Origin of the sequence: Pseudomonas sp. SG20052, from assembly GCF_031766055.1 — a bacterium.
Taxonomy (GTDB): domain Bacteria; phylum Pseudomonadota; class Gammaproteobacteria; order Pseudomonadales; family Pseudomonadaceae; genus Aquipseudomonas; species Aquipseudomonas mandelii.
In genome coordinates, this window is sequence record NZ_CP134498.1 from 3,422,448 (window position 1) to 3,537,790 (window position 115,343).

101 protein-coding genes and 2 pseudogenes (2 of these 103 cut by a window edge) are annotated in these 115,343 nt (G+C 58.4%); 59 read left to right on the forward strand and 44 right to left on the reverse strand.

The window, feature by feature from the left end; translation table 11 throughout:
* The 3 genes in view from RHP74_RS15665 to RHP74_RS15675 are tightly spaced (each overlapping or abutting the next) and all read right to left on the reverse strand, a layout consistent with a single transcriptional unit that may run on beyond the window.
* Positions 1-371, reverse strand: the 5' portion of a protein-coding gene (locus tag RHP74_RS15665; RefSeq protein ID WP_311095774.1) for a chemotaxis protein CheB. The gene continues 223 nt to the left of window position 1, outside the view; 371 of the gene's 594 nt are visible here — the first part of the coding sequence; the start codon lies at positions 369-371; the stop codon falls past the left edge of the window.
* Entirely contained in the window at positions 368-1,201 is an 834-nt protein-coding gene (locus tag RHP74_RS15670) for a protein-glutamate O-methyltransferase CheR (RefSeq protein ID WP_010460449.1), read from the reverse strand. Before RHP74_RS15670 ends, RHP74_RS15665 begins: the two co-directional genes overlap by 4 nt.
* Positions 1,201-4,692, reverse strand: a complete 3,492-nt coding sequence (locus RHP74_RS15675; protein WP_311095775.1) for a response regulator — start codon at positions 4,690-4,692, stop codon at positions 1,201-1,203. The genes RHP74_RS15670 and RHP74_RS15675 overlap by 1 nt, the downstream gene beginning before the upstream one ends.
* A 258-nt stretch (positions 4,693-4,950) precedes the next feature.
* On the opposite strand from RHP74_RS15675, the gene RHP74_RS15680 reads away from it, so the two are divergent.
* The 17 genes from RHP74_RS15680 to RHP74_RS15760 all read left to right on the forward strand — a co-directional run bounded on the left by RHP74_RS15680 (position 4,951) and on the right by RHP74_RS15760 (position 27,489).
* Positions 4,951-5,310, forward strand: coding sequence for a response regulator (locus tag RHP74_RS15680; RefSeq protein ID WP_311095776.1), 360 nt, complete (start codon positions 4,951-4,953; stop codon positions 5,308-5,310).
* Positions 5,311-5,651: 341 nt separating this feature from the next.
* Complete coding sequence (locus RHP74_RS15685; RefSeq protein WP_311095777.1) at positions 5,652-6,944, forward strand: glycosyltransferase; 1,293 nt, start codon at positions 5,652-5,654, stop codon at positions 6,942-6,944.
* 148 nt (positions 6,945-7,092) lie between these two features.
* Positions 7,093-7,959 carry a phospholipase gene (locus RHP74_RS15690; protein ID WP_311095778.1) on the forward strand — a complete coding sequence of 289 codons (867 nt, stop codon included), beginning with the start codon at positions 7,093-7,095 and terminating at the stop codon, positions 7,957-7,959.
* Between the two features lie 189 nt (positions 7,960-8,148).
* Positions 8,149-9,036 (forward strand): phospholipase, encoded by an 888-nt coding sequence (locus tag RHP74_RS15695; protein ID WP_311095779.1) that lies wholly within the window; start codon positions 8,149-8,151, stop codon positions 9,034-9,036.
* Between the two features lie 81 nt (positions 9,037-9,117).
* A complete protein-coding gene (locus RHP74_RS15700; protein ID WP_077747836.1) occupies positions 9,118-10,023 on the forward strand; it encodes an AraC family transcriptional regulator in 906 nt (301 codons plus the stop codon).
* 294 nt (positions 10,024-10,317) lie between these two features.
* Positions 10,318-11,628 (forward strand): sugar ABC transporter substrate-binding protein, encoded by a 1,311-nt coding sequence (locus RHP74_RS15705; RefSeq protein ID WP_102593498.1) that lies wholly within the window; start codon positions 10,318-10,320, stop codon positions 11,626-11,628.
* A 182-nt stretch (positions 11,629-11,810) separates the two neighbouring features.
* The gene (locus RHP74_RS15710; RefSeq protein WP_109631004.1) at positions 11,811-12,737 is read left to right on the forward strand and encodes a carbohydrate ABC transporter permease; all 927 of its coding nucleotides are present in this window, start codon (positions 11,811-11,813) and stop codon (positions 12,735-12,737) included.
* 10 nt (positions 12,738-12,747) lie between these two features.
* Entirely contained in the window at positions 12,748-13,578 is an 831-nt protein-coding gene (locus tag RHP74_RS15715; protein ID WP_007936731.1) for a carbohydrate ABC transporter permease, read from the forward strand.
* Positions 13,579-13,737: 159 nt separating this feature from the next.
* On the forward strand, positions 13,738-14,841 hold the full coding sequence (locus RHP74_RS15720; protein ID WP_010460469.1) for an ABC transporter ATP-binding protein: 1,104 nt from the start codon (positions 13,738-13,740) through the stop codon (positions 14,839-14,841).
* A gap of 15 nt (positions 14,842-14,856) precedes the next feature.
* Positions 14,857-16,329: a mannitol dehydrogenase family protein gene (locus RHP74_RS15725; protein ID WP_145307642.1), complete on the forward strand. Its 1,473-nt coding sequence runs from the start codon at positions 14,857-14,859 to the stop codon at positions 16,327-16,329.
* Positions 16,330-16,487: 158 nt separating this feature from the next.
* Positions 16,488-17,984 (forward strand): xylulokinase, encoded by a 1,497-nt coding sequence (gene xylB, locus RHP74_RS15730; protein WP_311095780.1) that lies wholly within the window; start codon positions 16,488-16,490, stop codon positions 17,982-17,984.
* A gap of 13 nt (positions 17,985-17,997) precedes the next feature.
* Positions 17,998-18,936: a carbohydrate kinase gene (locus tag RHP74_RS15735; protein WP_311095781.1), complete on the forward strand. Its 939-nt coding sequence runs from the start codon at positions 17,998-18,000 to the stop codon at positions 18,934-18,936.
* Between the two features lie 382 nt (positions 18,937-19,318).
* The gene (locus tag RHP74_RS15740; RefSeq protein WP_311095782.1) at positions 19,319-21,373 is read left to right on the forward strand and encodes a type VI secretion system tip protein VgrG; all 2,055 of its coding nucleotides are present in this window, start codon (positions 19,319-19,321) and stop codon (positions 21,371-21,373) included.
* Positions 21,364-22,227, forward strand: coding sequence for a DUF4123 domain-containing protein (locus tag RHP74_RS15745; protein WP_311095783.1), 864 nt, complete (start codon positions 21,364-21,366; stop codon positions 22,225-22,227). The genes RHP74_RS15740 and RHP74_RS15745 overlap by 10 nt, the downstream gene beginning before the upstream one ends.
* A gap of 36 nt (positions 22,228-22,263) precedes the next feature.
* Entirely contained in the window at positions 22,264-25,515 is a 3,252-nt protein-coding gene (locus RHP74_RS15750) for a hypothetical protein (RefSeq protein WP_311095784.1), read from the forward strand.
* Positions 25,516-25,531: 16 nt separating this feature from the next.
* Positions 25,532-26,512 (forward strand): tetratricopeptide repeat protein, encoded by a 981-nt coding sequence (locus RHP74_RS15755; RefSeq protein WP_311095785.1) that lies wholly within the window; start codon positions 25,532-25,534, stop codon positions 26,510-26,512.
* Between the two features lie 5 nt (positions 26,513-26,517).
* Entirely contained in the window at positions 26,518-27,489 is a 972-nt protein-coding gene (locus tag RHP74_RS15760; RefSeq protein WP_311095786.1) for a sel1 repeat family protein, read from the forward strand.
* 396 nt (positions 27,490-27,885) lie between these two features.
* On the opposite strand, the gene RHP74_RS15765 is transcribed toward RHP74_RS15760, so the two are convergent.
* Complete coding sequence (locus RHP74_RS15765) at positions 27,886-28,182, reverse strand: hypothetical protein (RefSeq protein ID WP_311095787.1); 297 nt, start codon at positions 28,180-28,182, stop codon at positions 27,886-27,888.
* Positions 28,183-28,692: 510 nt separating this feature from the next.
* On the opposite strand from RHP74_RS15765, the gene RHP74_RS15770 reads away from it, so the two are divergent.
* Positions 28,693-28,959: a DUF2790 domain-containing protein gene (locus RHP74_RS15770; RefSeq protein WP_077747819.1), complete on the forward strand. Its 267-nt coding sequence runs from the start codon at positions 28,693-28,695 to the stop codon at positions 28,957-28,959.
* A 90-nt stretch (positions 28,960-29,049) separates the two neighbouring features.
* Positions 29,050-29,445, forward strand: coding sequence for a hypothetical protein (locus RHP74_RS15775; protein WP_200666148.1), 396 nt, complete (start codon positions 29,050-29,052; stop codon positions 29,443-29,445).
* Here the strand turns inward: RHP74_RS15775 and RHP74_RS15780 are convergent.
* The gene (locus RHP74_RS15780; protein WP_145307658.1) at positions 29,442-29,711 is read right to left on the reverse strand and encodes a DUF1652 domain-containing protein; all 270 of its coding nucleotides are present in this window, start codon (positions 29,709-29,711) and stop codon (positions 29,442-29,444) included. The two genes, RHP74_RS15775 and RHP74_RS15780, sit on opposite strands and share 4 nt — an antisense overlap.
* 386 nt (positions 29,712-30,097) lie before the next feature.
* Here RHP74_RS15780 and eco point away from each other — a divergent pair, with 386 nt between their 5' ends.
* Positions 30,098-30,580, forward strand: coding sequence for a serine protease inhibitor ecotin (eco, locus tag RHP74_RS15785; protein WP_083376697.1), 483 nt, complete (start codon positions 30,098-30,100; stop codon positions 30,578-30,580).
* A gap of 27 nt (positions 30,581-30,607) precedes the next feature.
* On the opposite strand, the pseudogene ilvA reads toward eco, so the two are convergent.
* Positions 30,608-31,609, reverse strand: a pseudogene (gene ilvA / locus RHP74_RS15790) (threonine ammonia-lyase, biosynthetic); the annotation flags it as partial.
* Between the two features lie 249 nt (positions 31,610-31,858).
* On the opposite strand from ilvA, the gene RHP74_RS15795 reads away from it, so the two are divergent.
* Positions 31,859-32,194 (forward strand): DUF2834 domain-containing protein, encoded by a 336-nt coding sequence (locus RHP74_RS15795; protein ID WP_010460504.1) that lies wholly within the window; start codon positions 31,859-31,861, stop codon positions 32,192-32,194.
* Between the two features lie 119 nt (positions 32,195-32,313).
* Here RHP74_RS15795 and RHP74_RS15800 read toward each other — a convergent pair whose 3' ends face one another.
* Entirely contained in the window at positions 32,314-33,237 is a 924-nt protein-coding gene (locus RHP74_RS15800) for a magnesium transporter CorA family protein (RefSeq protein ID WP_010460506.1), read from the reverse strand.
* Between the two features lie 7 nt (positions 33,238-33,244).
* Positions 33,245-34,819, reverse strand: coding sequence for a RimK family protein (locus RHP74_RS15805; RefSeq protein ID WP_145307664.1), 1,575 nt, complete (start codon positions 34,817-34,819; stop codon positions 33,245-33,247).
* A 92-nt stretch (positions 34,820-34,911) separates the two neighbouring features.
* On the opposite strand from RHP74_RS15805, the gene rimI reads away from it, so the two are divergent.
* Entirely contained in the window at positions 34,912-36,009 is a 1,098-nt protein-coding gene (rimI, locus tag RHP74_RS15810; protein WP_311095788.1) for a ribosomal protein S18-alanine N-acetyltransferase, read from the forward strand.
* Between the two features lie 118 nt (positions 36,010-36,127).
* Here rimI and RHP74_RS15815 read toward each other — a convergent pair whose 3' ends face one another.
* Positions 36,128-37,279, reverse strand: coding sequence for a PQQ-dependent sugar dehydrogenase (locus tag RHP74_RS15815; RefSeq protein ID WP_311095789.1), 1,152 nt, complete (start codon positions 37,277-37,279; stop codon positions 36,128-36,130).
* A gap of 51 nt (positions 37,280-37,330) precedes the next feature.
* Positions 37,331-37,678 (reverse strand): hypothetical protein, encoded by a 348-nt coding sequence (locus tag RHP74_RS15820; RefSeq protein WP_200666160.1) that lies wholly within the window; start codon positions 37,676-37,678, stop codon positions 37,331-37,333.
* A 193-nt stretch (positions 37,679-37,871) separates the two neighbouring features.
* On the opposite strand from RHP74_RS15820, the gene RHP74_RS15825 reads away from it, so the two are divergent.
* On the forward strand, positions 37,872-38,732 hold the full coding sequence (locus RHP74_RS15825) for a Ku protein (protein WP_311095790.1): 861 nt from the start codon (positions 37,872-37,874) through the stop codon (positions 38,730-38,732).
* 120 nt (positions 38,733-38,852) lie between these two features.
* Here RHP74_RS15825 and lpxO read toward each other — a convergent pair whose 3' ends face one another.
* A complete protein-coding gene (gene lpxO / locus RHP74_RS15830; RefSeq protein WP_010460518.1) occupies positions 38,853-39,752 on the reverse strand; it encodes a lipid A hydroxylase LpxO in 900 nt (299 codons plus the stop codon).
* 495 nt (positions 39,753-40,247) lie between these two features.
* Here lpxO and RHP74_RS15835 point away from each other — a divergent pair, with 495 nt between their 5' ends.
* On the forward strand, positions 40,248-41,837 hold the full coding sequence (locus RHP74_RS15835; RefSeq protein ID WP_010460520.1) for an ABC-F family ATPase: 1,590 nt from the start codon (positions 40,248-40,250) through the stop codon (positions 41,835-41,837).
* Positions 41,838-42,024: 187 nt separating this feature from the next.
* A complete protein-coding gene (locus tag RHP74_RS15840) occupies positions 42,025-43,212 on the forward strand; it encodes an MFS transporter (RefSeq protein WP_083376690.1) in 1,188 nt (395 codons plus the stop codon).
* Positions 43,213-43,234: 22 nt separating this feature from the next.
* On the opposite strand, the gene RHP74_RS15845 is transcribed toward RHP74_RS15840, so the two are convergent.
* Together RHP74_RS15845 and RHP74_RS15850 are read right to left on the reverse strand one after the other, a co-directional pair.
* On the reverse strand, positions 43,235-44,272 hold the full coding sequence (locus tag RHP74_RS15845; protein WP_010460523.1) for a dienelactone hydrolase: 1,038 nt from the start codon (positions 44,270-44,272) through the stop codon (positions 43,235-43,237).
* 168 nt (positions 44,273-44,440) lie between these two features.
* A complete protein-coding gene (locus tag RHP74_RS15850; protein WP_077747806.1) occupies positions 44,441-45,052 on the reverse strand; it encodes an FMN-dependent NADH-azoreductase in 612 nt (203 codons plus the stop codon).
* A 130-nt stretch (positions 45,053-45,182) separates the two neighbouring features.
* Between RHP74_RS15850 and RHP74_RS15855 the strand changes: the two genes are divergently transcribed.
* Positions 45,183-46,091 carry a LysR substrate-binding domain-containing protein gene (locus tag RHP74_RS15855; protein WP_010460527.1) on the forward strand — a complete coding sequence of 303 codons (909 nt, stop codon included), beginning with the start codon at positions 45,183-45,185 and terminating at the stop codon, positions 46,089-46,091.
* A complete protein-coding gene (locus tag RHP74_RS15860) occupies positions 46,088-46,447 on the forward strand; it encodes an MmcQ/YjbR family DNA-binding protein (protein WP_083376688.1) in 360 nt (119 codons plus the stop codon). The genes RHP74_RS15855 and RHP74_RS15860 overlap by 4 nt, the downstream gene beginning before the upstream one ends.
* On the opposite strand, the gene RHP74_RS15865 is transcribed toward RHP74_RS15860, so the two are convergent.
* Both RHP74_RS15865 and RHP74_RS15870 read right to left on the reverse strand, forming a co-directional pair.
* Positions 46,444-46,875 carry a DUF1294 domain-containing protein gene (locus tag RHP74_RS15865; RefSeq protein WP_077747804.1) on the reverse strand — a complete coding sequence of 144 codons (432 nt, stop codon included), beginning with the start codon at positions 46,873-46,875 and terminating at the stop codon, positions 46,444-46,446. The two genes, RHP74_RS15860 and RHP74_RS15865, sit on opposite strands and share 4 nt — an antisense overlap.
* Positions 46,872-47,702, reverse strand: coding sequence for an undecaprenyl-diphosphate phosphatase (locus RHP74_RS15870; protein WP_042932039.1), 831 nt, complete (start codon positions 47,700-47,702; stop codon positions 46,872-46,874). The genes RHP74_RS15865 and RHP74_RS15870 overlap by 4 nt, the downstream gene beginning before the upstream one ends.
* Positions 47,703-47,991: 289 nt before the next feature.
* Here RHP74_RS15870 and RHP74_RS15875 point away from each other — a divergent pair, with 289 nt between their 5' ends.
* The 9 genes from RHP74_RS15875 (at position 47,992) to RHP74_RS15915 (ending at position 56,637) form a co-directional block, all read left to right on the forward strand.
* Positions 47,992-49,626, forward strand: a complete 1,635-nt coding sequence (locus RHP74_RS15875) for a methyl-accepting chemotaxis protein (protein WP_282411106.1) — start codon at positions 47,992-47,994, stop codon at positions 49,624-49,626.
* Between the two features lie 243 nt (positions 49,627-49,869).
* Positions 49,870-50,433 (forward strand): nicotinamide riboside transporter PnuC, encoded by a 564-nt coding sequence (gene pnuC / locus RHP74_RS15880; protein WP_282411105.1) that lies wholly within the window; start codon positions 49,870-49,872, stop codon positions 50,431-50,433.
* Positions 50,430-50,954: an AAA family ATPase gene (locus RHP74_RS15885; protein WP_010460539.1), complete on the forward strand. Its 525-nt coding sequence runs from the start codon at positions 50,430-50,432 to the stop codon at positions 50,952-50,954. Before pnuC ends, RHP74_RS15885 begins: the two co-directional genes overlap by 4 nt.
* 331 nt (positions 50,955-51,285) lie before the next feature.
* On the forward strand, positions 51,286-51,723 hold the full coding sequence (locus RHP74_RS15890) for a hypothetical protein (RefSeq protein WP_145307871.1): 438 nt from the start codon (positions 51,286-51,288) through the stop codon (positions 51,721-51,723).
* 1 nt (position 51,724) lies between these two features.
* Positions 51,725-52,297: an adhesin gene (locus RHP74_RS15895; RefSeq protein WP_172791054.1), complete on the forward strand. Its 573-nt coding sequence runs from the start codon at positions 51,725-51,727 to the stop codon at positions 52,295-52,297.
* Positions 52,298-52,350: 53 nt separating this feature from the next.
* The gene (locus RHP74_RS15900) at positions 52,351-53,781 is read left to right on the forward strand and encodes a heme utilization protein (protein ID WP_145307683.1); all 1,431 of its coding nucleotides are present in this window, start codon (positions 52,351-52,353) and stop codon (positions 53,779-53,781) included.
* A gap of 62 nt (positions 53,782-53,843) precedes the next feature.
* Complete coding sequence (locus RHP74_RS15905) at positions 53,844-54,524, forward strand: C39 family peptidase (protein WP_145307686.1); 681 nt, start codon at positions 53,844-53,846, stop codon at positions 54,522-54,524.
* Positions 54,525-54,557: 33 nt separating this feature from the next.
* On the forward strand, positions 54,558-55,310 hold the full coding sequence (locus RHP74_RS15910; protein WP_311095791.1) for a hypothetical protein: 753 nt from the start codon (positions 54,558-54,560) through the stop codon (positions 55,308-55,310).
* A gap of 46 nt (positions 55,311-55,356) precedes the next feature.
* Positions 55,357-56,637, forward strand: a complete 1,281-nt coding sequence (locus RHP74_RS15915) for a hypothetical protein (RefSeq protein ID WP_311095792.1) — start codon at positions 55,357-55,359, stop codon at positions 56,635-56,637.
* Positions 56,638-56,709: 72 nt separating this feature from the next.
* Here RHP74_RS15915 and RHP74_RS15920 read toward each other — a convergent pair whose 3' ends face one another.
* Positions 56,710-58,035, reverse strand: coding sequence for a sigma-54 dependent transcriptional regulator (locus RHP74_RS15920; RefSeq protein ID WP_010460554.1), 1,326 nt, complete (start codon positions 58,033-58,035; stop codon positions 56,710-56,712).
* Positions 58,036-58,377: 342 nt separating this feature from the next.
* Here RHP74_RS15920 and RHP74_RS15925 point away from each other — a divergent pair, with 342 nt between their 5' ends.
* The 3 genes from RHP74_RS15925 to nhaB all read left to right on the forward strand — a co-directional run bounded on the left by RHP74_RS15925 (position 58,378) and on the right by nhaB (position 61,784).
* The gene (locus RHP74_RS15925) at positions 58,378-58,644 is read left to right on the forward strand and encodes a hypothetical protein (RefSeq protein ID WP_311095793.1); all 267 of its coding nucleotides are present in this window, start codon (positions 58,378-58,380) and stop codon (positions 58,642-58,644) included.
* A 270-nt stretch (positions 58,645-58,914) separates the two neighbouring features.
* Positions 58,915-60,204, forward strand: coding sequence for a hypothetical protein (locus RHP74_RS15930; protein ID WP_311095794.1), 1,290 nt, complete (start codon positions 58,915-58,917; stop codon positions 60,202-60,204).
* 77 nt (positions 60,205-60,281) lie between these two features.
* The gene (nhaB, locus tag RHP74_RS15935) at positions 60,282-61,784 is read left to right on the forward strand and encodes a sodium/proton antiporter NhaB (RefSeq protein ID WP_311095795.1); all 1,503 of its coding nucleotides are present in this window, start codon (positions 60,282-60,284) and stop codon (positions 61,782-61,784) included.
* Between the two features lie 89 nt (positions 61,785-61,873).
* Here nhaB and RHP74_RS15940 read toward each other — a convergent pair whose 3' ends face one another.
* The 3 genes from RHP74_RS15940 to gnd are packed head-to-tail and all read right to left on the reverse strand — an operon-like array spanning position 61,874 to position 65,195.
* Complete coding sequence (locus RHP74_RS15940; protein WP_311095796.1) at positions 61,874-62,698, reverse strand: HAD family hydrolase; 825 nt, start codon at positions 62,696-62,698, stop codon at positions 61,874-61,876.
* Positions 62,695-64,218, reverse strand: coding sequence for a glucose-6-phosphate dehydrogenase (zwf, locus tag RHP74_RS15945; protein WP_169857705.1), 1,524 nt, complete (start codon positions 64,216-64,218; stop codon positions 62,695-62,697). The genes RHP74_RS15940 and zwf overlap by 4 nt, the downstream gene beginning before the upstream one ends.
* The gene (gnd, locus tag RHP74_RS15950; RefSeq protein WP_010460565.1) at positions 64,215-65,195 is read right to left on the reverse strand and encodes a phosphogluconate dehydrogenase (NAD(+)-dependent, decarboxylating); all 981 of its coding nucleotides are present in this window, start codon (positions 65,193-65,195) and stop codon (positions 64,215-64,217) included. The genes zwf and gnd overlap by 4 nt, the downstream gene beginning before the upstream one ends.
* 272 nt (positions 65,196-65,467) lie before the next feature.
* Between gnd and RHP74_RS15955 the strand changes: the two genes are divergently transcribed.
* The 4 genes from RHP74_RS15955 (at position 65,468) to RHP74_RS15970 (ending at position 70,350) form a co-directional block, all read left to right on the forward strand.
* A complete protein-coding gene (locus RHP74_RS15955; RefSeq protein WP_077747795.1) occupies positions 65,468-65,650 on the forward strand; it encodes a DUF6026 family protein in 183 nt (60 codons plus the stop codon).
* Positions 65,651-65,859: 209 nt separating this feature from the next.
* Entirely contained in the window at positions 65,860-67,605 is a 1,746-nt protein-coding gene (locus RHP74_RS15960) for a phosphoethanolamine transferase CptA (protein ID WP_311095797.1), read from the forward strand.
* Between the two features lie 201 nt (positions 67,606-67,806).
* Positions 67,807-70,044 carry a TonB-dependent siderophore receptor gene (locus tag RHP74_RS15965; protein ID WP_311095798.1) on the forward strand — a complete coding sequence of 746 codons (2,238 nt, stop codon included), beginning with the start codon at positions 67,807-67,809 and terminating at the stop codon, positions 70,042-70,044.
* A 96-nt stretch (positions 70,045-70,140) separates the two neighbouring features.
* Positions 70,141-70,350, forward strand: a complete 210-nt coding sequence (locus tag RHP74_RS15970) for a hypothetical protein (protein WP_311095799.1) — start codon at positions 70,141-70,143, stop codon at positions 70,348-70,350.
* A 56-nt stretch (positions 70,351-70,406) separates the two neighbouring features.
* Here the strand turns inward: RHP74_RS15970 and chrA are convergent, their stop codons facing one another.
* From chrA to RHP74_RS16000, 6 genes are all read right to left on the reverse strand, one after another.
* Complete coding sequence (gene chrA, locus RHP74_RS15975) at positions 70,407-71,615, reverse strand: chromate efflux transporter (protein ID WP_077747792.1); 1,209 nt, start codon at positions 71,613-71,615, stop codon at positions 70,407-70,409.
* Between the two features lie 6 nt (positions 71,616-71,621).
* Positions 71,622-72,113 carry a GNAT family N-acetyltransferase gene (locus RHP74_RS15980; protein ID WP_010460575.1) on the reverse strand — a complete coding sequence of 164 codons (492 nt, stop codon included), beginning with the start codon at positions 72,111-72,113 and terminating at the stop codon, positions 71,622-71,624.
* A gap of 102 nt (positions 72,114-72,215) precedes the next feature.
* Positions 72,216-72,797 (reverse strand): DinB family protein, encoded by a 582-nt coding sequence (locus RHP74_RS15985; protein ID WP_311095800.1) that lies wholly within the window; start codon positions 72,795-72,797, stop codon positions 72,216-72,218.
* Between the two features lie 18 nt (positions 72,798-72,815).
* Positions 72,816-73,934 (reverse strand): cell division protein ZapE, encoded by a 1,119-nt coding sequence (gene zapE, locus RHP74_RS15990; protein ID WP_010460579.1) that lies wholly within the window; start codon positions 73,932-73,934, stop codon positions 72,816-72,818.
* 27 nt (positions 73,935-73,961) lie between these two features.
* Positions 73,962-74,303 carry a nuclear transport factor 2 family protein gene (locus tag RHP74_RS15995; protein WP_311095801.1) on the reverse strand — a complete coding sequence of 114 codons (342 nt, stop codon included), beginning with the start codon at positions 74,301-74,303 and terminating at the stop codon, positions 73,962-73,964.
* A gap of 52 nt (positions 74,304-74,355) precedes the next feature.
* Positions 74,356-75,072: a YafY family protein gene (locus RHP74_RS16000; protein ID WP_311095802.1), complete on the reverse strand. Its 717-nt coding sequence runs from the start codon at positions 75,070-75,072 to the stop codon at positions 74,356-74,358.
* A 200-nt stretch (positions 75,073-75,272) separates the two neighbouring features.
* Here RHP74_RS16000 and RHP74_RS16005 point away from each other — a divergent pair, with 200 nt between their 5' ends.
* Positions 75,273-76,325, forward strand: coding sequence for an aldo/keto reductase (locus RHP74_RS16005; RefSeq protein WP_311095803.1), 1,053 nt, complete (start codon positions 75,273-75,275; stop codon positions 76,323-76,325).
* A gap of 76 nt (positions 76,326-76,401) precedes the next feature.
* Here the strand turns inward: RHP74_RS16005 and speB are convergent, their stop codons facing one another.
* Together speB and RHP74_RS16015 are read right to left on the reverse strand one after the other, a co-directional pair.
* Positions 76,402-77,361 carry an agmatinase gene (gene speB / locus RHP74_RS16010; RefSeq protein WP_077747787.1) on the reverse strand — a complete coding sequence of 320 codons (960 nt, stop codon included), beginning with the start codon at positions 77,359-77,361 and terminating at the stop codon, positions 76,402-76,404.
* Between the two features lie 16 nt (positions 77,362-77,377).
* Positions 77,378-78,469, reverse strand: a complete 1,092-nt coding sequence (locus RHP74_RS16015) for a polyamine ABC transporter substrate-binding protein (RefSeq protein ID WP_010460589.1) — start codon at positions 78,467-78,469, stop codon at positions 77,378-77,380.
* 101 nt (positions 78,470-78,570) lie between these two features.
* Between RHP74_RS16015 and RHP74_RS16020 the strand changes: the two genes are divergently transcribed.
* The 3 genes from RHP74_RS16020 (at position 78,571) to RHP74_RS16030 (ending at position 81,699) form a co-directional block, all read left to right on the forward strand.
* Positions 78,571-79,464: a LysR family transcriptional regulator gene (locus RHP74_RS16020; protein ID WP_311095804.1), complete on the forward strand. Its 894-nt coding sequence runs from the start codon at positions 78,571-78,573 to the stop codon at positions 79,462-79,464.
* A 219-nt stretch (positions 79,465-79,683) separates the two neighbouring features.
* Positions 79,684-81,156, forward strand: coding sequence for a nucleobase:cation symporter-2 family protein (locus RHP74_RS16025; protein ID WP_311095805.1), 1,473 nt, complete (start codon positions 79,684-79,686; stop codon positions 81,154-81,156).
* A gap of 57 nt (positions 81,157-81,213) precedes the next feature.
* Positions 81,214-81,699: an LEA type 2 family protein gene (locus RHP74_RS16030; RefSeq protein WP_010460595.1), complete on the forward strand. Its 486-nt coding sequence runs from the start codon at positions 81,214-81,216 to the stop codon at positions 81,697-81,699.
* Positions 81,700-81,905: 206 nt separating this feature from the next.
* Here RHP74_RS16030 and RHP74_RS16040 read toward each other — a convergent pair whose 3' ends face one another.
* Complete coding sequence (locus RHP74_RS16040) at positions 81,906-84,188, reverse strand: heavy metal translocating P-type ATPase (RefSeq protein WP_311095806.1); 2,283 nt, start codon at positions 84,186-84,188, stop codon at positions 81,906-81,908.
* 223 nt (positions 84,189-84,411) lie between these two features.
* On the reverse strand, positions 84,412-85,338 hold the full coding sequence (locus RHP74_RS16045; protein WP_311095807.1) for a universal stress protein: 927 nt from the start codon (positions 85,336-85,338) through the stop codon (positions 84,412-84,414).
* A 224-nt stretch (positions 85,339-85,562) separates the two neighbouring features.
* Here RHP74_RS16045 and RHP74_RS16050 point away from each other — a divergent pair, with 224 nt between their 5' ends.
* Positions 85,563-86,093: a GNAT family N-acetyltransferase gene (locus RHP74_RS16050; protein ID WP_311095808.1), complete on the forward strand. Its 531-nt coding sequence runs from the start codon at positions 85,563-85,565 to the stop codon at positions 86,091-86,093.
* A gap of 290 nt (positions 86,094-86,383) precedes the next feature.
* A complete protein-coding gene (locus RHP74_RS16055; RefSeq protein ID WP_042932034.1) occupies positions 86,384-87,751 on the forward strand; it encodes an erythromycin esterase family protein in 1,368 nt (455 codons plus the stop codon).
* A gap of 16 nt (positions 87,752-87,767) precedes the next feature.
* Here the strand turns inward: RHP74_RS16055 and RHP74_RS16060 are convergent, their stop codons facing one another.
* The 3 genes from RHP74_RS16060 to RHP74_RS16070 are packed head-to-tail and all read right to left on the reverse strand — an operon-like array spanning position 87,768 to position 90,066.
* Positions 87,768-88,424 (reverse strand): dienelactone hydrolase family protein, encoded by a 657-nt coding sequence (locus RHP74_RS16060; RefSeq protein ID WP_311095809.1) that lies wholly within the window; start codon positions 88,422-88,424, stop codon positions 87,768-87,770.
* Positions 88,417-89,124: a phosphoribosyltransferase gene (locus RHP74_RS16065; protein WP_311095810.1), complete on the reverse strand. Its 708-nt coding sequence runs from the start codon at positions 89,122-89,124 to the stop codon at positions 88,417-88,419. The genes RHP74_RS16060 and RHP74_RS16065 overlap by 8 nt, the downstream gene beginning before the upstream one ends.
* A gap of 57 nt (positions 89,125-89,181) precedes the next feature.
* Positions 89,182-90,066 carry a universal stress protein gene (locus RHP74_RS16070; RefSeq protein WP_311095811.1) on the reverse strand — a complete coding sequence of 295 codons (885 nt, stop codon included), beginning with the start codon at positions 90,064-90,066 and terminating at the stop codon, positions 89,182-89,184.
* A 347-nt stretch (positions 90,067-90,413) separates the two neighbouring features.
* Here RHP74_RS16070 and RHP74_RS16075 point away from each other — a divergent pair, with 347 nt between their 5' ends.
* Genes RHP74_RS16075 through RHP74_RS16085 form a run of 3 tightly spaced genes read left to right on the forward strand, consistent with a single transcriptional unit; the run spans position 90,414 to position 92,585 of the window.
* Positions 90,414-90,980: a phosphoribosyltransferase family protein gene (locus tag RHP74_RS16075; RefSeq protein WP_010460612.1), complete on the forward strand. Its 567-nt coding sequence runs from the start codon at positions 90,414-90,416 to the stop codon at positions 90,978-90,980.
* Positions 90,981-91,018: 38 nt separating this feature from the next.
* On the forward strand, positions 91,019-91,984 hold the full coding sequence (locus RHP74_RS16080; protein WP_311095812.1) for a ribose-phosphate diphosphokinase: 966 nt from the start codon (positions 91,019-91,021) through the stop codon (positions 91,982-91,984).
* Positions 91,985-92,036: 52 nt separating this feature from the next.
* Positions 92,037-92,585, forward strand: a complete 549-nt coding sequence (locus RHP74_RS16085; RefSeq protein WP_311100497.1) for a flavin reductase family protein — start codon at positions 92,037-92,039, stop codon at positions 92,583-92,585.
* A gap of 135 nt (positions 92,586-92,720) precedes the next feature.
* Here the strand turns inward: RHP74_RS16085 and glgP are convergent, their stop codons facing one another.
* Together glgP and ppsA are read right to left on the reverse strand one after the other, a co-directional pair.
* On the reverse strand, positions 92,721-95,222 hold the full coding sequence (glgP, locus tag RHP74_RS16090; RefSeq protein WP_311095813.1) for an alpha-glucan family phosphorylase: 2,502 nt from the start codon (positions 95,220-95,222) through the stop codon (positions 92,721-92,723).
* 65 nt (positions 95,223-95,287) lie between these two features.
* Entirely contained in the window at positions 95,288-97,714 is a 2,427-nt protein-coding gene (gene ppsA / locus RHP74_RS16095) for a phosphoenolpyruvate synthase (RefSeq protein WP_311095814.1), read from the reverse strand.
* 297 nt (positions 97,715-98,011) lie between these two features.
* Here ppsA and RHP74_RS16100 point away from each other — a divergent pair, with 297 nt between their 5' ends.
* Together RHP74_RS16100 and RHP74_RS16105 are read left to right on the forward strand one after the other, a co-directional pair.
* Positions 98,012-99,439: a bifunctional enoyl-CoA hydratase/phosphate acetyltransferase gene (locus tag RHP74_RS16100; protein WP_311095815.1), complete on the forward strand. Its 1,428-nt coding sequence runs from the start codon at positions 98,012-98,014 to the stop codon at positions 99,437-99,439.
* Positions 99,436-100,671, forward strand: a complete 1,236-nt coding sequence (locus tag RHP74_RS16105; RefSeq protein ID WP_311095816.1) for an acetate/propionate family kinase — start codon at positions 99,436-99,438, stop codon at positions 100,669-100,671. The genes RHP74_RS16100 and RHP74_RS16105 overlap by 4 nt, the downstream gene beginning before the upstream one ends.
* A gap of 134 nt (positions 100,672-100,805) precedes the next feature.
* On the opposite strand, the gene polX is transcribed toward RHP74_RS16105, so the two are convergent.
* The 8 genes from polX to RHP74_RS16145 all read right to left on the reverse strand — a co-directional run bounded on the left by polX (position 100,806) and on the right by RHP74_RS16145 (position 109,651).
* The gene (gene polX, locus RHP74_RS16110; RefSeq protein WP_311095817.1) at positions 100,806-102,626 is read right to left on the reverse strand and encodes a DNA polymerase/3'-5' exonuclease PolX; all 1,821 of its coding nucleotides are present in this window, start codon (positions 102,624-102,626) and stop codon (positions 100,806-100,808) included.
* 201 nt (positions 102,627-102,827) lie between these two features.
* Complete coding sequence (locus tag RHP74_RS16115) at positions 102,828-103,388, reverse strand: nitroreductase (RefSeq protein WP_311095818.1); 561 nt, start codon at positions 103,386-103,388, stop codon at positions 102,828-102,830.
* Between the two features lie 161 nt (positions 103,389-103,549).
* Positions 103,550-103,828, reverse strand: coding sequence for an acyl carrier protein (locus tag RHP74_RS16120; protein WP_311095819.1), 279 nt, complete (start codon positions 103,826-103,828; stop codon positions 103,550-103,552).
* Between the two features lie 11 nt (positions 103,829-103,839).
* Complete coding sequence (locus RHP74_RS16125; RefSeq protein WP_311095820.1) at positions 103,840-104,958, reverse strand: dihydrolipoamide acetyltransferase family protein; 1,119 nt, start codon at positions 104,956-104,958, stop codon at positions 103,840-103,842.
* A 46-nt stretch (positions 104,959-105,004) separates the two neighbouring features.
* Positions 105,005-105,991, reverse strand: a complete 987-nt coding sequence (locus RHP74_RS16130; RefSeq protein WP_042932032.1) for an alpha-ketoacid dehydrogenase subunit beta — start codon at positions 105,989-105,991, stop codon at positions 105,005-105,007.
* Positions 105,988-106,971, reverse strand: a complete 984-nt coding sequence (pdhA, locus tag RHP74_RS16135) for a pyruvate dehydrogenase (acetyl-transferring) E1 component subunit alpha (RefSeq protein WP_311095821.1) — start codon at positions 106,969-106,971, stop codon at positions 105,988-105,990. Before pdhA ends, RHP74_RS16130 begins: the two co-directional genes overlap by 4 nt.
* Positions 106,968-108,731: an acetate--CoA ligase gene (gene acsA / locus RHP74_RS16140; RefSeq protein WP_311095822.1), complete on the reverse strand. Its 1,764-nt coding sequence runs from the start codon at positions 108,729-108,731 to the stop codon at positions 106,968-106,970. The genes pdhA and acsA overlap by 4 nt, the downstream gene beginning before the upstream one ends.
* A 32-nt stretch (positions 108,732-108,763) precedes the next feature.
* Complete coding sequence (locus tag RHP74_RS16145; RefSeq protein ID WP_288113799.1) at positions 108,764-109,651, reverse strand: universal stress protein; 888 nt, start codon at positions 109,649-109,651, stop codon at positions 108,764-108,766.
* A gap of 260 nt (positions 109,652-109,911) precedes the next feature.
* On the opposite strand from RHP74_RS16145, the gene RHP74_RS16150 reads away from it, so the two are divergent.
* Complete coding sequence (locus RHP74_RS16150; RefSeq protein WP_311095823.1) at positions 109,912-110,964, forward strand: phosphotransferase; 1,053 nt, start codon at positions 109,912-109,914, stop codon at positions 110,962-110,964.
* Between the two features lie 20 nt (positions 110,965-110,984).
* Here the strand turns inward: RHP74_RS16150 and groL are convergent, their stop codons facing one another.
* Positions 110,985-112,601 (reverse strand): chaperonin GroEL, encoded by a 1,617-nt coding sequence (gene groL / locus RHP74_RS16155; protein WP_288113796.1) that lies wholly within the window; start codon positions 112,599-112,601, stop codon positions 110,985-110,987.
* 318 nt (positions 112,602-112,919) lie between these two features.
* Between groL and RHP74_RS16160 the strand changes: the two genes are divergently transcribed.
* The 3 genes and pseudogenes from RHP74_RS16160 to RHP74_RS16170 all read left to right on the forward strand — a co-directional run.
* Entirely contained in the window at positions 112,920-113,417 is a 498-nt protein-coding gene (locus RHP74_RS16160) for a BCAM0308 family protein (protein WP_311095824.1), read from the forward strand.
* Positions 113,418-113,505: 88 nt separating this feature from the next.
* Positions 113,506-113,739 carry a hypothetical protein gene (locus RHP74_RS16165; protein ID WP_311095825.1) on the forward strand — a complete coding sequence of 78 codons (234 nt, stop codon included), beginning with the start codon at positions 113,506-113,508 and terminating at the stop codon, positions 113,737-113,739.
* A 44-nt stretch (positions 113,740-113,783) separates the two neighbouring features.
* Positions 113,784-114,029, forward strand: a pseudogene (locus tag RHP74_RS16170) (hypothetical protein); the annotation flags it as partial.
* A gap of 125 nt (positions 114,030-114,154) precedes the next feature.
* Here the strand turns inward: RHP74_RS16170 and RHP74_RS16175 are convergent.
* Positions 114,155-115,078, reverse strand: a complete 924-nt coding sequence (locus tag RHP74_RS16175) for a carbon-nitrogen hydrolase family protein (RefSeq protein WP_311095826.1) — start codon at positions 115,076-115,078, stop codon at positions 114,155-114,157.
* A gap of 94 nt (positions 115,079-115,172) precedes the next feature.
* Between RHP74_RS16175 and RHP74_RS16180 the strand changes: the two genes are divergently transcribed.
* Positions 115,173-115,343, forward strand: partial view of a LysR family transcriptional regulator gene (locus tag RHP74_RS16180; RefSeq protein ID WP_311095827.1) — the start only. 729 nt of this gene lie beyond the right edge of the window; 171 of the gene's 900 nt are visible here — the first part of the coding sequence; its start codon is at positions 115,173-115,175; its stop codon lies beyond the right edge, outside the window.

Sequence of the window (115,343 nt, forward strand, 5' to 3'; positions counted from 1 at the left end):
CCATAGACATCGGCCGCCGACTCGAACAGAAAATCAATGGAGGGCCGCGAGTAATGCACGCGATCCTCAAGGCTCAGGGAAAAACTGCGGTCCTGCTCCACTGACAAGTGATAGCCCGGAGTGGCGAAATACAACGTTCCGGCTGCCACATCTATTTTGTCGCCAGCTTCCTCGACAGGCATGCGAACCCGGCGGGCAAAGACTTCGGCCAGTTGGCTGCGGCGCTCGTCGGGCAGGTGCAGGACTACGATGATCGGCAGCATGAAACCTTTACGCAACGGACTGAGAATGTTGAGCAATGCCTCCACCCCACCGGCCGAAGCGCCGATCACGATAGCGTCTATCGAAGGCAAATCCGCTGCATTGTTCATGATTTACGGTAAATCCGTTCTTGTTTGACCAAGGGCGAAAACTGGTTGCCGAAGGCGGAAAAATCCGGGGTTTCCTTACTGCCCAGGACCAGGAATCCACGATGACAAAGGGATTCATGGAACAAACCGAACGCGCGATCCTGAAGCTTTTTATTGAAATAAATCAAAACATTACGGCACGAAATCAATTGGGTTTCTGAAAAGACGCTGTCCGTCGCCAGGCTGTGATCGGCGAACGTCACGTTCTCACACAACGTCTTGTCGAAAATCGCGTAGCCATACGCCGCCGTGTAGTAGTCGGCGAACGAACGCTGGCCACCGGCCTGCTGGTAGTTGTGAGTGTAGGCGCGGACATTCTCCATGGAGAAAATCCCCTGTTTGGCCTTCTCCAGCGAGCGCGGATTGATATCGGTGGCGTAGATGATCGTGCGATCGAGCAAGCCTTCTTCGCGCAGCAGAATCGCCATCGAATAGACTTCTTCACCCGTGCTGCAACCGGCGATCCAGATCTTGATCGACGGATAGGTCTTGAGCAGTGGCACGACTTCCTTGCGGATCGCGAGGAAATGCGAAGGATCGCGAAACATTTCACTGACCGGGATCGTCAGCAATTGCAGCAACTGCATGAACGCGGTCGGATCGTGCAGCACCTTTTCTTGCAGGGCCGAAATGGTATTGCACTCGAATTGCGCCAACGCATGATTGACCCGGCGCTTGATCGAAGCGCCGGAATAATCGCGAAAGTCGTAGCTGTACTTGAGGTAGATCGCTTCGATCAACAACCGCAATTCGATCTCGCTGTTTCGCGCCACTGTTTCAATGCGTTCCACTAAATGCGTTCCATCTTCGGTAACCACACGCGAATCAGCGAAAACAGGCGATCCAGGTCAATGGGCTTGGCCAGGTAATCGTTGGAGCCGGCTTGCAGGCAGCGCTCCTGATCGTCCTTCATGGCCTTGGCCGTCACCGCAATGATGGGCAGCTTGCGCCAGCGCGGGTCCTTGCGGATCTCGATGGTGGCTTCGAAACCGTCCATCTCCGGCATCATCACGTCCATCAACACCAGATCGATGTCCTCGACTTCATTCAGTTTTTCAATCGCCTCACGACCGTTCCGGCCGATGACCACGACTGCACCCTTTTGCTCCAAAGCGCTGGTCAGGGCGAAGATGTTGCGTACATCGTCGTCCACCAGCAGCACTTTGCGGCCCTCGAAGACTTTGTCGCGGCTGCGCGCGGTCTTGAGCATCCGTTGGCGTTCATGGGACAACCTGGATTCGACTTTGTGCAAAAAGAGTGTGACCTCATCCAGCAAACGCTCGGGTGAGCGAGCGCCTTTGATGATGATCGAGCGCGAGTACTTGCGCAGCTCAGCCTCTTCGTCCCGGGTCAGGTTGCGTCCGGTGTAAACGATGACCGGCGGGAACGAGCAGATATCTTCGGTGGACATGCGCTTGAGCAGGTCGTTGCCGAGCATGTCCGGCAGCTTCAGGTCGATGATCATGCAATCGAAAATGGTCGTGCGCAGCAGGTCGAGCGCTTCCTGGGCGAAGCCGACGGCGGTGATTTCAATGTCCTCGTCGCCGATCAGGCGAGCAATGCTGTCGCGTTGCAAATCGTCGTCTTCGACCAGCAGCACCCGTTTGACCTTCTGGGTCAGCTTGGCTTCGAGGCGGGCAAACACGTCCTTGAGTTCTTCGCGAGTGGTCGGCTTGACCGCATAACCGATCGCGCCCATGTGCATGGCCGCCTCGACCCGGTCTTCCACCGAAATCACATGCACCGGAATGTGGCGGGTTTCGGCATGTTCTTTCAGACGCTGCAATACGGTCAGCCCGGAATGGTCCGGCAGGCGCATGTCCAGCAAAATGGCGTCGGGAATGAACTCCCTGGCCAGGTCGTAGCCTTCATCGGCCCCGTGAGCGACCAGGCACTGGTAACCCAGTTCGTGGGCCAGATCGTAGAGAATGTTTGCAAAATTCGGCTCATCTTCCACCACCAGGATGCAACGGGTGGTGAATGGCGCCTTGCTGCGGTCATCATCGAAACGTGGAATGTCGACTTCGGCAATCAGCGGTACCAGCGCGGGCGTTGTCACCCTCGGTTTTGCGGCGACCGGGGTAGCCTGCATCGGCGCGACGGGCGCATCACCCGGTTCTACGTATTGCTGCGGCAGCACGAGGGTGAACACACTGCCCTGCCCCGGCTCGCTGGTGACGCTGATCGAACCGCCCAGCAACGCCGCCAGATCGCGGGAAATCGACAGGCCTAGCCCCGTGCCGCCATAACGCCGATTGGTGGTGCCGTCGGCCTGGCGGAAGGCTTCGAAAATGCTGTCCTGCTGGTCGGCGGCGATGCCGATCCCGGAATCGCGGACGATAAAGGCGATGCCGTCGTTCGGCTGGGACGCCACCGTGAGGCTGACGATGCCTTTTTCGGTAAATTTCACCGCGTTCGACAGCAGATTCTTAACGACTTGCTCCAGACGCTGACGGTCGGTGAACAGCATCATCGGCGAACCGGGCTGCACGTCGACCTCGAACTCCAGCTTCTTGTCAGCGGCCATCGGCTCGAACATTCCGCGCAGTCCGTCCACCAGACGCGCAACGCTGGTGTTCTCGGGGCGCATTTCCAGCTTACCGGCCTCGACCTTGGAAATATCCAGAATGTCATTGATCAGATTGAGCAAGTCATTGCCGGCGGAGTAGATCGACTCGGCGAACTTCACCTGCTCGGCGCTGAGATTTTCCTGAGGGTTTTCCGCCAGCAACTTGGCCAGGATCAGCGAACTGTTCAACGGCGTGCGCAGTTCGTGGGACATGTTGGCGAGGAACTCGGACTTGTACTTGCTCGATCGCTGCAATTCTTCGGCGCGCTCTTCAAGCTGGGCCTGGGCCTGGTTGAGCTCGGTGTTTTTCAAGTCCATCGCATCACGCTGATCGGCCAGGATCTGTGCCTGATCGGCGAGTTGTTCGTTGGTCTGCTCCAACTCGACTTGCTGGGTTTCCAGGTGAGCCTGGGACTCCTTGAGAATCCGCGATTGCTCTTCGAGCTCTTCGTTGGCGGTCTTGAGTTCTTCTTGCTGAACTTGCAGCTCTTCGTTGAGCTGCTGGGTTTCGGCCAGCACTTCCTGCAAACGCTGACGGTAGCGAGCGGCCTCGATTGACGTGCCGATGTTGCCGGCAATCAGCTCGAGCAATTCGACGTCGCGGTCGTCCAAGGGGCGCAGGAAACCCAACTCGATCACGCCATTGACCCGATCATCGTCGCTGGTGGGCACCACGAGCACGCTACGCGGCAGGCCTTCGCCCAGACCGGAGCTGACTTTGAAATAGTCGCTTGGCACGTCATCGAGACGGATCAGGCGAGCCTGTTGCGCCACCTGGCCGACAATCCCTTCATCGCTGTAAATCTGCTGGTCGCGCTCTTCCTGCTCGCGAGAAAAACCGTAGGACGCTATTCGTCTGAGGCCGCCATGTTCTTCGCGCACATAAATAGCAGCGACCGCAGTGCCCAGATATTGCGCGCAGAACTGCAGGATGTTGCGCCCCAACAGATTCAGGGACAGTTGCCCCAGCACCTGCTCGGCCAGTTCGGTCTGGCCGTTGCGCAGCCACGCTTGCTGTTCCAGGCGCCGGGCGCTGGCCTGTTGTGCGGCGAGGTTGGCGCTATAGCTTTGGGACAGGTTGAGCAAATCGCGACGACCGATATAGGCCAGCAAACCGCTGATGCCGAGGATGAACAGCAGGTAAAGGGAGATGCTCCAGATCGTGGTGCGGCGCACTTCCTCGTTGCGCGTGGTGCGCAACTGCTGCTCCATGTCGATCACGTCTTCGAATTGCTTGCGGATTTCGTCGGTCAGCCGTTTGCCCTGCCCAGCTTTGACAGCACCGCGATAATCACCGTTGGTGCGCTGCAACTCGATCATGGATTGCGCATAGTCGGCCCACTCAACCTGCAAGGCCTGGAGTCGGCGCAGACGATCGGTCTGAACCGGATTGTCGGCCGTGAGTTCGAGCAAAGTATTGAGCGCGACCGCGATTCTCGGCTTGGCCGTTTCGTAAGGGTCGAGAAAATGCTCATCGCCGCTGATCAGAAAGCCACGCATCCCCGTTTCCAGATCAACGGTCAGTTTCACCGCCTCATTGGCGTTATTGATCACCCGGTCGGTGTGCTCGACCCACTGGATTACCGACAGCAGGTAAGTGATCAGCGAGACAAAGAACACCGCGCTGAGCACACCAACGCCCAACGGCAGACTGATGTTGCGGCTCAGGAGTTTACGGAATCGTTGCTCATCAACCGAAGACGCAGGGGTCATGGGGAGGCCTTGTCGAACTGTTCAAAACCAGGGAGTTTGCCCCAAAACGGGCACATTGATCCAACTTTCTGAGGCCTGTCCGGGCAAATCCCCGCATTTAGCTGCGATCGATCAAAGGAGCGGTTATCCTGCCGTCTCTTGTACAGCTATTCTTTTTTGCACAACGCCGGGAACTTGTCGGGATCTGCCACTTACTCATGATAGAGCCCGGCGATTTCGATCGACCTGCGACCCTGAATTTACCTTGAGAGCCCTCTTATGTCCTCCACCCCGTCCACCATCCTGGTAGTAGAAGACGATGCCATCGTGCGCATGCTGATCGTCGATGTACTGGAGGAACTGGACTACAAGGTCCTTGAGGCCGATGGCAGCGAAAAGGCGCTGGAGTTTCTCAACGATGAGGACCAGCACATCGATTTGATGATGACCGATGTGGGTTTGCCGGTGATGGATGGCAGAGAACTGGCGAAACAGGCGCGGATGCTGCGTCATGAATTGCCGATCCTGTTCGCCAGCGGTTATGCCGAGAGCATCGAGCTCCCTGCGGGCATGCAGGTGATTGGAAAGCCGTTTTCGATTGATCAGTTGCGCGACAAGGTCAAAGGCATGCTTGCTTAATCATTCATTACATTTTTTTAGGCGCACTTTTTCCAAAAAATGGTTTGCCGTATCAACGGCAAACCTTAGCTGCCTATAAATGATCCTGCTGCACTTGAGCAATCAATGCGCCTTCCCTGTTTAATGAAACAATCCATCACACTAACAACCTTGCTACCGGACCTGTGCGGATAAGCCTGAGCACGATTTCCATAGCCTTAGCCTGCCCACCACCGGGTGCACAGGCCGCCCTGGATGGCAGAACATTCCATCGACGTCGTGATTCCTTGCGGCCAGATATGGTTAAATCCCGCGCCTCTCGCGTCACTCAGCCCTCATCCCGAGTCAAGGAAATACCGTTCATGAATCAGCCCCACGCAACCAAAGTCCTCGTCATTGGTTACGTCTGGCCCGAGCCCCGCTCTTCGGCCGCCAGTGGGCATGTGATGCAGATTCTGGATACGTTTCTGAAACAAGGCTGGGATATTACCTTCAGCAGTCCGGCCGGCACCGGTGAACATCGTGCGGATCTGACGGCGCTAGGCATTCGCGAAGTCCCGATCGAATTGAACAACAGCAGTTTCGACGACTTCGTCAGCCAACTGGCCCCGGATATCGTGCTGTTTGATCAGTTTATGATGGAAGAGCAATTCGGCTGGCGTGTCGAGAAACACTGCCCCGACGCCTTGCGAGTGCTTGAAACTTCGGATCTGCAAAGCCTGCGGCACGCCCGGCATCAGCGTCTCAAGGATCGCTTGAAGACCAGCGACGATAACAATGATTTCACTGACCTGTTCGCACCGGCATTGCGCGAAGAGTTTGACTTGATGGCCGATACCGATCTGGCCAAACGGGAAATGGCCGCGCTGTATCGTTGCGATTTGAACCTGATGATCTCTGAAGTGGAAATCGAGTTGCTGGTCGAGCAGTTCAAGATGCCGCGCAATTTGCTGCACTGGTGCCCGTTGATGGTCGAACCGCCGAGCGTGCCGGCGGCTGCCTTTGAAGATCGGGCGCACTTTCTCAGCATCGGTAACTTTCGACATGCGCCGAACTGGGATGCGGTGCTCTGGATGAAAACGGCGATCTGGCCGTTGATCCGCGAACAACTACCCGGTGCCCAACTGCACATCTACGGCGCTTACACGCCGCCCAAGGCTACTGCCCTGCATAACGCGGCCCAAGGGTTCCATGTCATGAACTGGGCGGAAGACGCCTTGCAAGTGATGTCGGCGGCGCGCGTGTGCCTGGCACCGCTGCGTTTCGGCGCGGGCATCAAGGGCAAGATCATCGACGCCATGCTCTGTGGCACGCCTACAGTCACAACGCCTATCGGCGCAGAAGCCATGCACGGCCAGCATCCCTGGCCTGGCGCCGTGGCCCGGTCGGCACGGGAGTTCGCCGATGATGCGGTGCGGTTGTACAAGGATGAAGCACTCTGGACGGAGGCCCAATCCAAAGGGCAGGTGTTGCTGGCCAATCGTTATAAACAAACCGAACATGGCCCGGCACTTATCGAAAAGTTAATAGACTGCCAACAACGTCTCGCCCAACTTAGAACGGACAACTTTACCGGCAGCATGTTGCGTCATCACCACCATAAAAGTACGCAGTATATGGCGCAATGGATTGAAGCAAAAAACCGCACTCACTAACTATCGACACTATCGTTACACACTTTGCATCGTCACGCTTATTGACCCCTTCCATACCCCATCTTATAAATAACTCGCCGGATTAGACTCAGACAAACTTATCCGGCGGCATTTATCTAACTTACCACTTGATGCAAGGATGCATTAAATGACTACCATTGTTCAAAACAACCTGACACTTAACAACTGGATGGCCAGCACGCCGGCCATTGACACGTTGTCACTCTGCGAATTGACCCTGCCGGGCACCCATAACGCTGGCAGCGACTGGAAAGCCTCTTGGCCGCTTATTCCAGGCGCCCACTGGCTGGCTTGTCAGCACCAATCGTTTTACTCGCAACTGTGCAAAGGCTCTCGAGCGTTGGATATCAGACTCGTATTTGACGCCAAGGAACCGGGGCTTGGAAAGTTCCGAATGCATCACAACGGCTACCGCAACAATCGTACCTTGGGGAACTTGTTTACCGACCTGAGGCAGTTTCTTGACGAGAACCCCGATGAATTCATTGTCCTGGACTTCCACGAACTAAAAGGGGATGCGTTTGATTACACTTTTTTCAACAACATGATGATCCATCTTATGGGGCACCATGTAATTCCCACTCGAAACCGTTCTCTGAGCCTGCATCAACTGAAGCAAATCAGTTCTGAGCAACGGCTTCTGGTCGCGGCCCCTGGGCATTGGCAGCTTGATCGAAACGTGTTCCTTGAACAGATTGAACACCAATGGTCTGGCAGCGGCATCACAAGCGCCGCCGATCTGGAGAAGCACATTACGAGCGTCCTGACCTACCCGCCAGGCACATGGGCACCATGGTCGCTCTCGGCAGCGAGTTACAGCGCCCTCGGTGGCCCCGTGGATATTCATGATGAACTCAATGCCTGGTTCGACCCGGAAAAAAGTGATTGGGCGGCAAAGTGCAACATCATCAATGTTGACTTCATTGAAGAGTCGCAAATTGTTTCCTATTGCCGAACCGCAAACGTATATAAAGCCGCCAAACGAGCCAACTAATCGGTGTGCCATTAAACGGCTATCTATGTGTAACTGTTTCCATGACTGGAAATCCTCTTACTCACTTCTATGCTGGGTCATGAAAGCCTTTCTGCGCAGGGCGATCAACACAGGTGTGGCGTGCAGCCAACTCTGATATATGAACTTCGTCGCCCCACGGAGGGGGCGCGTCAACGACAAGGAACTGTCATGACCCAAAACACAGCGGGCACGTTAGACAAACAAAAGTGGATGAGTAACGTCCTGGATATCCATCGATTAAAACTGACCGATATCGTCTGGCCGGGCGCCCATAACGCCGGTATGGATAAACAGGCACCCAATTATGATGTTGTTATCGGCAACTGGACGACGTGTCAAAACGGTTCATTTGCCTGGCAACTGTCCAACGGTGCCCGGGCCTTTGATATCCGCCTGGGTTACACCGAGGGCGCGGACCAGTCGATTTTCTATTTTCACCACAACGGATACCAGTCCCATCGGGTCCTCGATGAACTGATGACAGACGTGTCAGCGTTCCTTGACCGCAATCCCGATGAGTTCATCGTGCTGGATTTCCACCAACTCGCGGATGGGTCCAAACCCTTTGATTATCAGAAACTCAACGATCTTCTCGTGAGTCGACTCGGGCAGCGAGTGATCCCCCCCGGCGACGCCGAAAAAACCATCGGCGAACTGAAGCGGATCAGTCCTCGCCGCCGGGTGGTGTTGGCGGCGCATCGGCGGCGGGAACTGGATGAGGATTACTTCTGGCCGCGCATCCCGCACAAGTGGATAAACAAACGGTTTACCGATACCGAGGATCTGCAAAACCATGTTTCCAGCACACTCGAAGACGCGCCGTACGAAACGTTTCTATGGTCTTTATCAGCCACCAGCTACGCGTTTCTGGGAGGGCCTCAGGACATCAAAACCCAGATCAATGACTGGTTCAATCCCACCCGGGACTGGGTCACACGCTGCAGCATCATCAATACCGACTTTTTCGACGAATCAGAGATCGTTCGTTATTGCTGGACGGCCAACAGCATGAAAGCGGTTTACGGCCATGCGTTGCATGAGCGGACTCCGGGCTGACACACGGAACGTTGCACACTGGCATTAGGGGCCTGGAAAGAGGCATGATCAGGGCGCAATGATAATAAAAAGCGCCCTGACATGACCCGAACCGCCAGAGTCACCGATCCTTCCTACGAACTGATGGACGACCACAACGGGTTGTCGATCATCTATCGCCAGCATGGATTTCCCTGCCCATTGGTGCGGTGGCATTTCCACAAGGAATACGAGCTGCACCTGATCGTCGCCAGTTCCGGCAAGGTGTTCATCGGCGATTACATTGGCAACTTCTACCCGGAAACCCTGTTCTTGACCGGCCCGAATCTGCCTCACAACTGGATCAGCCAGGTGGCCGAAGACGAGGTAGTGCCCAAGCGCGACATGCTGGTCAACTTCACGGATGAATTGTTCGAGAGCGGTCATCAGGTATTCGCAGAACTGAAGACCCTTGCGCCACTGCTGGAGCGCGCGCAGTACGGCATCGAATTTCGTTGCAAGCGCACCATCCGCCAGGCCATGACGTTGATGCAACGCATCGCTGACACTAAAGGCGTCACCCGGCTCGGGCACTTTTTCATACTGCTGGAGCTGCTCGCGGCTTCTGACGATTTTCAGTTGCTGTCGGGGGCCACCACGCCGCAACTGGCGGATGAACACAATATCGATCGCACCAACCGGGCGGTGGATTACATTTTTGCGCATTACGCCCGGGACCTGCCGCTCGAGGAAGTCGCCGAGCATTTAGGCATGAAGCCAACGTATTTCAGCCGGGTGTTCAAGCAAGCCACCGGGCGCTGCTTCATCGAGTTCGTCAATCGCCTGCGCATCAGCAAATCCTGCGAGTTGCTGGCCGATGGCGACAAACCGGTGACCGATGTGTGTTTCGAATCGGGTTTCAACAATATTTCCAACTTCAATCGGCGGTTCCAACAGCTCAAGGGCATGACGCCCTCGCATTACCGGCGGCTGGCGGTACAGCGGCTGACCGAACAGAATCTGGCCTGAACGTCTTGGTCATAGGGCGTTCTGGGCCATACGCCATACCTGTAGGCGCGAGGCTTGCCCGCGAAGGAGCCAGAAAACCTGTACAAAATCGATGACTGTTCACCTCTGTGAAGCCTGTCCTTGTATCTCCCCCCATTAATCCCAGTGCAAAAAAGTATCGATTCAAGTGCGACGGATGATTTGTCACATCCTCAATTGAAGGCTGTAATCAGTGCACATTCTTCCTGCCCTCGGAAGACACAAAAACAATAACTGTCCTTCTGTCCCCCATCGGGTGCAGAAAAGGAGTGCACGATGCAACCTTCTGTAAAAGCTCTGCTTGCCCTCACCTGCATGACCCTCAGCAGCGTCAGTCTTGGCGCTCAGACGCTGACCATCGCCACCGTCAACAACAGCGACATGATCCGCATGCAAAAGCTCTCGAAAACCTTCGAGGCCGAGCATCCGGACATCAAGCTCAATTGGGTGGTGCTGGAAGAAAACGTCCTGCGCCAACGCCTGACCACTGACATCGCCACCCAGGGCGGGCAGTTCGACGTGCTGACCATTGGCATGTACGAAGCCGCACTCTGGGGCGCCAAGGGCTGGCTCGAGCCGATGAAGGATCTGCCGGCCACCTACGCCCTCGACGATGTGTTCCCTTCGGTGCGTGAAGGCCTTTCGGTCAAGGGCTCGCTCTACGCCCTGCCGTTTTACGCGGAAAGCTCCATCACCTATTACCGCACCGACCTGTTCAAGGACGCCGGGCTGACCATGCCCGAGCGCCCGACCTGGACCCAGATCGGCGAATTCGCCAGCAAGCTCACCAATAAAGACAAAGAACAGTACGGCATCTGCCTGCGTGGCAAGGCCGGTTGGGGCGAGAACATGGCGCTGATCACCACCGTCGCCAATGCCTATGGGGCACGCTGGTTTGATGAGCAGTGGAAGCCGGAATTCACTGGCCCTGAGTGGAAAAACGCCTTGAATTTCTACGTCGACACCATGAAGAAATCCGGCCCGCCGGGTGCCTCCAGTAACGGCTTCAACGAAAACCTTGCGTTGTTCAACAGCGGCAAGTGCGCGATCTGGGTAGACGCCAGCGTTGCCGGTTCCTTCGTCACCGACAAAACCCAAAGCAAGGTCAGCGAGCACGTTGGCTTTACTTATGCGCCGCATGAAACCACCGACAAAGGTTCAGCCTGGTTGTATTCCTGGGCGCTGGCGATCCCGACCAGTTCCAAGGCCAAGGACGCGGCGAAAACCTTCAGTGCCTGGGCTACCTCCAAGGAATACGGCGCATTGGTTGCCGAAAAAGACGGTATCGCCAACGTGCCGCCCGGCACTCGGGCCTCGACCTACAGCGAGGCTTACATGAGCGCCGCACCGTTTGCCAAGGTCACGCTGGAATCGCTGAAAGCGGCGGACCCGAGCAAACCGACCCTCAAACCGGTGCCTTACATCGGCATCCAGTTGGTGACTATCCCTGAATTCCAGGCGGTGGGCACCCAAGTCGGCAAGTTGTTCTCGGCGGCGCTGATTGGCCAGACCACGGTCGACCAGGCACTGACGGCGGCCCAGCAAACCACCGAACGTGAGATGAAGCGCGCCGGTTATCCCAAATAACCCCTAGCCATCCAAATTGTGGCGAGGGCGCTTGCTCCCGCTGGGCTGCCTAGCGGCCCCAAATCCGGGAAACGCGATTCATCAGACAGACCGCATTTTCCGGATTTACGACTGCTTCGCAGCCGAGCGGGAGCAAGCTCCCTCGCCACAGGGTCTCGCCGCATTTCGAGCAAGTGATCGCCATGAATATTTCAACTGCCAAAGCTCACATGGACATCCCCCAACCGGTGCGTAAAAGCCGATTGGCCAATCCCGGCTGGTTTCTGGTCAGCCCCTCGGTGGCGTTGTTGCTGCTGTGGATGATTGTGCCGCTGGGCATGACCGTTTACTTTTCAATGATCCGCTACAACCTTCTCTATCCCGGCGAAAACGAATTCGTCGGGCTGGAGAACTTCACTTACTTCCTGACTGACTCCGGGTTCATGCCCGGCGCCACCAACACCCTGTTGCTGGTCGGCAGCGTGCTGCTGATCAGCGTGGTACTCGGCGTGCTGATCAGTGCCTTGCTGGAGGCCAGCGAATTCCTCGGTCGCGGCATCGTGCGGGTGATGCTGATCTCGCCGTTTTTCATCATGCCCACCGTCGGCGCACTGATCTGGAAGAACCTGATTTTCCATCCGGTGTCGGGGATTCTCGCCTACGTCTGGAAGCTGTTCGGCGCACAACCGGTGGACTGGCTGGCGCACTACCCGCTGCTGTCCATCATCATTATCGTGTCCTGGCAATGGCTGCCCTTCGCGATTCTGATCCTGATGACCGCCATGCAATCCCTCGACCAGGAACAGAAAGAAGCCGCACGTCTCGACGGGGCCGGGCCGATCGCGATTTTCTGGCACCTGACCCTGCCGCACCTGGCCCGCCCGATTGCGGTGGTGGTGATGATCGAAACCATCTTCCTGCTCTCGGTGTTCGCCGAAATCTTCACCACCACCAACGGCGGTCCCGGCTATGCCTCGACCAACCTGGCGTACCTGATCTACAACCAGGCGCTGGTGCAGTTCGATGTCGGCATGGCGTCCGCCGGCGGCTTGATCGCGGTGGTGATCGCCAACATCGCGGCCATCGTGCTGGTGCGCATGATCGGCAAAAACCTGACCGACAAGACCTGAGGCCTGCGCCATGACTCTTCAACAATCCCGCCGCCTGCAAAGCCTGCTGCTCGGCACTCTGGCCTGGGCCATCGCGATCCTGATCTTCTTCCCGATTTTCTGGATGGTGTTGACCAGTTTCAAAACCGAAATCGACGCCTTCGCCACGCCGCCGCAGTTCATCTTCACGCCGACGCTGGAGAACTACCTGCACATCAACGAGCGCAGCGATTACTTCAGCTTCGCCTGGAACTCGGTGGTGATTTCGTTCAGCGCTACGGCTCTGTGCCTGCTGATCGCGGTGCCGGCGGCCTACTCCATGGCGTTCTACGAAACCCAGCGCACCAAAGGCACGCTGCTGTGGATGCTCTCCACCAAGATGCTGCCGCCGGTGGGCGTACTTATGCCGATCTACCTGTTGGCCAAGAGCTTCGGCCTGCTCGATACGCGCATCGCGCTGATTGTGATCTACACGCTGATCAACCTGCCGATCGTGGTCTGGATGATTTACACCTACTTCAAGGACATCCCCAAAGACATCCTCGAAGCCGCGCGCCTCGACGGTGCCACGCTTTGGCAGGAAATGGTCCGGGTGCTGCTGCCGATCGCCAAGGGAGGCCTGGCCTCCACCGTGCTGCTGTCGCTGATCCTGTGCTGGAACGAGGCGTTCTGGTCGCTGAACCTGACCTCGTCGAAAGCCGCGCCACTGACCGCGCTGATCGCTTCGTACTCCAGCCCCGAAGGCCTGTTCTGGGCCAAGTTGTCGGCGGTGTCGACCCTGGCCTGCGCGCCGATCCTGATTTTCGGCTGGATCAGCCAGAAACAACTGGTCCGCGGCCTGTCGTTTGGCGCTGTGAAATGACCTGCCGACATGCAAATCCCTGTGGGAGCGAGGCTGCTCGCGATGAGGGAGTGTCATGCAGCATTAATGCATCTGGCACACCGCAATCACGAGCAGGCTCGCTCCCACAGAAAAGCCCGCCCGGCTCAACTGAATAACAACACGTGGAGGCCCATCATCATGGCCAACCTGAAAATCAAGAATCTGCAAAAAGGCTTCGAAGGCTTTTCCATCATCAAAGGCATCGACCTGGAAGTGAACGACAAGGAATTCGTGGTCTTCGTCGGCCCGTCGGGCTGCGGCAAATCCACCCTGCTGCGCCTGATCGCCGGCTTGGAAGAAGTCAGCGACGGCACCATTGAACTCGACGGCCGCGACATCACCGAAGTCAGCCCGGCCAAACGCGACCTGGCGATGGTGTTCCAGACTTACGCCCTGTACCCGCACATGACCGTAAAAAAGAACATGTCGTTTGCCCTTGATCTGGCCGGCGTACCGAAGGCTGAAGTCGAGAAGAAAGTCGGTGAAGCGGCGCGCATCCTCGAGCTGGGGCCAATGCTTGAGCGCAAGCCCAAGCAACTCTCCGGCGGCCAGCGTCAACGTGTCGCAATCGGCCGCGCCATCGTGCGCAACCCGAAAATCTTCCTGTTCGACGAACCGCTGTCCAACCTCGACGCCGCGCTTCGCGTGCAGATGCGCCTGGAACTGTTGCGCCTGCACAAAGACCTGCAAGCGACGATGATCTACGTGACCCACGATCAGGTCGAAGCGATGACCATGGCCGACAAAGTGGTCGTCCTCAACGGCGGCAAAATCGAGCAAGTCGGCTCGCCACTGGACTTGTACCACCAGCCAGCCAACCTGTTTGTCGCCGGGTTCCTCGGCACGCCGAAAATGGGTTTCCTCAAAGGCAAAGTCACCCGAGTCGAGAGCCAAAGCTGTGAAGTCCTGCTGGACGCCGGCACCCGCATCACCCTGCCGCTGAGCGGTGCCCAACTGAACGTCGGCGGCGCGGTGACCCTGGGCATTCGTCCGGAGCACCTCAACCTCGCACAAACCGGCGACTGCACCTTGCAGGTCACCGCCGACGTCAGCGAACGCCTGGGCAGCGACACCTTCTGCCACGTCGTCACCGCTTCCGGTGAAGCGTTGACCATGCGCGTTCGTGGCGACCTCGCCAGCCGTTACGGCGAAGCCTTGAGCCTGCACCTGGACGCCGAACACTGCCATTTATTCGATGCCGACGGCGTGGCGCTCACCCGCCCGCTGCGTGCAGCGGCCTGATTTAGAGAGCCTGTGATGAAACTCAACCAACAGAACCTCAACCGCCTCGCGCCCGAAGTGGCCCTGCCCGCCTACGCCCTGAGCGATACGCGCCAAGGCATCGCCCACATCGGCGTCGGAGGTTTTCACCGTGCCCATCAGGCGTATTACACCGACGCCTTGATGAATACCGGAGAAGGCCTGGACTGGGCGATTTGCGGGGTCGGCCTGCGCGCCGAAGACCGTCGCGCCCGGGACGATCTGAAAGAGCAGGATTACCTCTTCACCTTGTTCGAACTGGGCGACAGCGACGACACTGAAGTACGGGTCATCGGCGCGATTCGCGACATGCTGTTGGCCGAAGACGGCGCGCAGGTGTTGATCGACAAGCTCGCCAGCCCAGAGATCCGCATCGTCTCGCTGACCATTACCGAAGGCGGTTATTGCATCGACGACAGCAACGGCGAGTTCATGGCGCACCTGCCGCAAATCCAGCACGACCTGGCCAACCCGAACGCACCGAAAACCGTGTTCGGCTTCCTCTGCGCCGCGCTGGCCAAACGTCGCGCCGCCGGCACGCCGGCCTTCACCTTGATGTCCTGCGATAACCTGCCGCACAACGGCGCCGTCACCCGCAAAGCCTTGTTGGCCTTCGCCGCGTTGCGCGATGCCGATCTGCGTGACTGGATCGCCAACAGCGTGAGCTTCCCCAACGCGATGGTCGACCGCATCACGCCAATGACCAGCACCGAACACAAGCTGCAACTGCACGACAAACATGGCGTCGACGATGCCTGGCCGGTGGTCTGCGAACCCTTTGTGCAGTGGGTGCTGGAAGACAAGTTCGTCAATGGCCGTCCGGCCTGGGAAAAGGTCGGCGTGCAATTCACCGACGACGTCACACCGTATGAAGAGATGAAGATCAAACTGCTCAACGGCAGCCATCTGGCCCTGACGTATCTGGGGTTTCTGAAGGGTTATCGCTTCGTGCACGAGACCATGAATGATCCGCTGTTTGTGCGCTACATGCGTGCCTACATGGACCTGGACGTCACCCCGCAACTGTCGCCCGTGCCGGGCATTGACCTGACGGATTACAAGAACACGCTGGTGGCGCGTTTCTCCAATCAGGCCATCGCCGATCAGCTGGAGCGTGTGTGTTCGGACGGCTCGTCGAAGTTTCCCAAGTTCACCGTTCCGACGATCAATCGCCTGATTGCCGATGGCCAGGAGACCAAGCGTGCCGCGTTGGTGGTGGCAGCCTGGGCGTTGTATTTGAAGGGGGTGGATGAGAATGGAGACACTTACTCGATTCCCGATCCGCGGGCGGCGTTCTGCCAGGCCTTGGTGGCCGATGATGCGTTGATGACCCAGCGATTGCTGGAGGTTGAGGAGATCTTTGGTACGGCAATTCCCCGTTCTCCGGCGTTTGTGGCGGCGTTTGAATGGTGTTGCAACAGCTTGCGGGAGGTGGGTGTGACGCGGACGCTGGAGCGGGTGCTGGCGTAAATGCGGCGGTGACAATGCTGCCGTCTTCGCAAGCAGGCTCGCTCCCACATCGGATCGTTGTCGAACATGACTAAACATCCCCTGTGGCAGCGGGCTTACCCGCGATGACGGACTGACCGACAACCTAAATGTCGAACCTGACGATCCAAGGACCTTCGATGGCAAACCAACAATTATTCCTCGGCATTGACTGCGGCACCCAAGGCACCAAAGCCGTGATCCTGGACGCCCACACTGGCCAGGTCCTGGGCCAGGGCGCCGCTGTGCACAGCTTGATCAGCGGCGCCAACGGTCGCCGCGAGCAAGACACCGGCCAGTGGCTCGAAGCGTTCACCCTGGCCACCCGCCGTGCGTTACTCGCGGCGAAAGTCGACGGTCAGGACATCCTTGGCCTCGGCGTCTCCGGACAGCAACACGGCTTGGTATTGCTCGATGACCAAGGTCAGGTGCTGCGTCCGGCGAAGCTTTGGTGCGACACCGAATCCACCCCGGAAAATGACCGTCTCCTGGCTCAACTCGGTGGCGAAAAGGGTTCACTTGAGCGCCTGGGTGTGGTCATCGCGCCCGGCTACACCGTTTCCAAACTGCTGTGGACCAAAGAACAGCACCCGGACATTTTCGCCCGGATCGCCCACATCCTCCTGCCCCACGACTACCTGAACCACTGGCTCACCGGCCGCAGTTGCAGCGAGTACGGCGACGCGTCAGGCACCGGCTATTTCAACGTGCGGACCCGCCAATGGGATTTGCAGTTGCTGCGCGACATCGACCCGACCGGACGCCTGCAAGCTGCGTTGCCGGAGTTGATCGACGCGCATCAAGCAGTCGGCACGATCCTGCCGAGCATCGCCGAACAGCTTGGCATCAACCCGCAGGCGCTGGTCTCCAGCGGGGGCGGCGACAACATGATGGGCGCGATCGGCACCGGCAATATCAAGCCCGGCGCGATCACCATGAGCCTCGGCTCTTCGGGGACGGTGTACGCCTATGCTGACCAGCCGAAAGTCAGCCCGGATGCGTCGGTCGCCACGTTCTGCTCGTCCAGCGGTGGCTGGCTGCCGTTGATCTGCACCATGAACCTGACCAACGCCACGGGGGTCATTCGCGAGCTGTTCGCCCTTGATATCGAACACTTCAACGATTTGGTCGAGCAGGCGCCCATCGGTGCTGAAGGCGTGTGCATGCTGCCATTCCTCAATGGCGAGCGCGTCCCCGCCCTGCCCCATGCCACCGGCAGCCTGCTGGGCTTGACCATGACCAACCTGACCCAGGCCAACCTGTGCCGCGCAGTCGTCGAAGGCACGACCTTCGGTTTGCGTTATGGACTGGACCTGCTGCGCCAGAATGGCTTACAAAGCCGCAGCATTTGCCTGATCGGCGGCGGCTCGAAAAGCCCGGTGTGGCGCCAGATCGTCGCCGACATCATGAACACCCCAGTGATCTGTACCGAGCAGAGCGAAGCGGCAGCCCTGGGCGCAGCGATTCAGGCGGCGTGGTGCAAGTCCAGGGCAAACGGCCACGAGGACAGTCTGGCGGACTTTTGCGAGCGTTGTGTAAAGCTCGATCTGGCCAGTGAAACCTTGCCGATTGCCGACAATGTGGCGGCCTGTCAGCAGGCCTATGAACGTTATCAACAACATGTCGCAACCCTTTAAAGAGCGAACAACTATGTATCTGGTGTGTGGCGAAGCGCTGTTCGATTTCTTCAGTGAAGACGACGCCAGCGGCCTGGCTTCAAAAGTGAATTTCAAGGCAATTGCCGGCGGTTCGCCGTTCAATGTGGCGGTTGGCTTGCGGCGATTGGGCGTGGAAGCGGCGCTCTTTGCAGGACTCTCCACCGACTACCTTGGCCGACGCTTGCAGCAAGTGCTGCAGGACGAAGGTGTGCGCCCGGATTACCTGGTGGACTTCGCCGCACCGACCACACTGGCAATGGTCGCGGTCGGGGCCAATGGCTCGCCGCACTACAGCTTTCGCGGTGAAGGTTGCGCGGACCGCCAGCTCAAACCTGAGCATTTGCCTGAGCTGGGCCCGCAAGTGCGTGGTTTGCACATTGGCTCGTTCTCCCTGGTGGTGCAGCCGATTGCCGACACGCTGCTGGCGTTGGTGCAGCGGGAAAGCGGAAAACGTTTGATCAGCCTTGATCCGAATGTCCGACTCAATCCTGAACCGAATATCGATCTGTGGCGTTCGAGGATTGCGACGCTGGTTGAGTTGGCGGATCTGATCAAAGTCAGCGATGAGGATTTGAGTCTGTTGTACCCCGAGCAGGATCCGCAGCGGGTGATTGAAAGTTGGTTGCAGCATCGCTGTCAGTTGGTGTTCCTGACCCGAGGTGGTGAAGGTGCCACGGTGTTCAGCCGCACTCAGGGTTCGTGGTCAGTACCGGCGAGCTCAGTGAAAATCGCCGATACCGTGGGCGCGGGCGATACGTTCCAGGCGGCGTTGATTACCTGGTTGACCGAGCAGCAGCTGGATTCGGTTGCGGGTGTGCAATCGCTTGAGCGCGGGCAAATCGACGGAATGTTGAAGTTTGCGGTACAGGCAGCGGCGCTGACGTGCAGCAAGACCGGGCCGGATTTGCCGTATCGGCAGCAACTCAACTGACAGATCGTTCCTACGTTCCGCGTGGGAATACAGCCCGGGGCGCTCCGCGTCCAAAGCGGACGCGGAGCGTCAGTGAGGCATTCCCACGCAGAGCGTAGGAACGATCAACAGGATCATCGGCAATGGCGGCAGCAGGCTTTTATCGGCCGAAGAGGACTTTAGTCTGGAAATGACTGTTGATTCTTGGCCGCTTGGAAGTTGTGGCGCAGTGATACCCAGGAAAAGAAAACTAAAAACCCCCAGCATTCATTGGCCGAAACCTTGTATCTAAGGGTTTTCCCGATAGCCCAACGCATCCACTCCTACGCCATTTGCGCCTTGAACGTGGCGGTTTAATCCTGCACCATCCGCACCAGCTTATTCAAAGGACGGAATTAAAGGCATGCTGGACGCGAACGCAACCCATATTTCCCTGACGCTGGAAGGCGTTTCCGTTGACCTGCAAGTGCTCAGCTTCGTCGGTCGCGAAACCCTCAATCAGCCGTTCTGTTTCGACATCGAACTGGTCAGCGCCCGTCCCGACCTGAAACTTGAAGAGTTACTGCACAAGCCTGGCTGCCTGACCTTCGGCGCCACCGGCAAGGGCATCATTCACGGTCTGGTCTATCGCATCGAGCAAGGCGATTCCGGCAAAAGCCTGACGCGCTACAGCATCAGCCTGGTCCCGCAACTCGCTTACCTGCGCCACAACCATGACCAGCAGATCTTCCAGCATTTAAGTGTGCCGAAGATCATCGCCCAGGTACTGGAGGCGCGCGGCATCCTGTCTGACGCCTACAGTTTCCAGCTCGGCGCGATCTACCCCGAGCGCGATTACTGCGTGCAGTACGACGAATCCGACCTGCATTTCATCCAGCGTCTGTGTGAAGAGGAAGGCATTCACTTCCACTTCCAGCACAGCGCCAGCGGCCACAAACTCGTCTTCGGCGATGACCAGACGGTGTTCCGCAAACTCGCACCCGTGGCCTACCAGCAAGACTCCGGCATGGCCGCCACGAAACCGGTGATCAAACGTTTCAACCTGCGCCTGGAAACCCGCACCACCCGCGTCAGCCGCCGCGACTACGACTTCGAAAAACCACGCATCCTGCCCGAAGGCGCCGCCAAGAGCGCTTTCGCCCCGGACCTCGAAGACTACGACTACCCCGGCCGCTTCCTGACCCGCGAGCGCGGCAAACAACTGGCCACCCGCGCGCTGGAGCGCCATCGCAGCGATTACAAACTGGCCGAAGGCAAAGGCGACGAGCCAACCCTCGTCAGCGGCCACTTCATGGCCCTGAGCGAACACCCGCGTGCCGAGTGGAACGATCTCTGGCTGCTGCTCGAAGTCGTGCACGAAGGCAAGCAGCCGCAAGTGCTCGGCAAAAACGTCACCAGCGACGTCACCCATAACAAAGACGATTTCCATCAGGGCTACCGCAACCGCTTCCTCGCCACCCCTTGGGACGCGCACTTCCGCCCTGCCCTCGAACACCCGAAACCGAAAGTCCTCGGCAGCCAGACCGCCATCGTCACCGGCCCGCCCGGCGAAGAAATCCACTGCGACCAATACGGCCGCGTCAAAGTGCAATTCCACTGGGACCGCGACGGCCAGGCCAACGACACCACCAGTTGCTGGCTACGCGTCGCCACCGGCTGGGCCGGCAGTGCCTACGGCGGCATCGCCATCCCGCGCGTCGGCATGGAAGTCCTCGTCACCTTCCTCGAAGGCGACCCCGACCAACCGCTGATCACCGGCTGCCTGTTCCACAAGGAAAACGTCGTCCCCTACGACCTGCCGGCGAACAAGACCCGCAGCACCTTCAAAACCCTGAGCTCGCCGGGCGGCAAGGGCTACAACGAGTTCCGCATCGAAGACAAGAAAGGCGCGGAACAGATCTACCTGCACGCCCAGCGCGACTGGGATGAAAACATCGAACACGACCAGAAAATCCGCATCGGCAATGAACGCCATGACACGGTCGAGGCCAATGTTTTCAGCGAGTTCAAGGTTGAAGAACATCGCATCACGCAACTGGATCGCAAGACTGAAGCGCGGGCGGATGATCACCTGACCGTGGCGGTGACCCAGCATGTGAAGATCGGCACAGCGCAGTTTGTCGAGGCGGGTCAGGAGATTCATTACCACGCTGGCGAGAAGGTGGTGGTTGAAGGCGGAATGGAACTGACGGCCAAGGCTGGCGGGAGTTTCGTCAAGGTGGATGCGGGGGGGGTGACGATCAGTGGGGCTGAGGTGAAGGTGAATACCGGGGGCTCGCCTGGGGTGGGTACGCCTGCTGCGCCGTTGTTGCCGGGGCCGATGAAAGCGGCGGATGCGGATAGAGCGGGCAAAGTCCCGATCCCGTTGCCCAAACGCTTGAATGAATCCGGTATCACCCCTTTGTGCGGCAAACAGAGCAACGGCGCTTGCAGCCGTAAGGATTGCACATGCATGTAAAAGCGTTGAACGACCTCCTCGCCGAATCCCGTCATGCGTTCGAGCAACTTCCAAGAGAATCATCCAGCCAAGCGCTGTGTTTCATCATCGACCGTACTCGCCAGCCTGAAGCCATGAGCCGCCTCTACCGGGTCGGCGAGCCAATGAATTCTCAAGGGCTGTTCATAGGCACCGATTTCGCCGAGATCGCCGCTGACGGCCCCTTGTGGCTAACCGCGCCTTGGGGCAGCCGACTGGCCGCCGAAGCCGCAGCGCTTTGCGCAGAAAACTTTGCCGGCATCGCCCTGACCACTGACGACTCGATCAAGGCCTTGGCCCATGCACGCTGGCTGCTACGCGCCAATGACGGTTCCGGTGGCCAAAGCCTGCTGAGCTATCACAAGCCAAGCCTGTGGGCTGCACTGGCCTACTCCGCCGGCGAAACCGCCCACCAGCTCTTCGGCCCGTGGCAACACGTCTACGCCCCTGCCCCAACCCATTTCGGAGCCCGCAACGGCAACTGGGTGAGCTGGCGCCCAGTCTCGGAACTCAAATGGCTGGGCGACGTCTCGGCATTCAACCTGCCAGAAGATGCGCCGAAGATCCAAGAGCGACTGGGTTGGGTCTACTGGGTCGATGAACAATACGCCGCATTCGGCGAACCGACTGACGAAGAGCTGCCCAACATCGCGACAAACCTTGATGTATTGGTCGCTCACAACATCTACGAAGGCCGGCATTTGCTCAAACTGGCCGACATCGCCAACGGCCCGCTGCTCGAAACGCAGCCCCAAGCCATGGCCATCCTGCAATCCAGGGAAGAGTCGTTTATCAAGGTTGAACAGCTGAAGCAACTCGCCACCAGCGCCGCCTGATGAACCCGTCCGCGTAACGAATGAATGGAAGCATTTATGGAATCCAATACCAGTACTACACCTGACACCTCAACGGCACCTGCTGCACCAGCAGCAGAAGAAACCTGTGCGAAGCCACCACGGGACATCGGCGAGCAGCCCGACGCTCCGGATGAAACGCCAGGCTCGCATGACAAAGTAAAAACGCCGTGTTCAACAACCTACGGCAGCGCGATTTATGACACTGAGAACGAGTCATTCTGGCTGCTTCCAGATCGCACAACCTCGGCACTCAAAGAAGCGGCTAATGATTTGGATCAAAAGGTCAGCACGAGCAAATCACCCGAGGAACGTAAAAAAGGCCTTTACAGCACCGGCTTGCTTGAATACTTCCTCGAACCCAAGTTGGGTAACTTTCTCGCGGGCGAGCAGCAAGCGCGAATGCTCGAGATTGAAGCGCAATACCCTAGCATCAGTGATCTCGATGCTACCTTGTTAGTGGCGCAGCAGCAGAGAAAGGCTGCTGCGGTGCCTGTCCCGACGCCCTCGACGCCGCTCACCCGACTTGAACAAGATGACATCAAAAAGTCCGAGTGGATGGCCGCGCAACAAGACGCAACGCGGGTGCGCGGAATTCATAGTGAATGGCAAACGTTGAAGCGCGTCGCCATCACCGCCGCCAAAGAAAAGGGCTACGCCTACGAAAGTGGAAATCTGTACTCGCCCGAAGCCATTGCGGCTCGCGAGGGCGTGCAGAAATACCTCAAAGCTAGAGAAACCCTACTCAAAGAAAAAGACCTGGCCACTTTAGGCTCCGCTGAACTTGCGCCATTGCTGGCTGCAGACAAAAAGCGGCTAGACGATGTCGCGACTTGCGGGACGAATAACCAACTCCCTCTGTGTACTTACGTGCGCGATCAGGAAACACAGCGCTTAAAAAGAAAAGCGATCTATGTTGCTTACCTTGATTCCATTACCCAGGTTGCTCAATACGGAATCGCCCTACCCGAATTCGCCCTGATTCCTGCAACTGGCGCTTCGGTCGAAGGTGGTGTCGACTTGTTCAAGCAATACCTGGCGCTTGAGAAGAAGCAAACAGAAGTCAACGATCGCCTCAGCACAAAATATAAAGGCTGGATCGAAGCTAGCGGCCGGCAAGCCAAAGCTCCGGCAAACCTTGTTTCCCTCGAGCGTGCCGAATGGGACCGTTTGCAGGCAGAAAAAGAAAAGTTGCGGCTACAGGCTGAGAAGAACATGGAAACCGCGCCCGTTCGACGGCACCTTTTGTGGGAGCCGGAGCAATTCCAAGCCAAGCCAATGGATCGGCTCGTCAAGGATGGTTTTCCGCTGCATGAAATGAGCATGTTGGACGATCTGAAGAAACCACTGACTTACCTCAGTATGTATTCGCTTCCAAGACTTCAAAAAACACTCAAAGACGACTGGAAAAAGGTCGGCGCCAAGGTCAAAGACCTTAAAAAGCGTCCAGGCAACAGCACTGGAAAAGCGGCCACCGACAGTGAACTTAATTTATTCGGCCAATGGCTAGCACAGGAAGGCGCACTGCGAATCAAGGACCAGGAAAGTGACTGGTTTTCTGCTGAAGGCTGGTTCGAGATTGAAAAGTTCTACAGTTTCCTGCACGCCAAAAAGTACGAAGTCAGCGGCCTTGAAAGTGCGAGCTCCCGTAAAGAATGGGGCGTACGCTTGCAGCAAGTTCTGTTCAAAGACAATGTGCGCAAGACTTTCCGCATATTCGATATCAGCCCACAGGCGCAACTGGTTCGCTGCCTGACGTCGTCGTCCAAGGACATTATCCACGGATCAACCAAGGTCGAAGGCCCCGCTTTTACCGTAGCGGAAGGATTTAAAGCTTCGGCCAAAGCGTCATTCGGCGTCGACCTTGCCCGTGGCGAAGTCGAACTGTTCAAAGTCGATCTACCGGAACGCAGCAAAGCCAAAGAAATCAAATTCACCTATCTGGACGCTAGTAGCGTCCAGCAAACCCTCAATCTGGGCCGGTTTTCGTTGTATCTCGGCGCCAAGGCCTGGGGTTATGCCGGCGCTTCCCTGCTGCTTTCCTCCGAGATAGCACTGGATGTTGGCAACGCCGGATTCCATTTGGCCCCGCCTGAACCTGTGGTCCGTACCGGAGACAAGCGAGACTTCGCTCAGACGCAAACCAGCAACCAAATCAAGGGAGCCCCCACCAACCTGCAAGTGCAGAGTGGAGGCAAAGCGGCATTCAATTTATTCGCAGGTTTGCAATCAGGAATCATGGTTACCGGCGCCTTGAACTGGGCCCCTCCTTCCGAAGTCGCGCTGCTGCAAAGGGCACCCTCACCCGGGTCTAAAGGCTCGATGAAGGCCAACGAGTGGTTCAGCCTCGCCCGTTTGACCGCTGAACTAAACGTGGCGGCGGGTTTGGGCGCCAAGGGCGAAGCGAGTATTTCGCTGTATGATGGCCGCTTGATTCTGGTGCTGAAGGCTTCGTTGGTAGCGGGGCCAGGTGTGGGTGGCGCTTTCAAGTTCGAAGTGGGTTACGACGCGGTGACAGAGTTGATCAACCTGTTTCGGCGAGAGCTTTATAAAAACAAGCAGAATCCGTTTATTATGGTGGATGACAAGGCATTTACCTTGATGTCCAATTTAAATACTTTGGCTGTATGTGGTTTCGATGTAGGGATGGTGTATTTACTGGGGATTGACATGGTTATGTCACTCTACGAATCGCTAACTGCCACGGGCAAAGGTGGACCGATTGCGGATGCTATTATTTATTATGGGAACCAAGCGGAATTAGAGGAATGGTGCGTTAACGCAATCCCGGGAGCTTTGGGCCCACTACTCATGACTTTAATAAGCCCTGCAGACGAATTCAGTATTATCAGCACCAATTCATCGGACAACAAAGCAGAACGCAAATACGACAAAAACCAAGCACACCTAATCCAACAAAGAGCAATTGAGCGTATTCTTAGATGGATATTAGATAACGCAAAAAAACAGAATACCGTCGATAAAGCCCAGAGCCAGTTCGAGGAGATCTGCATGCGCATGAATCGCTTTGGATTAAAGCCAGCGAATGAAACGCAACTTTATTGCGAAAATCGACTGGCGCTTGACAACTTTATGTCAGATGCGGTTCTAAGACTTGCTGATCCAGAAAACGAAAAAATGCGTACTCGATATGCTCAACATGTGAAATTATTAGGCGCAATTAGTGATAATTACTGCCAACGCAGCCAATTTTATGGCCGAACATATTTACCCGCCGGCAGAGCCGAGTACATTGGTCCGGGCCAGTAGAAACCGAGGACAACACATGCGCCAAAAACTCACACTCGCTACTGCAATTTTTTCCCTGCTTTTTTCTTGCCAATTGCTTGCAAAACCTACGGCTGAATTGACTGCAGCAAAACAAACGGGAATAGCTCTTTACAATCAATACAAGATGGTGCCTGCAATACAGTATTTGACGATAGCCGCAAAAGGAGGGGATGCGGAATCTCAGTACTATTTAGCCGAATCAATTAGAAATACAAAACGTTACATGACTGAGGAGGCGCAACAATGGTACGAGGAATCAGCAAACCAAAATAACATTTATGCAATGATACAGCTCGGACGAAGTGGTGATAATCTCTGTATCAATATGGGCAACTGCCCTAAAAGTACAAAAACACCGGCGCAATGGTTGAAAGGCGCGCTAGATTTGACGAAACCTGCTGCTGAAAGTGGTGATCCCGAAGCGATGTACTTAATGTATGAACTAACGCTTAAGGACGAATGGCTGGAGAAATCTGCAAATTCTGGACATGCATTAGCTCAATACTGGATGGCAATTGGAACCAGGCAAGGGGACGGCTTCTTCTTACCGTGGAAACGGCATGAGGCAGTCGGAAATTGGCTGAAACTATCTGCAGAAGGAGGCTACCCTCCTGCAATGATGGAGTACGCTGCGTTTATTTATGAGGATCAAGGCGATTTGGCGGTGGCACGTCATTGGATTATCGAAGCAGCCCAAAAAGGGTACAAGTCAGGAATCAGTAGTTACGGCGCATATTCGGCGCATTCACCATCACTTTACGACTTCCCATTAGATAGGATTAAAGGTTATGCGTTGACCTCATTACTATCTGAACTTGACGGCGGTGGAGATGTACAGGTCTACGTAAATGAAACCCTGCCGGAAATCGCCGAAAAAATGACATCTGAAGAAATTTCAGAAGCTAACGAATTTGCAAAAAACTGGAAAGCGACTCATCCACCTCTGTCATTTTTTCCTGATAAATTGAGTCGCTAACATAAATGAGCATCCACTTAGTATGCGCGTTATTAATTACTGCGCTTTCAAGTAGCGCACTCGCGCAACTATCCCAAAAAGAACAAGCAGCAAAAGTTCGGGGGCTAATCCTCTACAATCAATACAAAACTGTTACTGCCACCCCCTTCCTGACCGTTGCCGCTGAAGCCGGGGATTACGAAGCACAATATTTTCTAGCAGAATCATTGAGAACAAAAAACCACTACATGACCACCGAAGCCAGACATTGGTATGAATCTGCTGCTGCTCAAGGTGACCTGTATGCCATGATCCAACTCGGCCGCAGCAAAAATGATATTTGCGACCTGAAAAATGATTGCCCCAAAGATAAAAAGAAACCGGTTGAGTGGTTAAATGAAGCCCGAGATTTAGCAAAACCCAAAGCAGAAGCAGGAGACGCCGAAGCTATGTACATCATGTACGAGCTTACGCTAGAAAAAAGCTGGCTTGCAAAATCAGCCTCGGCCGGTTTTGCGCTTGCACAATATTGGATGGCCGTGGGCTACAAGCAAGGTGATGAATTTCTTCTACCATGGAAGCGCACGGAAGCAATTGAAAAATGGTTCAAAGCCTCTGCAGAGGGCGGATATCCAAAATCGATGATGGAATATGCGGCGATCTTGTACGAAAAGGGAGATATGGATGGTTTTCGCCATTGGAATGAACAAGCAGCATTGGCAGGCTACGCATCTACAGTTTATGGCTATGGATCCGATTTAGCTCATGAACCAGACAAATATGGCTTTCCATTCGACATAATTAAAGGCTATGCACTTGTATACTCTTTGAGAGAACTCGACGGCGGTGGCGGGATTCAGGCCAGAGTCGAAAGCAAACTCCCAAAAATTGCGGCAAAGATGACACCCGAACAGATAATTGAAGCTAAAGAGTTCGCTCAGAAATGGAAGATTACTCATCCTCCACTTTCATTTTTCCCTGATAAGCTGAGTCGTTAAACGCGGTGAAAATTTATTTTTATGGGGCCTATTAGCGCTGACATTTTTAGCTAGCGCGCAAACTCAACTAACACCTGAAGCAAACACAGCCAAGACAAAAGGAATAGCACTTTACAATCAATACAAATCAGTTTCAGCCACCCAATACCTAACAGTAGCCGCAGAGGCTGGCGACGCTGAAGCGCAATATCATTTGGGTGAATCGCTTAGGAGGAAAATCATTACAGGATTCCTGAAGCACGAAAGTGGTATGAGGTCTCCGCGGCACAAGGGGATGTTTATGCCATGATTCAGCTTGGACGTAGAGAAAAAGATCTATGTACGTTTTCAAATGATTGTCCTCCTGATATAAAAAATCCAGCGCCTACGGGCGCTGGATTGTGGGAATTTCAGAGGTCAGACCGGCGCCTTCCACCCCATCATCCGCTGCTGTGCCACCTGCAACAGATCAAAACCATCCTGAGTCAGCAGATAAAGCGCATGGGTAATGTGCGGAATATCCTGAACATCCCCGTGCTTGAAGCATTGGCAATGGAGGGTTTCAAGTAACTGGCTGGCGGCCCGGACCCGCTGTAAGGCGGCTTCGAGAATGTCTTGGGGATTGGCTTCGGTGTCGATCACCAAAGGACTTGAGTCGGTAACGCTGCTGTTGATTGAACGGTAGCGATCGGGAAACGGGTTTAGCGTAGGCATAGTAATTACTCGGGTATTAATTAGTAATCGCCAGCACCGTGACCAAACGGTGGGAGGCGGCTGTGTACAGGCTTGGTCAACCGACAACACCCAATCGGCTCGCCCTAAGGCGTCCCGCACACAGCCACCATTGCAACGCACCACGAGGACGTAGAAGTCCGCGACGCGAATCATGGCACACATATGTGCACTGTTCTCACAGGTGACCAAACCTGTCCGCTGATTTTGCAGCGAACCCAAACAGTAATCGCTCCTACCCATCAGGCGAAAGTCGACAAGGCGTCTGACCTTGTAGGACCAAGCCGAAGATCCCGTAGATCGTTTCCCACATGAAACTTCTGACAGAAACGCCCTCGCGACAGGCGGCGTTCAGCCGGGTTAACCATCCGTTAACCGCGCGGTCCAAGACTTTACTGGACCGCACGCCCTCAGGTTCCTCTGACGCCCAGTGCGGCAGGTTCGACGCTCAATCCGTCGAGCTGACTCAACGTCTGCACTGGAGATCGCTCCATGAACATCCGCACGCTGCTGATGACTTCCGCTCTCGCCTGCACCGCGTTTACTGGTCTTGCGCAGGCCAATGACACGTCGTCCTCGCAAGCCACCCCCTATCACTACGGCATGCCGCTGAACATCGGCAAAGTGGTCGCGCTGACTGAGCCGAACACGCTGGAATGCAAAGTGATCACGGCTGACATGAAGTACATCGATACGTCAGGCAAGCCTGAAGAAATCAGCTACCGGAAGCTTTCTGACGCTTGCAGTTATCAGAACTGACTGAAAGGTCTGATTTTGCACTTTGCGGTACTCCTGTGAGGGATCAGGCGCTATGCTTTGGCGCCTCCCTCACTGCCGCAAGGATCCGCCATGCAGTTATCGTTTCGTATCGTGTCGACCTTCACTTCCCTCCTCTGTTTTCTGCTGGCCCTGGTCTGGGGTTTGATGCCGGATGGGTTGCTGGCGATCTGGAGTATTGAGTATTCGTCTGTGGCAGGGTTTGTCGCGCGACGCAGTGCAGTGCTGTTCGCGGCGTTGGGCGTGATGTTTTATCTGGTTCGGAACGAGGCGCCGTCGGTCACCCGCAATGCGCTGAGCACCGGGTTTACCGTGGGTTGTTTCGGCTTGGCGATACTAGGTTTTGGCGAATGGCTCAATGGCCATGCCGGGCCGGGCATATTGCTGGCGGTGATGGTCGAATCGGCGCTGGGACTGGGGTTTGTCCAGGCCCGGCGCGTATCAGCAGAACTCGAAACGGCTGGTTAAAGCGCTTTCCCGGCGGGATGCAGTGGTCGATTCTCTTCCTGATGCTGCATCTCAGAGCGTAGACCGGCAATCAGGTCGTTTATTTCACGGCAACCGTTCAGGTGCTTGGCATCTATCCCGGTCTTTATCAAATCAAGGTGATCGGTTTTGCGGTCTGAATACACCTTGACGGTCATCGACAGGTCCGGCGACAGCGTGCACTGACAGCGCTTCGGCAGAAAACTGCTTTCAACGATATTGCGAAGTTCCAAGGCAGAAAGAAACATGACGACTCTCTCCTGATTGTGAGACTGCCAGAAAAATTCAACGTCGGTCCGTGGTGAAATCTCCCGCCGTTTCTTCCGTCGACGGAGTTTCTACGTTTCACACAGCAGACCGTCCTTGTGGTTAGAGCTGACTCAATAATGTCCTAGTCAACTTAAGATCTGCTTGAGCATAAAGCATGCCGCAAATTTCGCCGTGCAGCTCATCGGTAAATCAATGATTTAACGGACATGCCTGAAGATGGCCTCATGCAATCTGCAAGAAAGGGCAGTTTGAACCCTGCAATTTGCATACATTCCCGACCGGGTTTGCATTGGTGGCGGTCGGCAGTAAGAATGCGCCTGCCAATCCAGTATCCGCTGACCCTACTCACACGCAAGGAGGCATCATGGGTTCTTTGACCTGTATCAATACCGTCGGGCTGATTGTTGCCAGCCTTTCGAGCGTGGCCTGTGCGGCAAAGCTCGAAACCGTCGCGCCGTTCCCTAAACCGGAAAGCGGTTTTACCCGCCAGGTCATTCATGTAGCGCCGCAGCCACAGGAAGAAAACTTCCAGGTTGAGGTGCTGGCGGGCAAGACGCTGACGGTGGACTGCAATCGCCAACGTCTGGGCGGTATCCTTGAGGAAAAAAACCTTGAAGGCTGGGGCTACCCCTTTTACCGTCTGGAAAAAGTCATCGGCCCGATGAGCACGATGATGGCCTGCCCCGACGGCAAGAGTAAAAAGGCGTTTGTGCCGGTGGTCGGTGACGGCTTCATGCTTCGTTACAACAGCAAATTGCCGATCGTGCTCTACGTGCCCAAGGACGTCGAAGTCCGCTATCGGATTTGGTCGGCGTCGGACAAGGTCGAGAAAGCCGTTCAAGAGTAACCGCAGCGCCCCTCCTCACGCTGAGGCGTCGCTCAACGCGGCGCGCTCGGCGACATGCCGCAGGCTGTCAAAGTTGATATTGGCGCCCGAGTCGATCGCGATCAGGGTTTGACCACGCGCACCGGTTTGAGCGACGTACTTCTTGATGCCGGCCACCGCCAAGGCACCGGAGGGCTCGGTGATCGAGCGGGTATCGTCGTAGATATTCTTGATGGCGGCGCACAGTTCGTCGTTGCTGACGGTCAACACTTCATCGACGCAAAACCGGCAGACTTCAAATCCATAGGCGCCAATCTGCGCGACGGCCACGCCATCGGCGAACGTGCCCACGGTGGGCAGGACGATCCGCTCGCCAGCTTGTAACGCCGCGTACAGACACGCGGAGTGTTCTGATTCGACGCCGATGATGCGGACTTCCGGGCGCAGGTATTTGACGTACGCCGCGATGCCGGCGATCAGACCTCCGCCACCCACCGGGACGAAGATCGCATCCAGGGGGCCTTGTTGCTGGCGCAGGATCTCCATGGCCACGGTGCCCTGCCCGGCGATTACGTCCGGGTCATCGAAAGGTGAGACGAAGGTGCAACCGGTTTGCTCGGCGAGGCTCAGGGCGTATTCGAGGGCGAACGGAAAGCTCTCGCCGTGCAGCACGGCCTCTGCCCCCCGACTGCGCACCCCGTGCACCTTCAATGCGGGTGTTGTGCAAGGCATGACAATCGTCGCAGCGATCCCCAATTCACGCGCCGCCAACGCTACGCCTTGGGCGTGATTGCCCGCTGAAGCGGTGATCACGCCCCGAGCCTTTTGCTCATCGCTCAGTTGCACCAATTTGTTGTAAGCGCCACGGATCTTGAAGGAAAAGGTCGGTTGCAAGTCCTCACGCTTGAGCAGGATCTGATTACCCAAGGCCTCGGACAGCGCTGGCGCGGGTTGCAACGGTGTGCGCACGGCCAGTTCATACACCGGCGCGGCGAGGATCTTTTTCACATAGTGCTCAAGCAAGGCCTGCTGGGCGGGGGTGCTGCTCATGGTCGTCTCCTGACATTGATCGGGGCCCAGGAGACAGAAAGTAAAAACCCGCCTCTAGGGCGGGTTGGGTGCTGCAGTCGTGAGCTAGCCCGCCAAATAAGGAATGGCGGTAATAATGCTTGGCTGGCAGCGCAATACGGTGGAAGTCATGGCTGGAAATTAGCCGGGCGTTGCGGGCAAGTCAATGGTCAATTTTCCTCGGTCTCTGTAGGCTGGCGGACATCGCTCATTGTCCCAAGGAAGGAAACCATGAAGTCTGTCGCCCTGCCCCTCATTGCCTTGATCGCCTTTGCCGGCTACACCGTTTCCGTGATGTTTCAGGCGGAGCAGTCGTTGATCGACTTCGGCATCGGTTTGATGTCACGCCCGGATACTGCGCAGGTGGTGATTGATCTTTATCTGTTGGCGACACTTGCAGGCGTCTGGATGTACCAGGATGCGCGCAAGCGTGGGCAGTCGGGGTTATCGGTGATTCCGTATCTGCTGATTACGGCGGTTTTCGTGTCCGTCGGGCCGCTGTTGTACCTCGTGGTTCGGGGGCTCAAGAATCGCAGGAATTGCGGTGATGCACGCCAGCGAGTTTGATCCACAGTAGTGTTGTGTTGCGGATGGAGCCTTCGCGGGCAAGCCTCGCTCCTACATTGGAGCGTATCCCCCTGTTGGAGCGAGGCTTGCCCGCGAAGACGGCCTGACAGTCGACATCGTCATTTCGCCAGCCGCCTGAGCCCAAGCACCATCGCCCCCGCCCCAATCATCATCGCCGTCAGAAACAACGGATACGACACCCACCACGGCGTGTCCCCGGTCATCATGCTGAACTCGGACATGCCGCCAATGCTCGCAATCAGGTTCAGCGGCAAAAACACCACGTTAATTAATGTCAGCTTGCGCAGCAGATTGTTCATGCTGTTGTTCATCAGGTTGCCCCGGGCGTCGATCAGCCCGGAAAACACCGTGGAGTAAATTTCCGCCTGCTTATAGCACTGGTTATTTTCGATAATCAGGTCGTCGATCAGCCCGATGGCCTCGGCGCTGAAGTGTTCCTTGGCGGCATGATTGCGCAACCGCGTCAGCACTGCGCCGTTGCTGTGAATCGCGTTGATGTAATAGATCAGGCTTTCGCTGAGGTTGAACATCTGGATCAGGTGCTGGTTCTGCATCGAGGCGTTGAACTTCTGCTGCAACTCCCGGGCAACCAGCTTGATTACCTTCAGGTGGCCCAGATAGTGATGGATGTTGTTGAACAGCAGATCGAGCAGCACATCCAGCGGCGTGTTCAGCCGCTGCCGGGTGCCGAGCCCGTGCAGCGGCGCATCGTCGGTGGCGATCACCAGCAGGCGCTGTGCAGAAAACAACAGGCCACAGGACGACACTTCAAAGGCCAGGCTACCGGCACCGGAGTAATTTTCCGGGCGCTTCCAGATCAGGAACAGGTTGTCGGGGTGGAACTCGATGCGCGACACCTCGTCAGGGTCCAGGGCCGAGGCCAACGCGTGCTCATCAAGCTTGAAATGGCTGTGCAACAGGTCCCGTTCGGCGGCATCGGGGTTGCTGAACAGCATTACCTCGGCATCCAGTCGTTCGACGGCATGCAAGGCGCCGCCGTCCAGTTGAAAGCTTTTGATCATCGGCCGATCACCAGGCCTGGCCGCGACGTTTCAGTTCCAGGCGACGGACGAACTCTTCCAGTACCAGCGAATACAAGTCGTCCTGCAAGTACGCATCTTCGATGCCGGCGTCCATGTTCGGGTTATCGTTGACTTCGATCACCACCACTTTGTCGCCGGACTGCTTGAGGTCCACGCCGTAGAGGCCGTCGCCGATCAGATTGGCGGTTTTCACGGCCAGGTCCACCACGGCGCGCGGCGCTTCGTGAACCGCCAGGGTGCGGCATTCGCCGTTGATGTCCTGGCCCTTGGCCTTGTGGTTGTAGATTTGCCAATGGCCCTTGGACATGAAGTATTGGCAGGCGAAGATCGGTTTGCGGTTGAGCACGCCGATACGCCAATCGTATTCGGTGTAGAAAAATTCCTGGGCCAGCAACAGCACCGAGTGTTCGAACAGTTCGGCGGTCGCTTCGAGCAAGGCTTGCTGGCTTTCGACCTTGATCACGCCCCGGGAGAAACAGCCGTCGGGGATCTTCAGCACCAAGGGAAAGCCCAGGCGCTCGCCGACCCGTTCGAAATCTTCCGGTCGTTCCTTATAAAGGATTTCGGTGGCGGGCATGCCGAGTTGATGGCTCTTGAGCAGGTCGGTCAGGTAGACCTTATTGGTGCAGCGCAGGATCGACGCCGGATCGTCCATCACCACCAACCCTTCGCTCTCGGCTTTTTTGGCAAAGCGATAGGTGTGGTTGTCAACGCTGGTGGTCTCGCGAATCAGCAGGCCGTCGTATTCTGCAATGCGTGCGTAGTCCTTGCGCTCGATCAGCTCGACATCAATGCCCAAGGTCTTACCGACGCGCACGAAATTATCCAGCGCCTTCGCATTGGAAGGAGGCAAGGCTTCCTGCGGATCATGCAGGATGGCCAGGTCATAACGGGCCAGCCGTCGTGAGCGTGGCACACGCCAGATCTTGCGACTGAAACTGTCCAGTGAGTTGGCAAATTGATCTTCCTGGTCTTCACGTAACTTATGCAACGCCCCGGACTTTATACCTTCGATGTGCCAGCCATTCGTTCGGCGAAACTCAACTAACAATATCGGACAGGGAAACACTTCAAACAACTGCCGTGCCAGATCCTGCAAGGGCTCTATATTGGTTTTGCCGAAGTACAACGTCAGGGTAAAGCCTTCGGTGTCGCTGTAAAGATGGTTACTGAGGGCTTTTTCCAGGGGTTTATCCAGGTCATCAAGGGCCAGGCCGTACAACGACTTCTTGGTCAGCTCACTGATGGTGCGCACCGACGGAATGACCTTGTGTCCCCGCGCTTCGGCCAGCAACGAGCAGTAATAGCCGTGTCCCAGATACTTGTAGCTGCGGCACAGGTTGATCACCTGGACCCGTTTGCCCTGTTCGTTGTCCCGCGTCTGTTCGAGGTATTCCTGGGCGCTGACAATGTCCTCGCTGGGGAAATACGAGGCCCAGTCTTCCTTGCGTTCGACGATGATTATCAACTGACTTGAAGTTCTGCCTGCGTCATTTAAATAAGTTGCTGCCGGCAAAGTTTGCTCGGATACTTCGCGCCAATGACCTTGTACCGCTGACATAGTGATTGATCCGTTGGAGAACAAGACCTTTCCTATTAAGCACGAACTTTTTCGAAAGTCCCGTTTCGTTACGTAACTTTTACGGCGGTCATATGAACACTGTCTTTCGCTTGGCGGTAGTTGAAGACTTACCCGCGCTGCTGGAACTCGAACAGCAATGTTTCACCACGGACCGGCTCAACAGTCGCAGCTTTCTGTGGATGATCACTCGAGCGCACGGGCAGTTGTTGGTGGCCCAGCATGGCGAGCAATTGGTCGGCTATGCGGTGGTGCTGTTTCACCGAGGCACCTCGCTGGCGCGGCTTTACTCGATTGCGATCGCGACCGAGGCCCGCGGCAGCGGACTGGGCAAGCAGTTGCTCGAACGCATCGAATCCTGCGCCCTTGAACATGATTGCGCCTACTTGCGGCTTGAAGTGCGGATCGACAACCCCGCGGCGATTGCCTTGTATGAGCGCAATGGTTACCGGCGTTTCGCGCTGATCCATGATTATTATCAGGACCATGCCGATGCGCTGCGCCTGGAAAAACGCATTCTTGAGCACTGCGATTCGCGCAACATCCAGGTCCCGTGGTACCGGCAGACCACCGATTTCACTTGCGGCCCGGCGTGCCTGTTAATGGCCATGGCAGCGCTGCAAGGCAATCGATGGCTGGAGCGTCGCGAAGAGCTGCAAATCTGGCGTGAGGCGACGACGGTGTTCATGACCGCAGGCCATGGCGGCTGCAGCCCTCAAGGCCTGGCACTGGCGGCATGGCGCCGTGGATTTCGGGTACGTCTGCAACTGAGCATGGAAGGGCCGCTGTTTCTCGATGGCGTGCGCGATGAGCATAAAAAGGACGTAATGCGTCTGGTGCACGAGGAGTTCACCACGCAGCTACTCGAGACGGATGTGGAGCGAGTGATCGGCGGCCCGCTGAACCTCCCTCGGCTACTGGACGATGGCGGACAACCACTGGTGCTGATCAGCAGCTATCGGCTGACCCGCTCCAAGGCGCCGCATTGGGTGATCGTCACCGATTGCGATGACGAATTTGTCTACCTGCACGACCCGGATGTGGACCACAGCCAACATCGCCAACCGATGGACTGCCAGCATTTGCCGGTCAGCCACGGCGAGTTCGACAAGATGTGCAGTTTTGGCCGGGATAAGCTTCGGGCGGCGGTGATTATCTACTGCCGAAAATAGACCTGTGGCGAGGGAGCTTGCTCCCGCTGGGTGCAAAGCGCCCCATTCAAGCGACTGCTCCGCAGTCGGACGGGAGCAAGCTCCCTCGCCACAAAACCCCCAGAGAAGTCGAATCGGGTTACTTCAGGCCTACCTTGTACAGCCCGCCGTCGTCCTCATCGGTCAGCACATACAAGTAGCCGTCCGGCCCCTGTCGCACATCGCGGATGCGCTTGTTGAGTTCGCCGAGCAAGCGCTCTTCGTGAACCACTTTGTCGCCATCAACCTGTAAGCGGATCAGCTCCTGGCTCACCAGCGCACCGATGAACACGTTGTGCTGCCACGCCTTGAAGAGATCAGCGTCGTAGAACGCCATGCCACTGAGGCCGGGGGATTTTTCCCAGACATGGTGCGGCGCCACGGCGCCTTCTGCGGACTTGCCCTCGGCTTCCGGGATTGGTTGTCCGGAATAGTTGATGCCGTGGGTCGCCAGCGGCCAGCCGTAATTCTTGCCGCGTTCGATGATGTTGATTTCATCACCGCCGCGGGGGCCATGCTCGTTTTCCCAGAGCACGCCAGTCCATGGATTGAGCGCTGCGCCTTGCGGATTGCGTTGGCCATAGGACCAGATTTCCGGGCGTACGCCCGACTGCCCGACAAAGGGGTTGTCGTCCGGCACCTTGCCGTCCGGGTAGATTCGCACGACCTTGCCTTGCAGCTTGTCGAGGTCCTGAGCGGTCGGCCGATCGTTGTTTTCGCCCAAGGTGATGAACAGGTAGCCGTCGCGATCAAACACCAATCGTGAGCCGAAGTGGTTACCGACTGACAGCTTCGGCTCCTGGCGGAAAATCACTTTGAAGTCCTTGAGGGTTTTCAGGTCCTCGGACAACTGGCCTCGCCCGACCGCCGTGCCGGCCTTGTCGCCCGCACCACCGCCCTCGGCGTAAGACAGATAAACCGTCCGGTCCTGCTTGAAGTCGGGCGACAGCACCACGTCCAGCAAGCCGCCCTGCCCCTTGGCCCAGACCTTTGGCACCCCATTGATCGGTGCCGAGAGCTTGCCATCGTAATCCACCACTCGCAGGTTGCCGGGCCGTTCGGTGACCAGCATGCCCCTGCGATCGGGCAGGAACGCCAGAGCCCACGGATGTTCCAGGCCCTTCGCAACTTGCCAGACCTCAAGGGTGCCTTGTTCGCTTTTCATCTCCTGGGGCGTTGCCGCAAGAACGGGTGCCGTGGCGGTGATCAGTATGCTGGCGCAGAAGGTGGCCAAGAGGGTTTTACGCAACATGCACGATTCCTTTTGTCGTTCGAATAGCTGGCAAGAACGCTGTCCTGCCGTTCAACGGTTGCTTGTGCCTGCATCTCGAGGGGGCGGATTGGGAATGAATTTGGGTGGGCTGGCGGGAGCGGTATGGTTCTGGGGATAGCGATTGCCGATGCCGCCGTTATCAAGGGTCGGTGGACGGGGCACCGGGACGGTATTTGGCCCGCGAATGACCGGGGCTGCGGGTTGTGTGCCTTGCATGCTATTGGGATTGGCCCGGCGGATCGGGCTGTTGTAGGGGTTGCTGGAATTGCCCGTGGGGCTCTGGGCCAGCAGCATCAACGAAGGTGGCGAGGCCTGGGCCAGCTGACTCATCAGGCCACTGAATGCCAGTACGGTGCAGGCGAGCACGAATCTGTTCATGGGAAGCCTCTGGGCGTCAGCGTGGATAGAATCTTCGATAGCACGCTACGCCCGGGGTTCGGATTTGTTAACTAAAACCTCTTTCTTAAGATGTAACACCAGTTGACGGTCCAGCAGGACCGGGCCGCAGCCCGCTGAAACTTTTGCGCCGCGCCGCGGGTCACCTGAACACATCACTCGCGAGTAGACGACCATGGCACGGGCAATCTGGAAAGGCGCAATCAGTTTCGGGCTGGTGCATATCCCTGTGGCGCTGGTGTCGGCGACGTCCTCGCAGGGGGTGGATTTCGACTGGCTCGACAGCCGTAGCATGGAGCCGGTCGGTTACAAACGCGTCAACAAGGTCACCGGCAAGGAAGTCACCAAGGAACACATCGTCAAAGGTGTGCAGTACGAAAAGGGCCGGTACGTGGTCCTCAGTGAGGAAGAAATCAAGTCGGCGCACCCGTTGTCCACGCAGACCATCGACATCTTTTCTTTTGTCGACGCCGAACAGATCCCCCTGCAAAACATCGACACGCCCTACTACCTCGCGCCGGATAAACGCGGCGGCAAGGTCTATGCGCTGTTGCGCGAAACCCTCAGCAAAACCAATAAAGTCGCCCTCGCCCATGTTGTCCTGCATACCCGACAGCACTTGGCGGCGCTGATGCCCCTGGAATCGGCCATGGTGCTGGTCATGCTGCGTTGGCCCGCTGAAGTGCGCAGCCTCGATACGCTAGAGCTGGGGCCTGAGGTGACCAAGCCCGAACTGGCCAAGGGCGAACTCGACATGGCCAAGCGTCTGGTGCAGGACATGAGCGCCAACTGGAAGCCCGAGGATTATCGCGACAGTTTTGAAGACAAGATCATGGCGCTGGTCGAGAAGAAGGCGAACGAAGGCAAGATCGAGGATGTGGAAACGGCGACGGGTGAAGAGGAACGCAAGACAGCTGATGTGATTGATTTGACTGAATTGCTTAAACGTAGTCTGGGTGGCAAGACTGCCGGCAAGGCCAAACCGGCGGCTAAACCTGCAGCGAACAAAAAAGCCACGAAGACGTCTCGTGGCTGATTGTTGTTTTCGCGTTGGCTGTCAGGCCCCCTTCGCGAGCAGGCTCACTCCTACAAGTGATCGAGGTCAACTGTAGGAGCCAGCCTGCTCGCGAAGGGTTTGCAAGCCGGCATACAACATTCAGATCAGCACAAATACCGCCAGCAACCCACCAAAAATCGCCCACTTTTCAAGGTAGTAAAGTTTGCGATTACGCTTCTTCAGCGCCTTGCCCCGCAGCCGAATCGCGTAGATTTTGGCAAACAGCCGGTTGATGCCCCCAGTCTTGTCCCCGGCATCATTCGGCGCGCCCGCCGCTGACATCACGTTACGGCTGAACCAGCCATTGAACGCCGCCGCCCAGCGATACTTCATCGGCCGCTCGACGTCGCAGAACAGAATGATGCGGTTCTGCTGGGTGGTGTTTTCGGCGTAGTGAATGAAGGTCTCGTCAAACATCACCGCTTCACCGTCGCGCCAGTGGTAGTTCTCACCATCGACGTTGATGTAGCAACCGGCATCGTTCGGCGTTTCCAGGCCCAGGTGATAACGGTACGAGCCGGCGTAGGGATCGCGGTGGCGGACCAGTTTGGAACCCGGTGGCAACTCGGCGAACATCGCGGCTTTGATCGACCCGATGCTTTGCACCAACTCAGTGGTGCGCGGGCAGAGTTTCATCGCCGAAGGATGGCTGTCGCCGTACCACTTCAGGTAGAAACGCTTCCAGCCGGTCTTGAAGAACGAGTTGAAACCGACATCGTCGTATTGGTTCGAGCGCTTGATTTCCCCGGCCCTGAGAAGGTTCTGGCCTTCGGCGCGAATTTCTTCCCAGTGCGCCTGCAACGGACTCAGGTCCGGGAAATCGGCCGGGTCGAGATAAGGCTTGTTGGGGATTTTCGAGAACAGATAAAGGAAACAATTGATCGGCGCGAGAAACGACGAGTGATCGCTCAGTTGGCGGCCCAGCTTGTGGCGCACCCGCCCACGCAGATGGACGTAGGCAATGGATACAACGTAAATAGCGGCAATGATCAGTTTCACAGAAATCGTCACATGTCAGAAGTGAACAAACTGCGTCCCCGGCCAACCTAGCGGCCCAAGGGTCTTGTGCAGCGTCTGAATACGAAACAGCGGTCCCGGTGGCGCGTCCTTGAGCCTCTGCCGACGGTCGGCGCCTGTTGAAAAGTGGCATTTTAGTCTCATTTTGTAACCAATAGTTAACCTTCAAATGTGAAAATCTGTCCGCTGGTGCCACCAAAGCGCCCGTGCGGCCTCAACGCCCTATCGTTTAAAGAGCCAGACCAGTACAATCGCCGCCAAACATTACGCGCCCCCCTTGGTTGATGACGGGAATGAACCCCGTCTCAGCGCACTTCGACTCGGGCCAAGCGCTCCAACTGCTGCTGTCCACTTATTGCCAGATGGACCTTCCGCTTCTGACCGGGATGCATTTCCCGTGGTTTGAAAAACGGAAACGGGTACTGAATCGGTACTGCCGCAACCCTAGCTACTCTGAATGCTTCGCAGGAAAAACCTTTGATCTCTACAGCTAACATCACGATGCAGTTCGGCGCCAAGCCGCTATTCGAAAACGTTTCGGTCAAGTTCGGCGCGGGCAACCGCTACGGCCTGATCGGCGCCAACGGTTGCGGCAAGTCGACCTTCATGAAAATCCTCGGTGGCGACCTCGAGCCGTCCGGCGGCCAGGTCATGCTTGAGCCGAACGTGCGTCTGGGTAAATTGCGCCAGGACCAGTTCGCCTACGAAGAATTCACCGTCATCGACACCGTGATCATGGGTCACGAAGAGCTGTGGAAGGTTAAAGCCGAGCGCGACCGCATCTACTCGCTGCCGGAAATGACCGAAGAAGACGGCATGGCCGTGGCCGAGCTGGAAACCGAGTTCGCCGAAATGGACGGCTACACCGCCGAATCCCGTGCCGGTGAATTGCTGTTGGGCCTGGGTATCGGCATCGAACAGCACTTCGGCCCGATGAGCGAAGTGTCCCCGGGCTGGAAACTGCGCGTATTGCTGGCTCAGGCGCTGTTCTCCGATCCTGAAGTACTGTTGCTCGACGAACCGACCAACCACCTGGACATCAACACCATCCGCTGGCTGGAAAACATTCTGACCCAGCGCTCCAGCCTGATGATCATCATCTCTCACGACCGTCACTTCCTGAACAGCGTGTGCACCCACATGGCTGACCTGGATTACGGCGAGCTGCGCCTGTTCCCGGGCAACTACGACGAGTACATGACCGTGGCGACCCAGTCCCGCGAGCAACTGCTGTCGGACAACGCCAAGAAGAAGGCACAGATTTCCGAGCTGCAATCGTTCGTCAGCCGCTTCTCGGCCAACGCCTCGAAAGCCAAGCAGGCCACTTCCCGCGCCAAGGCGATCGACAAGATCCAGTTGGCCGAAGTCAAGCCTTCGAGCCGTGTGAGCCCGTTCATCCGTTTCGAACAAACCAAGAAACTGCACCGTCAGGCTGTCATTGTCGAGCGCATGGCCAAAGGCTTCGACGGCAAGCCGCTGTTCAAGGACTTCAGCTTCCAGGTTGAAGCGGGCGAACGCGTCGCGATCATCGGCCCGAACGGTATCGGTAAAACCACCCTGCTGCGCACCCTGGTCAACGAACTGACCCCGGATGCCGGCACCGTGAAGTGGACCGACGCCGCAGAACTGGGCTACTACGCCCAGGACCACGCGCACGACTTCGAAGACGACTGCAACCTGTTCGACTGGATGGGCCAGTGGACCCAGGGCGGCGAGCAAATCGTTCGCGGCACCCTCGGCCGCATGTTGTTCTCCAACGACGAAATCCTCAAGTCGGTCAAGGTTATCTCCGGTGGTGAGCAAGGTCGCATGCTGTTCGGCAAGCTGATCCTGCAAAAGCCGAACGTGCTGATCATGGACGAACCGACCAACCACTTGGACATGGAATCGATCGAAGCGCTGAACCTGGCGCTGGAAAACTACCCGGGCACGCTGATCTTCGTCAGCCACGACCGTGAGTTCGTATCGTCGCTGGCCACCCGCATCATCGAGCTAAGCCCAAGCGGCGTGATCGACTTCAGCGGTACTTATGATGACTACCTGCGTAGCCAGGGCGTTGTGTTTTAAGAGCAGCTATTAGTTTCAAGCTGCAAGCGGCAAGTAAAAGCCCTGTCCTGGTGACGGGGCTTTTTGCATTCGAGGCTGAATGGATTTGGGTGCCCTCAACCACAACGAATATAGTTAGCCTGCTTCCTTTTATATCCCACCCAAGCCATGATGCAGTTCTCCCACCGCCGACCGCGAACGAGCCGTCATGTCTGTGCAGCAACTGCCACCGCAAAGCTCCATGGCGATCACCCTGCAGATCGTCTCCATCGTTTTCTATACCTTTATTGCCTTCCTCTGCATCGGCCTGCCGATTGCGGTGTTGCCGGGCTATGTCCATGAGCAGTTGGGTTTCAGCGCGATCGTCGCGGGACTGACCATTGGCTCTCAATACCTGGCCACCCTGCTCAGCCGCCCGATGGCCGGGCGCATGTCAGACACCATTGGCACCAAACGGGCGATTGTCTACGGCCTGTCCGGGATTGTGCTGAGCGGTGTGCTGACGTTGATTTCAACCTTGCTGCAAAGCTTTCCACTGCTGAGCCTGTTGATCCTGATCGCCGGACGTTTGTTGCTCGGCATCGCCCAGGGCTTGATTGGTGTGGGCACGATCAGCTGGTGCATGGGCCAGGTCGGCGCGGAGCACACCGCGCGCTCGATTTCGTGGAACGGCATTGCGTCTTACGGCGCCATTGCGATCGGGGCGCCGCTGGGCGTGGTGATGGTCGCCGAGTACGGCTTCGCCAGCCTGGGGATCGCGTTGTCATTGCTGGCCTTGGCCGCCTTGTTGCTGATCCGCAATAAACCCTCGGTGCCGGTGATTCGTGGCGAACGCCTGCCCTTCTGGGCGGTGTTCGGGCGCATTGCGCCCTTCGGTGCCAGCCTGAGCCTGGCCTCCATCGGTTACGGCACCCTGACGACCTTTATCACCTTGTATTACGTCAGCCGTGGCTGGACCGGCGCGGCCTGGTGCCTGACGGTCTTCGGGATCTGCTTTATTTTGTCGCGCTTGCTGTTTATCTCCGCGATCAGCCGCTTCGGCGGTTTCACCTCGGCGATTGTGTGCATGAGCATTGAAACGGTGGGCCTGGTACTGCTGTGGCTAGCGCCTTCGACCGCTTATGCGCTGATCGGCGCGGGCCTGGCCGGGTTCGGTCTTTCGCTGGTGTACCCGGCGCTGGGGGTGGAAGCAATCAAGCAAGTGCCCAACTCCAGTCGCGGCGCGGGTTTGAGTGCTTATGCGGTGTTTTTCGACCTGGCACTGGCGATTGCCGGGCCGTTGATGGGCGCGGTGGCGTTGAATCTTGGGTATTCGTGGATTTTCTTCAGTGCGGCGATGTTGTCTGTCACCGGGCTCGGCTTGACCTTATTGCTGAAGCGTCGCGCAATCAGCTGACACCGCAGGGCTGGCGCGGAAATTACTGATCCGCAGTCTGCATCCCGGCCCGGGTAGGCTTGCCCAACGCGTGCGAGAAGAACCGCCCGGCTTCGGACACCATGTTGCGATGGATGTCCTCGCGGTCGACGCCATCGGCATCGGTGCACAGCGCCGGCATGGCGGCGATCTGCTCTTCATTGCACGGCGCCATGAACACGAAGTGCCCTGCCCCGGCCAGCAATTTGAAGTCTGGTGCAATCGGCAGTTTGCGCGCCAGGGCGGCGGCATTTTTGTCGAACGCCACCAGTTTGTCGCCATCACCGCTGTAGAGCAGCACTGGCACATGTACGTCAGCCAAGGTGTGGCGGCCGAATTTCAGACTCAGCGGCGCCATCAGCAGCAAGGCATGGACACGTGGATCCGCCACAGGCTGCAAATCATCCCGGTCGACAATCAGCTCGCCCTGGGTGTTACAGGCATCGTGGTCGTCCGGGCGTTCCTGGCAGTAGCGGCGCAGACGATCCAGGTCAGGCGTGGCGCCGGAGAGGATCAGCGCCGTTTCGCCGCCCGCCGAGTAACCGATCACGCCGACCTGATCGGCATTGACGAAAGGCGCGAGCATACGGTCGCCCAGGGTCGCGGTAATGGCTTCGGAAATCTGGATGGGCCGGCCGTAAAGGTTACTCAACGTACCGAGGCGGCTGTGGTCTTTGGAGTTGTCACCGGGATGGATCACCGCCACCACCACAAACCCTTTGCGTGCCAGCGAGGTGGCGAGGTCGTGCAGCGCCAGCGGGGTACCGGTGTTGCCGTGGGACAGCATCAGCATCGGGAAACGGCCCATGGCGACGCGGGTGTCTTCCCCTGCCTCGACCGTGTAACCCTCGATTTTGCTGGTGTGTTCCCGGTCGCTCGAGGGATAGAACGCGATGGCGCGCATCGGCTGCAAGTCCAGAGGATCGAGAAAGCTCATCTCATGGAAGCCGACGCTCCAGTGAGGGTGCGGCGCAGGCGCGGCGTGCACTGAATTCAGGCTGCTGAGCAGGCAAATCAGAAACGTTGCACAAAGACGCACCATGGGATGCCCCACCTTGTTACTGGACCGGAGTCGGTAACCCTCGACTGCATAACCCGGGCCACAACCTGTAATGACCAGAAACAAAAAACTCTGCATCTGGCACTTGCGTGATCAGAATACAGAGTTTTTTGGATGGTGCCTGAGCTGTTTGAGCGCTTTACGCAAGCCTTACGCGGCGGCGAACAATTGCTCGCTGATTTGCGTGTGGGCATCGCTCATGGCTTTGGTGCGCACTTCGTCACCGTAGGCCAGGCCATGGGCACGAACAAACTCAATGTCGGTGATGCCGATGAAGCCGAACAGCACCTTCAAGTACTCTTCGTGCGCAACGCCAGTCGCCTGACCGGCATGCAGACCGCCGGACGTCGAGACGATCACGACTTTCTTGCCACCGCACAGGCCTTCAGGGCCCGCTTCGGTGTAGCGGAAGGTCTGGCCGGCAACGGCAATGCGGTCGATCCAGGCCTTGAGTTGGGTCGGGATGGTGAAGTTGTACATCGGCGCTGCGATGACAACGGCGTCGGCCGCGAGGAATTCGGCCAGGGTGGTGGCGCTGAGTTCGGCTTCGTGCTGTTGCGCGGCGTTGCGCAGTTCAGCGGTGGTGCCGGCGGCAACCAGGGTGGTGGCGGAGAAATGGCTGATGGCATCGGCGGCCAGGTCGCGGTAGGTCACCACCGCGGTTGGCTCGGCGGCTTGCCAGGCTTTGACGACTTCGCTGCTCAGCAGACGGGAAGCCGAGTTGTCACCAAGAATGCTCGAATCGATATGCAGCAGTTTCATAAGGGATCTCCAGGTGAGGATCGCCACCGGGCGATCTGATGGGAAGGATCCTACAGATGAAACCAATAGCTGATTAGTCCGCAACAATGCGATAGTTCGTCCCACTGATAGAACAATCGGATTTCCAATCATGCAAGACCTCAACGACCTTTACTATTTCGCCAAAGTGGTCGAAGCCGGTGGCTTCGCCGCAGCCGGGCGTTTGCTGGGGATTCCCAAATCCCGATTGTCGCGACGCATTGCCGAGCTGGAAGAACGCCTCGGCGCGCGCCTGCTGCAACGTACCACCCGGCAACTCAAGCTGACGGCGGTGGGCGAACGTTACCTGCGGCACTGTCAGGCGATGCTGCTGGAAGCCGAGATGGCCGATGAAGCCGTGGCGAGTATGTCCAGCGAACCTCGCGGACGCTTGCGGGTGTCCTGCCCCGTCGGGCTGGCCCACGAAATGCTGCCGACGGTGATCAGCCGCTTCCTCGAAAAACACCCTCAGGTGCAACTGGAAGTCATGTTGCTCAATCGCCGGGTCGACTTGGTCACCGAAGGCGTCGATGTCGCGCTGCGGGTCCGTGAGTTGGGCGATGAAGATCCGTTGCTGGTGACCCGTCGCTTGCGCCAGGCACAGATGGCGATGGTCGCCAGCCCGGCCTTCCTGCACGGACGTGAGATCAACCACCCCGAAGACCTGAAATCCTTGCCGGTGCTTGGTGCGCTGGAAGCCGACCGCCTGGTGCACATTCGCATGCTCGATCAGCAGGGAAAAAGCTACGATTTGAGCCTGGAAGCGCGATTGGGCATTGACGATTTCATCGTGCGCAAGGCCTGCACGCTCGCCGGCCAGGGGTTCACCATGCTGCCGATGATGTATTGCGAACAGGAGCTGGAAAATGGTTCGCTGGTGCAGTTGCTGCCCGACTGGTCATTGCCTGGCGGCTGGCTGCAAGCGGTCTACCCTCATCGGCGCGGGGTGATGCCGGCCGTGCGGGCCTGGATCGACCATTTGATCGAATCATTCAATGCCTGTGGGGACCGATTGATATGAAGGCTGGACGCATGAGCGAAGAGGACGTCGCGCAATTCTGTCTCGCGCTGCCCGGTGCGCGGGAAGACTACAAGTGGGGAGGCGTTCGGGTGTTTTCGATTGCCGGGAACAAGATGTTCGCCTTGCAGAACCTGCGCGGCGATTCCCTGGCGTTCAAGGTCGACAAGGATCTGTTCCTCGGGCATTGCGACCGCCCGGGCATTCACCCGGCGCCGTACCTGGCGCGGGCCCAGTGGATCATCATGCAAACGCCCTACCCGCTGGGATCCGAGGAACTTCAGGCGTTGTTGCAACGTTCCCATCAACTGGTGGTGAGCAAGCTGCCCAAGCGCACCCAGGTCAGCCTGTTGCTTTAAAGCAGTGCAAACAGGTGAGCGCCGAGGAACAGCTGGTCGATCCAGAACACCTGATGCATCAGCACAATGAGCCAGAACACCAGCTGGAACGAGACCTTGCGAGTCTTGTGCCGAAACACTTGCTGGGCCAGCAAGGCACCCGGCCATCCGCCCGCCAGCTCCACCGCGTGCAACACGTTCTCCGGTGTCCGCCAGCTGTCGGCGCGAGCCTTGCGCTTGTCGCTCCAGTACAGGAAGAACGCCAGCACGCTGACGATGCCGTAAGCCGCCAGCGGAATCAGCGACACCCCATGCAGCCACAACGACATCGAGCCTGTCAGCGGCAGCGCGCACAGGATCGCCAACACCAGCAATTTCAGCCGAGGGTGCTGGACCCGCTCGCCCCCGGACCTGCGTCCGGGATTGTTGCGCGCGCTGGAGTCATTCATGGGCGTGCGGCGGCCCAATCGACCCAGCCGAATTGCCAGGTGGCCAGGATGAACAGGCCGAACGCAATGCGATACCAGGCAAATGCCGCGTAGCTGTGGCTGCCGATGAACACCAGCAAGCCTCTGACGGCAATCATCGCGAAGATGAACGCCGTGACGAAGCCGATCGCAAACACCGGAAGATCAGCCGGTACGAACAGGTCGCGGTATTTGTAGCCCGAATACACCGCCGCACCGACCATGGTTGGCATCGCCAGAAAGAACGAGAACTCGGTGGCCGTCTTGCGCGACAACCCGAACAGCAAGCCGCCGATGATGGTCGAGCCGGAACGCGAGGTCCCGGGAATCATGGCCAGGCACTGGGCGAAACCGACTTTCAAGGCATCTTTCCAGGTGATTTCGTCGACAGTGTGGGCATGCACTTCATGCTGACGCTGCTCCGCCCACAACATCACGATCCCGCCCACAACCAACGCCGTGGCCACGGTGATCGGGTTGAACAGGTATTCGTGGATGAGATCGGCAAAAATCACCCCCAATACCACCGCAGGCAGGAAAGCGATCAACAGGTTGGCGGTAAAACGCCGGGCGTTTGGTTGTGTCGGCAAACCGACGACCACGTCGAAGATCTTTCGGCGAAATTCCCACACCACCGCCAGGATCGCCCCGAGCTGGATAATGATGTTGAAAGCCATCGCGCGTTCGCCACCGAAGTTGAGCAAGTCCGCGACTATGATTTGGTGACCGGTACTGGAAATGGGCAAAAATTCCGTCAGCCCTTCTACAACCCCTAAAATCAATGCCTGCAAGGCGGTCCAAAGTTCCATCAATCCCCCAAAGGCGATGCGACAAGGCATGCCCCATTAGTTTTTTAAGCGTTCACCGCGCCAAGCGTAGCTGAAGTCCCGCGCGCAAAGGATCCAGACGGAGCCGTAAAAACTCCGTGAAAAATCAACTTGGATTCAGGTTTTTCCGCGCGGGGCCGAAATCCTATCAGACAAGCCCCGATAACGCTGCCGCGTAATGAGACTTGGGTCGTATAGGCCCGACCGGCAAAGCGTGGTTGGATGCTGGCAATCGTTTATTACAAGAAAAAGAAATCGGAGTGACAGCGTTATGAACAGCTTGCGCAGTGTGTCGATCAGCCGACGCTTGTGGCTCATCTTGATCGTGTCGGTATTGATGTTGTTGACGTTGGGCGTGTTGATGCTCAAGCAGATCCATACCGATCTATACCAGGCAAAAGCCCAGAAAACCCAGCACGTGGTGCAGACCGCCAGCGGCATTCTGACTTACTACCACGGCCTGGAAACCGCCGGCACGCTCACCCGCGATGCCGCGCAGAAGCAGGCACTGACCGCCGTGCGCGGGCTGCGTTATGACCAGAACGACTATTTCTGGATCAACGACCTGACGCCGGTGATGGTGATGCACCCGGCCAACCCCAAACTCGATGGGCAAAACCTCTCGGCGATCCGCGACCCGGACGGTTTTGCGCTGTTCAACGAAATGGTGGCCGTCGCCAAGGCCAAAGGCGCCGGTACGGTCAACTACCGCTGGCCTAAGCCGGGCGCCAGCGACCCGGTCGGGAAAACCTCCTACGTCAAATTGTTCGAACCTTGGGGCTGGGTGATCGGTTCGGGCGTGTACATCGATGACATGCAGGCCGAGTTCTACGGCCAGGTCTGGAAGGCTTCGTTCGTCGGCCTGGTGATTGCGCTGATCATGGCGTTGCTGGTGATCATGATCGCTCGCAGCATCGTGCGACCGCTTCAGGACACGGTGAACGCCATGGCCAACATCGCCAGCGGCGAAAGCGACCTGACCCGCAGCCTCGACACCCATGGCCAGGATGAAGTCACGCAACTGGCCCGGCACTTCAATGCCTTCACTGCCAAACTGCGAGGGGTGATCAGCGAGCTGCAAGTGTCCGCCAGCGCCCTGGGCCAGTCGTCCAGCGAACTGGGCAATGACGCCGCCCAGGCCCAGGAACGCAGTCAGCAACAGTCCCAGCAGATGGAGCTGGTGGCGACTGCGATCAACGAAGTGACTTACGGTGTGCAGGACGTGGCCAAGAATGCCGAGCATGCGGCCAGCGAAATGCGCGATGCCGAATCCCAGGCGCAGCAGGGGCAAATCAACATTGATGGCAGCTTGCAGCAGATCGACAAACTGTCCGGCACCATCGATCAAGCCGTGGAAGTGATTCGCACCCTGGCCGCTGAAAGCACCCAGATTGGCAGTGTCCTGGAGGTGATCCGCTCCATCGCCGAGCAAACCAACCTGCTGGCACTCAACGCCGCCATCGAGGCTGCCCGCGCCGGTGAGCAAGGCCGTGGCTTTGCGGTGGTGGCCGATGAAGTGCGCCTGTTGGCCCAGCGTACCCAGAAGTCCACGGCGGAGATCCAGTCGATGATCGAGCGCCTGCAGACTCACTCCGAAGCGGCGGTGAAAGTGATCGGCGACAGCAGTCGAGCCTCGCAACTGACCATCGAACAGGCCGGTCTGGCCGGCGCCAGCCTCAATGCCATCGGCCAGGCGCTGCGCAACCTCAACGGGCTGAACGCATCAATCGCCAGTGCGACCCTGCAGCAAGCCCATGTGGTGGAAGACATCAATCAGAACGTCACCCAGGCGGCAGGCTTGTCCCACAGCACCGCGCTGGCGGCCGAGCAATCGAGTGTGGCCAGCGTTCGGCTCAAGGACTTGAGCGAGCAGGTGAACAGCCTGCTCAAACAGTTCCGCGTGTAAAAGCAGACTCAGAACCCTGTGGCGAGGGAGCTTGCTCCCGCTGGGCCGCGAAGCGGCCCTGAAATAGGCAATCCCGTTTTTTCAGGTAAACCGCGATAGCGCCTTTGCGACTGCTTCGCAGCCGAGCGGGAGCAATCTCCCTCGCCACAAGTGTGCGTTAGACGCCAGTTTCGGGTTGCTAACGCATTGGCCTTCTCTCTGGGTACAATCCGCCCCCTCTTTCGTTTTCACCAAGGAACCCCCATGTCCGGCCTTGAACTGTTTGCCGCCACCCTCGGCGTGATCGCCGTCTGGTTGACGGTCAAACAGAACCCCTGGTGCTGGCCGATCGGCCTGGTCATGGTGCTGCTTTATAGCTGGATCTTTTTTGAAGTGAAGCTGTATTCGGACATGCTCCTGCAAGTGATCTACGCCGCGCTGCAGCTCTACGGCTGGTGGCAATGGACCCGCGCGGGCGAAGCCAATAGCGGCCGGCAGGTCAGTCGGCTTGAGAGCAAATCGATCGCTGCGGGCCTTGCGGCCGGTGCCATCGGCAGTCTGCTGCTAGGCGCCGCCATGGCGCACTGGACAGATGCCGCGCAGCCCTGGCTTGATGCTGCGCTGACCGGTTTCAGCCTTGTGGCGCAGTTATGGATGGCGCAAAAACGCGTGCAGTGCTGGCCGTTGTGGATCGCCGTCGATGTGATTTTCGTCGGGCTGTTCATTTATAAGGACATGTACTTGACCGCCGCCCTCTATGCACTGTTCCTGCTGCTGGCCGTTCAAGGTTGGCGTGAATGGCGCGCCGACCCGGCTCTGCGCGCATGAAAGTGCTGGTGCTCGCGGGCCCTGAATCCAGCGGTAAAAGCTGGCTTTCGGGCGAGATTCACGCCAATTTTGGCGGCATATTAGTCAATGAGTACGTTCGACACTTTATCGACAGCGAAGCCCGTGAAACCCGCTACGATGACATTACATCGATAGCTCATGGCCAGCTTTCGTGGGAGGACGAAGCGCGAGCCCGGCAACCGTCACTGCTGATCCTCGATACGCACCTCTTAAGCAATATCCTTTGGAGTCGCACGTTGTTTAGCGATTGCCCGGCATGGATCGAGCAAGCATTGCTGGCCCGGCACTATGACCTGCATTTGCTGCTGAGCCCTGAAACTGTGGCCTGGCATGACGACGGGCAGCGGTGCCAGCCGCAACTGGCAGAACGCCAGGCGTTTTTTCAGGCCAGCCGTGCATGGCTTGATCTGCACCGCCAACCTTGTCAGGTGCTGCAAGGTGACTGGCAACAGCGCAAGGACGCCGCATTCGAGGCTGTGACACGTTTGCTCAAGGCCTGACCGGACTGCCCCGCCCCGCTGCAACTGTCCATTCCTGAAACACCCAATCCCACGCAAACCCGCGAACTAAAGCGGCCCGAGCGTTCCTGCAAGAAAATGTTAAGCCACTGATACAACCTGCGTTCAACGCCCCCAGCGTGCACCGCCGCCCGCATGGATGTCGTTTTTGCGTAGCTCTGTCTCAGTGGCGTTACACAATTTTTTTGACCACCCCGACAATTTAATTCAACCACTTGTTTTTAAACGAATAACCGAAAGCGGCACACCTTCTGCTCTCTACCTCGCAACGCTGATAAGGGCCAGCGTTCCATTTACAGAAGGAATTGCCGCCGTGGGGAAATTTGATAGAAGCATCTTTAGCTTGCTGTTGATCGGATGCGCGCTGGGCTCAACAGTCATCCTGCCCGTGCAGGCTGACAATGGCATCATTACTATCAAACGTGATGTGCAGACCCGCAACGCAACCATCCCGCCGCTCGTCCCCGACCCTAACCCCACGACCGTCAATGCCAACCCGTCCAGACAAATTCTCCAGCAAACGAACGAGTTGAGCGACGGCGATTTTGCCAACGTCGCCAGTGGTGCAGGCATCAACCGCCTGGTCACTCAAAACACTAACAACCTGGGCGGCAACATCAGCAACCAAACCCAACTGTCCAACCTCCCTGCCGGACGTTCGGGAAATTCAGGCAATGGCATTGCCAACATGGTCAATTCCAACATCCAGCAAGGCCTGGGTGCTCTGAAAATCATAACGGGAGACCGTTAAGATGAATCGTTCGCTGCTGATGATCGCCATGTTTTGCAGTGCATCGACCTTTGCCCAACCTCCCGTCATCAATAACGCCGACATCGACGGCTCGGGTATGCAGTACCAAGGCAACCTCACGGTCAACCAGGCGGCGGGCGATCTTCAGCAACAGGTCAACGCCCGGGCCATCGCTATTGGTACCAATGCCAGTGCGACCACGCAGATTCGCCAGCGTTTGCGCACCGTTGTCGACCCCAGAATTGATGCCCAGTCCAACATCCAGGGTGACTCCTTCAGTCACGGCAACGGCGTACTGGGTGTCAACCAGAGCGCGGGCGCCAGTAACCAGCAAGCCAACGCACTGCGGATAAGCATTAGTAAACAGCCGCAAAGCATCGACGACAGCGTCCTCATGCAACAGAACGTGGCGCTGCTCAACAACTCCGATCCAACTGACTCTGCACCAGGCCATCGCCAGGTCACTACCAGTGACCAGGCATTCACCGGTAGCCGTGGGGTGATCCAGTTGAATCAGAGCGCCGGGGTGGGAAACCGAATGGCCAATACCCTGAGCGTAAGGGTCGTGGATTGACCCGAAAAGGTAAGAAACAACACTTAACCTAAAATAAAGTACGGAGAATCACCATGAAACCTTCGATGGCACTAAAGCCTCTGGTTTTCGCAATTGCTGCGGTCATGGCTGTTGCTGTACAAGCTGGGCAAAATGATCGGCGTGGCAACCATCATGGTCATCACAACGGTGGCCAACAACAAACCCCTCCTGCAAGAATGGTCCCAATCAATGCGACTGCCAATGCGACGGACCGGCAGAACAGTACCGGCAATAGCATCTGGAATGAAGGGACAGAAAACTCGGCCGAGATGAGCAGTTCGGCCGCAGGCGCAAGCGGCAACGTCGGCGTCAACGTGGCGGCAGGTAACGGCAACCAGCAAGACAACGCCGCCGCCATCGCCAACGCAGCCTCCGACAACGCCGCGATCGATAACAGCTTTGTGTTCGGCACGGCCACTGCCACCGCTGACGTGAGGCAAGTCAGCAACAATAACCGCGTCGACAACTTTGGCTCCACCAACTCTGCCGTGATGAGCGGATCCGGCGGCGGTAGCAGCGGCAACATGGGTATCAACATTGCTGGCGGCGATCTGAACCAGCAGAAAAATACCATGGCAATTGCCAACGCCAATGCTCCACTGGGTAATGCAACCGCCACCGCGTCCGCCGTTCAAAACGGTCCCGGCCTGATCGTGAACAACAACGCTGATCGGACCTACCGCGTTGATACGATCACCGTTACCAATACGGCGAGCGGCAGTTTCTCCAAAGATAAGTCGTTTGAGGCAAGCGGCAGTCAAAGCGCTTCTTCCAGCTGGAACAAAGCCGGTTCCAAAAGCTATGACGCCAGCGGGTCAAAAAGCGTTGATATAAGCGGTTCTCACAGCAGTAATGCCAGCGGTTCCAACAGCAGCAATGCCAGCGGTTCCAACAGCAGCAATGCCAGCGGTTCTTCGAGCGCTTCTTTGAGTGCTTCCTTGAACGCTACGCTGGACGCTACTTCGGCGGCTTCCAACTCCACTACCGTCAATTTTGGCTTCGGCGACCGCACCCGCAGCTCGTCTTCCGACGCATCGCTTAACGCATCGCTCGACGCGACGCTTGATGCATCGATAGACAAATCGTATGACAGATCGCACGACTCTTCGTACGACAGATCGCGCGACTCCTCGTACGACAGATCGCGCGATTCGTCGTTCGAAAAATCGTATGACAAGTCGTACTCGAAGTCGTCTGACTCCTCGTACGAAAAATCGGGCAGCAAATCGTCCGAGTCTGAGTACGCAAAAGCGAAAGCCTACAGTGAAAGCAGCTCGTATGATTTGAGCAACACCTACTCTTATCAAGTGCTGACTCCAACTGGCTGGGCCAACCCTGTGACCAACACTGCAACCCTGAGCGGTTCGGTGAATGGCGGCAGTGGCAACCTGGGCGTCAACGTGGCGGCTGGTGTGGGCAACCAACAAAGCAACTCGTTGGCCATTTCCAACCAATCGTTCTAAATGCTGTCTCTGGAGGCCCCCTTACGGGGGCCTCTTTCAACACCATCAGGGGGCGTCCCACCATGCGCATAATCGCCTTGGCAATTTTGCTTTGCGTGGCCACCGTGATCGAGGCCGCACAAATGCCGCTCTCCATCCTGCCGGGCGGCGCGTTGGTGTACAAGCCAATCCAGAGCGTTCGCGAGCGCAAATTTGCCGACCTGGTACAACAGAAAACCGACTTCAGTTGCGGCGCTGCGGCGCTGGCGACCATCTTGCGCCAAGCCTATTGGCTGGACGTGAATGAAGAACAGATCATCGAAGGCATGCTGGCACACTCCGATCAAGATCTTGTCCGTGTCCAGGGCTTCTCCATGCTCGACATGAAGCGTTACGTGGAAAGCATCGGCATGCGAGCCCGTGGCTATCGGGTAGCACCGGAAACGTTGAGTGATATCAGAATCCCGGTAGTGGTCCTCATGGATATCCGTGGCTACAAACACTTTGTGGTCATGCAAAGAGTCCATCAGGGCTGGGTCTACATCGGAGATCCGGTGCTCGGTCATAAACGCTACAAAGTCGACGACTTCATCAAAGGCTGGAACGGCATCATCTTTGCCGTCATCGGCCAGGGTTACGACAAAACCAATGCGTTGCTCGACCCGCCCATGCCGCTGACCGCCAGGAACCGCGTCAACGCCTTTAGCCCAGTGCAGGACGCAGAGTTGATGGATTTTGGATTTATCCAAAGCGACTTCTTCTAATAACAAGGGAGCACGACGCTCCGGGAGCATCCCATGAAGACTCCAATCTGGCTGGCCGTGGTCTGCCTGGCTGCCAGCCTGCCGACCCAGGCACAGACGTTCAAACCCATTGAACTGAAGGATCAGGAACTGGCGACTCTGCGAGGCCGCTACGTCATGCCAGGACGGATTATCAGTTTCGGCATTTCGATGACCAGCACCTGGCAAAATGCCAACGGCGAAGTGATCGGCGCGACTTCCTCTATGCAAATTCAACAATCGACCATCAAGCCACAGTTCTATGTGTCGATGATCGACGAAAAAGGGAATGGATCAACCCGTTCTCAAGGCGCCAGTACGGGCACCGGCACCGTCACCGGCGGCAACGGCCTCAATACCACCGAAGGCGTCACTCAAGTCGTGCGGGCTGCCGGCGACAACAATACGGCCTACAACAACGTTGATATCAACGTCACCAAGGCAAACCAAGCGCCAGCAACGCAACAGCAGGGCCAGGCACTGGCCGCAGGCACGACATTGGTCGGCAACAATGGCGCGGGCTCAATGAGTGTTACCTCGACCGGTACGGGTGTGCAATTCAACATCGTGGCCAACAACAACCAGGGCAATACCGTACAACGCCTGGCCCAGGGTGGCCTGATGCAGAACACGACATTGCTCGGCAGTAGCAACCAGGTCCGCAACCTTACGTCCTTCAATGTCGTGCTGCGTGACAACGTGCCGTCAGCCGGATCGGTGAGCGGCAATCTGGACCAGCTCAAAGGTCTTCGCACTATCGGATTCTGATCTACGCTCAGTCTCATCAGATGTAGTCAGAAGGGACGGCTAACACATGCAACGATCTTTTACGTTCAGAGCTTTGGTATGTTTGAGTAGCCTGGCCCCGGCCACAATGCTATACGCAGCACCGGACCCCCAGGTCGAAATCCTGAAACAAGAACTCATGGAGTTGAAACAGCGTTACGAAGCTCAGCAGAACGCGTTGATGGTACTTGAGCAACGCGTTCGCCAAGTCGAAGAAACACCGCAGCCACCAGTTCCCAAGCGCCTGACCAAATCCCCCGCCGAACCCTCCCGGGGTAACCAGGCGGTCGCCGCTGGTGCGCCGGGCACCACCGGCAGCTCCTATGGCCAATCGCTCAAGGGCGATTCGGAACCTGCGCAAAGCGTTTCCAACCTGTATGACGAAGCCAGCGGCTTCTTCGGTGGCGGCAAGTTCAGCGTCGAAACCGGCCTGACCTACACGCACTACGATACCCGCGCCTTGACGCTCAACGGCTTCCTGGCCCTGGACTCGATTTTCCTCGGCAACATCAACCTCGACCGCATCAAGGCCGACAACTGGACCCTGGACCTGACTGCCCGCTACAACGTGGCACAACGTTGGCAGTTCGACATTAACGTCCCCGTGGTTTACCGCGAATCAACGTATTCCTCCGGCGGCGCTGGTGGCGCTGGTCCGGTGACGTCTGACGCCACCGTGACTCGCGACCCGACCATCGGCGATGTGAACGTTGGCGTTGCCTACAAGTTTCTGGATGAGTCGGTCAGCCTGCCCGATGCGGTCGCTACACTGCGCGTCAAGGCCCCGACCGGCAAGGACCCCTACGGTATCAAGCTGGTCAGCGACCCTACCAACGATAACCTCTCGGTCCCCGAGGATTTGCCGACCGGCAATGGTGTCTGGGCGATCACCCCGGGTATCTCGCTGGTCAAGACCTTCGACCCTGCCGTGCTGTTCGGCAGCCTGTCCTACACCTACAACGTTCAGGACTCTTTCAGCGACATCAGCCCTCAGGTCGGCTCCAAGGTAAAAGGGGACGTGAAACTGGGCGATTCCTGGCAGATCGGCGCCGGCATTGCCTTCGCCTTGAACGAGAAGATGAGTATGTCGTTCTCGTTCACCGATCAGTTCGCCCGCAAGAGCAAGATCAGGCCGGACGGTGGTGATTGGCAGTCGATTTCCAACAGCGACTACAACTCGGCCAACTTCAACATCGGCATGACCCTGGCCGCCTCCGATAACCTGACGATCGTACCCAACCTGGCCATCGGCCTGACCGACGACTCGCCAGACTTTTCCTTCAGCCTGAAATTCCCGTACTACTTCTGATCCACCACAACAAAGCCCCGCTGCGACTTCAATCCCAGCGGGGCTTTTGTGTGTGGAACATTAAATCTGCGTCTAACGGATCTGATGCTTGTGCAACAAACGGTAAAAGGTCGGCCTGGAGATCCCCAGCACTTTGGCGGCAATGCTCAAGTTATCGCTGTGGCGGTTGAGTACATCGCACAAGGCCTGGCGTTCAGCGCGGGTCTTGTAGTCTTCCAGCGTGCCCATCGGCGCAGGAATGACGTGCTGGCTGATCAGCCCAAGGTCTCGCGCTTCGATCTGCCGGCCTTCGGCCAGTACCAACCCGCGACGTACCCGGTTGGCCAGCTCGCGAACATTGCCCGGCCAGTCGTGCTTGCCCATGGCAATCAAGGCGTCGTCGCTGAAGCTGCGGGGGCGGCGGCCGGTTTCATGGCTGTAGAAGTGGGAAAAGTGGTTGGCCAGCATGGATAAGTCGCCATGACGCTCACGCAGCGGCGCGGTGACGACCTGCAATACGTTAAGGCGGTAGTACAAATCCTCACGGAAGGTTTTTTTCTCGACGGCCGCCTCAAGGTCGACATGAGTCGCCGCCAACACCCGCACATCCACCGGAATCGGCTGGCTGCCGCCGACATGCTCGATATGTTTCTCCTGCAGAAAGCGCAGCAGATTGGCTTGCAACTCCAGTGGCAGGTCACCGATCTCGTCGAGAAACAATGTGCCGCCATTCGCCGCTTCGATCCGACCGACCTTGCGTTGATGGGCGCCGGTAAAGGCGCCCTTCTCATGACCAAACAGCTCCGACTGAATCAAGTGTTCGGGAATGGCCCCGCAATTGATCGCCACAAACGGCTTGTTGTGACGCTGGGATTGTCGATGGAGCGTGCGGGCGACCAATTCTTTACCGGTTCCGCTTTCACCACGAATCAATACCGGAGACTCCGTAGGCGCCAGCTTGCTCAGTAATTTGCGCAGCTCGCGAATCGGTTTGCTGTCGCCAAGCAGCTCGTGCTCAGGCTGATCAATATGAATCGTGCCCTGCCCGCGCAGGCGCGCCATGCCGAACGCGCGGCCCAGCGTGACTTGCACCCGGGACACGTCAAACGGCAAGGTATGGAAGTCAAAAAACCATTCGCAAACGAAATCTCCGACATTTTGCAGGCGCAGGACTTCCTGGTTGAGCACGGCGATCCACTCGGTACCGCTGCGGCTGATCAGTTCTTTGACCGCTTCCGGGCGTTCCAGATGAAAAGGTTGTAATCGCAGGAGGCCGACGTCGCACGTCCGGTCGGCGGCGTTCTCCAGGGAACAGCTGTCAACATCCCAGCCCACAGAGCGAAGACCCGGCAGCAGACGATAGCAGTCGTCGCAGGGATCCACTACTAACAGACGTCGTAACGCAGGCGTTTCGATCATGACTGTTCCTTGACGCCAAACTTTAGGAAATATTATTAAAAACAGTCGTTTGGCGGATCTGGCTGTAACATTAGCAAGAATTTGACGCACCCTTGTACCGTTTGACTATAGGAACACCGCATTATTAGTTATAAGAATGAGTTTGTTAGTTACCTAACGAGTTCAACCTTTCATTCAGCTTTCAAAAACCGCTCTGCCATTGAGTATATGAAAGAAAGTTGAAATTTCTTTTGATTGAGTGTGACCTGCCCCCCGGTTGAGGGCATCAGTACAAGTAACCAGCCGAACGGTAAGCCCAACCGACGGCCTGTCACTTGATTGGGCATATAGAGAGAAGACCCCATGACTGCCCCGCTCCGTATCAACGAAGCTCTTTTGATTGCCAACCGCGCATTCCAACCTTTTCAATGCGTGGCCTGGGCCCCACAAGACGGCAATGGCGAACTCAGCCTGACCATTATCGACCGCACCAATGCCCACATTGGCCGCACACAAATTCCGAGCAGTACTTATTCCGACCCCGCGCAACTTGAACACATTCTTGAAGAAGCTCGCGCCGAACTGAGCGAGGAAGGTTACACGCTGCAATCGTGGTCGATGCCACACTAAGGACGTTGGCGGATGACTTAAGTTGTCCGCCTCTTCTCCTTTCTTTTAGCGAACTACGTCGCTCGTCACGCCCCCCCATTCCAACTTGCCCGCCACGAATTACTTGGCAGGCTTGTCAGTGGTTCGAAAAGTCACTGTTCTGGCACAAAGCGACCCTCCACCTGTGAGTTGTGACAGTTGTGCAATCGAGCGTTCAGGGATTGAATGTTCTGCACACGCAGTTGCCCTCCCGGTTCCCGGGTTTCGGTCAGCTCGCAAGGAGATGCGCGCATGCCCACCCTGACTGCTTTTGCCCGACCTGCCGCGCAGCGCACGGCCGGCCTCCTCGATAAAAGCTTCGCCTCCAATGGCAAAACCCAAGTGTATTTCGCCGGCAGTACGTCGAGCATCGCCAACGGCGTGGCGATCGACTCGAGCGGTCGCGTACTGGTGGCGGCGAAAGTCGGCACTCGAGGGGGCCATTGCTTTGGCCTGGCTCGCTTGCTTGAAGACGGTTCGGCAGACCTTGCATTCGGCGCTCATGGCAGCGTCATCGGGCAATTTCAGCGCGGTCATGAGGCCATGGCGGGAAAAGTCCTCGTATTGGGCGACGGGAACATCCTGGTCGCCGGCCTGCACTATGAAGACGCTCATCGGACGCTGCCGGCCTTGGCGCTGTTCGACGCGCAAGGTCACCCGGTCAGGGACTTTGGCGACAATGGATGCTGCGTCATACGCCTGCCGGGGAATCTGTCCCAGGGCGTGCGCGACGCCTGGCTCCCTCCCGGCGTACCGGGGGCCGAAGCCTGCGACGTCCAGGTACAGGCTGACGGCCGAATCCTGCTGCTGGCCAATCACCCTTTCGAACTGGCCGATCACGTCGGCCTGCTGATTCGCCTGACCGACACTGGCGAACTCGACACCACCTTCAACGGCCGCGGCTTTGTCATGGTCAGGCATTTGCTGATGAACACCTGGCTCAGCAGCCTGCTGTTGCAGCGGGACGGCCGGATCATGGTCGGTGGATCGATCAACTTCCCTGAAGAAGGCTTGCTGGCGCGCTACCTGCCCGACGGCAGTCTGGATGATCACTTCGCCGTGGATGGTTTCATGACTTTCAGTGTTGAGGGGCACAGCGCTCAGGTCAGCCAGATCGTCCAGCAGGAAAATGGTGATTTGCATTGTTTTGGCAGCAGCCGCGACCCGATGCATTGCCTGGCGCTGACACTGCACAGCAACGGTCGCCCGGACGTTCATTGCAACGGTGGCCAGCCACACCTGCTGAAAATCGGACCCAGTGGCTGCCAGTGGAACGCCGCCCAACTCCAGCCGGACGGCCGTGTGCTGGCGGTTGGCGCCACGATTGGCGGAGTCGAAGCCGACTTTCTTCTGGCTCGGTACTTGCCGGGCGGGCAACTCGATCCTGGTTTTGCCGAGGGCACTTGTTGGGTTCGCACCCGTCTGGGGCGCAGCCTGGACACCGCCACATCAGTGGCCGTACAGCCGAATGGAGGCATCGTCGTAGGCGGTTATTCGCTGGACGGCAATTACCGGGCGATTGTGGTGCGCTATCTCGGCTAAGCCGACGACTTTTCCCACACTTGATCTTCCCTTCGGCTTACGGCAAGTTGCGCGCTTCTTAATACAAGGAGTAGCCGATGTCCGGTTCAATGGCCCAGGCCTTCGCGCACAACTTTCTAGGCCACTCGCCTCGCTGGTACAAGGCGAGCATTGTCGGTTTCCTGATTCTCAACGCCCTGGTGTTGTGGACCGTCGGTCCGGTGGCGGCCGGTTGGCTGCTGGTGCTGGAGTTCATCTTCACCCTGGCCATGGCGCTCAAATGTTATCCGCTGATGCCGGGCGGGTTGCTGCTGATTGAAGCGCTGCTGCTGAAAATGACCACGCCCCAGGCACTCTATGACGAACTGGTGCACAACTTTCCGGTGATCCTGCTGCTGATGTTCATGGTGGCAGGCATCTACTTCATGAAAGACCTGCTGCTGTTTCTGTTCTCGCGCCTGCTGCTGGGGGTTCGTTCCAAGGCCCTGCTGGCCTTGATGTTCTGCTTTCTCTCGGCGTTTCTGTCGGCATTCCTCGATGCCCTGACGGTGACGGCGGTGATCATCAGTGCCGCCGTGGGGTTTTACTCGGTGTATCACCGCGTCGCCTCGGGCAATGATCCGCGTCAGGACAGTGAGTTCAGTAATGACCAGCACCTGCCCAAATTGCACCACGACGACCTCGATCAGTTCCGTGCTTTCCTGCGTAGCCTGCTGATGCACGGTGCCGTGGGCACGGCATTGGGTGGCGTCTGTACGCTGGTCGGCGAGCCGCAAAACCTGTTGATCGGCCATGAAATGGGCTGGCACTTCGCCGAGTTTTTCCTGAAGGTTGCCCCGGTGTCGCTGCCCGTGCTGGCAGCGGGCCTGGTGACGTGCGTGCTGTTGGAGAAACTGCGCTGGTTCGGTTATGGCACGCTGCTGCCGGACAACGTGCGCGCGGTGTTGGCCAACTATGCCGCCGAAGACAATGCCGAACGCACTTCACGCCAGCGCGCAGCGTTGCTGGTGCAAGGCGCGGCGGCGTTGTTCCTGATTGCCGGGCTGGCATTTCATATCGCCGAGGTCGGCCTGATCGGCTTGATGGTGATCGTGTTGATCACCGCCTTCACCGGCATCACCGACGAGCACCGCATCGGCAACGCGTTCAAGGACGCCATGCCGTTCACGGCCCTGTTGGTGGTGTTCTTCGCGGTGGTTGCGGTCATCCACGATCAGCAGCTGTTCACGCCGCTGATCCAGTGGGTGCTGGCGCTGCCGGCCGATCAACAGCCGGGCATGTTGTTCTTTGCCAACGGTTTGCTGTCGGCCATCAGCGACAACGTGTTTGTGGCGACCATTTACATCACCGAAGTGAAACAGGCGTTCATCTCCGGCAATATGAGCCGCGAGCATTTTGAAACGCTGGCCATTGCGATCAATACCGGCACCAACTTGCCGAGCGTGGCGACACCCAATGGCCAGGCGGCGTTTCTGTTTTTGCTGACGTCGGCGATTGCGCCGCTGATTCGCCTGTCGTATGGGCGGATGGTATGGATGGCGGTGCCGTACACGGTGGTGATGGGTGTGCTGGGTTGGTACGCCGTGAGTTTCTGGCTTTGAGTTAGCAGGTTTGACGCCTTCGCGGGCAAGCCTCGTTCCCACAGGTCAGTGTAGGAGCGAGGCTTGCCCGCGAAGAACGATAACGCGGTTTAACCCGCGCTGAGGATGTATTGCTCGATCGCCTGGGCCGCGCCGTCTTCGGTATTGGCACCTGTCACCACGTCGGCCTGGCGCTTCACCGCTTCTTCCGCCTGCCCCATGGCAATTGACAACCCGGCACGATGAAACATCGCCGGGTCATTGCCGCCATCGCCCATCGCGGCAGTCTGCTCCAGCGGCACACCGAGAAACTCCGCCAGTGTCGCCAGTGCGGCACCCTTGTTGGCGAGCATCGCTGTCACGTCCAGGTACACCGGTTGCGACCGCGAGACTTGTGCCTGGCCTTCCACTTTCGGCAGCAGCTGCGCTTCCAGCTCAATCAACAACTGCGTGTTGTGGCTGGTGGCAACAATCTTGTCGATGCGCGTCAGATACGGCTCGAAACTCTCGACCACCACCGGCGGATAGCCGAGGCCGTGCTGTTCGCGTGGGACCATCGGCCCGTGCGGGTCTTTCAGCAACCAGTCACCGCCACTGAACACCCAGATTTCCACGTCCGCCTGATCGGCAAACAGCGCCAACGCCGTCAGCGCAGCCGTGGCCGGCAAATAATGCGCGACCAGCACGCTGCCGTCCGGATGGACGATCGTGCCGCCATTGAATGCCGCCGTCGGCAGGTCGACACCGAGGGCTTCGATCTGCTGCAGCATGGCTTTCGGTGGACGCCCGGTGGCCAGGCTGAACAGCACGCCGGCCTCACGTAACGAACGGACGGCCTCGATGGTGCGCTGACTGAGGCTGTGATCGGGCAGCAGCAAAGTGCCGTCCATGTCGCTCAGCAGAAAACGGATGGATTGTGGCGTGACGTCACTCATCCGAGGCTGTGCCAGACGCGACCGTCGCGGGCCAGCAGTTCATCAGCCGCCTCCGGGCCGTTCTCGCCCGCCGGATAGCGCTGCACGCTCGCGTCCTGCTGCCAGGCATCGAGGAATGGCTGCACGGCGCGCCAGCCGTTCTCGATGTTGTCGGCGCGCTGGAACAGTGTCTGATCACCCGTCAGGCAATCGTAGATCAGCGTTTCGTAGCCGGTGGACGGCTGCATTTCAAAGAAATCCTTGTAGGCAAAACCCAGCTCGATGTTGGCCATTTTCAAGGCCGGCCCGGGCCGCTTGGCCAACAGGTCGAACCACATGCCTTCGTTGGGTTGAATCTGAATCCGCAGGTAGGTCGGTTGCAGCTCATCGACCTCGGTATCGCGGAACTGCGCGTAGGGCGCAGGTTTGAAGCAGATGACGATCTCGGTGTCACGCACGCTCATGCGTTTGCCGGTGCGCAGGTAAAACGGCACGCCGACCCAACGCCAGTTGTCGATCATGACCTTGAGCGCGACGTAGGTTTCGGTGTTGCTGTCGGACGCTACGTTGGCTTCCTCACGATAACCCGCCAAGGACTTGCCATCGAGTTCGCCGGCCGTGTATTGGCCACGCACCGAGTTGGCTCGCGCCTCTTCCGTGGACCACGGACGTATCGCGCCGACCACTTTGGCCTTCTCGCCACGGACCGCATCGGCGCCAAAGGCTGCCGGCGGTTCCATCGCGACCATTGCCAGCAACTGGAACAAGTGATTGGGCACCATGTCCCGCAAGGCGCCCGTGTGTTCATAAAAACTGCCACGGGTTTCCACGCCGACGGTTTCGGCGGCGGTGATCTGCACGTGGTCGATGTAATGGTTGTTCCAGAAGGCTTCGAACAGGCTGTTGGAGAACCGGCTGATCAAAATGTTCTGCACGGTTTCCTTGCCCAGGTAGTGATCGATCCGGTAGATCTGGTTTTCCGACATCACCTTGAGCAGACATGCATTCAACGCTTCGGCGGTGTGCAGATCGGAGCCGAACGGTTTTTCTATCACCACCCTTCTGAACGCTTCGGGTGTCTCTTGCAGCAAGCCGGCGGTGCCGAGGCGGCGCACCACTTCACTGAAGAAACGTGGCGCGGTGGCCAGGTAGAACACCGCATTGCCCGTGCCGCTGGCGGCGATTTTCGCCGCCAGCGCTTGATATGTGCTGTCGTCCAGGAAATCGCCCTGGACGTAGCTGATGCCTTTGGCCAGTTTGGCCCACAGCGCCGGGTCAAGGGCTTCATCGCCCTTGCCGACTTTGGTGGCCGCTTCGGTGCGGATGAAATCTTCAAGCTTCTGCGCAAAGGCTTCGTCACTGATGGCGTTGTGGTCAACGCCGATGATCCGCAGTCCATCGCCTAGCAGACCGTCGCGACTCAGGTTGTACAGCGCCGGCATCAGCAAGCGCTTGACCAGGTCACCATGGGCACCGAACAGAAACAGCGTGGTCGGTGGTGCGGGTTCTGCTTTCGATTTATTGCGGATCAGACGGGTCATTTTTTCGAAGTCTCCACGTGGCCGCCGAAGCCGAAGCGCTGGGCCGAGAGGATCTTGTCGCCAAAGGTGCCTTGCCCGCGCGAACGGTAGCGTGAGAACAGCGAGTTCGACAGCACCGGTACAGGCACCGATTGCTCCATGGCGGCTTCGATGGTCCAGCGGCCTTCACCGCTGTCAGCCACGGAGCCGGAGTACCCGTCGAGTTTCGGATCGCTGGCCAGTGCGTCGGCGGTCAGGTCGAGCAACCACGACGACACCACGCTGCCACGGCGCCAGACTTCGGCGATGTCGGCCACGTTCAGGTCGAAACGTTGGTCTTCCGGCAGGTTTTCGCTGGCCTTGGTCTTGAGGATGTCGAAGCCTTCGGCGAAGGCCTGCATCATTCCGTACTCGATGCCGTTGTGGATCATCTTCACGAAATGGCCAGAGCCGGCAGGGCCGGCGTGGATGTAACCGCGCTCGGCGCGATCGTCTTCCGACTTGCGGTCCTTGGTACGCGGGATGTCGCCCATGCCGGGGGCCAGGCTGTCGAACAGCGGATCAAGGCGTTTCACCACCTCGGCTTCGCCGCCGATCATCATGCAGTAACCGCGCTCCAGGCCCCAGACGCCGCCGGATGTGCCGACATCGACGTAGTGCAGGCCTTTTTCCGACAGGGTTTTCGCCCGGCGGATGTCGTCCTTATAGAAGGTGTTGCCGCCGTCGATGATGGTGTCGCCGGCTTCGAGCAAGGTGCTCAGGGAGTCAATGGTGTCTTCGGTCGGCGCACCGGCCGGCAGCATGACCCACACCGCACGTGGCTTGGCCAGGCCTGCGACCAGCGCCGGCAAGTCGATGACGCCCTTGGCGCCTTCTGCGGCCAGGGTGTCGACGAAGGCGGTATTGCGGTCGTAAACAACGGTGGTATGCCCGTTGAGCATCAGGCGACGCGCAATATTTCCGCCCATGCGGCCCAGTCCAATAATCCCGAGTTGCATGTGCTGATGCTCCCTACTACAAATAAAGTGTGTCAAAGGTTATAGCCCAACGCGACCAATGAGGGTTAGTCCAGAGCGTTGGCGTGAAGTTTCCGGGCATTGTGCCCGATCCTGACTGATAACGTCGGAAATCGAACTCAAGACACAACGACCATGAAAAATAAAAAAGTTCCCTTCAGGGGCAAAAGAAATCAAAATCGGTGCCGATAGTAATACAGCACCCGATGTCGGGGCGGTTTTACAGTTGATGCACGCCATTTGCGAGGTGAGCAATGGGCACAGTACAAGCAGCACGGCCAGCACAAACCCTTTACGTCACGATCCGTCGTGATGAATTGCGCCAGTTGAAAGAAGAGCGCGACCTGTTGAAGCAGGAGCTCGCGCAGCTGCGCTTACTCACACAAAGCTCTTCGGCTCAGCCCTTGCCCGTCACCGCGCGCGCACCACACGCCTGATCCCCCGCCTGACTCGGAAACAGCCTTCTGCTGTTTCCGACACCGCTTCCCAGCCTTGCCGTTTGCGGCAACTCACAAAGTTTTCACATCGACGTGTTGATACTCCGGCTCATTATGGCCGCTCGGTATCCGTGCGGTTTCCGTTCGTCGGCAACATGGAAGGCTCCCGACGGGTCGACGCGATTTGATTTTTTTGGCTGGAGCGCTGAATGACTGTGTTTAAACGCAGCAATACGACTGCGAAAGGTTTTGATTGGGCAGGATTTCTCTGGTTGTTCCTGTTCTTCTGGTATTTTTCCGGCATCACCCAATTACTCATTCAATTGACGGGCACCTCGGGCTTCACCGGGTTCCGCCAAGCCTTTGTGATGAGCGCCATCTGGCTTGCACCGATGCTGCTGTTCCCTAGACAGACTCGTGTCATGGCCGCGGTGATCGGCGTGGTGCTGTGGGCCTGCTCGATGGCCAGCCTGGGTTACTTCTTCATCTATCAGCAGGAATTCTCCCAGAGCGTCATCTTCATCATGTTCGAATCGAACATCAGTGAAGCGGGCGAGTACATGACCCAGTATTTCGCCTGGTGGATGGTGGCGGCGTTCCTCGCCCACACGCTGTTTGCTTATTTCCTGTGGACCCGCTTGCGCCCGGTGTACATGCCCCGTGGACGTGCGCTGGTGGCTGCAACCGCCATTCTGGTGGCCGTGGTCGGTTACCCGCTGATCAAGCAAACCGCGCGTACCGGCAGCCTGGCTGGTGGCTTCGAGAAATTCGAAACCCGTATCGAGCCGGCGGTGCCTTGGCAGATGGCTGTGGCGTATCACCGTTACCTCGACACCCTGGCCGGCATGCAAGACATGCTCGACAGCGCGAGCAAGATTCCACCGCTCAAGAACCTCAAGGACACGATGGCCAACCAGCCAGCGACCCTGGTGCTGGTGATCGGCGAGTCCACCAACCGTCAGCGCATGAGCCTCTATGGCTACCCGCGTGAAACCACGCCGGAACTGGACAAGCTCAAGGATCAGATGGCGGTCTTCGACAACGTCATCACCCCGCGCCCGTACACCATCGAGGCGTTGCAGCAGGTGCTGACGTTCGCCGACGAAGAAAACCCGGACCTTTACCTGTCCACGCCGTCCGTGGTCAGCATGATGAAACAGGCCGGTTACAAGACCTTCTGGATCACCAACCAGCAAACCATGACCAAGCGCAACACCATGCTCACCACGTTCTCCGAACAAGCCGACGAGCAGGTGTACCTGAACAACAATCGCAACCAGAACGCCGCGCAGTACGATGGCGACGTCATCGCGCCATTTAACAAGGCCCTGGCAGACGCCGCACCGCGCAAGCTGATCGTGGTGCATTTGCTCGGCACGCACATGAGCTATCAGTACCGGTACCCGCCGACCTTCAACAAGTTCACCGATCGCAAAGGCGTGCCGGAAGGCGTGCGTGACGACCAGGTACCAACGTACAACAGCTATGACAACGCCGTGCTGTACAACGACTTCGTGGTGTCCAGCCTGATCAAGGATTACGCCAAGTCAGATCCGAACGGCTTCCTGATGTACCTCTCGGACCACGGCGAAGATGTCTTCGACTCCGTGGGCCACAGCACGCTGGGACGCAACGAGGCCAAGCCGACGGCGCCGATGTACACCATTCCGTTCATGGCCTGGGCTTCGCCGAAATGGCGTGAAACCCACGACTGGAGTTTTGCCGGTGACCTCGCGCGGCCTTACAGCAGCTCGCAGCTGATCCACACCTGGGCGGACTTGGCGGGCCTGAGTTTTGATGAGCTGGACCGCAGCAAGAGCCTGGTCAGCGACAGCTTCACGCCGCGTCCGTTGATGATCGGCAATCCGTATGAGCGTCAGTCGCGCCCGCTGATCGACTTCAGCCTGATGAAACCGAAAAGCACGTCGACCGATCCGGCAGTCGCGCAGAAATGATGCCCTGAGGGATCGGCGCCGATCTTTCACTCTGTCGAGAACCCTGCGGGAGCTTGCTCCCACAGGGTTACACCAGCCCCGCCTTAACGTCTCCGAAACATCTTAAAATAACAATAATTCTCGTTTAGACCTAAATCCCCTCTCCCCCCTTCGTCTTTGAACAAACGGAATTTTTCCCTCGAAGACAAGGAGTCGGCTGCGATGTTCGCGCCTATCACCCGTTCCATAACCTTTACCCTGGGCCTGTGCAGTGCTGCGCTGAGCCCCGACCTGCTGGCTGAAACTGCCCCGGATCAAGAGCCGAGCCGCACCCTTGAACTGGGTGCAACCAATGTGACAGCCCAGGGATTGGGCAGCACCACCGAAAACACCGAGTCATACACCACCGGTGCCATGAGCACCGCTACGCGGCTCAACCTGTCGATCAAGGAAACGCCGCAATCGGTGTCCGTGGTCACGCGCCAGCAAATGGACGACTTCAAACTCGGCACGCTTTCCGAAGCCATGAGCCAGACCACCGGCGTAGTGGTTCAGCACAACGATTCGGACCGCGTCAGCTATTCGTCCCGCGGTTACTCGATCAACAACTTCCAGATCGATGGAATGCTCAACACCTTCAGCTACATGAAGTCCGATTCCGACACCATTATTTACGACCGCATCGAAGTGGTTCGCGGCGCGACCGGCCTGACCACGGGCGCCGGCGATCCTTCCGCGACGATCAACATGGTGCGCAAACGGCCGACCGCACAATGGGAGGCCCAGACCGGTGTCAGCGGCGGCAGCTATGACGATTACTACAGTTACGTCGATGTCGGCGGACCGCTGGCCTTCGACGGCCGCCTGCGCGGACGCGGTGTGCTGGCTTATCGCGACAGCGGTTCCTACCGAGACAAGTACGCGTTGCAACGGGAAGTCGGCTACGGGATTCTCGAAGCCGACCTGACCGATGACACCGTGCTGGCCGTGGGATACGACTACCAAAACAAACAGGTGCAAGGCACCTCTTGGGGCACTGTGCCCTACTGGAATGCTGACGGCAGCAAAGCCAACCTCGGACGCTCCACCAACATGGCCACGCCGTGGAGTTCCTGGCCACTGAAAGACAAGACCGCGTTTGCCACGCTGGACCAGCAACTGGGCGCCGGCTGGCACCTCAAGGCCGCTTACACCCACCGTGAGAGTGACACCGACGGCAAGATCTACTACGGCGGTGGCGGCTTCCCCGAGGCAGATCGCAGCGGCATGATCGCCAACGTCAGCCACATGGTCGGCACGCAAAAAATGAAAGCCTATGACTTCAACGTGTCCGGCCCTTATTCGCTGTTCGGGCGTGAGCACGAAATGATGATCGGCTATGGCGAAGCCGAACGCAGCGAAGACAACCCTTACACGGTAGACGGCCCGCGGTCGCCGGATTACGAGAAAGTCCCCGACTGGAAGTACATGGGTGGCATTCCCAAATTCCCGGACACCGTCACCGGCCTGAAAGGCTCCGATGAAAACACCCGGCAAAAGGCCGGTTACCTGGCCACGCGCCTGACCCTGACCGACGACCTGCATGCGGTACTCGGCAGTCGCTATGGCACGTGGGAAATTTCAAGAAAGGCCAACCAATACGACGGCAATCTGCAACTGACCGGTGTCGAATCCACCAGCCAGAAGCACAACGACATGTGGACACCGTACGCCGGGCTGCTCTACGACATCACGCCTGAATACACCGCTTATGTCAGCTACACCGATATTTTCAAGCCGCAGGACGAGCGTGACAGCAATCACAACTACCTCGATCCAGTGGTCGGCAGCAACTATGAACTGGGGCTCAAGGGCAGCCTGCTCGAAGAGCGACTGAACCTCGCCACCGCGGTGTTCTGGAGCAAGCAGGATAACGTGGCCGAACTCGACGACTCGGTGCCACCGGACCCGGTCACCGGTGAGGAGTTCTTCAAATCGGGCGGCAAAGGCAACAAAGTCCAGGGTTTCGAAGCCGAGGTCTCAGGTGAAGTGATGGCAGGCTGGAACATGACGGCCGGCTACACCTACACCCACTCGGCCAATGGCGAGAAGCAGCGCAACAACACCAACCAGCCGTTGAACATGTTCCGCTTCTCCACGGCTTATCGCTTGCCCGGCGACTGGCAGGCACTGACCGTGGGCGGCGCCGTGAACTGGCAAAGCGACGTCTACCGCGCCGCCAGACGCCCGGTCGGCCGTGGCGCCGATGGCGAGATCATTACCGCCAGCACCCACATCCGTCAGGAGGCCTACACGGTGGTCAAACTGATGTCGCGCTACGCATTTGATCAGCACCTGTCGGCTTCGCTGAACGTCGACAACCTGTTCGACAAGAAGTATTACGACAACGTCGGCTTCTACAACGGCGTCTACTGGGGTGACCCGCGCACGGTCACCCTGAGCCTGGACTGGAAGCTCTGACGCAGATCATATCCAGCTGACGGAATCGGCGGATAATGGCTTGGCAACATTGGTTCATGGACGAAAGAGCACCCTATCCGCAGTAGGAGGCACACCATGAAATGTACCGCGCTGATCCTTGCCAGTCTGATGATGTTCGGTTCGACCGCAGCCTTTGCCGAAGGCGGTGCCGAGCGCATGAGGTATTACTTCGAAACCCTGCACTTCAAACAACAGCAGGCCAACGGCATCGAGACCAGGACGATCGAGCTGAGGGTTCCGAACGATCAGACCGCGCAAGTGACCGAAACCTATCGGCCGACATAAACGATGGCAAACGGGCGTTCTGAGGGACGCCCTTTTTTATGCCCGCTCGACAGTTTTCACGCGCCCAAGAGCACGCCGCAACTCCCGCCCAGCAGCACCAGTAACCACGGCGGGCACCGCCAGAACAGCAGCGCCATCAATGCCAGGACCGCCATCAGAACATCCAGCGGCCCGAGGATCGAGGTGGTCCACAATGGCTGATACAACGCAGCCAGCAACAACCCGACCACCCCGGCGTTCACCCCGGCCAGCGCCGCTTGCACTCGGCCAATGCCACGCAAGCGTTGCCAGAACGGCAGGACGCCGATCACCAGCAGCAGCGACGGCAGGAATATCGCCAGGACGCACACCAGCGCGCCGCTCCAGCCGCTGATGGACGCGCCAAGGAACGCCGCAAACGTGAACAATGGTCCTGGCATCGCTTGCGCGGCGGCGTAACCGGCGAGAAACACGTCATTGTCGAGCAATCCCGTGCTCACGACCTGGCTTTGCAACAGCGGCAACACCACATGGCCGCCGCCAAACACCAGCGCCCCCGTGCGGTAGAAACGGTCGAACAGGCTGGTCAGCGAGTCCGGCCAGTAATGCGCAATCAACGGCAACCCCAACAGCAACGTCACGAACACAGCCATCGCCAGCCAGCCGGCCACGCGACTGACCCGAATCGACAAACCCTCCCGTGGCGCTGCATTGGCGTTGTGCAGCAAGACCAGGCCGATCAGCGCCGCCACGGCCATCACCGTCAGTTGCCCGCCCATCGTTGGCCAGAGCAACACCCCGGCAGTCGCCAGCAACGTGATGCCCACTTGCACCGGACCTCGGCATAACGTGCGGGCCATCCCCCACACGGCCTGGGCAACCACGGCGACGGCGACAATTTTCAGCCCGTGAATCAAACCGGCCGGCAACGCCCAGCCACCGTGGGTGATGCCCAATGCCAGCAGCGTCAGGATCAGCGCCGAGGGCAAGGTAAACCCTGCCCACGCCGCCAATGCCCCCCAATAGCCGGCGCGGGACAAACCCAGCGCCATGCCCACCTGGCTGCTCGCCGGGCCCGGCAGAAACTGGCACAGGGCAATCAGTTCGGCGTAGGCGGCTTCGCCGAGCCAGCGCCGACGCGCCACGAACTCGTCACGAAAATAGCCCAGATGGGCGACAGGACCGCCAAACGAGGTCAGCCCCAGGCGCAGAAAGATCAGGAAAATCGCCCACGGCTTGTCCGTTTTCACGGGTGCCCTGCCTTGCGCGTCATCGAGGCGGCTCATGTGGCGTTAAAGGTCCTTGGTCCAAAACAGCATTCGGCCATGGGCCGGGTCGAACATGCCGGGGGCAAATCCGAACTTGCCATAAGACGCCTGCGCGACGGCATTACCCTCGAGGACTTCCAGGGTGATCTTGCAGCAGCCGCGCTGGCGGGCGATGTCTTCAACTTTTTGCAGCATCTTCTGGCTCAACCCCAGGCCGCGAAACCTAGGCATCACCGCCACATCGTGCACGTTGACCAGCGGCCGGCAGGCAAACGTCGAGAAACCTTCGAAGCAATTGACCAGCCCGGCCGGTTCGCCACCGACAAACGCCAGCACGCTGAATGCATGGGGACGCTTGGCCAGTTCCCCCGGCAGTTGCCGCAGGATGTCTTCGGGCAGTGGGTGCCCGCCGCCCATCGGGTCTTCGGCGTAGGCATTGAGCACCACACCGATCGCCTCGGCATGCAGCCCATTGGTGTAGCTGGCCTGAAGCACTAGAATTTCTGCGGATTCCATTTCCATCGTCAACGTCCCGTCAAGTTGCCCCGGCGCGTCACTCGCGCCGGGAGGTCGACGGACATTATCGCGAGGCGCAATCGGCGACAACCCGAACCTGTTTCAAACGCCCCAGATCAGCGTTTCGGTCCAGCCCAACTCGGCAAAATCCTCAGCCCTCAGGGGCGATTCCCCGGCGCAGAAAAACTCGTCCAGCTGCGGCGGCTTGACCGAGGTGCCGCTGAGCATCGCGTGGACCTGGCCGCGATGATGCAGCTGGTGTTCGAACAAATGCGACAGCAGGCGCAGACGGCTGTCATGTTGCGGCGTGTCCCGGGCGATGGTCACGATTCGCCCCAGATCGGCGTCGCGCAATTGTTCGCAATAGGCAATCAGGCGACGGTCCACATGCGCTTGTTCACGCTGCAGATCGGCGGCCAACGCGAACGGCTCGTCTTTGGCAAAGAACACATAGCAATCAGGATGCGGATCGTCCCCGCGCAGTTCCCGCTCCAGCGCATCCACGTAAAACCAGTCGCACGTCAGGATGTGGTTGAGGGTGGCGATCAGGCTGGGGAAGAAGCTCACTCGCGGTGCCGCCAGTTCGGCCGGGCTCAGCTGAGTCCAGGCCTTGGCGAGTCGGTAATTGGCCCAGGCATTCTGATAGGCCATGGTCAGCAAATGGTGAGACAGAGGCTGATTCATATTCGCGGCTCCCGGCCATCAGGCTTCGGCGAAACGTTGCAACTGCATTTCCTGTAAACGGCTTAACGTGCGGCGGAACGGGAATTCCAGATAACCCTCGGTGTACAACGCCGCCATCGGCACCTGCGCTTCCAGGTACAGCGGCACCTTGCGGTCGTAGCACTCGTCCACCAGGGCAATGAAACGCCGGACACCGTCGTCATGCACCGACAATTGCGGCAGCTCGCGATCACCGGCCACGACCCGTTCGGCACCGTCTTCCGTGCCTCGGGCGATGCGCCCTTCACGTTTCTGTGCGCTCAGATTTGGCACTTCACTCAACAGAATAGCGCTGAAGGTGTCGCACAGCGCCATGAAGTCCATGGCGGCGAACGGTTGTTCGCACAGGTCGGCGTAGCGGCACCAGAGTACTGTCGAACTGGCCTGCACCACAGTGACCGAGCGGTAACCAACCGTGATCGGATCGCTGGACGTGGGCTGGCCTGCGGTCAACCCGTTGAACACCTCACCGAGCGCGCTCGGCTGCCCGGGCGCCGCCACCCAATACCGTTGCAGACCCGCGCCGGGATGCAGGCGATGGTCTTCGCCGCCATCCACCGCGATCACTTGCATGTGCTTTTTGATCGCTTCGATGGCGGGCACGAAGCGGTCGCGGTTGAAGCCATCGGCGTATAGCTGGTCCGGCGGTTGATTGGAGGTGCAGACCACCACCACGCCCTGCTCGAACATCACCTGAAACAAACGCCCGAGAATGATCGCGTCGCCGATGTCGTTGACGAACAGTTCATCGAAACACAGCACCCGCACTTCCTGGCTCAACTCACGGGCCAACGCCTTCAACGGGTCGGCGGTGCCGGTCAGCTGGAACGAGCGCTGATGCACCCAGCCCATGAAATGGTGAAAGTGTTGGCGTCGGGCCGGGACCTTGAGGTTTTGGTAGAACTGATCCATCAACCAGGTTTTGCCCCGTCCGACCGGCCCCCAGAGGTAAACGCCGGTGATCGGCGTGCGGCCTTCATGCAGGGCTTCGTGGCATTTTTGCAGCGCCCACACGGCATGTTCCTGGGCTTCGTCCTGGACGAAGCCCTTCTGTTCAATGGCGTGTTGCCAGGCGCTTAGGGGAGAGTCGACATTCATGCGCGGCAGTATGCCATGCGCTCGGGTTTACACAGAGATGTCCAGCCGGGCGATCTTGCCCTGCTCGTTGAGGCGGAACATGTAGCGCAGTTCCAGCGGACTGCCGGGAAAGGTCCCGGAAATCAGGTTGTGCACCAGGACTTTGCCGGTACGTTGCTGAACGTCGAGCACTTCGACCCGTGGTTCATAACGTTGCGCGGTGTCTTGCATCCATTGGGCGATGGCTTGCGTGCCGATCCGGTGTTGGCCCTCATCGAACACGTTGGCGTCCTCAGCAAAAAAACAGCCGACCCGCGAGGTGTCGCGGGCATTGGCGGCGGCAATGTAGGCGGCGATGGCGGGTGCCAGTGAAGAGGCTGGATTGGACATGGGTGCGGCTCCTTGTTGTTTGATTCTGGAGCCATGCTAGAACAGGTCTGTGTCAATTCTTGTCAGGAGTGAAACGCCCGGCGTCATCCGGTTGCATCTGCTTGTGCCAGGTGCGCAACAGGTCGCTGCGTCGCCCCGGATAGCGCTCGCCCTGCTCGTGAGCGGCCGAGATCCGGTCGGTACGAAACGTGCGGTAGGCACTGCGCAATTCGCACCAGGCGACAATGATCCGCACCTCATTGAGAAAACCCAGCGCCAATGGCCAGATCAGCCGCTGACTGGGCACCTGTTGAGCGTCTGCATAATCGATGTTCAGCTTGGATTGTTCGCGAATCGCCTGGCGAAACACGTTCAACGGCACGGCGTTTTGCGGATACCCATAGCCGCGCGGGCCCGGCAACACCGTCGGGTTGCGCAAAGCATCCTGAGCTTCAGGCGCCAACACGGCGGCAATCTTCGCCAGGGCATCGGCCGCGGCTTTGCTCAACACCTCGTCGCCACGCTGATCGACGTAACGCAATCCGAGCACGATGGCTTCGGTTTCGTCGGCATTGAGCATCAGAGGCGGCAGGAACAACCCGCTGCGCAACACGTAACCGACCCCTGCTTCGCCGAAGATGGGTGCGCCCAGCGCGGTCAACTCGGCGATGTCGCGGTACAACGTGCGTTCGGAAATCTGCAATTCCCCGGCGAGCGTCGCGGCCGTGGCCGGACGACTTTTACCCCGCAGTACTTGCAACAACGTGAGTAAACGAGTGGTACGCGACACGATCGGCAGGCTCTTTCCTGGAAAGTCGTCGGAGCTTAGCAGAGGCCGCTGTCAGAAGTTGGCAGGAGCGCCGCCCTGGTGGTCAGCTGTTTTGCCCTGCCTGGAAAAGCGCCTTGACGAGCCATATTACTCGCATCATATTAAATACATGTTGCTAGACATTTAAATCACCCCCGGCGTCGTTCCTCAGGAGTTACCTCATGCATTACACAGTCTTCGGCCGCAAAACCGGCTTGCGGGTTTCGGAACTGGCGCTGGGCGCCGGTAACTTCGGCACCGGCTGGGGGCATGGCGCCGAGCGTGACGAAGCCAAGCGCATTTTCGACGGTTACCTGGAAGCCGGCGGCAACTTCATCGACACCGCCAACGGTTATCAGGCCGGCCAGTCGGAAGCCATGCTCAGCGAGTTCATCGCACCGGAACGCGATCGCCTGGTTATCGCCACCAAATACACCATGGGTACCACGCCAGCCGCGGGCATTTCCCACACCGGCAACAGCCGCAAGAACATGGTTCGTGCCGTGGAAGAAAGCCTGAAACGGCTCAACACCGATCACATCGACCTGTTCTGGGCGCACATCAGTGACGGCGTGACGCCGATGGAAGAGATCCTGCGCGGCTTCGACGACCTGGTGCGCGCCGGCAAGATTCACTACGCCGGGCTGTCGAATTTCCCGGCCTGGCGCATTGCTCGCGCCGATGTCCTGGCCGAAGTACGCGGTTTCGCGCCGATTGCAGCGATTCAGGCCGAATACAGCCTGGCCGAACGCACCGCCGAATGTGAGTTGCTGCCGATGGCCGAAGCGCTCGGGCTGGCGGCTACGATCTGGTCGCCGCTGGGTGGCGGGTTTCTCACGGGCAAGTACCGCAGCAATGATGACAACAACCGCGCCGCCAAACTCGGCATGCTGGTCCACACCGAGAAAAGCGCCCACGAAACCGCCCTGCTCGACACCTTGCTCGCAGTGGCAGCGGAGCTTGAAGCCACGCCTACTCATGTGGCCATTGCCTGGCTGCGGGAAAAGGCCAAGCGTTCGACGACGGCGCTGATTCCGATTCTGGGTTCGCGCACTCGTGAGCAACTGGATGCGACATTGGGCGCGTTGACGGTGCAATTGAGCCCGGAGCAATTGTCGCGGCTTGATGGGGTCAGCAACGTGCCGAAGGGCGTGCCACATGAAACGATTGCCGGTTCGGCGGCGCGGTATACCGGGGCTGAAACCCTTGACCTGCCAATCATTCCGGTGGCCTGAAAAAGCTTCGCGGGCAAGCCTCGCTCCTACAGATTTGTGGCGTTCACAGACTTTGTGTTCGCCACAAGAAGGCGTCTTACCGGTCTATTTTGTGCCTGGCCGCATACAGGCACAGCATCTCCATCGCCAATGTCGCCGCCGCCAGTGACGTAATGTCCGCATGGTCGTAGGCCGGCGCGACTTCCACCACGTCCATCCCCACCAGATTGATCCCGCGCAACCCGCCGAGAATTTCCAGCGCCTGCACCGTGCTCAAGCCTCCACACACCGGCGTTCCGGTGCCCGGTGCGAACGCCGGGTCGAGGCAATCGATATCGAACGTCAGGTACACCGGGTTATCCCCCACCCGCGCACGAATCGCCTCGACAATCGCCTCACACCCTTGCCGATGCACCTGCCGCGCATCCAGCACCTGGAAGCCCTGGTGATCATCATTGGTGGTGCGCAAGCCGATCTGCACCGAGCGCGACGGATCCACCAAACCTTCCTTGGCCGCGTGCCAGAACATCGTCCCGTGATCGACGCGCTTGCCCTCTTCGTCCGGCCAGGTATCGCTGTGGGCGTCAAAGTGAATCAACGACAGGGGGCCATGTTTGCGCGCATGGGCCTTGAGCAGCGGATAACTGACGAAGTGGTCACCGCCGAAGGTCAGCATCGCGCAACCGCCGTTCAGGATGTGCTCGGCGTGGGCCTCGATGCTTTCCGGCACCGCGTGCGGCGAGCCGTAATCGAAGGCGCAATCACCGTAGTCGATGACCGCCAGATGATCGAACGGGTCAAACGTCCATGGCCAGTGACGTTCCCAGGCAATCCCGGTCGATGCGGCACGAATGCCGCGCGGGCCGAAGCGCGCACCGGGACGGTTGCTGGTGGCGGTGTCGAACGGCACACCGCTGACCACCACGTCGACGCCGCGCAAATCACGGCTGTAGCGACGACGCATGAAACTGGTGATACCGGCGTAAGTACTTTCGGCGGCAGTACCGAAGAGGCTGTCGCGGGTCAGGGCCTGATCGTTTTGAATCGGGACGTCCATGGGATCTCCTTATTATTTATTGGCGGCTACGGAAAGTGGTCCACAGGCGAGTGCGCGAGCGCATGTCCTTGAGGCTCATGCTGCGGTCGGCGTACAGCCGTTCGCGGGTGTCGGCCAGGGGGTAGATGTCCGGGTCGGTCCGCACGGCTTCGTCCACCAGTGGCGTCGCTGCACGGTTGGCCGTGGCAAAGAACAGCGTGTTGGTCAGCGCCGCGACGGACTCGGGGCGCAACATGAATTCAATGAATGCCCGAGCCGCTTCGGGGTGTGGCGCGTCCTTGGGTATCGCCAGGTTGTCCTGCCAGACCAGCGTGCCTTCCTTCGGAATCCGGTAGGCCACCTCGAACGGTTTGTTGGCCTTGCGCGCCTGGTCGGCGGCCATGCTGGCGTCGCCGTTATAGGTCAAGGCCAGGCACACGCTGCCATTGGCCAGATCGCTGATCTGCCGCCCGGTGGCGACGTACAGCACATTGGGCTGCAACTGATGCAACAACGCCTCGGCGGCGGTCAGATCTGCCTTGTCGGTGCTGTAGGGATCTTTACCGAGATAGTGCAACGCCAGGCCAATCACTTCCTGGGGCGAATCGAGAATCGCAATGCCGCAGTCCTTCAGCTTGCCGGCGTATTGCGGTTTGAACAGCAGATCGAGGCTGTTGAGCGGCACATCGGGCAAGCGTTTTTGCACCGCCTCGACGTTCATCCCCAGCCCCAGCGTGCCCCAGGTATACGGCACGCCATAACGATTGCCGGGGTCGACAGCCGCCAGTTTTTCCAGCAGGTCCGGGTCGAGGTTGGCGTAGCCCTTGAGCCCTTCGTGGGGAATCTCCTTCAGCGCACCGGCCGCCAGACCACGGGCCAGCACGCTGGAGGACGGCACCACCACGTCATAACCGCTGCCGCCGGTGAGCAGTTTGGTTTCCAGCACTTCCGAAGAATCGAACGTGTCGTAACGCACATGAATGCCGGTTTCCTTTTCGAAATGCTGCAGGGTTTCAGGCGGCACGTAATCGGCCCAACTGTAGAGGTTGAGGGTTTTTTCCTCTGCCTGGGCCGACGCGGCCATGGCGAGAAAGAGCGCGGGTAAACCCAGTTTGAATACGGGAGCCATGACGAACACCTGACCAGAGGAAGTGGTTGCAGCGTGCGCCCTCGGATACATTGGCGAAATACCAAGTTTGTTAACCTGACTTTATTGCGGAGTAATGTTTGATGCTCGGTCAACTCCACGACCTCGACCTGCAACTGCTGCGCCTGTTTGTCCGCGTGGTGGAATGCGGCGGGTTCAGCGCAGCGCAAGGTGAACTGGGGTTGAGCCAGTCGAGCATCAGCCAGCAAATGGCCAGACTCGAAACCCGGCTCGGCTATCGTTTGTGCAGTCGCGGCAAGGGTGGATTCCGGGTCACGCCCAAGGGCGAACAGTTGCTGAGCGCGACGCGCGGGCTGTTTGAGTCCATCGAAGCGTTCCGTCATCAATCCAACGGTGTGGCGGGTCGGTTGATCGGCGAAGTGCGCCTGGGTTTGTCCGAAGCGCTTGATCAATCGGTGCTGCAAAAAGTCGCCGATGCCATCCGTCGCTTTCGTGAACGGGACGAATCGGTGCGCATCGAGTTGATGAGCGCCATGCCCGGCGAAATGGAACGCCTGTTGCTGCAACAACGGCTGGACCTGGCGATCGGCTATTTCTCCCAAGTGCAAAGCGCATTTGACTACCGCGAACTGTTCAGCGAAACCCAGCACCTGTACTGCGCCCCGGGTCATCCGTTGTTCACCGACGACGCGCCGGACGATATGGCGTTGCAGGCGTGCGACCGGGTCGATCATCCCTATCGTTTTCTGCGCAGTGACGAGCCGTTTCAAGGCAAATTATGTTCGGCACGGTCCGAGCAGGTCGAAGGCACCCTCGCCTTCATCCTGTCCGGCAAGCATGTCGGCTATTTGCCTGAACATTTTGCCCGCAGCTGGGAAGACAAAGGTTTGCTGCGCGCCGTGCGCCGGGATGACCTGAGTTTTGATGTGGCGTTTCATCTGGCGCGCCATCGTGCCCAGGTGCCGGGGGATGCGCAGAAAGCCTTTGAAGAAGACCTGCTCGCCGCGTTTGAATGAACACGCACGGACCTGTGGCGAGGGAGCTTGCTCCCGTTCGGCGGCGCAGACGTCGCAAGATCTGCACACAAGGTGTGGTTGAAGGAATGCCGGGGGCCGCTACGCAGCCCAACGGGAGCAAGCTCCCTCGCCACAGCTCCGTGTGTATCGTTTGCCCTCGGTGCCCGCTGCTGGCATCCTGCGCCTCCATTTTTTGACCTGGCCCCTGGCGCTTTCCTCGTGACCTCTTCCGAACACGCAAAACCCCAGCCCCGTTCCGACCTGATCTACGGCCTCAACGACCGCCCACACCTCACCGCCACGGTCTTCGCCGCCTTGCAGCATGTGCTGGCGAGTTTTGTCGGCATCATCACGCCCACCCTGATCATGGGCGGTGCTCTGGGCCTGCAAAGCGAAGTGCCGTACCTGATCAGCATGGCGCTGTTTGTCTCGGGCCTGGGCACCTTTGTTCAGGCGCGTCGGTTCGGCCCGATCGGTTCCGGCCTGTTGTGCCTGCAAGGCACCAGTTTCTCGTTCATCAGCGTGATTCTCAGCGCCGGGTTCATGGTCAAGGCCCGGGGTGGCGGCACCGATGAAATCCTCTCGACGATTTTCGGCGTGTGCTTTTTCGCGGCATTTATCGAAGTGGTGTTGAGCCAGTTCATCGGCAAGCTGCGGATGCTGATCACACCCGTGGTGACCGGCACCATCATTACCCTGATGGGGCTTTCGCTGATCAAGGTCGCGATGACCGACATCGCCGGCGGCTTTGGCGCGGCGGACCTTGGCGCGGCCAGTCATCTGGGGTTGGCGGCGTTGGTGCTCGGCACGATCGTGGTGCTGAACCGGGTCGATGTGCCGTTCCTGCGCCTGGGGGCGATTGTCATTGGCCTGACTCTGGGTTACGTCGTGGCCTGGCTGATGGGCGACGTCAATTTCGCCAGCCTGCCCGACGTGCCGCTGATGAGCGTGCCGGTGCCGTTCAAGTACGGCTTCAATTTTGACTGGGTGGCGTTTGTGCCGGTGGCGGTGATTTTCCTGGTGTCGCCGCTGGAAGCCGCCGGAGACCTGACCGCCAACTCGATGATTTCCCGGCAACCGGTCAAGGGTCCGATTTACATCCGCCGGATCAAGTCCGGCCTGCTTGCTGACGGCCTGAACTCGGCCATGGCGGCGGTGTTCAACAGCATGCCGATGGTGACCTTCGCGCAAAACAACGGAGTGATCCAGCTCACCGGCGTGGCCAGCCGTTACGTGGCGTTCTTCATCGCCGGCCTGCTGGTGTTGCTGGGGCTGTTCCCGATGATTGGCGCGGTGCTGCAATTGATGCCCAAACCGGTGCTCGGCGGCGCGGAACTGGTGATGTTCGGCACCGTGGCGGTGGCCGGCATCAAGATCCTCGCCGAGGCCGGTCTGCATCGGCGCAACATGCTGATCGTGGCGATTTCCATCGGCATGGGCCTGGGGGTCGCAGCGGTGCCCGAAGTGCTGCGCGAGCTGCCCAAGGCGCTGCACAACATCTTCGAATCACCGATCACCGTCGGGGCGTTGTGCGCTATCGTGCTGAACATCTTCCTGCCCGAGGAATTCATCGAGCTGGAAGAGGACGATTTTGATCCGGAAGCGTCGATCTTGCAGGTCATGGAAAACCCCGATGTCCCGGCCAAGGGTGAACCCCCACGGCCTGCGGCAGTCGCACTGTTGAACCGCTAGAAAGCTCGAGGGCTGAGCCCGTGGCGGCTCAGCCCTTTTCTTTATGAGAGTGTCTACATGCGCAGCGTCCACGCCGTCATCCTTTCTCTGCTGTTGCTCTCCCTGAGCGCCTGCGCCCTCTTCCCCCATCGCGATCCGTTGAACATCAACGTGGTCGGCATCGAGCCGCTGCAAAGCCAGGATATGGAAGTGCGCTTTGCCGTGAAGATCCGGGTACAGAACCCCAACGAAACGCCGATCGACTACAACGGCGTGGCGCTGGATCTGGAAGTCAATGGCCAGCCACTGGCGTCCGGCGTCAGCGATCAGTCGGGCTCGATTGCACGCTTTTCCGAAACCGTGCTGAGCGTGCCGGTGAGCGTTTCGGCGTTCTCGGTGTTACGCCAGACGTTGGGGCTGAGCCAGACGCAGACACTGAATAATCTTCCCTACGTGTTACGCGGCAAACTGGCGGGCGGCTTGTTTGGAACGGTGCGCTTCGTGGACACCGGGAAGCTGAGCTTGCCGGGGTCGACAGCCGGAACTCGGTCATACCGACAATGAATATCCCCTGTGGGAGCGAGCCTGCTCGCGAATGCGGTGTGTCAGAAAACACATGCATTGACTGACACTCCGCCTTCGCGAGCAGGCTCGCTCCCACAGGGGGTGATGTTGTTCAACCAGTGACGGTTATGCGGTGCAACGGACGCCGGGCCGGGCGCGCGTAGTGACCGATCACGTCGTAGTCCTAACGCGCGCGACTTTATTTTCTAGCGCCAATCCAGATAACGAAACAGTTCCTCCTCCTGATCAAAGTGCAGTCGCACGAGGGTATCCAGACGAATCAACTGATGCTGGATCTCATCAGCAGATGCCGTTGCGGGGTCGGAACTGAAGTCGCTACTCATGCGCGCCAGTAAATGGATAAGACGAAAAATCTCCCGGTGAGCGTGGCTCATAGCCGACATCGGGTCCTCGCCCGGCATGCTTCGCGTCAGCAGCGGGTACAGTATGTTTTCATCTTCGTGTTCATGCTGCGCCAGTGATGTTTGCAGCTTGTTGACCAGTTGCGCCAAGTCGGTCTGTGCTTGCGCCAGTGGGCGCTGGGCGAAGTCATTGGCGAGTTGGTGCAGATCACTCAGTACGGTGGAGAGTTGCTGGTGTTCATCTTGCAGGCGATCGATATGTTCTGCGGCAAGCTTTCGTTTCCTCAGCACCCACATCGGCCCCAGTGCCCGCAAGGCGTTAAGGATAATCACCACGTCGATACCCTCCTGCACCACGGCGCCAATCAGCGGCGGCAGGTAACCGAGGGCCGCCACCGCCATGGCCAGCAACGACATCCCCATGCCGACCAGCACACCCTGGCGGGCGATGTAGCGGGTGCGTCGGGCAATGTCCAGCGCCTCGACCAGACGATCCAGACGATCCACCAGCAGCACAACACCTGCGGCTTGTGCAGAAGCAGTGGCACCGCTGGCCCCCATGGCTACGCCGACGGTGGCCGCCGCCAGGGCCGGGGCATCGTTGATGCCATCACCGACCATCAGTGTGCTGGTGCGCAGGCAACCTTCCTGTACAGCACGCACTTTATCCTCAGGGGTCAACCCGGCACGCAGCTCGTCAATCCCGGCAGATAGCGCAATCATCTCGGCGGTTTCCAGGCGATCCCCGGTGAGCATGACTATCTTTTCGATGCCCCGATTACGCAGTCGATGCAGAGTCTGTGGCGTTTCGCGCCGAACCTTGTCCGAGAAAACCAGCAGGCCCGCGAGTTGCCCATCCACGTCGATGAAGCTTCCACTGCACGCCAGGTAATCCATGTGGCGCAGCATGGCGGCGACCCAGTCAGTTTCAGGGGCGTCTTTGTGAGCGAAAGACAACGAGCCGAAACGCACCTGCACGCCATCGACTTGCCCACAAAGTCCAGAGCCTGGGCTTTCTTCTACTTCCTGTGGGACGCTCAGAGGCAATTGACGCTGATGCGCCGCCTCAACGATGGCCTGGGAGACAGGGTGCGTCGAGGCCTGCGCCAGCGAAGCGGCCAGGCCAAGCAGGCGCTGCGAATCGACCAGTCCGTTGACCTCTATCGACTGCAGACGGGCATGGCCGCTGGTCAGCGTGCCGGTCTTGTCGAGGAACACCTGCTTGACTCCGGCCAACGCTTCCAGGGTCACGCCGTCCTTGATCAGTATCCCGCGCCGCGCTGCCCTGGAAATCCCCGACATGATGGCAATCGGTACGGCCAGAATCAAAGGGCAAGGTGTGGCCACCACCAGTACCGCCAGCGCTCGCAAAGGATCACCACTCAATTGCCAGGCCAATCCGGCAATCAGCAACGTCAGCGGGATGAAGAACAATGCATAGCGGTCGGCCAGGCGCACGAAAGGTGCGCGTGAACGACGTGCCTCCTCGGCCAGCCGCACTATGCCGGCATAGGTACTCTGCGCGGCCGTTCGCGTGGCGATTATCAGGATGGGGGCACCGACATTGGAAACGCCGCTGGGCAGTTGCTCTCCTTCTCGGCGGGTGACGGGCAACGACTCACCGCTGAGCGCCGATTCGTCCAGAATGGCCGCAGGACTTAGCAACCGACCGTCGACCGGTATCACCTCCCCCAGTCGCACCAGCAATGTCTGATTCAGCTGGACCTGCTCAACGGGGATCTCGCGCAAGCCGCCCTCCTCCTGCAGCCAGGCAAAACGTGGCGCCCGGTCGATGAGCGCACGAAGCTCACGGTCGGCGCGTTGCTTGGTGAAAAACTCCAGGGTCCGTCCGGTCGCCAGCATTAAGGCAATCACCGCTGCCACCAGTGTCTGATCAAAGACCAGGGCGGCAGTGATCGACAGCAGCGCGATCAGGTCGACACCGGCCTCGCGCCGGGCCAGGCGCCTGACGATTTCAAGGAGCAGTACCGCAGCCATCACCAGACTTCCGGCGGCCCAGCACCTCGATGCCCAATCAGGTGCCTGCGCAACATACGCAATGCCGCCGGCCAGCAGCGTCAGTGCGGTGAGCAGCAACAGAACAGGGTCCAGCCACTTACTGAGCATCGAAGTGAGTTCCTCAAAAGCGATTTGCAGGCCTCGCTGTAAAACAGCTGTCGCTCATCGAGGTATAGCTTAGGACTCGAATGTCTTTCGTGTCCCCGGCGCGCCGCAATTTCAGCGCTGGACACAACAGAAGTCGCGGTTGTGCCCGGACGAACCAGGTGTAAACCTATTTCAGGACTAGACAGTGCAAAAGGCTGAAGCAAGGCGTGCGTTAACGCTGCGATCACATCTTCTCTTCGACGAACGAGTCTGATTGTCTGACCGCCAGAATGCTGCCCTGCAACGAATACAGCGCGCGCTCCATAGTGCTGCCGATGAATCGATTAGTACCCACCCGATGCAAGGTGCCCATCACCACGACGTCAGCCTGGTAATCATCGACAAATGCACTGATCACCGGCATCGGCAGCCCCATGAAAAAATGCCGGCGCTCTGGAGCAATGCCATAGCGCTCAGCCAGGGTGTTGAAGGCCTGATGAAGGGACGCTCGCAACTCATCCATGAAGGCCACATTCCAGCAGCCGGTGATCAGCGGCGTATCGCCATTGAATGCAGGCGATAAGTCATAGGCGTAAAGCAGGTGCAGCGATGCGTCGCATTGCACGGCCAGCGTATGAGCTGCCTGAATAATGGCATCGTTCACATCACGGATTTGTGTGACCGTATCAAACAGGTCCACAGCGGCAACGATCTGATGAGGCAACTCATGATGGACCTGGTTGACCAGGTGCAACGCAACGGGACACCCGCGCAGCAAATGGTAATCCAGAGGTGTGACGAACACTCGTCCAAGTACCGGGTCCACCGTGACATCCTTGATGACCAGGTCGGGCTTGAGCTCTTCTACACACTTCACGATGTCGAGCAGTGGATCGCAGGTGAAGACAACTTGCACGTTCACCTCCAATCCCTGTGCATTGAGACGCTGAAGTGTCTGGTCCCTCCAGTGGAGATAATGGCGCTGATATCGCGGGTCCCCCTCCTCGTCTCGGTTCTCTTCCCACACATGCGCCATGGGCGCGGGTTCGATATAGGCCCGTACATCCAGCATGGCTCCACTGGCCCTGGCCAGGGCGATGGCACGCAGCAAGGCTGGGGCCTCTTTCAGGTTTGGGTTGGCGATCAGCAGCAAGCGTTGATAGTGGGCCATCACACACCTCGTCTATACACCGGCCCATAGCGTGGCCATGTTCAAAGACTGCGCTCGTTGCGCCCTATGCCTGTTTGATTTACATCAAATCCAGGCAATTGAGTGCACTGTCACAAGAGATCTGATCCAGATCATATTCAGGCGCAGTCAGCGGAGTAGAAAGAAGTGAATCGCGAGATTTGCCACTGCGCGCCAACCTATGAAGACGGCTGGAGGATCGCATCATGCTCACTGTCAAAGACCATAATGATCGGGCCTCTGAAGCCTATTCCAAAGTCACTGGGAAATACTTGATCGAAGCGCTCAAGGATGGTCGTCACGTGTTGATCCGGCAACTGACGGAAAAAGACCGCGAGCGAGAGTACCGCTTCATCAAACATCTGTGCCCTGAGTCCCGGCACATGCGCTTTCTCATGCAGAGCAACGAACCCGGCAACAAGCAGTGCCAGGCATACATTGTATTGGTCCACGAAAATGGCCAATTGATCGAGATCGGCGTCAGCCGGTATGTCGCCACGGGCGAATACAAATGTGAATGTACGGTGACAGTCGCCGATCAATGGAAGCGTCTGGGTTTGGGTACGCTATTGCTGGAACATTTGATCACGGCCGCGCGCAAGAACGGTTTTCACCAGATGTATGCGCTCGACGCCTCCAGCAATGCCCCGATGCGCGACCTGGCCAGATCACTGGGCTTCGAGACGCGCGACGATCCCTACGATACCCGTCAGGTGATTCACTGCCTGTACCTGTAAAACAACGGGGCTGTTGAAGCACCTTGATCTGGTGACTCATATAAGCGGCCTATTGGCCCGCGAGGTGAGGAATCTGGCCCCCGACACCTTCTCTCAAGCCTTTGCACCCTTTATTGACGAAACTCAATTGTTCATCTGGAGCAAGGCGTAGGAATAATCAAACAGGTGATGAATCGACACAAAAGTTTGCGTTTAAACACAATGTGTCGAGGACCTGCGGATCGATCTCCGGCGGTTGTGCGCAAGCGCAATACCGCTGGCGGTAACCCACCCTTACGGGGACGACGGTCATGAACACACCCTCCCAAGACATGCTGGATAACCTGTATGGCTCACCTCGGCACATTGACCAGGCTGCCATCGCACCGCTTCTGCGCCAATACGCTGAGCCTCTGCCGGCGCTGGACTCATCCGCCTTTGGTGAAATGTTCGATCGCTATGCGGATGCGCGCGTGGTGATGATTGGTGAGGCCAGTCATGGCACCAGTGATTTTTATCGAACCCGGGCAGCGATCACCCAAAGGCTGATTGAGCAACACGGGTTCAACATTGTGGCCGTTGAAGCCGACTGGCCGGACGCCGGCCATGTCGACCAGTATGTCCGGGGGTTGGCACACTCGGCTTGGAAACGTCACATCTTCAGCCGATTCCCGACCTGGATGTGGCGCAACACCGACGTGAGAGCATTCGCCCACTGGCTGCATCTCTACAACCACACCCTCGCCACGGAACGTCGCGTCGAGTTCCGCGGACTGGACGTCTACAGCTTGCGCAACTCCATCCATGAGGTGCTGAGTTATCTGGACCGGGTCGACCCACAGCTGGCCCACGAGGCCCGGCGGCGGTATGGCTGTCTGACCCCTTGGCAGGATGATCCCGCGTTGTATGGTCACTTCGTCGAACGTGCCGGCTTGATGCCTTGTGAGCAACCGGTGATTGAACAGCTCGACGCCATGCTGGCCGAACAACTGGCCGGGCTCATCCAGAACGACGAGGCCTTCTTCAATGCGGCGCAAAACGCTCGGGTGGTGCAGGCGGCGGAACAGTATTACCGTGCGATTTATCGAGGGTCGACCGCCTCATGGAACCTGCGTGACCGGCACATGTTCGACACACTTCGGGCACTGCTTGAGCACCGGGGTCCACAAGCCAAAGCCGTGGTCTGGGCGCACAATTCTCATATCGGCAACGCGGCTGCGACGGAAATGGGCTGGAAGGGTCAGTTCAACATCGGTCAGCTGTGCCGCAGTGCTTATGGGCGCGATGCCGTACTGATCGGCATGAGCACCGACCGTGGCCAGGTGGCCGCAGCCGATGACTGGGACGGCGACATGCTCATCAAGGACATCCGGCCCTCTCGCCCGGACAGTTGGGAGCACCAGTTCCTCAAGGCGGGTGTGCCGGCGTCATTGACCGACTGGCGAGACCCAACGCGCAAAGAGCTGCGCCGTGTGCTGTCCAAACCGTTGCTGGAACGGGCCATCGGGGTGATTTACCGCCCTGAAACCGAGCGTGGCAGTCACTACTTCGAAGCGACGCTGGCCGAACAGTTCGACGCCATGATCTGGATTGAACAGACCCAACCCGTGACAGCACTGGCGCTACCGAAAAGCCAGAGACTCGAACCGGAAGACGAAACCTATCCGTTTGGCGTGTGAGGCCGGTCAGGCGTTGTCAGGCGGGGTCGTGCAAATACTTCTCGAACCAGTCGCCAGCGAGTCTGGCGACTTCTTCAAGGGCTCCAGGTTCTTCGAAAAGATGAGTCGCGCCCGCCACAATTTCCAGCTGCTGCTCACACTGCAAGGCCTGACTGCTTTGATCATTCAGTTCGAGCACCACCGGGTCCTGGGCGCCTACGATCTGCAAGGTGGGTGCCCTCACCTGCGACAATGCAGCCCCCGCCAGGTCGGTGCGCCCTCCGCGGCTGACCACCGCATGCACCACCTCCGGGCGCACGGCCGCCGCCAACAACGCCGCCGCAGCACCGGTGCTTGCGCCGAACAGACCGATTCGCAGCGAGTGCAACTCCACGTCCCGACCGACCCAGTCGATAACTTCCACCAGTCGCCTGGCGAGCAAGGCAATATCGAAACGCAGCTCCCCGGTGAGGTTGTCCAGACGTTGCTCTGGCTCCGTGAGCAGGTCGAACAGCAGCGACGCCAGCCCCCGCTTGGCCAAGGACTCTGCGACAAACTGATTGCGTGGGCTCAGACGGCCACTGCCGCTACCGTGCACGAAGATCACCAGACCGTCAGTCTGCAGCGGCAGACGCAAATCGGCCGATAACTCAACCTCACGCAATTCCAGCTGTCGAGATTGAGGCTTAATCATCGAAAGGCTCCCGCGAGGCAGAATCGGTGGCGCCTTCTCGCTGCCAGGCCAATTGCAACAAATCAATGACTTCTTCGTCCGAGGTCTGGGGGAAACTCAAGTACCAATACCCGATCGACATCATCCATTCAGGTATGAGTGGGCAGATCACCTCATCGACTTCGAAGCTCAGCGTGTCCACCGTTTCCCGCGGCGCAACCGGCACGGCAACGACGATACGAGCAGGTGCCTGCATACGCACCGCGCGGATCGCCGCCATCATCGAGGCGCCCGTCGCCAGGCCGTCATCCACCAGAATCACCACCTGCCCCTTGAGCTGCAAGGGTGGCCGGGCGCCCCGGTACAGGTGCTCCCGCCGCTGCAATTCCCGTGTTTCACGCGCGACCACGGCGTCGAATGCGGCCGGGGAAATCGGGTGAGCCCGCAGCGCTTCTTCATTTCGGATCTGGATACCGCCACTGGCGATGGCACCCATGGCGAACTCGGGGTTGGACGGCACGCCCAGTTTGCGCACCAGCATCAGGTCCAGGCGCACGCCCAGGGCCTTGACCACTTCATAGGCGACCGGAACGCCGCCACGGGGCAAGGCGAGGACGATGACATCGGGTCGATGGGCGTATTTGAGCAACGGTTCCACCAGACGTCGACCGGCTTCTGCCCGGTCCTCCAATGTGGTTTGTAATGAGGGGCTTTGACTCATGAAAAACCTCCTCAGGCGATGACGCCTGTCGTTTCGTTACACCATGGCCTTGTCCGGCTAGACCGCCAGAACACTGCAAGGCACCTGGTACAGAATATGTTCGGTCGTGCTGCCCAGCAGCTTCTCCAGGCCGTGGTACTGGACTCTGCCCATCACGATCACATCCACCTGCTGCTCGTTGGCAAAATCGCTCAACGCCGCGACCGGATGTCCGAGAACAAAATGCCGACGGTCAGAGGGGACGCCGTACCGACCGGCCAATTTGCTGAACGATTGTTCCTCGGTGGTGCGCAACTCTTTGGTGATGTCTGGAAGCGCCAGCCCCCCCATGTCTGCCAGATAGACCCCTGAAAGATCGCAGGCATACAGCAGGTGCAGCTCGGCATCGCACTGCAACGCCAGATTGGTGGCTTGCTGAATGATCCGCTCGTTCAGCTCGCTGTCCGCAGGCGCCGCATCCGACGCGTCAACCGCCGCCACGACCTTGCGCGGCAAGGCATGACCACCGCCGCCCACCAGATAGACCGGTATCGGGCAGTGCCGCAACAAATGCCAATCCAACGGGGTGAAGAATGCGCGTTTGAGCGCTGATTCGTGCTGCACTTCTTTGATCAGCAGGTCGGGCTGCATTTCCGTGACGTGATCAAGAATGTCTTGCTTCATGTCGTCGGCCCACATCACCTCTGTCGTCACTTTGAGCCCCAGCGCATTGAGATTGGTTGCCTGGTTTTTCAGCCAGTCGCGATGGTCCTGAAGGTAGCTTTCCCGGGCTTTTTCCTGCACGCCTTCGTCAAGCAGTGACAGTCTCTCCAACGGTTTTACAAGCGCAGCAATATGCAAGCTCGCGCCGCTGGCCTTGGCCAGAGCGGCCGCATGGTTTATCGCTGGGGAATGGCGCAGGGCCGGGTTGATGATGAGTAGCAAGCGTTGATATTGGCTCATGATCTGACTCCATACAGGGGGACTCGACGTCCATCGCTGCCCCATTGCTGAGACTAGTCGTAACGCCTGCGCCGGATCAGGCACCCGCGTTGATTCAGCGTCCTCTGTTGATGTCGCCCTGGCGTTGATTTATATCAAATCCCCGCGTAACGCCGTTCATTGGACCAATGCAGGTCATGGATCGGGCTTTCATTTCACCGTACTTGATCAATATCAACAGGGCCGGGCCGAGCAGGATTACGTTGGCAAAATGGGACGGCATTTTTGCTGTGCTCAGGACTTTGATGCTTGCCGGTTCCTTGATGGTGTGATGCCTCCACCGCACCGGCTTTCGACAGGAGACGGCAATGTCGACCCAACTTGCGAGTCAGCGGTTGCGCTTGTACGACAGCGATGAACTCGATGGTGTGCTGCAGGCGATGGCGCGCCAAGCGGCGATATTGTTGCCGCCCGCTCAATCGGCACTGATTGGCATCCAGCGTCGCGGCGAGCCGCTGGCACAGCGCTTACAGCAGCATCTTTCGCGTCAGACCGGCCAGCCAGAACTGCCGCTTTACCCCCTGAAGGTCAAGCGTTATGCCGATGACCTCAAGGTCCTGCATGCACAGACGGAATTGACTGAGAACCCACTTCTGGGCGAGCTGGACCTTGCCAATACCACCCTGCTTGTTGTCGACGATGTGCTTTTTGAAGGCCACTCCCTTCTGCGCACCTGTGCCTATTTGGCGCAGCTGGGGGCCCGTCGGGTCTACACTGCGGTATTGGTTGACCGGCATGTTTGCCAGCAACCGATCCGTGCCGACATTGTCGGCGTGCACCTGCAAGTTGCCGCCCATGACATCGTCGAATGCAACGTCCCGCCCTACGAAATGGAGTTCTGCATTGAAGTGTTGCGGCATGGTGCTGTCCGATGACGGCGCAACTGTTCGATAAGCCTCAAAGGAGCCAATGCATGCTCACCGACCGCCCGCTTCTTTTTGCCCTGCAAGGCAGTGAGCACTATGCAACCCGCGTCGCGCAGCGGCTTGGCTGCCAACTGGCCCCGCATGAAGAGCGCGACTATGAAGATGGCGAACATAAATGCCGACCGCTGGCGTCGGTTAACGGTCGCGAGGTCGTGGTGTTCCATGCTTTGTATGGGGATGACCGGCAGAGCGCTAACGATAAGTTGTGTCGCCTGTTGTTCTTTTGCGGAGCACTCAAGGATGCCGGCGCTCGCCATGTGCAAGTCGTAACACCCTATCTCTGTTACGGACGCAAAGATCGTCGCAGCCAACCTCAAGACCCCACGATCACCCGCTACCTGGCGGCCATGATTGAAGCCTGCCACGTTGATCGTCTGGTTGCCCTGGAGGTGCATAATCCGGCCGCGTTCGACAATGCCTTTCGCATTCCGACGTGGAACGTGCAGTGCACAGAATTATTCGCCGAGCATTTCGCCAGGTTCGTCGGCGACGCCGACGTGGTGGCGGTGTCCCCGGATTCCGGTGGTGCCAAGCGCGCCGAACAGTTTCGTCAGGCCCTCGAACGACATCTGGGACGCTCAGTGGGCAGTGCGCTGATGGAAAAGCACCGTGCTCACGCGACGCTGACAGGCGCCCTGTTGGTGGGCGACGTATCGGGTAAGACAGCCATTGTTTTCGACGATCTGATCAGTACCGGTGAAACGCTGAAGCATGCGGGCCTTGCCTGTCAAAAGGGTGGAGCCAGCCGATTGTTTGCCGCGGCGACCCATGGTTTGTTCACGGCGGGCAGCCATCTGTTCGACAAGCCGCTTTTCGAGCACATTGCGATCTCTGACAGCGTGCCTCCATTTCGCCTGTCCCCCGAGTGCGTGACGCAGCACGTGCACGTAATCGACAGCACCGCCCTGATAGCCACCTTGCTGGCTGAAAGTGGAGCATTCGATACCGTTTGAGCAGATGAAGAGGCCGATCAAAGACAATGGGGAGTGCCTGACGTTGAAAAAGATGAAAATCAACACAGCATTCACACTGATGGAGCCAGGCCCGGTGGTCTTCGTCACCACAAATGATGGCCGCAAGAACAACATCATGACCATCTCGTGGACCATGGTGATGGGCTTCACGCCGATTTTTGCCATCACCACCGGGCCCTGGAACTATTCGTACGCCGCGCTTCTGAAAACCAAGGAGTGCGTCATTTCAATCCCCACCGTCGATTTGATCGATCGCGTTATTGGTGTGGGAACCTGTTCTGGTGCCGACACAGACAAGTTTGCAACCTTCGGATTGACGCCCGTGAAAGGCAAACATGTCAGGTCACCCTTGATCAAGGAGTGCCTGGCCAATATCGAATGCAAGGTTGTCGATATCATCGAGAAACACAATATTGTTGTCCTCGAAGGCCTCGCCGCCTACATCGATGAGGCACGCAAAGAGACACGAACCCTCCATTCAGTGGGTGATGGTTCCTTTGTCGTGGACGGACGCAAACTGGATAGAAGAGAAATGATGCAGTCGAAGCTACCAGAGGGTGTCCAGGTGATTAGTCAATGATAATGGGCGCCACCGGCGTCCACATGGCAGGCAATGAACAGTCCTCGACGAGCCACTGACCTGGTGCGTTCCCGAGCGTTAATAAAAGCCTTCTAGGTAATACGTTGAGACCTGTCAAGTGAAGGCGAGCCAGCGTCAACGTTGCCATGTAATAAGTGCATTTTCCGCTGGCAGGAAGGCGTCTGAGTGCCAGGCGCGTACCCGTGGGGTGTAGCCATCCACGGGCCGCGTGGCAGCGACCGAGATGGAAAAGATATAGCCTTGGATGGCGCCGGGTATGGGGCCGACAGCGTTCATCGGCAGGCATTCTGCCGGGTATCCATCGCACGGGGCGGCATAGAGTTCCACCCTTACCCACTCCGGTGCGATCTCCCCCAGATAGACCGGTACGCTGATGTACAGCCACTCGCCGTCGTGTTTCGCATCGACCGTGCCGAAATGTATGTTGTCCCATCCCAAGGCAACCGCCTTGTGCCAGGCATGAAGCCCACGTGCGAGTTCGGCCTTATCCTTGCTACGGCGTCGGAACGCCTGGATCGCCGGTTGGTAACAACAATCCAGGTATTCGAGCAGCATGCGATTGCTACTGAATTGCGGCCCCAGTTGCGACATGCTGGCGCGCATGCGTTGCACCCAGTCTCGTGGAATTCCCTGCGTGTCGCGTGTGTAAAAGGTGGGCACTACTTCTTCTTCGAGCAGGCGGTACAAGCACTCGGCGTCGGCTACATCGTCGCTGGGGGCGTCGTCGCCGATTGCCCAACCGCAGGTGGGCTGGTACGCCTCCGCCCACCAACCGTCCAGTTGGGACAGGTTAAGTCCGCCATTGACCAGAACCTTCATCCCACTGGTGCCACAGGCTTCCCATGGTCGTCGCGGTGTATTGATCCAGACATCGACGCCTTGCACCAGATGTTGGGCCTGTTCAATGTCGTAATCCTCCAGGAACACGACATGCCTTCGCAGATTTGGACGATGAACAAACTCCATCCATGCCTGGATCAGCTGCTTGCCCTGCTCGTCACTGGGATGGGCTTTACCGGCGATGATCAGTTGGACCGGTCGATGCTCATCGGTTAGCAGGCGGCTCAGGCGCTCCGGGTCATGCAGCAACAGATTCGGTCGCTTATAGTCGGTGAATCGCCGCGCGAAGCCGAGCGTAAGGCAATTGGGATCGAGCACCTGCGCGGCTTCTTCGACCCGCTGAGGTGACTCGCCACGCTGTCCAAGATGCCATGCCAAACGGTGACGCGTGTAATGCACCAGATCGCGGCGTTGCTCGGCGGCCATCGTCCACAAGGCCCTGTCATCACTGTGGGAGACCGTCCCTGAGAGAGACTCCACCGTGCCGAGCCAACGTTCCTTGCCACAGGTGCTAGTCCAAAGGTGATCAGACCACACCGAATCCCAGGATGGCACATGGACGCCGTTGGTAATGTGCCCTACAGGTATCTCTTGAAGCGGCCAGCGTGGATAAAGATCACTGAACAATTGACGGCTGACTTCGCCATGCAAACGACTCACGGCATTGCACTGGGCGCACCCACGCAATGCCAGAAAAGCCATGTTGAACGGCTCATCGTCGTCCGCCGGATCACGCCGGCCTAACGCAAGCAGCTCGCGCAATGAAATGCGACAGTCTTCGAGATACTCACGCGCGTACTTGTAAATGAGCGAGGGTGGAAATAAGTCGAAACCCACAGCCACTGGCGTATGCGTTGTGAATACGTTACCTGCACGCGTTGCCCACCATGCCTCCCAGAACGTTGTTCCCATCTTGTGCATAAAGCGACGGGCACGTTCCAGCACAAGCAGTGCGGCATGACCTTCGTTAAGGTGGCACACGTCAACGTCGATACCCAGTGCGTCGAGTACCGCCCAGCCACCAATGCCGAGCACCACCTCCTGGAGCAAACGCATTTCCGAGCCGCCGCCATACAACTTAGAGGTGATACCGCGGTCGGCGGGCCCATTGCGCAGATCGTTACTGTCCAGCAGATACAGGCGCGTACGTCCGACAATGGCCTGCCATATACGCAAATACAAAGTGCGACCGGGAAGTTGCAGCACGATTTTCAGCCAGGCGCCGTCATTTCCGATCGTTGGCTGAATCGGCAGGCTGGTGGCGTCGTTGTAAGGATAGGCCTCATGCTGTCTGCCTTGCGCGTCGATGTATTGCCGAAAATAGCCTTCCTGATAGAGCAAACCCACCCCAAGTATCGGAACGCCCATGTCGCTCGCCGTCTTCAGGTAATCTCCTGCAAGCACACCGAGTCCGCCGGCGTAGAGCGGAAAGGCCTCACTCAAACCGTACTCCATGCTGAAATAGGCGATCCGCGCCGAATCCCTGGCCCCTTGCTGCTGTGCATACCAGCCTGAGTCGTCGAGATAACGCCGGTGCTCTGCTATGGCGTGCGCCAGTTTCTGCGAGAAGTCAGGATCTCGGCAGAGTTCGTCAAGACGCTGCTGCGAAGCATTCTGCAGAATCATCCACGGATTATGGGTACGCACCCAAAGTTCTGGGTCAATCGATTTCCACAGGTCGTCGAGTGCATGATTCCAGGTCCAGCGCAGGTTAAGCGCGAGGTCGGTCAGTGCGCAGAGTTGCTCTGGCAACTCACGTGGCAAGAAGGCATACACGTCGACACCTCAATGTAATCGGCAGTTTTGCGGACCTTGATCAGGCGTGCCATGAGGCAACGGTTTTACGGTGTGCGATTAAGTGACAGGCGCTTTTCCACCGCCAGAACATGCCGAGTCGTGGCGAGCACTGCATCCGGATTCAGGCTTATCGAGTCGATGCCAATTTCCACCAGAAATTCAGCCATCTCGGGATAGTCAGACGGCGCCTGTCCGCAAATACCGGAGTGGCGGCCGCTACGTTTTGCTCCCTCCACCGCCAGGCGAATCATCTGTTTCACTCCCGGATCGCGTTCATCGAAATCGAAGGCGACGATTTCCGAATCGCGATCCACGCCGAGCGTCAGCTGGGTCAAGTCATTGGAGCCGATGGAGAATCCGTCGAACAGTTTGGCGAAGGCGTCGATCAGGATGACGTTGTTGGGGATCTCGCACATGACGTAGACCTCCAGTCCGTTTTCTCCGCGCTTGAGGCCATGGCTGGCCATCGCTGCCAGCACCTTTTCGCCCTCCTCCACTCTGCGGCAAAAAGGGATCATCAACTTGACGTTAGTCAGGCCTATCTCGTCGCGCACCCGCTTCATTGCCGCGCATTCCAGCGCAAAACCTTCGGCATAGGCACTATGGGTATAACGGGACGCCCCACGAAAACCGATCATTGGGTTGTCTTCTTCCGGCTCGAAATACTGACCGCCCAGCAGGGTCGCGTATTCGTTGCTTTTGAAGTCGCTCATGCGCACTACGCAGGGTTTTGGATACACCGCCGCCGCAATTGTGGCGACGCCTTCGGCCAAGGTCTTGACGAAAAAATCCGCAGGATCATTGTAAGCAATGCTCAGGGCAGCGATCTTTTCACGTGTTGCGTCATCCACCTTTTCCGGGTGTACGAGCGCCATCGGATGCACCTTGATGTATTCATTAATAATGAATTCCATACGCGCCAGACCAATGCCATCCACCGGTAGCGAGGCAAGACTAAAGGCCTGATCAGGATTGCCCAGGTTCATCATAATCTTTGTTTTTGGATGTCCCAGCTGGCTGAGATCGGTGTGCTGAATGTCAAAACCCAGAATGCCTTCATAGACATTTCCGGTTTCGCCTTCGGCGCAGCTAATGGTGATCGGTGTGCCGGTTTCTATTTTGTCTGCCGCGTTTGCGGTTCCCACGATGGCGGGAATGCCCAGTTCACGCGAGACGATGGCGGCGTGGCAAGTACGTCCGCCCCTGCTCGTCACGATAGCCGCGGCGGTCTTCATGACAGGTTCCCAGTCGGGTGCCGTGGTATCTGAGACCAGCACCTCGCCCGGTTGAAAATCACTGAGATGCTTGGCATCGTTGATGACACGCGCCTTGCCGGCGCCAATTCTGGTGCCGACCGCCCTGCCCTTAAGCAGCACTGTCGATCTTTGCTTGAGATGGTAAATCTCAAGCACGCTGCCTTTCTTTTGCGACTCCACCGTTTCCGGTCGCGCCTGCACTATATATAACCGGCCATCGATGCCGTCTTTGGCCCATTCCATATCCATGGGTTTGTAAAAACCGGCTTTGCCCGAATAGTGGTTTTCAACCTTGATGGCATAGTCGGCCAGCACCATCACATCCGCATCAGAGATGCAGAAGCGGGTTCGTTCTTCGCCGGGCGTGTCAATATTCTTGGTGTATTCCACCGCGATATTGCCGGTATTGAGCTCGCCGGCAAAAATCATCTTCTTTGCTTTGCTACCCAGGCTGCGCTTCAAGACAGCACGATAACCCTGCAGAAAGCTGGGTTTGTGCACATAGAAACTGTCGGGGTCTATCGTGCCCTGCACGACATTCTCGCCGAGCCCCAGCGCGGCATTGATGAAGACGACATCCCTGAAGCCTGTTTCCGTGTCCAGCGAAAACATCACGCCACTGGCCCCTATATCGCTACGCACCATCTTCATGACCACGACGGCGAGATAGACCTTGTAGTAATCAAAGCCATTGTCGTATTTGTAGTGGATGGAGCGGTCGGTAAAGTTGGACGCCAGGCAACGTTTGTAGGCATCGAGCAGATCACCGTCAGTGGCGATGTTGAGATAGGTATCGTTCTGCCCGGCAAATGAGGCCTGCGGCGAATCCTCGGCGGTCGCCGAGGACCGCACCGCCAATGAAATGTTTTCGCCGTATTCCTGTTTGAGTTGGGCATAACTTTGCAAAATCGCCGTCTTTAGATCTTCCGGCAATGAAAAGCCATATACGATCGCCCTCGCCTTTGCCCCCCGCGCCTGCAAATCCTTGATGTTGTCGGGGTCGAGTCCGTCAAGTGCCGCATGCAGAGGCTGCCAGGCGCTATTGTGATCAAGCACATAACGATACGCCTCAACGGTGATGGCAAAACCGTTGGGGATGCATACACCCTCAGTCGTGAGGTTCTGGTACATCTCACCCAGCGAGGCGTTCTTGCCACCGACCAGCGATACATCGTTGATACCCAGCTCTTTGAACCAGCGGATATGTGAATGCATCACGATATTTCTCCTTTTGATGGGGGGAGACTTTGTCGGCCGCTTCTACTTGATATAGAGCTTTATGGCTTGATGCCGCCTGCGTGTGTTGATTTAGATCAATGAGCGCCCTTTGAGCAGCGATAGCCGGGAGTATCAGCCCGCTTTTTGATGTATGCAGAGGGCGTAGCTGGACGAGAAGTACCGCCGCTACCAAGACCTCACCGTCTGCAATGGCTGCCGGCTCTGGTCACCTGCGCCGATTGAGCGTTGAATGATGTAGCCGAGCTGTCCGCCATCCTCTTCAGGATCAAACCCATGACCCGTTCTGTTCCTGTAAACGCCGACGATCTGGAGCGACTGCATAATCGATCGTTCGAGGAAATCGTCATCGGCGAGTCCGCCTCTCTGGAGCGCACCCTGACAGCTCAAGACATTCAGCTGTTCGCACTGGTCTCCGGCGATGTGAACCCGCTGTACGTCGATCCGGAATTTGCTGCCACCACCCACTTCAACACTGTTTTCGCCCATGGCATGTGGGGGGGAGCGTTGATTTCGGCGTTGATTGGTACGCAGTTGCCAGGGCCCGGTTCGGTGCCCTTGGGGCAAACCCTCAAGTTCCTTGCCCCGGTACGCATCGGTGACACACTGACGGTCTCGGTGACGGTTACTGCTCGCGACGTAGCGCGGTATCTGCTCACGCTGGCCTGTACCGGCATCAATCAGGAAGGCGTGGTCGTGCTGGAAGGTGAATCCCTGGTCCACGCGGCCGGCGAGCATATCGATGTGCATCGAGCCAGCCTGCCGGGCATAGAACTGCGCCACAGCGCCGACGGTCTGAATCGTTTGTTGCAAGCCTGCCAGACGCTGGAACCGATCCGCGTTGCGGTGGTACATCCTTGCGACGAGGTGAGTTTCGAGGCGGCCCTTGATGCCCGCGATGCAGGGTTGATCGACCCGATCCTGATTGGCCCAAGAGCCAGACTCGAAGCGTTGGCGGCCAAGGGCGGCCACGACCTTTGCGGTCTCACCATTGAATACGTGCCCCACAGCCATGCTGCCGCCCTGCGCGGTGCGCAAATGGCCCGTGATGGTCTAGTCGAAGCGTTGATGAAAGGTAGCCTTCACACCGACGAATTGATGTCCGCCGTGGTGCCGTCGTCGGCGCTACTGCGTACCAAGCGGCGCATCACCCACTGCTTCGTGATGCAGACGCCTTTTTATCCGCGCCCCTTCATCATCACCGATGCAGCGATCAATATCGCGCCAGCGTTGGTCGACAAAGTGGACATCGTGCGTAACGCCATCGATCTGGCACATATCCTCGGCGTCAGTAATCCCCACGTGGCGATTCTCGCTGCCGTGGAAACGGTGAATGCCAACATGCCCGCCACCCTTGATGCCGCAGCGCTGTGCAAAATGGCTGATCGCGGCCAGATCACTGGCGCGGTCCTTGACGGGCCGCTGGCGTTCGACAACGCCATCTCCCTGGCGGCGGCGCGTATCAAGGGCATTCACTCAGCTGTTTCCGGTAAAGCCGACATTCTCGTCGTGCCTGATCTGGAAAGCGGCAATATGCTCGTCAAGCAGCTGGAATACCTGGGCGGTGCCTCCAGCGCGGGTATCGTGCTCGGCGCCAAAGTGCCGATTGTCCTGACCAGCCGCGCCGACTCCGTCGAATCGCGCATCGCGTCCTGCGCCATCGCCGTGCTGGTCGCCCATCACTATCGGGTCACCCCGCCATGAACGACACGGATAACGGTGAAGTGATCCTGGTTCTCAATGCGGGGTCGTCGAGCATCAAGTTCGCCCTGTTCGACGCCACCTGCAGCCCTTTGGCTCGCACACCACTGTGGCGCGCAAAGGTCGATGGCATCACGGGGCCAAACTCGGTGGTCAGCGAAAACGGCGGCGACGATCAGCCACTGACCCTCGATGCAAAACATCCTTATCGCGATGCCCTTGGGTATATTCGTGAGCGGTTGCGAACTCAACTGGTAGGCCGTTCGATCAGGGCCATCGCCCACCGCGTCGTGCATGGAGGGATTAAATACTCCAAACCGGTATTGATCGACACGCAGGTGCTGGCCGACCTTAAAAGCTACATCCCGCTAGCCCCGTTGCATCAGCCCTTCGCACTGGAGGCCATCGAAACGCTGCTGCAAACCCACCCCGACCTGCCACAAGTGGTGTGTTTCGATACCGCCTTCCACCAGACCCTGCCAGACGTGGAGAAAATCCTGCCGCTGCCTTGGTCGGCCTGGGAAAGCGGCTTGCGCCGTTACGGGTTTCACGGACTGTCCTATTGCTATCAATCCGTTGCGCTGGCCGAACGTTATGGCGATCAGGCGCGCGGCCGAACGCTGGTCGCGCACCTGGGCAGCGGTGCCAGCCTGTGCGGTATGCGGGACTTGAAAAGCGTCGCCACCACCATGGGTTTCTCGGCGCTGGACGGTTTGATGATGGGCTCCCGCTGCGGGGCGCTGGACCCTGGCGCGGTGATTTTCCTGATGGAAATCTGGAAGCTGAGCCTGGAGCGGGTCAGCCATATTCTGTATCACGAGTCTGGCCTGCTGGGAGTTTCCGGCATTTCCAGCGACCCGCGCGAATTGCTCAAAGTCGAAGATACTGAGCCTCGCGCGGCCATGGCCCTTGCGTTGTACCTGCGCCGGTTCATCCACGAAGCCGGTGCCCTTGTCGCGGCACTGGGTGGTCTGGACATGCTGGTGTTCACGGCAGGTATTGGCGAACACAACGCGGCGATTCGCTCTCGCATGTGCGCTGGCCTGCAGTATCTGGGTGTCGAACTGAACGAAACGGCGAACCAGGCCAATGCCTCAGTGATCTCGACCCCGGCCAGCCGAGTCAAGGTGGTGGTCGAGGCCACCAACGAAGAATGGGTCACGGCGCTCGATGCCCTGCGCCTGACAGAGCCAGCCAATCAGCAAGCTCGATCCGCCCCGCGCCTCATCCCCTGAAGGATTCGATGGCTCGCCGAGAAGTGCTGTAAAGCGTCGGCACGCCGGTCAACCCGCCGACGGTGATCGTTAAGCTCAAATGAGGTGCCGATCGTGGGGCTGCCCCGGGCAACAAGGCGCTCTACGGCCTGACATCAGTTTTGTGCGCTTTGAGGGCGACCGCCACCGCCATCGCGTAAAAACTTCTTGAGTGAGGTCAGCGAACGGGTATTGAGCACATCGTGTTTTTCCAGCCAGGCTCGACGGGCCTGAGCGACGCCGTAGCGCAAATAGGAAAAATCCGCGGCGCGATGGGCGTCCGAATTGATGCTGATGAGCACGCCTTGATCCTTGGCGTATTGGCACTGAAGGTCAAACAGATCCATGCGCTGGGGCTGCGAGTTGAGTTCCAGGCAGCAACCACGCTCAGAGGCTGCCTTGATGATTGCAGGCAGGTCCATGTTCAGGGGCGCGCGCTCATTGATCAACCGACATAGGGGATGTGCCAGTACGCTGAAGTAGCGATGATCCATGGCCCTGAGCAGGCGTTGGGTTTGTTGATGCAGCGTCAAGCCGAAATGACTGTGGACGGCGCCCACCACCAGGTCCAGGCGCCCCAGAATGTCATCTGGAAGATCCAGGCGACCGTCTTCGAGAATGTCGACCTCAACGCCCTTGAGCAAGGTCATGCCTTGCAAGCGGGCGTTGAGCGCATCGATCTGGTCGATTTGCTTCAACAATCGATCAGTGTCCAGGCCATGGGCGACCCTGAGGGACCGGGAGTGGTCGGTAATCGCCAGGTATTCCAGTCCGGCGTGCTGCGCCGCAAATGCCATCTCTTCCAGGCTATTGCCTCCATCCGAGTCACGGGTATGAGCATGCAAGTCACCTTTGAGGTCGCTCAACTCAATCAGCCTCGGTAAACGACCTGTCAGTGCCGCCTCGACTTCACCGCGATCTTCGCGCAGTTCCGGCGTGATCCAGACCAACCCCAAGGCCTGATAAACCGCCACCTCGGTGGCACGGGCCACGCATTCTTCGGCCTTGAACACCCCATATTCGTTGAGTTTGAGCCCCAGCTTCCGGGCCCTCTGGCGAATCGCGATGTTATGCGCCTTGCTGCCAGTGAAATACACCAGAGCGGCGCCAAATTGCGCCGGCTTTACAATGCGCATATCCACTTGCAGGCCTGAGCCCAGCACGACGCTGGCACGCGTGCGCCCTTTAACCAACACGGTGGAAATCTCCGGGTGCTTGAGCAAGTGTGCCGTGACATTCACAGAAGGCGCTGCGGCCACGAGGAGGTCGACATCACCGACAGTGTCGCGCATGCGACGCAGGCTTCCGGCCACCGTCGCTTCCTCGATACCCGCAAGCTGCTGCAAGTATTCGATCAGACGGTGCGCCACGGGCTCGACAAATGCCAGCGGCAAACGGCGATCGCTTCCAATCCCCTTCTGCGCGGCACTCAACAGCCGCGTCTCCATCTTTTCGCCGAAACCGGGCAGATGGCGAATGCGGCCCTGTCGAGCAGCCTCGCATAACTGCTGCGCGGTTTCGATCCCCAGATCGTGATACAGGTGCCTGACGCGTTTGGGGCCCAATCCGGCGATGGACAACAGTTCAACCAATCCGGGCGGCAATGTCGAACGCAACCGCTGGCGCAAAGCGCAATTTCCGCAGGTAACGATTTCGTTGATCTTGCCTGCCAGATCAACTCCAATACCGGTCAGTTTGGGCAGTGGTTCGCCACGCGCGATGATCTCTGCCAGCTCAAAGGTCAACGCCCTCAAGGTACGCGCCGCATTACGGTAGGCCCGGATCCGAAAGGGGTTGGCGTCATCGATTTCCAGCAGATCAGCGATTTCGTCAAAAACCTCGGCAATTTGATCATTGCCAATCACCCGCCTGTCCTTGAGCGAGGCCGATAGCCAGTCTGGTAACGGTTCCTGAGGCGGTACGGCGGTGAGCTTCATGGCAGTGCCCGTCCAGTGAAATGAAGAACGCGCGTTTGAGCGTTGATTCGTATTGCACGTCCTTGACTAACAGGTCGGGCTTTTTCCCGCGCGATTCCTCAAGCAGTGACGATTTTACGAAAGCGGCAATATGCAAGCTCGCCACGGTAGCCGAGTTCAGCGCTAAATGCCGGTGAGGCACATGCTGTGCGTGTTTTGCGATCAGCCGACCCAGCGAATCTCCGGCGCCTTGTGCGAGACCGGTGCAGGCGCCGATTTCGGATGGCCAACGATAATGGGCGCCACTGGCGTCCACTCGGCAGGAAGGCCCAGTGCATGCTTCCCCTGCGGCGTATCAAGAAAACGTTGGGCGAAACCGATCCAGCAGGTACCCAGCCCGTCAGCGTACGCGGCGAGCATCAGGTTTTCGGCGGCCAATGCGCAGTCTTCGACGACCCACTGACCTGGCGCGTTCCCCGAAATAAGGATGAGTACTGGCGCGTGGTAGAAGATGTGAAAGTTTTCGTCATTGAGTAGCGAATGGAAGTGCGCGGAATGGGGGCCAGCGGGCATCGTCTTGAGCATGTAGGCCTTTGCTTCTCGCGAGATCCGATCCAGCACTGCTTGGTCTCGGATCACCGTGAACGTCCACGGTTGTTGGTTGACCGCGCTGGGCGCCTGGGCAGCGGCATTGATCAAACGACGAATGACATTTTCATCAACGACTTCTGTGGTGTATTCACGCGTGGAGCGCCGGCCGGAGATTGCCTTGTCGATGTTCATGAGTGCATACCTCAAGGTAGGTCATTTCATAAAGTCGTCCACTCACGCAGACCTGCTGCTGATTTAAATCAGATCAGGGCGGAACCGGTGGCAACCGACGATTCGATCGGCTCACCGTTTGAGTGGCAAACAATGCGCGACGGCGCTACTGCCCGGTACCTTCACCCCTTGCGGATCGAAGGCTCGGCTTCGCCGGATTTCGCCTTTTGCGCCAGATAGGCGATGAGCTTGTCCAGGGTGTCCACGTGTTGGTAATCGCTTTCAGGAATTGCAATGCCCAGGCTCCGATTCAGAGCCTCGATGACACGAAGCCAATCCATGGAATCCAGATCAACCTCTTCGCGCAGTGACCGATCAGATCGCAACTGCTCGATTTCAAGTTCCGGGGCAATGCCTTTCAAGGCTTTCAATACTTCATCGCGGATCATTTGCGGGTTCATATGCCCTCTCCTCAAAGCGCCTCTGGCGTCTGCAGCAAGCGACGAACTTCGCCCAGAAAACGTGCGCCGTAATGACCGTCGCTGACTCGATGATCGGCGGACAAACTGCTAATGACAGTGGGCATGACACACAGCTGGCCCTCTTTCACCCAGGGCCGCTCACTGATACGACCGAAACCGACCAAGGCAACCTGGGGCGGATAGATCACCCCCAATACGCTGTCCACGCCCTGATCGCCGAGTTGAGTGACCGTTATGCCGGCGCCTCCCAGCTCGGAGCTGCGCAGGGATCCGCTGCGGGCGCGCTCGACCAGGCTGGCCAGTTCACTCATCAAATGAGTCAAGGATGTGTCCGCCACATGATGCAGCACCGGGGCGACCAGGCCACCCTGGCGCAAGGTGATTGCCACCCCAAGGTCGGTATCGAGTGCGGGCTTGAAGGCGTTATCCAGCCAGAAACCATTGAGCTGCGGATAGTCGCGCAAGGCCAGCGCGACTGCTTTGAGCAGCAAGACGCTGGGCAGCAGGCGCGCTTGAAGTGTGCTTTGCGCATTGTGTGCCTGCAGCCAGGCCATGGATTTATCCAGGGCGATGGTTTCGCTGAGGTAGTAATGGGGAATCTCGCGTTTTGAACGAGTCATGGCCGCCGCAATGGCGTGCCGCATGGCCTGGTCGGGGTCCGGCGGGTGCGCCACATGAGCGGCTGCCTCGATGTCCTCCAGGGTAACCACTCCCTGTGGCCCATGGCCTTTCACATCAGCGGTGCTGACGCCTAGCTCGGCAGCACGCTTGCGCGCCGCGGGAGATATCCGCGGGCGTCTGCCGGACGATGCCTGCTCTTCGATCAGCAGCGGCGCCGCCGTCGTTGTTCGTCGCGCACTGTGCGGATCTTCGCCCGGTTCCAACAACCAGGCGATGGTGGTACCGACCGGGACTTTGGCGCCGATATCGATCAGCAGTTGCGACACCGTGCCCTCATGCCAGCACTCGACATCGATGGCGGCCTTGGCGGTATCGACGACGGCAATCACCTGGCCCGGCTTGACCACATCGCCCGGGTGGACTTTCCACTCCAGCAACGTGCCTTCATCCATATCAGCCCCCAGCGAAGGCAATTTGAATTCGATCATCGTTGACCCTCCCGGGGCGATACTCGAAGACACCACGTCATCGCGCTCACCCTGATGTCCCCCGGCACAGCTCATGAGCGGCCGCGACGATCGTCGACACTTGTGGCAGGGCCGCCTCTTCCAGATGCCGGGGATAAGGTATCGGCACCTCGGCGCTGCACACCCGTGCCGGCGGTGCATCCAGCTCGAAAAAGCCTTGTTCTATGATCCGCGTAATGATCTCGGCGGATAGACTGCCGCTGCGCCATCCCTCGTCGACCACCAGGGCCCGACGGGTCTTGCAGACAGAAGCCATCAAAGTCTTGTCATCCAGAGGGCGCAGGACACGCAGGTCGATGACTTCGCAATCAATACCCTCCCCGGCCAGTACCTGCGCAGCCTCCAAGGTCTTGCCGAGTGTGCCGCCGTAAGTGATCAGGGTCAGGTCCTTGCCGGTTCGGCGGACCTTGGCGGAGCTGATGTCCACCGTCTCCCACTCGCCCGCATCACCCTCCAGGTTGTAGAGCTGGGCGTGTTCGAATATCAGCACCGGGTCCGGATCCAGCAGCGCTGGCCAGAGCATGCCGCGTGCATCTTCGATGGTCGCCGGCGCCAGGATTTTCAGCCCGGGAATATGGGCGTACCAGCCCTCCAGGCTGTGCGAGTGTTGCGCCGCAAGCTGGCGTCCGGCGCCTGTCGCCATGCGCACAACCAGGGGCACGGAGAACTGTCCACCGGACATGTGCCTCAAGGCAGCAGCCGTATTCATCAACGGATCGAGGGCGAGCAGACTGAAGTTCACGGTCATGATTTCGACAATCGGCCGCATGCCCCCCAAAGCCGCCCCTATACCGGCTCCCACGAAACCCAGCTCGGACAATGGCGCGTCCCGAATGCGTTCGGGGCCAAACGCCTCAAGCAACCCCAGGGACACGGCATAACTGCCACCGTAGCGACCGACGTCTTCGCCCATCAGAAATACCCGCGGATCCCGCTGCAGCGCCTCACGTATTGCCTCGCGCAGCGCCTCGCGATAGCTCATACGAATGCTCATGGCGCCGCCCTTGGGGTGTAGACATCGCGAGACAAATCCTCGAGCGGCTCCAGGCTACCGCTTTCGGCATAAGTAACGGCGGCTTCCACTTCAGCGTCCACCTGGGCGAGGATCGCCAGAAATCCGGGTTCGTCCAAAAGGCCCTCGGCCTTAAGCTGTGCACTGTACGTATGGATCGGCCCATGGGTCTTCCATTGCTCCACCTCGTCCTTGTCACGATACAGCTGTGGGTCGAACATCGAATGGGCACGAAACCGATAGGTGCGGAACTCCAGAAAAAAAGGCCCACGCCCCGCACGGATGTGTTCAACCGCATCACGAGCGGCTTCATACACCGCGATCACGTCCATGCCATCGACGGACCGGGTATCGACTTTGTAGGCCGAGGCTTTCACACACAGGTCCGTTTGCGACTGCGAACGGTCCAGGGCAGTCCCCATCGCATAGAGGTTGTTTTCACAGCAAAACAGCATCGGCAGTTGCCACAATGCGGCCAGGTTGATGGACTCATGGAAAGCCCCTTCCGCCATCGCGCCTTCACCAAAAAAACAGGCTGAAAGACGCGATCCACCTTGCATACGTTCAGCGAGCGCCAGACCGACCGTCAGTGGCAAGCCACCCGCAACAATGGCATTGCCCCCGAAGAATCGTGTCGTGGCATCAAACAGGTGCATTGAGCCGCCGCGCCCTCGCGAGCAGCCTTCCTGGTGCCCATACATTTCGGCCATGATTGCTTTCATGGTGACGCCCTTGATCAGGGCGTGGCCATGTTCGCGATACGTCGCGACCACCGCATCGTCGGCTGCCAGTGCATGCAGCACGCCGACTGCGACCGCTTCTTCACCGATGTACAGGTGCAGAAAGCCACGAATCTTGCCCTCCCCGTACAACTCGCCAGCGCGCTCCTCAAGACGACGGATACGCACCATGTCCCGCAGCAGGTCGAGAGCAATGTCCTGGGACCGCGGTGGGAGGCTCATGGCGGACTCTCCATGCTGGAAGTGTCGCCTTCAGGCAAACCCAGTTCCCGGGCCTTGAGCAGACGCCGCATGAGTTTTCCGCTACGGGTGTGCGGAAGCACTTCCACAAATTCCAGTTCCTTGGGCGCAACGACCGCCCCGAGGCGCTTGCGTCCATGACCGAGCAACTCGTCGTGCAGGGCCTGGCTGGCAGTGAAACCACGCTTGAGTGAAACAAAGGCTTTCACGGTTTCACCCAACAGCGGGTCGGGCTTGCCGATCACCGCGGCCTCGGCTACGGCCGGGTGTTCCATGAGGGAGCTTTCAACTTCGAACGGACCGATCAGGTGACCCGCCGACTTGATGACATCGTCGCTGCGACCAATGAACCAGTAGTAACCATCGGCATCGCGACGCACGAGATCGCCGCTCAGGTACCACTCGCCGACAAAGCAGTGACGATAACGCTCCTCCTGCCCCAGGTAGGTACGGAACATGGCAGGCCATGGCTGTTTCAAGGCAAGGTCACCGACCTCGTTGTCACCCAGAAACGCCAGTCCGCCCTCTTCTCCTCGAACGACGATGGCCGCCTCGACACCCGGCAGCGGCTTACCCATGGAGCCTGGTTTGATGGGCATGGCAACCGTGTTGGCAATCATGATGCCGCCGGTTTCGGTCTGCCACCAATTGTCGTGGATCGGCAGCCCAAGCACCTCTTTGCCCCACCAGACAGCCTCGGGATTAAGCGGCTCGCCGACACTGGCAATAAACCGCAGACTCGGAAAACGATGGCCGCGCGCCAACTCCGCACCCGCTTTCATCAGCAGGCGAATGGCCGTCGGGGCGGTATACCAGACCGTCACCTGTTGCTTCTCAAGTATCCGGTACCAACGCTCGGCATCGAATTCATTGCCCTCGACCACACTGGTGACGCCCAGCAACAACGGGGCAAAGATCCCGTAGGAAGTACCCGTCACCCAACCCGGATCGGCGCTGCACCAATAGACATCTTCGGGGTGCAAGTCCAGGGCGTATTTCCCGGTGACGCGGTGGGTCAGCGCCGCGCCATGGGCATGCAACACGCCTTTTGGAGTGCCTGTCGTGCCGCTGGTGAAGTGTAAAAGTGCCGGGCTGTCGGCGGTCGTATTGGCAACGGTGAAGGCTTCCTCTGCCTGCGCCAGCAGCTGATGCAGATTGAGCGTCCCCTCGATCTGCGCCGTATCACCGCCGTTTTCGTCATACAGCAGCACATGTTTGAGGGCCGGCAAACGCTCGCGTATGGCCGCGACCTTGCGCCGGTAGAGGGTTTCGCTGGTCAGTAACACACTGCCTTCGCCAAGACGCATACGGGTTTCGATGGGCTCCGGGCCGAACGCACAGAACAAGGGCGACACCACACAACCGAGTTTCAGGCCACCGAGCACCCCCAGATACAGTTCCAGCCCTCGGCCACAGAGTACAAATAGTCGATCACCGGGCATCACGCCCAGCTTTTGCAATACATTGGCAAACCGGTTGGTCAGGATGCTCAGTTGGGCGTAACTGATGTCGCAACTACCCCCGTTGCGATCAAGAATGCGCAATGCCGTATGCCGTCGACGCTCCCCTTGCGCATGCCGATCCACGGCCTCATACGCCAGGTTCAAACCGCCGCCCGGCAAACCGGCCAGCGCATTGGCTTCCACCTGCCAGGAAAAGGCCTCCCGAGCTTGCACGCTATCGAGCCAATTCGGCGCTAACGGCAAGTTGGCCAGGGTTTTCTTAATGATCGCTGGATGCATGTTTGCCACCTTGAGTCGTCTTCGGTCCGTCCCTAGACCGCCAGGACACTGCAGGGCACCTGATACAGAATATGTTCGGTCGTGCTGCCCAGCAGTTTCTCCACCCCGTGGAACTGGACTCTGCCCATCACGATCACATCCACGTTGTGCTTGTTGGCGAACTCGCTCAGCGCCGAAACGGGATGTCCCAGAATGAAATGTCGACGGTTAGCAGGCACACCGTACCGACCGGCGAGTTTCAGAAACGATTGTTCCAGCTCTTTGCGCAGCCCCTTGGTCAGCTCCGACAGTTTCAAGCCACCGCCCAATTCCTCCAGGTAGTCTTCCGTAATGTCATAGGCATACAGCAGGTGCAACTCGGCATCACACTGTATGGCGAGGCTGGAAGCCTGGTGGATAATGCGGTCATTCAACTCACTGTTCTCAGGCCCACCCGCCGAAGCATCAACCGCCGCCACAATCTTGCGCGGCAGGACATGGTGAGCCTCGCCCACCAGATAAACCGGTACCGGACAGTGGCGCAGCAAGTGCCAGTCCAACGGGGTGAAAAACGTGCGCTTGAGCGCTGATTCTTGCTGGATTTCCTTAATCAACAGGTCGGGCTGCAATTCCTTGACGTGATCCAGGATGTCTTGCTCCATGTCATCAGCCCACGCCACCTCGGTGGTCACCTCGATCCCTCTGCCACGCAGAAGTTTGGACTGGTCCTCCAGCCAATCGTGATGGTCCTGCAGGTAACGCTCCCGAGCCTTCTCCCGGTCGCCTTCTTCGAGCAGCGACAACAGTTTCAACGCAGGAATCAACGTCGCAATATGCAAGCGTGCACCGCTGGCCTTGGCGAGCGCTGCTGCATGGTCGATTGCCGGAGAATGGCGCAGGGCCAGGTGGAGGATGAGTAACAGTTGTTGATACTGGCTCATGGTCTGACTCCAGGCAGAGGGTTCAACGCCTGCCGTTGGCCACGTAGGGCTCAGCCGTTGCGTCCACGCCGGACCAAGCACCAGCGCTGATTCAGGTTGCTCCGCTGGAAAGTGCCTGACGTTGATAAATATCAACTACCGGCGTGAGCCCCCCATAAGAGGAGCAGCCTTTCATTCCACCGTACTTGATCAATATCAATCGGAGCGGGCCTTCCCTTCTCCACACTGCCGAAAAGTCCGCAGACGACGTGGAGGCGAGAATGCACACCCTGCAAGACGAGGTCATAGCCTTTCTCTCCAGGCCGTCCAGCTACGGCACGTCAAACCAGCCCGTGGAGCGTATCGAGACCCATGGTTCGGTGATTTTTCTGCATGCCAACCGCGCCTACAAACTCAAACGCGCCGTGGCATTTGCCGAGCTGGATTTCCTCAGCCTGGAAAGCCGCAAAAACGCCTGTGAGGCAGAGTTACTGCTCAATCGACGGACTGCGCCGACGCTGTATTTGAGCCTGTGTCCGATCAATCGCCAGGCGAATGGCCAGTTGGCGCTCAACGGTTGCGGACCAGCGGTTGACTGGCTCGTGGTGATGCGCCGCTTCGCTCAGGATCGGCTGTTTGACCGTATGGCCGTTGAAGGACGTCTGACTGAACCGATGATGGAACAGTTGGGGGCTGAGATCGCCCGCTTTCATGCCAATGCACCCATCACTCCTTCTTACGGTCACATCCCGGACCTGTATGAAGAAATCGAGAAAAACCATCGGGAAATGTCTCGCTACCCACCCATCCTCGATTTCGCGACAGTCACCGCGATTGCTCATACCTCCCGGACCCTGTTGGAGTCGTTGACCGAGTGCCTCGAAGATCGCCGCCGTGAGGGCCGCGTTCGCCGTTGCCATGGTGATATGCGCTTGGCCAATATCTGCCTGCTCGACGGTCAGCCCACCCTCTTCGATGGCATCGAGTTCAGTGAGCGGCTTTCCTGCATCGATGTGCTCTACGACCTGGCTTTTGTGCTGATGGACCTGCAACACCATGGCCTGAACAGGTTAGGTGCTCGACTGTTGTCCAGTTACCTCAACCACAGTGATGTGCAGGAGGACTGCAAACCCTTGGTGTTTTTCCTTTCTTTGCGGGCCGCCACGCGCAGCTTCTCCCTTGCGGGTGCAGCGCTACGTCATGCCGATCCGGCCAAGCGATACGAGAAAAAAGAAAAAGCTGTCCAGTTGATGCACCAGGCACTGAGTTACTTGCACGGCGAAAACCCGATTCTCAATCACCTGGCGATGTCTGAGGCGGCCTCCTATACATGACGTTATCCACGATGGGCGTTTCATTCAGGGAAAGGAGCCTGGGCCGGTGATTCCTTTTCCGGAATATCCGTCATGGTCGCCTCGGTCAGCAGCAAGATACTGGCGACTGAAACAGCATTTTCGAGGGCAATACGCACCACCTTGGTCGGGTCAATGATGCCGGCTTCGTACATGTCGACATAGCAATTGGCAGACGCATCGAAGCCAATGTTCCCAGGTTCGGCGAGCATGCGCGCAACCACGACGCCGGCATCCACCGCCGAATTTTCAGCGATGAGTCTGGCCGGAGCTTCCAGCGCCCGGCGAAGAATCTGCAGGCCGGTCCTGGCATCGCCCTCATATCGGGCCTCTTCGGCCGCGACAATCGGGACGGCCTTGAGCAACGCAAGACCACCCCCCGGCACAATGCCTTCGGCGATCGCCGCCCGGGTCGCTGAGATGGCATCATCCAGCGCATCCTTGCGCGCCTTCATTTCGGCTTCGGAAGGCGCCCCGACCCGGATCACCGCAACTCCGCCAGACAGCCTTGCCAGTCGTTCCTGAAGCTTTTCACGGTCGTAATCGCTGGTGGTACTGTCTAGTTGCGCACGGATCTGCTGCAAACGCGCCTCGATGGCCTCGCGCGTACCGGCGCCCCCTATCAGCGCCGTGCTGTCTTTTTGCACCACGACTCGATGTGCACGTCCCAACTGGTTCAGTTCCACCTGTTCCAGAGTGACGCCCAGTTCGCTGGAAACCACCGTTGCCCCCGTCAGAACGGCCATGTCCTGCAGCATTTCCTTGCGCCGATCACCAAAGCCCGGAGCCTTGATCGCCACCGCTCGCAGAACACCGCGTATCTGGTTGACGACTAGCGTGGTCAACGCCTCACCCTCGATATCGTCCGCGATCAAAACCAGTGGTTGCCCGCTTTTAGCCACGAGTTCAAGCAAGGGCAGCAAGTCTTTGAGTGCACCGATCTTATGGTCACAGAGCAGCAAGTAGGCGTCATCGAGTTCGACCTGCATCTTCTCGGCATCGGTGACGAAATAGGGTGAGACATAACCCCGGTCAAACCGCATGCCTTCCATGACTTCGACCACTGTTTCGGTGGTCTTGGATTCCTCGACACTGACGACGCCTTCAACGCCGACCTTTTCCAGGGCGTCTGCCACCAGCTGACCGATGACGGCATCGTTATGCGCCGACAGCGTGGCGACCTGGGCCTTTTCCTTGGGGGTGCTGACCGGACGTGACTGGGCGGCCAGGGATTCGACGACCAACAACAGCCCGCGATCCAGGCCGCGCTTGAGGTCGATTGCACTGGCACCCGCGACGACGTTACGGATGCCATCGGCCAGGATTGCATGGGCCAGCACCGTTGACGTACTGGTCCCGTCCCCTACCGCATCGCCTGTGCGTTCGGCCGCCTGACGCAGCATTTGCGCGCCCAGGTTTTCCTCGGGGTCGAGCAAGTCAATGCGTTTGGCGATCGTGACGCCATCATTGCAGACCGTTGGATTGCCCCATTTACTCTGGATCAGTACCGATTTTGATTTTGGCCCCAACGTCACTCGCACAGCGTCTGCCAACTGTGTGGCGCCACTCAGAATTTTCTCGCGGGCTGCAGCACGAAACACGATTTTAGTGTGAGCCATCAGGGTGTTCTCCTGGCCAGTTTTACAACAAGTGCGTTTTGGCAGCTTCTATGAACTGGCCCGGGCGACGTTGACTTTTATCAACAAACTCACAACGCCGCCGCGCCCCAGACCGCCAAAACAATGCGCGCACCGTCGGGATGACCGACTGTCAGTTCACGTCCCGGAATTGACAAAGATCAATTCGCGCAGCAAGAAACAGAGTCCAAATGAAGGTGTGTGTTCAGCAGGCTGAAAGGAGAAGGGATCTGTTTTTCAGTCACGGTTTCACGGCTACAGGTGAGATCTTTTCCCATTTGATGCGCGAGGAGAAAAGCCATGGACAAGTTTCAGCAGAGTCAAAAAAGCAAGCTGTTCAAAACATCCACTCATGACCCCTATTGCTCGCAGCGGGTTGAAGGTTCAGCCATCTGCCCGCAGTGTGATGCGGTCTATCAAGCCGGGAACTGGACTTGGAAACACCCTGAAAATACGGTCATTCATGATGCGCAAACAGTGACGTGCCCAGCCTGCCGACGCATCGATGACAACATGCCAGCGGGGACGCTCACGTTATCGGGCAGCTTCTTGCTCAAGCATCGAAATGAAATCATCAACCTGATCAAAAACACCGAAAAAAAGGAAAAAGCCGAGCATGCCCTGGAGCGCATCATCGGCCTTACCGACTCAGCGGCTGCTCTAATCGTGACCACGACCGGCATCCATCTCGCGAATCGCCTGGGCCATGCACTGGAAGCCGCGTTCAAAGGGAACTCTGAATACCGGTACGGCGATGATAAGTATGGCTTGAGCGTCAACTGGACACGTGACGAATAGAACCGGGCGCGGTTGTCTCAATATGGAAAGTTGAGGGGGGATCAGGACACCGAGCTCACCTTCTTGTGCTTCCAGAAGGAGTACGACCATGGCCATCAATGAATCAGCCTCGCCGCATGCAACCAACCTTAAATCGATCAGCCATAGCAGGGCGTTGTTTTTTGAAGCCGACCGTTTGAACGATCAAGCCTACGCATTGTTGAACGAGCCCGTTTCGGCGCAGACCATCCATAAGTTTTCTGACGCAAAAAAACGGGCGGATGAAAAATACCGACAAGCCTGGCAGGAATGGTTGCATACCAGGGACAAGAACAACCGATGACAGCACGTGAATGCTGTTGGGTCAGCAGCGTGGCCAGCCATGGCATCGCGTCAGGCGTCAGCGATCAATCGGGCTCGATTGCACGCTTTTTCGAAACCGTGCTGAGCGTTTCGGCGTTCTCGTTGTTACGCCAGACGTTGGGGCTGAGCCAGACGCAGACACTGAATAATCTTCCCTACGTGTTACGCGGCAAACTGGCGGGCGGCTTGTTTGGAACGGTGCGCTTCGTCGACACCGGAAAACTGAGCTTGCCGGGGTCGACAGCCGGAACTCGGTCATACCGACAATGAATATCCCCTGTGGGAGCGAGCCTGCTCGCGAAGACGGAGTGTCAGTCAATACATGTGTTTTCTGACACACCGCATTCGCGAGCAGGCTCGCTCCTACAGGGGTGATGCTGTTCAACCAGTGACGGTTATGCGGTGAAACGGACGCCGGGCCTGGCGCGCTCGTCGACGCTCAACTCGAACACATCCGGGCGCGCGTAGTGACCGACCACGTCGTAGTCATAACGCGCGCGGACCAGGTCGTCGGTGTCGATTTCAGCGGTGAGCAACCCGGCCCCGTCACGCAACGGCCCCGCCAGAATGTCGCCCATGGGCCCGACGATCACACTGCCGCCCGCAATCAGCGGCCGATCCGCCGGCCAGTTGGTAATCTCCACGCCCAGGGCTTGCGGTGAATCCTGAACCTGGCAAGCGCTGACCACAAAACAACGGCCTTCATGAGCGATGTGGCGCATGCTGACCTGCCACATCTCGCGCTCATCCACGGTCGGCGCGCACCAGACCTCGATGCCTTTGGCGTACATCGCCGTGCGCAGCAACGGCATCATGTTTTCCCAGCACACCACCGCGCCGATTCGCCCGACCTGGCTGTCGATCACCGGCAACGTCGAGCCATCGCCCTTGCCCCAGATCAATCGCTCAGTGCCCGTGGGCATCAGTTTGCGGTGCTTGGCGACCAGGCCGGCCTGCGGATCGAAATACAGCGCCGTGCAATGCAACGTGCTCCCGGCGCGCTCTATCACGCCGATGACCAGGTTGGCCCCGGTGCGCGCCGACAACCCGGCCAGGGCGTCGGTTTCGACCCCGGGCACGTCGATGGCGTTGGCAAAATAGCGGGCAAACGCTTCGCGACCTTCCGGCAGTCGGTAGCCCAGCTGAGTGCCGAACGTCTCGCCTTTGGGATAACCCCCGAGCAACGCTTCGGGCATCACCACCAGCGCGGCGCCGGATTCGATAATCGCGTTTTCCCAGGCAAGAATCTGTTCCAGGGTCTCGGTCTTGCCGCCGGGCAAGGCGCCGATTTGCAACGCTGCGACAATGGATTTTGGCATGGCGATCTCTCCGAAAGCGTTGAGGTGTTGCCCATTCTCATGCGCCACGGGATCATGAATAAAGCCCGACTCACTGCTGAATGATATGAGCTAAATGAATATCGCCACTGTTGACCTCAACCTGCTCAAAGTTTTCGAAGCGCTGCATGAAGAGTCCAGCGCCAGCCGAGCGGCGTTGCGCCTGGGGGTGACGCAATCGGCCGTCAGCGCGGCGTTGCGGCGACTGCGCGAGCTGTATGGCGATCAATTGTTCGTGCGCACCGGC

Excerpts from the sequence above, each read along its gene's own strand:
- RHP74_RS15795 (WP_010460504.1), top strand. The coding sequence starts at position 31,859 with ATGAAGTCTGTCGCCCTGCCCCTCATTGCCTTGATCGCCTTTGCCGGC.
- pnuC (WP_282411105.1), top strand. The coding sequence starts at position 49,870 with ATGTCCGGCCTTGAACTGTTTGCCGCCACCCTCGGCGTGATCGCCGTC.
- RHP74_RS15920 (WP_010460554.1), bottom strand. The coding sequence starts at position 58,035 with ATGATCGAAACGCCTGCGTTACGACGTCTGTTAGTAGTGGATCCCTGC.
- RHP74_RS15940 (WP_311095796.1), bottom strand. The coding sequence starts at position 62,698 with ATGAGTGACGTCACGCCACAATCCATCCGTTTTCTGCTGAGCGACATG.
- RHP74_RS16040 (WP_311095806.1), bottom strand. The coding sequence starts at position 84,188 with ATGCTCAGTAAGTGGCTGGACCCTGTTCTGTTGCTGCTCACCGCACTG.
- RHP74_RS16065 (WP_311095810.1), bottom strand. The coding sequence starts at position 89,124 with ATGAGTCAAAGCCCCTCATTACAAACCACATTGGAGGACCGGGCAGAA.
- RHP74_RS15860 (WP_083376688.1), top strand. The coding sequence starts at position 46,088 with ATGAAGGCTGGACGCATGAGCGAAGAGGACGTCGCGCAATTCTGTCTC.
- RHP74_RS15750 (WP_311095784.1), top strand. The coding sequence starts at position 22,264 with ATGGAATCCAATACCAGTACTACACCTGACACCTCAACGGCACCTGCT.
- RHP74_RS15800 (WP_010460506.1), bottom strand. The coding sequence starts at position 33,237 with ATGATCAAAAGCTTTCAACTGGACGGCGGCGCCTTGCATGCCGTCGAA.
- RHP74_RS15700 (WP_077747836.1), top strand. The coding sequence starts at position 9,118 with ATGACCCGAACCGCCAGAGTCACCGATCCTTCCTACGAACTGATGGAC.
- RHP74_RS16165 (WP_311095825.1), top strand. The coding sequence starts at position 113,506 with ATGGCCATCAATGAATCAGCCTCGCCGCATGCAACCAACCTTAAATCG.
- RHP74_RS15805 (WP_145307664.1), bottom strand. The coding sequence starts at position 34,819 with ATGTCAGCGGTACAAGGTCATTGGCGCGAAGTATCCGAGCAAACTTTG.
- RHP74_RS15865 (WP_077747804.1), bottom strand. The coding sequence starts at position 46,875 with ATGAATGACTCCAGCGCGCGCAACAATCCCGGACGCAGGTCCGGGGGC.
- RHP74_RS15905 (WP_145307686.1), top strand. The coding sequence starts at position 53,844 with ATGCGCATAATCGCCTTGGCAATTTTGCTTTGCGTGGCCACCGTGATC.
- RHP74_RS15875 (WP_282411106.1), top strand. The coding sequence starts at position 47,992 with ATGAACAGCTTGCGCAGTGTGTCGATCAGCCGACGCTTGTGGCTCATC.
- RHP74_RS16070 (WP_311095811.1), bottom strand. The coding sequence starts at position 90,066 with ATGAGCCAATATCAACGCTTGCTACTCATCATCAACCCGGCCCTGCGC.
- RHP74_RS16085 (WP_311100497.1), top strand. The coding sequence starts at position 92,037 with ATGAAAATCAACACAGCATTCACACTGATGGAGCCAGGCCCGGTGGTC.
- RHP74_RS15710 (WP_109631004.1), top strand. The coding sequence starts at position 11,811 with ATGAATATTTCAACTGCCAAAGCTCACATGGACATCCCCCAACCGGTG.
- RHP74_RS15765 (WP_311095787.1), bottom strand. The coding sequence starts at position 28,182 with ATGCCTACGCTAAACCCGTTTCCCGATCGCTACCGTTCAATCAACAGC.
- RHP74_RS15900 (WP_145307683.1), top strand. The coding sequence starts at position 52,351 with ATGAAACCTTCGATGGCACTAAAGCCTCTGGTTTTCGCAATTGCTGCG.
- RHP74_RS15740 (WP_311095782.1), top strand. The coding sequence starts at position 19,319 with ATGCTGGACGCGAACGCAACCCATATTTCCCTGACGCTGGAAGGCGTT.
- RHP74_RS15850 (WP_077747806.1), bottom strand. The coding sequence starts at position 45,052 with ATGAAACTGCTGCATATCGATTCGAGCATTCTTGGTGACAACTCGGCT.
- RHP74_RS15895 (WP_172791054.1), top strand. The coding sequence starts at position 51,725 with ATGAATCGTTCGCTGCTGATGATCGCCATGTTTTGCAGTGCATCGACC.
- RHP74_RS16125 (WP_311095820.1), bottom strand. The coding sequence starts at position 104,958 with ATGATCGAATTCAAATTGCCTTCGCTGGGGGCTGATATGGATGAAGGC.
- RHP74_RS16055 (WP_042932034.1), top strand. The coding sequence starts at position 86,384 with ATGAACACACCCTCCCAAGACATGCTGGATAACCTGTATGGCTCACCT.
- RHP74_RS16050 (WP_311095808.1), top strand. The coding sequence starts at position 85,563 with ATGCTCACTGTCAAAGACCATAATGATCGGGCCTCTGAAGCCTATTCC.
- RHP74_RS16145 (WP_288113799.1), bottom strand. The coding sequence starts at position 109,651 with ATGAGCCAGTATCAACAACTGTTACTCATCCTCCACCTGGCCCTGCGC.
- rimI (WP_311095788.1), top strand. The coding sequence starts at position 34,912 with ATGAACACTGTCTTTCGCTTGGCGGTAGTTGAAGACTTACCCGCGCTG.
- RHP74_RS16100 (WP_311095815.1), top strand. The coding sequence starts at position 98,012 with ATGACCCGTTCTGTTCCTGTAAACGCCGACGATCTGGAGCGACTGCAT.
- RHP74_RS15735 (WP_311095781.1), top strand. The coding sequence starts at position 17,998 with ATGTATCTGGTGTGTGGCGAAGCGCTGTTCGATTTCTTCAGTGAAGAC.
- RHP74_RS16045 (WP_311095807.1), bottom strand. The coding sequence starts at position 85,338 with ATGGCCCACTATCAACGCTTGCTGCTGATCGCCAACCCAAACCTGAAA.
- RHP74_RS15780 (WP_145307658.1), bottom strand. The coding sequence starts at position 29,711 with ATGTTTCTTTCTGCCTTGGAACTTCGCAATATCGTTGAAAGCAGTTTT.
- RHP74_RS15995 (WP_311095801.1), bottom strand. The coding sequence starts at position 74,303 with ATGTCCAATCCAGCCTCTTCACTGGCACCCGCCATCGCCGCCTACATT.
- RHP74_RS15725 (WP_145307642.1), top strand. The coding sequence starts at position 14,857 with ATGAAACTCAACCAACAGAACCTCAACCGCCTCGCGCCCGAAGTGGCC.
- RHP74_RS16130 (WP_042932032.1), bottom strand. The coding sequence starts at position 105,991 with ATGAGCATTCGTATGAGCTATCGCGAGGCGCTGCGCGAGGCAATACGT.
- RHP74_RS15770 (WP_077747819.1), top strand. The coding sequence starts at position 28,693 with ATGAACATCCGCACGCTGCTGATGACTTCCGCTCTCGCCTGCACCGCG.
- RHP74_RS15720 (WP_010460469.1), top strand. The coding sequence starts at position 13,738 with ATGGCCAACCTGAAAATCAAGAATCTGCAAAAAGGCTTCGAAGGCTTT.
- RHP74_RS16075 (WP_010460612.1), top strand. The coding sequence starts at position 90,414 with ATGTCGACCCAACTTGCGAGTCAGCGGTTGCGCTTGTACGACAGCGAT.
- RHP74_RS15960 (WP_311095797.1), top strand. The coding sequence starts at position 65,860 with ATGACTGTGTTTAAACGCAGCAATACGACTGCGAAAGGTTTTGATTGG.
- ppsA (WP_311095814.1), bottom strand. The coding sequence starts at position 97,714 with ATGCATTCACATATCCGCTGGTTCAAAGAGCTGGGTATCAACGATGTA.
- RHP74_RS15845 (WP_010460523.1), bottom strand. The coding sequence starts at position 44,272 with ATGGTGCGTCTTTGTGCAACGTTTCTGATTTGCCTGCTCAGCAGCCTG.
- RHP74_RS15755 (WP_311095785.1), top strand. The coding sequence starts at position 25,532 with ATGCGCCAAAAACTCACACTCGCTACTGCAATTTTTTCCCTGCTTTTT.
- chrA (WP_077747792.1), bottom strand. The coding sequence starts at position 71,615 with ATGAGCCGCCTCGATGACGCGCAAGGCAGGGCACCCGTGAAAACGGAC.
- RHP74_RS15965 (WP_311095798.1), top strand. The coding sequence starts at position 67,807 with ATGTTCGCGCCTATCACCCGTTCCATAACCTTTACCCTGGGCCTGTGC.
- eco (WP_083376697.1), top strand. The coding sequence starts at position 30,098 with ATGGGTTCTTTGACCTGTATCAATACCGTCGGGCTGATTGTTGCCAGC.
- RHP74_RS15885 (WP_010460539.1), top strand. The coding sequence starts at position 50,430 with ATGAAAGTGCTGGTGCTCGCGGGCCCTGAATCCAGCGGTAAAAGCTGG.
- RHP74_RS15690 (WP_311095778.1), top strand. The coding sequence starts at position 7,093 with ATGACTACCATTGTTCAAAACAACCTGACACTTAACAACTGGATGGCC.
- RHP74_RS16120 (WP_311095819.1), bottom strand. The coding sequence starts at position 103,828 with ATGAACCCGCAAATGATCCGCGATGAAGTATTGAAAGCCTTGAAAGGC.
- RHP74_RS15870 (WP_042932039.1), bottom strand. The coding sequence starts at position 47,702 with ATGGAACTTTGGACCGCCTTGCAGGCATTGATTTTAGGGGTTGTAGAA.
- RHP74_RS15985 (WP_311095800.1), bottom strand. The coding sequence starts at position 72,797 with ATGAATCAGCCTCTGTCTCACCATTTGCTGACCATGGCCTATCAGAAT.
- RHP74_RS16175 (WP_311095826.1), bottom strand. The coding sequence starts at position 115,078 with ATGCCAAAATCCATTGTCGCAGCGTTGCAAATCGGCGCCTTGCCCGGC.
- RHP74_RS15695 (WP_311095779.1), top strand. The coding sequence starts at position 8,149 with ATGACCCAAAACACAGCGGGCACGTTAGACAAACAAAAGTGGATGAGT.
- RHP74_RS15705 (WP_102593498.1), top strand. The coding sequence starts at position 10,318 with ATGCAACCTTCTGTAAAAGCTCTGCTTGCCCTCACCTGCATGACCCTC.
- RHP74_RS15685 (WP_311095777.1), top strand. The coding sequence starts at position 5,652 with ATGAATCAGCCCCACGCAACCAAAGTCCTCGTCATTGGTTACGTCTGG.
- pdhA (WP_311095821.1), bottom strand. The coding sequence starts at position 106,971 with ATGAGCCTCCCACCGCGGTCCCAGGACATTGCTCTCGACCTGCTGCGG.
- RHP74_RS16005 (WP_311095803.1), top strand. The coding sequence starts at position 75,273 with ATGCATTACACAGTCTTCGGCCGCAAAACCGGCTTGCGGGTTTCGGAA.
- RHP74_RS15715 (WP_007936731.1), top strand. The coding sequence starts at position 12,748 with ATGACTCTTCAACAATCCCGCCGCCTGCAAAGCCTGCTGCTCGGCACT.
- polX (WP_311095817.1), bottom strand. The coding sequence starts at position 102,626 with ATGAAGCTCACCGCCGTACCGCCTCAGGAACCGTTACCAGACTGGCTA.
- RHP74_RS15675 (WP_311095775.1), bottom strand. The coding sequence starts at position 4,692 with ATGACCCCTGCGTCTTCGGTTGATGAGCAACGATTCCGTAAACTCCTG.
- RHP74_RS15840 (WP_083376690.1), top strand. The coding sequence starts at position 42,025 with ATGTCTGTGCAGCAACTGCCACCGCAAAGCTCCATGGCGATCACCCTG.
- RHP74_RS16060 (WP_311095809.1), bottom strand. The coding sequence starts at position 88,424 with ATGATTAAGCCTCAATCTCGACAGCTGGAATTGCGTGAGGTTGAGTTA.
- RHP74_RS15915 (WP_311095792.1), top strand. The coding sequence starts at position 55,357 with ATGCAACGATCTTTTACGTTCAGAGCTTTGGTATGTTTGAGTAGCCTG.
- RHP74_RS15745 (WP_311095783.1), top strand. The coding sequence starts at position 21,364 with ATGCATGTAAAAGCGTTGAACGACCTCCTCGCCGAATCCCGTCATGCG.
- RHP74_RS15760 (WP_311095786.1), top strand. The coding sequence starts at position 26,518 with ATGAGCATCCACTTAGTATGCGCGTTATTAATTACTGCGCTTTCAAGT.
- RHP74_RS15910 (WP_311095791.1), top strand. The coding sequence starts at position 54,558 with ATGAAGACTCCAATCTGGCTGGCCGTGGTCTGCCTGGCTGCCAGCCTG.
- RHP74_RS15825 (WP_311095790.1), top strand. The coding sequence starts at position 37,872 with ATGGCACGGGCAATCTGGAAAGGCGCAATCAGTTTCGGGCTGGTGCAT.
- RHP74_RS16115 (WP_311095818.1), bottom strand. The coding sequence starts at position 103,388 with ATGAACATCGACAAGGCAATCTCCGGCCGGCGCTCCACGCGTGAATAC.
- groL (WP_288113796.1), bottom strand. The coding sequence starts at position 112,601 with ATGGCTCACACTAAAATCGTGTTTCGTGCTGCAGCCCGCGAGAAAATT.
- RHP74_RS15970 (WP_311095799.1), top strand. The coding sequence starts at position 70,141 with ATGAAATGTACCGCGCTGATCCTTGCCAGTCTGATGATGTTCGGTTCG.
- RHP74_RS15775 (WP_200666148.1), top strand. The coding sequence starts at position 29,050 with ATGCAGTTATCGTTTCGTATCGTGTCGACCTTCACTTCCCTCCTCTGT.
- gnd (WP_010460565.1), bottom strand. The coding sequence starts at position 65,195 with ATGCAACTCGGGATTATTGGACTGGGCCGCATGGGCGGAAATATTGCG.
- RHP74_RS15680 (WP_311095776.1), top strand. The coding sequence starts at position 4,951 with ATGTCCTCCACCCCGTCCACCATCCTGGTAGTAGAAGACGATGCCATC.
- RHP74_RS15930 (WP_311095794.1), top strand. The coding sequence starts at position 58,915 with ATGCCCACCCTGACTGCTTTTGCCCGACCTGCCGCGCAGCGCACGGCC.
- RHP74_RS16150 (WP_311095823.1), top strand. The coding sequence starts at position 109,912 with ATGCACACCCTGCAAGACGAGGTCATAGCCTTTCTCTCCAGGCCGTCC.
- RHP74_RS16020 (WP_311095804.1), top strand. The coding sequence starts at position 78,571 with ATGCTCGGTCAACTCCACGACCTCGACCTGCAACTGCTGCGCCTGTTT.
- RHP74_RS16105 (WP_311095816.1), top strand. The coding sequence starts at position 99,436 with ATGAACGACACGGATAACGGTGAAGTGATCCTGGTTCTCAATGCGGGG.
- zwf (WP_169857705.1), bottom strand. The coding sequence starts at position 64,218 with ATGACCCGTCTGATCCGCAATAAATCGAAAGCAGAACCCGCACCACCG.
- RHP74_RS15815 (WP_311095789.1), bottom strand. The coding sequence starts at position 37,279 with ATGTTGCGTAAAACCCTCTTGGCCACCTTCTGCGCCAGCATACTGATC.
- RHP74_RS16015 (WP_010460589.1), bottom strand. The coding sequence starts at position 78,469 with ATGGCTCCCGTATTCAAACTGGGTTTACCCGCGCTCTTTCTCGCCATG.
- speB (WP_077747787.1), bottom strand. The coding sequence starts at position 77,361 with ATGGACGTCCCGATTCAAAACGATCAGGCCCTGACCCGCGACAGCCTC.
- nhaB (WP_311095795.1), top strand. The coding sequence starts at position 60,282 with ATGTCCGGTTCAATGGCCCAGGCCTTCGCGCACAACTTTCTAGGCCAC.
- RHP74_RS15955 (WP_077747795.1), top strand. The coding sequence starts at position 65,468 with ATGGGCACAGTACAAGCAGCACGGCCAGCACAAACCCTTTACGTCACG.
- RHP74_RS15980 (WP_010460575.1), bottom strand. The coding sequence starts at position 72,113 with ATGGAATCCGCAGAAATTCTAGTGCTTCAGGCCAGCTACACCAATGGG.
- RHP74_RS16160 (WP_311095824.1), top strand. The coding sequence starts at position 112,920 with ATGGACAAGTTTCAGCAGAGTCAAAAAAGCAAGCTGTTCAAAACATCC.
- zapE (WP_010460579.1), bottom strand. The coding sequence starts at position 73,934 with ATGAATGTCGACTCTCCCCTAAGCGCCTGGCAACACGCCATTGAACAG.
- RHP74_RS16080 (WP_311095812.1), top strand. The coding sequence starts at position 91,019 with ATGCTCACCGACCGCCCGCTTCTTTTTGCCCTGCAAGGCAGTGAGCAC.
- RHP74_RS15855 (WP_010460527.1), top strand. The coding sequence starts at position 45,183 with ATGCAAGACCTCAACGACCTTTACTATTTCGCCAAAGTGGTCGAAGCC.
- RHP74_RS15820 (WP_200666160.1), bottom strand. The coding sequence starts at position 37,678 with ATGAACAGATTCGTGCTCGCCTGCACCGTACTGGCATTCAGTGGCCTG.
- acsA (WP_311095822.1), bottom strand. The coding sequence starts at position 108,731 with ATGCATCCAGCGATCATTAAGAAAACCCTGGCCAACTTGCCGTTAGCG.
- xylB (WP_311095780.1), top strand. The coding sequence starts at position 16,488 with ATGGCAAACCAACAATTATTCCTCGGCATTGACTGCGGCACCCAAGGC.
- RHP74_RS15925 (WP_311095793.1), top strand. The coding sequence starts at position 58,378 with ATGACTGCCCCGCTCCGTATCAACGAAGCTCTTTTGATTGCCAACCGC.
- RHP74_RS16030 (WP_010460595.1), top strand. The coding sequence starts at position 81,214 with ATGCGCAGCGTCCACGCCGTCATCCTTTCTCTGCTGTTGCTCTCCCTG.